Source organism: Rhodobacter ferrooxidans (assembly GCF_000176015.1).
In the GTDB taxonomy this organism is placed as follows: Bacteria; Pseudomonadota; Alphaproteobacteria; order Rhodobacterales; family Rhodobacteraceae; genus Pseudorhodobacter_B; species Pseudorhodobacter_B ferrooxidans.
On the sequence record NZ_ACYY01000005.1, the window covers coordinates 52,406 to 162,677 of the forward strand.

Consider the following 110,272-nt stretch of genomic DNA (forward strand, 5'->3'; position numbering starts at 1 on the left):
CTCACCCCCCGGGATACTTTTGCAGAGAAGAAACCAACCCGGCGGTTTCACCCGCGCAATCCGCCCGCCGCCAGTCCCAGCGACAGCACTGCCAGCCACAGTGCGGCGCCTCGGCGCAAGACCGGCGGCAGGTGGGCGTGGCGGCTGGGCAGGGCTGCCCCCAGTGCCACCCAAAGCGTCGACGTGGCGGTGACCGCCAGCGCCAGGGCGGCGGCGGCGAGGCTCAGGCCAGCGGTAGTGTCAGGCAGCAGCACCAATCCCAGCACGAAGGTCTTCGGGTTCAGGCAAGTGGTGATGAAGATATTGGCCGGGGTGACGGCGCGGGTTTCCGTTCCCGCCTCGGGCAGGCGCCACAGCCGCAGCGCCAGCAGCATCACCCAGGCGGCGGCGATCAGGCCCAGCAGCAGCCGCAGGCCGGGCAGGGCGGCCAGCAGGCTTTCGCCGATAACGGCCAGCGGCAGCACCACCAGCAGATAGGCCAGCACCGCCAGCGGGATCAGCCGCAGCGCCCGCGCACCGCCCGAGGCCCCCGCCAACGCCAGCAGGGTGTTGGTCGGGCCGGGCGTCAGCAGCAGGGCAAAGCTGGCAAGGGCAGTCTCGACAAGGGTCATGTTGGCCTTTCCCGGGGTGCCCTGCCGTTATGACGGCCAAGGCCGGGCAGATCAAGGCACAGGCGTGGCCCATGAAAAAGGGGGGCCGCAAGCCCCCCGATTGCCGTGGTCCGATTTCAGGCGGCAGCGCCCTGCGCCGCGGCCCGCAGCCAGCCCAGCACGGTGTCGGGCGAGGACACGCCGTAGGGGTCGGCTTCATGGTTGTCGGCCAGCCCCGGCTCCTCGAACCAGGCCTCGACCACGCCATCGCGCACCACGGCGGCATAACGCCAGCTGCGCAGACCAAAGCCAAGGTTGTCCTTGCGCACCAGCATGCCCACGCGGCGGGTGAAGGCGCCCGAGCCATCCGGGATCACCTGCACGTTTTTAAGGCCTTGCGCCTTGGCCCACTGGTTCATCACGAAAGCGTCGTTGACCGACAGGCAGTAGATCGCGTCGATGCCGAGGGCCGCGAAATCGTCAAACCCCTTCTCGAACCCCGGCAGTTGGTAGGTCGAGCAGGTGGGCGTAAAGGCGCCGGGCAGCGCGAACAGCACCACGCGCTTGCCGCCGAAATAATCGGCGGTGGTCATGTCTTGCCACCGGTAGGGGTTCGGCCCGGCGATGCTGTCGTCGCGCACGCGGGTCTGGAAGGTGACATCGGGAAGTCTTGCACCGGGTATCATGGCGGTCCTCTGAACGGGTTGCGAAATTTCGGCTCTCGCTACTGCGCGCGCCCAACCCGGTCAATGGTCAGCGACAAGGATGCAGGCAGGCGGGAGGTTTTTCCCGCCCGCCTGCCTGATAATGCGCCATGCGCCTGCGGTTGCGGCACCTGCCGGTTTAATCGGCCGCGCGGGTGACGCCTGCCCGGTAAAGCAGACCCGCCAGCGCTCCGCCCGCCAGCGGCGCCAGGATGAACACCCAAAGATCGGCCAGTGCCTTGCCACCGACAAACACCGCCGGCCCCAGCGACCGCGCCGGGTTCACCGAAACCCCGGTGACATTGATGCCGACCAGATGGATGCCCGCCAGCGTCAGCCCGATGGCCAGCCCGGCAAAACCCGCGGGCGCCCCGGCCCCGGTGGCACCAAGGATCACCGTCACGAACAGAAAGGTCATCACCGCTTCGAACAGCAGCGCCGAGGCCAGCGAATACTCGCCCAGGTAGCCCTCGCCGTAGCCGTTCTGGCCCAGACCGTTGACCGCCACCGAATAGTCGGCCTTGCCCGAGGCGATCACCAGCAACAGACCCGCGGCAATCACCGCCCCCAGACATTGCGCCACGGCATAGCCGACAAACTCGCCCGCCCGCATCCGCCCGGCCAGAAGCATGCCCAGCGACACCGCCGGATTGAGATGCGCCCCCGAAATCGCGCCCAGGCCATAGGCGGCGGCGACAATCGACACCCCGAAGGCCAGCGCGATGCCGGTCATGCCGATCTGCGGCCCCATCAGCACCGCCGCCCCACAGCCGAACAGCACCAGGATCAATGTCCCCAGCGCCTCGGCGATCAGTTTCCTGCTCATGTTCCCTCCGATCAAATGACTGTGCCCAAGGGCCCGCCGCTGCCTGCGTCGGTTGCCTTCGTGGCCCCGAAAGCCTATGAACGGCGGGATCAAGCCGTAAGGGGAAAATCCGTTGCGCGACATCAGACTGCCCGAAGACCGCCATCCCGAAAAGGCGCATCGCCCCGACAATCCGCAGCCGAAAAAGCCAAGCTGGATCCGGGTGAAGGCGCCAACCTCGGAAGGCTACCGCGAGACCCGCGACATCCTGCGGGCGGGAAAACTGGTGACGGTCTGCGAAGAGGCAGGCTGCCCGAACGTCGGCGAGTGCTGGTCGGCGCGGCATGCCACCATGATGATCATGGGCGATATCTGCACGCGCGGCTGTTCATTCTGCAACATCGCCACCGGCAAGCCGCAGGCGCTTGACAGCTTTGAACCCGGTCGCGTCGCCCATGCGGTGGCGACACTGGGGCTGAAGCATGTGGTGATCACCTCGGTCGATCGCGACGATCTGGAGGATGGCGGCGCCGAACATTTCGCCCAGACCATCCGCGCCATCCGCCACCGGGCGCCTGGCACGACCATCGAGGTGCTGACGCCGGATTTCCTGAAATGCGCCCCTGCCGCGCTGGAAACCGTGGTCGAGGCGCGGCCAGACGTGTTCAACCACAACCTGGAAACCGTGCCCGGGCTGTACCCGACGGTGCGCCCCGGCGCGCGCTATTTCCACAGCCTGCGGCTCTTGCAACGGGTCAAGGAGCTTGATTCCACCCTGTTCACCAAATCCGGCATCATGGTGGGGCTGGGCGAGGACCGGCAGGGGGTGGGCCAAGTGATGGACGACATGCGCGCCGCCGACATCGACTTTCTGACCATCGGCCAATACCTGCAACCGACGCCCAAGCACCACGCCGTCGAACGCTTCGTGACGCCCGAGGAGTTCGAAGGCTACAGCAAGGCGGCCTATGGCAAGGGCTTCCTGATGGTCTCGGCCACGCCGCTGACCCGCTCCAGCTATCACGCCGGCGCCGATTTCGCCCGGCTTCGCGCCGCCCGGCTGGAGAAACTCGGGCGCGCCTGAGCCTTTCGGCTTCACCTTTGGGAAAATATCCTCGGGGGGTGAGGTGCGGCGCACCGAGGGGGGCAGACAGCCCCCCTTCCTTTCCGTCAGGCGAGCCGCCCTCAGGGGCATCGAGCCCCCTCGGGCGGCGCTGTCGCGGATCAACGCATCAAAGCCTGTGATGCGGCAGGGCAGGGACGCTCCGCGGGGGATATTTGAGCAAAGGTGAAAGCCCCGGGGTCACTCGATCGCGGGCACTTTCTTCAGATAGGCGGCAATCGCTTCACGGTCGCTGGCGGGCACGTGCGACAGGTTGTTCACCACGTCGGCCATCGCGGCCCCGGCGCTGTCGAAGCTGGGGGTGAAGCCGCTGGTCAGGTATTCGACGATATCCGCCTGCGACCAGTTCAGCTTGGCCGGCGTGATGTTCGGGATCTTTCCCGGGCCATCGGGGTTTGGTGCCCCGGCCAGCCAGTTGGCGCGCTCGATGCCACCCAGCGGGTTGCGCGGGCTGTGACATTCGCCGCAATGGCCCAGACCTTCCACCAGATCGCGGCCGCGCAGTTCGGCGGGCGTCAGTCCGGCATCTGCGACAATCGGATCGGGGTTCAGGAACAGGAACTTCCAGCCGCCCATCAGCAGGCGGAAGTTGAAGGGGAAATTCAGCTCATTGGGTTCGGTCGGCCGTGACGAGGGCGGCAGCGTGTCCATAAAGGCTTTCAGATCGGCCACATCCTGCGGCTTGATATGCACATAGGAGGCATAGGGAAACGCCGGGTAGTAATGTGTGCCCCTGGGCGAGGTGCCCAGCAGCATCGCATTGGCCAGGTCTTCGACGCTCCAGCCGCCGATGCCCTGCGCCGGGTCGGGCGAGATGTTGGGGGCGACGAACACCCCGAATTCGGTATCGAAGCGTTTGCCGCCGGTCAGCAGCAGCATGGCATCGCCGGTGGATTTGTCGGCGGCATGGCACGAGGCGCAGCCGCCGACCCAGAACACGATTTCCCCGTTTTTCGGGTCGCCCACCAGACCCGCCACGGCCGCAGGATCGATCCGGGCAGGGCGGGTCAGGGCAACAAATCCGGCGGCGCCGATAACACCCAACAGGCAAAGGCCAAGGAACAGTCGTTTCATGTCGTCACTTCCAATTCGCTTTTGCAGTGTCCTGTCGGGTGTCGGGTGTCGGGGTCTTATTCTTCTTCAGGCTTGCGATAGGCCTTGTGGCAGCCGCCGCAGGCCTCGCCCAGTTTGGTCATTCCGGCCTTCATGGTTTCAAGGTCGGTGCCGGCCACGCCCTGAAACGCCACGGCGGCCTCGTTCATCGCGGCGATCTTGACGATGAAATCGTCCTGATTCGTCCAGATGTCGGGCAGCGCGTAGCTGTCGGCGGCCTTGTCGACCTCGGAGCCTGCGGGGAACTGGTCCATGCTGAGCACCGAGGCCACTGCGGTGATGTTGGCGGCGGCCTTGGCTGCGATCGCGGCGTCATAGGCCGTCTCGCCCTTGGCCATCGCGCCGACCTTGGCCACATCGGTCTGCATCTGCAGCATCAGGCCGTGACGGGCTTCCACCGTATCGGCGAAAGGATCTTCCACTTCTTCCGCCATCGCGGCGAACGACGTCATTGCGGCCACGGCCGCCAGAGCCAGGCAAAGCTTCATCGCAGTTCCTCCATGCAGGTTACTCACACTGGATGACTGATCCTTTCTGTTGCGAATGAAAATCAGAATCGAGTGAGCCCGGACTTTGGTCGGAAACATCAGTCCGAGTCCTGCATGGTTTCAGTGCCTTGGTAGGCGGTTAACCGCCAGCCAATCGGGCCAGCCGATGAATTTCTCGAGGACCACCAGCACAAGGCAGGCGGCGACCACGCCTGCCACCAGTTTCACCCGGCCCCAGGATGGCGGATGCCGGGCCCAGCGGGCCATGCGGACAAGCCAGGTCATGTTCATCGCAAGCCCTTTCGCCATGCAGCCAACGCCAGCCAAGGATCGGCGCTGAAATGGCTTCTGGCAAGCCCGGAAGGCGAGGGCAGGGCCCAAAGCCTGGTGTGGCCATAGCGCGGGTCGGCGGGAAGTGCCCCCGCCGCCAGACGCGGCACCCCCAGCGCCAGCCGCGCTGCGGTCAGGCTGGTGAAGGCCAGCGCCCTTGGCCGGATCGCCGCCACCAGTGCCTGCAAACGATCCGGCGCATAGGCATGCCGCGGGATTTCTGCATCCTGCCCCGAAACGCCTTGTGCCAGATCGGTCAGCCCCAGCCCGAAGCCGGGCAGCAGGTGATCCTCATCGGGGTGCAGGCGGCGCGGCGTCAGGCCGATTTCGGCCAGCAGCGGCCAGAACCGGTTGCCGGGCCGGGCGTAGTAATGCCCGCGTGCCGCCGACATCGCCCCCGGTGCGGTGCCGCAGAACAGGACATCCAGACCGGGCGCCACGATATCCGGCAGCATCAGTCGGTGAACCGCACCTTGCCGATATAGGGCAGGTTGCGGTTTCTTTGCGCAAAATCAATGCCGTAGCCGACCACGAATTCATCGGGGATCTGAAAACCCGTCCAGGTCGCCTTGATATCGACCTCGCGCCGCGACGGCTTGTCCAGCAGCACGCAAACCTCCAGCCGCTTGGGTTCGCGCGATTTCAAGAGCCGCACCACGTGGCTCAGGGTAAAGCCGGTATCGACGATATCCTCCACCACCAGCACGTCGCGCCCGGCAATCTCGCCGCGCAAGTCCTTGAGAATACGCACCTCGCGGCTGGACGACATGGCGTCGCCGTAGCTGGAGGCCTCCAGAAAATCCACCTCGACCGGCAGGTCCAATTCGCGCACGAGGTCCGCGATGAACACGAAAGACCCGCGCAGCAGCCCGACCACGATCAGCTTGTTGGTGCCCTTGAAATGCGCGGTGATCTCGTGGGACAGCGCCTCGACCCGGGCCGAGATCGCCTTGGCCGAGATCATCTGGTCGATGACATAAGGACGATGTGGCATGGCGACCCCTTGATTTTCACCATCGCAATATCCAATACCGCAAGACAAGTCACGCCGAGAAGAAAGAGCCGCATGCCCAACCATCAGGAAACCCGGGTGATGCCCTACACGGCGAACCAGATGTATGCGCTGGTGGCCGACTGCGATTCCTATCCGCAGTTCCTGCCTTGGGCGGCGGCGGCGCGGGTGCGGTCGTTGACGCCGCTGCCGGGCGGTCTGCCGGGCGAGCAGGTGATGGTGGTCGATCTGGTGGTGTCGTTCAAGGTGTTCCGCGAACGCTGGACCAGCCGGGTGACGCTGAAACCCGGGCCGCACACCATCCGCACCGAATATCTGGACGGGCCGTTCAAGCACATGCTGTCCACCTGGGCGTTCCGCGATCTGGAGACGGGGGGCTGCGAGGTGGAGTTCTTTGTGGATTTCGAATTCCGCAATGCCATCCTGCAGGGCATCATTGGCCTCGTGTTCAACGAAGCGATGGTGCGGATCGTGCGCGCCTTTGAACGCCGCGCCGAGGATCTTTACGCCCCCAAAACGGTCTAGCGACGGAAAACCTTGGTGGCGGCGTTGGTTTTGGATCGCCAACCCCGAGGTTTTCGCCATGCGCATTGTCCTGTCGATTTTCCTGCTGCTTTTCGCCCTTCCCGCCGCCGCCCAGCGCCTGGCCGAGGTAACGCTGGACGATGGCCGCTTCTACCAGATCGCCGTTCCCGAAGCCGTCGCCAACCCACCGCTGATCATCGCGCTGCATGGCGGTGGCGGCTCGCCCCGGCAGTATGCCCGCGATGCCGGACTGACGGCCAAGGCGCTGGCGGCGGGTTATGCCGTGGCCTATCCGGCAGGCAGCGCCCGGTTCGGCAATCTGCGCACCTGGAACGTCGGCTATTGCTGCGCCTATGCCGCCGCGGCGCGGATCGACGATATCGGCTTTCTCGACCGGGTGATCGCCGATGCTGCAAGCCGCTACGGCATCAACCCCCGCCGGGTCTATCTCACCGGCATGTCGAACGGCGCGATGATGGCGCAGACCTATGCCGCCAAACGCCCCGATGCGGTGCGGGCGGTGGCCTCGGTGGCGGGCACCATGGACGTGGCGCATATCCGCCCGCAAGGCCCGGTGCCGCTGCTGCATATCCACGGCAGCGCCGACAGCCATGTGCCCTTTGCGGGCGGCTTCGGGCCGGACTCGAAGGTGGAGACGATCTTTGCCGCCGTCGATGACGTGCTGGCCGCCTTCCGCCGCGCGCAAGCTGGCAGGCTGCTGGCGGCCACCGACACCATCGACCCCGCCCCAGATGGCATGAGCGTCAGCCGCACCCAATGGCGCGACCGCAACGGTGTGGCGCAGGTGGTGCTGCTGAAGGTGATCGGCGGCGGCCACCACTGGCCCGGCGGCAAACGCTCGGACCGCCGTGGCGCCACGCAAGACATCGACGCCGCGACCGAGGCGCTGCGGTTCTTCGCCCAGCACCCGTGACCCGGACGGCGGCGGGCCTAGCTGTTCAGCTCGTAAGCCCGCTCGCCATGCGCCGAGAGGTCAAGCCCGTTGGATTCCGCCTCGGCATCGACCCGGATCGGCGTCACCAGTTCGGCCAGCCGGATCACCGCAAAGGTGACAACCACCGTCCAGACCCCGACGATTCCCAGCGACCCCAGTTGTGCCCCCCAGGCCCCCAACCCCAAGGCCGCCACCATCAGCGTGCCGAAAATCCCGCCGACGCCATGCACGGCAAACACATCCAGCGTGTCGTCGATGCCCGATTTCGCCCGCACCAGCGCCACCGCCTCCTGACACAGCACGCCCGCCACCGTGCCGATCAGCAGTGCCTGCACCGGGCCGACGTAACCCGAGGCGGGCGTGATCGAGGCCAGCCCCGCCACCGCCCCGGTCAACATGCCGACCAGCGAGGCGCGGCCGAACTTGATCCGCTCCCAGCCGATCCAGCTTAGCGCCGCCGCCGCCGCCGACAGGTGGGTGACCGTCATCGCCGAGGCCGCCTGGCCGTTGGCCGCCAGCGCCGAGCCGCCGTTGAAACCGAACCAGCCGACCCAGAGCATGCTGGTTCCCAGCATCACCAAGACCGGGCTGTGCGGCGGCGTGTTGCGGTTGCGCCTTGGCCCCAGCCGCTGCGCCACCAGCAGCGCCGCCAGCCCCGCCGTTTCATGCACCACGATTCCCCCGGCGAAATCCCGCACGCCCAAGGCGCCGAAAATCCCGCCGTCGGCCAGAAAACCGCCGCCCCAGACCCAATGCACCACCGGCGCATAGCACAAAAGCAGCCAGAGGCCGGAAAACAGCAACACGAAGCCAAAGCTGACCCGCTCGACATAGGCGCCGACGATCAGCGCCGGGGTGATGATGGCGAAGGTCATCTGATAGGCGAAGAACAGCACCTCGGGCAGGCTGCCGGTCAGGCTGTCGGCGGTGACGCCGTGCAGGAACGCCTTGCCAAAGCCGCCCCAGACAGCGCCCTCGCCGCCGAAGGCGATGGTGTAGCCGCCCGCCAGCCACAGGATGCTGCCCAGGCAGGCAATGGCAAAGCATTGGGTGAACACGCTCAGCACGTTGCGCGCCCGCACCAGCCCGCCATAGAACAGCGCCAGCCCCGGCAGGGTCATGAACAGCACCAGCGCCGTCGAGATCAGGATAAAGGCGGTATCGGCGGCGTTCATTCGGCGGATTCCTTCCGGCGCGCGGTTGCGCCGCCGTCAAAGCCGGAAAACCTTGCCCGGAAAAGCGCCCTTGCGCCGGAAAGCTGCTGCCTTGGCGGGCAATTCTGAAACTGCCTGAAAAAGATGCGCAGAATCGCCGGTAACGCCCTTGTCAGGGCGAATGGAAAATTAGTCCAGCGCCTGCGCCAGCAGCGTCAGCGCCTGCACGCAAGCCGCCGAGCGCACCGCCGCCCGGCCGCGCGGGCCGAACTCGACGGTTTCGGCAACCGTTGGCCGCCCCGCCATCGCCAGCGCGAAACACACCCGACCCTCGGGCTTGAAATCCGACCCGCCCGGCCCGGCGATGCCGGTGATCGCCACCGCCAGATCGGCCTTGGAATGGGCCAGCGCGCCCTGCGCCATCTCGATGGCCACCGCTTCCGACACCGCGCCATGCGTGGTCAAAGTGGCAGGCGATACCCCCAGCATCTCGACCTTGGCGGCGTTGGAATAGGTCACAAACCCGCGCTCGAACACGTCCGAGGCCCCGGCCACATCGGTCAGTGCCGCCGCCAGCATGCCCCCCGTGCAGCTTTCGGCGGTGGCGATCCGCAGACCAAGACTGCGCGCCTTGGCCAGCAGCGTGGCCACGCTCACATCAGCACTCCGTGGGCGACACCTGCGGCAATCATCGTGGCGATGCCCGCAAACAGCCCGGCCCAGAGGTCGTCCAGCATCACCCCCGCCGCATCGCCGCGCCGGTCGGCCCGGCCGATGATCCAGGGTTTCCAGATGTCGAACAGCCGGAAGAACAGGAAGGCGGCGATCCAGCCGGGGTAGGCTGCCACGGCCCAGTTGTCCAAGCCGCGGTTCCAGAACGCAGCAGCCGGGAACAGCAGCGCGATCCATTGCCCCGCCACCTCGTCGATCACGAACTCGCCGGGATCGTCGCCGGGGCGGTTTGCCAATTCGCGCTCCACCGCCCAGAAGCCCCAGCCGATCGCGGCAAGGGTGGCCATCACCAGCGCCGGGAAGCCCAGGAAGTAGTCGATCGCCACCCCCAGCGCCACCGCCACCGCCGAGCCCCAGGTGCCGGGGGCGGGGCGCAGCAGCCCTGCGCCGAAGAAGATGGCGACGGCGCGCGAGATCGTCATGCCGATACCAGGGCTGCGGTGGCGACGGCGGCAATGCCCTCCTCGCGCCCGGTAAAGCCCAGCCGTTCCGAGGTGGTGGCCTTGACCGACACCCGGGCGACATCCACCCCCATGATATCGGCCAAAACCCGACGCATTTCAGCGGCATGCGGGCCGATCTTCGGGCGCTCGCAGATCAGCGTCACATCGGCATTGGCCAGCTTGAAGCCGTGCTGGGCGATCATTTCAACCGCATGGCGCAGGAAGATATGGCTGGCCGCCCCCTTCCATTGCGGGTCGGAAGGCGGGAAATGCGTGCCGATATCGCCCAAGGCCAGCGCGCCATAAATCGCATCGGTCAGCGCGTGCATCCCCACATCGGCGTCGGAATGGCCCAGCAGCCCCTTGCCATGCGGCACCTTCACACCACACAGCCAGACGTGATCGCCGTCGCAGAACGCATGCACGTCGTAGCCATTGCCCAGCCGGATATCCATGCCGCGTCGCTCCTTCAGCAACCGTTCCGCACGGGCGAAATCGCCGGGGAAGGTGAGTTTCAGATTGTCTTCGTCGCCCTCGACGATGGCGACGTCAAGCCCGTGCGCCCGCGCCACCTCGACATCATCGGCAGCGCCGCCGGGATGGCCGCGGTGTGCGGCCAGCAGCGCGTCATAGTGGAAAGCCTGCGGGGTTTGCGCGCGATACAGCCCGGTGCGGTCTTGCGTGCCGACCACCTTGCCGCCCTCGCCACGCCACAGCGCATCGGTCACCGCCACCGCCGGTGCCGCCCCCGGTGCATGGTCCAGCGCCGCCAGCAACCGCGCGATCAACCCCTGCGTCAGCATCGGCCGCGCGCCGTCGTGGATCAGCACGCGGCTGGTGCCGCTGCCCGCCAAAGCCTCCAGCGCATTGCGCACCGAGGCGTCGCGGCTGGTGCCACCAACCACCAGTTCCACCCCAGACCCAAGCGCCAAGGCCCGGTCGCGGTCGTCGGGATGGATCACCAACAGCACCCGGTCGATGCCCGGGGCGGCGGCAAAGGTGGCAAGGCTGTGGGCCAGCACCGGCTGCCCGGCAAGCCCCTGCCATTGCTTTGGCAGATCGCCCCCGGCACGGGTGCCGCGCCCGGCGGCGACGATGATGGCGGCTGTGGTCATGGGCCTTCCTGCGCTTTGCCCCATCTCTAGGCCAAGCCACGCCGCATGACAATGCGCGGGCGGTCGCGGGATTAGATGCCTAATAAACAGGCATTAACGGATTTTCGACCAGATTTTCAGCGATGTTTCATTGATCTGTCACGGCACCGCGGCTAGGTCAGGGCCATGGACAGTCAAAAACCTCTTGCGGCCCTGCATCTGAAGGGTGTCGCGATCACCCCGCCGGTGCTGCTGGCGCCCTTGGCCGGGATCACCGATCTGCCGTTTCGCCGCCTGGTGGCGGGGTTCGGTGCGGGGTTGGTGGTCTCCGAGATGGTCGCCAGTCAGGAAGTGGTGCAGGCGCGGCCTTTGGCCCGGGCGCGGGCCGAGCTTGGCTTTGATCAGGCATCCACGGCGGTGCAATTGGCCGGGCGCGAGGCGCATTGGATGGCAGAGGCCGCGCGCTTTGTCGCAGGGCAGGGCGCCCGGGTGATCGACATCAACATGGGCTGCCCTGCGCGCAAGGTCACCAACGGCTATTCCGGCTCGGCGCTGATGCGCGATCTGGATCACGCCTTGCGGCTGATCGAGGCGGTGGTGGGCGCGGTTGAGGTGCCGGTGACGCTGAAGACCCGGCTGGGCTGGGACGAGGCCTTGCTGAACGCGCCCGAACTGGCGCAGCGGGCCGAAAGTGCCGGGGTGGCGATGATCACCATCCATGGCCGCACGCGCTGTCAGTTCTACAAGGGCGCGGCTGACTGGGCGGCGATTGCCGGGGTGACTTCGGCGGTCGGGGTGCCGGTGATTGCCAATGGCGATATTGTCGATGCCGCATCGGCGCAGGCGGCGCTGGCGGCTTCGGGGGCGGCAGGCGTGATGGTCGGGCGGGGTGCGCAGGGGCGGCCATGGCTTTTGGCGCAGATTTCTGCCGAGGTTTACGGCACGCCGCAGCCGCTGGTGCCGCAGGGTGCGGCGCTGGCCGATCTGGTGATCGGGCATTATCAGGACATGCTGGGGTTCTATGGCCGCGATCTTGGCGTCAAGGTCGCGCGCAAGCATTTGGGCTGGTATCTGGAGGCTGCGGGTGTGGCGGGCCAGCGCGGCATGATGACCGCGGACGACCCGGCACAGGTGATCCGCGCCCTGCGCAGCGCCTTTGCCGAACAACAGCAGGTGGCGGCATGACCGGCTACCGCGCGCCTTACCCGGTGCCGGGGGTGATCTGGGCCTCGCTGCCGTTCCCGGCACTGCTGGTCAACGAATCCGACCGGATCCTGGAAACCAACCCGGCGGCGGAGATTTTCCTCAATGCCTCCAACCGCAGCCTGCGGGATCAGCCGGTGTTCGACCGCCTGCACATCGACGCCGACATGGAGGATGCCATGCAGCGGGTGCGGGCCAACCGCGCGCCGCTGTTCATCAACGATGTCGAGGTGACCACCGGCGCGCGGGCCCCGCAGCAATGCACGGTGCAGGTGGCGCCGATGGCCGATGATCCGCGGGTGATCCTGCTGCTGATCTCGCCGCGCGAGATTGCCGACCGGCTGGGCCGGGCAGGGGCGGCCAAGCGGGGCGCCAAATCGGCGATCGGCATGGCCGAGATGCTGGCGCATGAGATCAAGAACCCGCTTGCGGGGATTTCCGGCGCGGCGCAGCTTATTTCGATGAACGCAGGCCCCGAGGACCGCGAGCTGACCGACCTGATCGTCGAGGAAACCCGCCGCATCGTCAAACTGCTGGAGCAGGTCGAGCAGTTCGGCAACCTGCGCGCCCCCGAACGCCGCGCCACCAACATCCATGACGCGCTGGACCGCGCCCGCCGTTCGGCGCTGGTGGGCTTTGCCGCGCGGATGACGATTCTGGAAGATTACGACCCGTCGCTGCCCGCCACCTATGCCGACCCCGACCAGTTGATGCAGGTGTTCCTGAACCTGATCAAGAACGCCTCCGAGGCTGCGGGGCCAAAGGGCGGCACCATCCGGCTGCGCAGTTTCTACGACCAGTCGCTGCGCATCCGCCGCGCCGATGGCCCCGGCAGCCCGCTGCCGTTGCAGATCGAGATCATCGACGACGGCCCCGGCCTGCCGCCCGGCATCGCCAGCGAAATCTTCGAGCCATTCGTCTCGGGCCGCGAGAACGGCACCGGGCTGGGGCTGGCGCTGGTGGCCAAGATCATCGCTGACCATGACGGCTGGATCGCCGTCGATTCGGTGCCCGGGCGCACGGTGTTCCGGGTGTCGATGCCCGAAGCCCCCCGCGCTCCTAGGGCGAAACCTGACGACAATGCACTGACCAAAGCAAAGGAAAGCTGAGATGGATGGCACGGTTCTGGTGGCAGATGACGACCGCACCATTCGCACGGTGCTGACCCAGGCGCTGACCCGGGCCGGGTGCAAGGTGCATGCCACCTCCAGTCTGGTGACGCTGATGCGCTGGGTCGAAGAGGGCAAGGGCGATCTGGTGATCTCGGACGTGATGATGCCCGATGGCAACGGGCTGGAGGCGCTGCCGCGCATTTCCAAGCTGCGGCCCGGCCTGCCGGTGATCGTGATCTCGGCGCAGAACACCATCATGACGGCGGTGAAGGCGGCGGAGGCCGAGGCTTACGACTATCTCCCGAAGCCCTTCGATCTGCCCGATCTGATGAAACGCTCGGCCCGGGCGTTGGATGTCAAACGCCACAGCCCGCGCAGCCCCGCCGCCCCGCGCGAGGCGGGGGATGACCTGCCGCTGGTCGGGCGCACCGCGGCGATGCAGGCGCTGTATCGGCTGGTGGCGCGGGTGATGAACACCGATCTGGCGGTGCTGATCTCGGGCGAATCGGGCACCGGCAAATCGCTGATCGCCCGGGCGATCCATGACTTTTCCGACCGCCGCTCGATGCCTTTCGTGGTGGCGCAGGGCTCTGATCTGGCGGGGCTGGATGGCCCCTCGGCGCTGCTGTCCCGCGCCCGCGGCGGTAGCCTCGTGTTCGACGAGGTGGCCGATTTCGACGCCGAGGCGCAGGCCCGCATGGTGCGGATGCTGGACATGCTGGGCGATAACGCGCCGCGGATCATGGCCACCAGCCAGGTCGATCTGGCAACCCGGGCCGAGGCGGGTGGTTTCCGGCAAGACCTGCTGTTCCGCTTGGGTGGCGTGACGCTGCAAGTGCCCAGCTTGCGCGAGCGGGTGGACGACATCGCCCTGCTGGCCGAGCATTTCCTGGCCCGTGGCGGCCGCGACGGTGGGGCCGCGCGCAAGCTGTCGGCGGAAGCGCGCGAACTGGTGCGCGGCTATAGCTGGCCCGGCAACGTGCGGCAATTGGAGAATACTCTGAAACGGCTGGTGGTGACGGGTTCGGAACCCGAGATCAGCCGATCGGAAGTTGAAGCCGCCCTTGGCAGCCAGCCCGCCCTGCCGCAGAATCGCGGCCTGGGCGAGGGTGAGCGGCTGGCCACCTCGGTCGCGCGGCATCTGAAGCGGTATTTCGATCTGCACGGTGGTCAGTTGCCGCCCGCCGGGGTTTACGACCGGATCTTGCGCGAGGTCGAGGCACCGCTGATCGAAATTGCACTGGATGCCACAGCGGGCAATCAGGCCAAATGTGCCGACCTTCTGGGCATCAACCGCAATACCTTGCGCAAGAAGATCACCGACCTTGATATTCGCGTGACTCGCCGCCGCAAACTGATGTAAAACCGCCACAGGGCGCGTGGCTTCGGGGTTTGCCCCGGGAAACCGCCCGTTGCCATGGCGGGTGGGGCGATGGCCCCGGATCGGAGCGGTTGACCCTTGCGTTCAGCGGTGCAGAACAGCACGTGGAACAGGCTGCTGCGGTTGCGGCGGCAAAAGCGCGTGCAGACCGCGATGACGCTGGGGCTGGTGGTGCTGGGTCCGGCGCTGGCGGTGGCGACCTTTCTGGCGCTGGGGCCGTTCAATCAGGGGGCAAACTCGCCCTGGCTGCGGCTGACGCTGCTGGCGGATCTGGTCTATGTGCTGGTGGTGGCGGCACTGGTGCTGGGCCGCGTCATGCGCATCGTTGCCGACCGTCGCAGCCAGTCGGCAGGCTCGCGGCTGCATCTGCGGCTGTCGGGCGTGTTCGCGCTGCTGGCGCTGACCCCCACCGTGCTGATCGCGGTCTTTGCGGTGCTGACGCTGAATGTCGGCGTCGAGGGCTGGTTTTCCGATCGGGTGCGGCAGGTGGTGGGCAACTCGCTGGCCGCCGCCGAGGCCTATGAGGGCGAGCATGTCCGCGGCCTGAGCGAGGATGCCGAGGCCTTTGCCGCCTATCTGAACGTCGCCAAGCAATCGACGTTCTTCCTTGAGGATGCGCAACTGCGACCGGTGCTGACCCAAGGTCAGGGCCAGATTCAGCGCGGGCTGCGCGCGGCGTTTCTGATTGACGGCGGTGGCACCCTGCGCACCCGCGGCGAGAAATCCTATCTGTTCGATTTTACCGCCCCCACGCCCGAAGAAATCGCCCGCGCCAAGGCCGGCGAGACAGTGATCATCCAGGATTGGCCCAACAACGAGTTCCGCGCGCTGGTGCATCTGGACGCCTATGCCGACCGCTTTCTGTTCATCTCGCGCAAGGTCGATGGCTCGATCCTCAGCCTGCTGGACGAGACCCGCGAAACCGTGCGGCTGTATCACCAGCTTGAATCCGAACGCGGGCGGCTGCTGTTCGAATTCGGCCTGCTGTATCTGGGCTTTGCGCTGATCCTGATTCTGGCGGCGATCTGGCTGGGGCTGTGGTTTGCCGAACGGCTTTCCCGTCCGGTGGGGCGGCTGGCGGGGGCGGCGCAGCGGGTCGGTGGCGGCGATCTGGACGTGCAGGTGCTGGAGGAGGAAGGCGACGACGAGATTGCCATGCTGGGGCGGCTGTTCAACCAGATGACCCGGCAGTTGAAGGGCCAGCGCGATGCTCTGGTGGCGGGCAACCGGCAGACCGAGGATCGGCGGCGGCTGTTTGATTCTGTGCTGTCGTCGGTGACGGCGGGGGTGATCGGCTTGGACGCGCGCGGCCGGGTGGATTTCGTCAACCCGGCGGCCGAACGGCTGCTGGCCTTCACCGATGGCACGCCCGACCGGGCTTTGGCGCTGGCGGTGCCGGAATTTGCGCCGCTGTTCCAGCGTTTGCAACAAAGCCACGGGGGCGCCGTGCAGGAAGAAGTGCGGCTGACCCGCGGTGGCCGGATGGAAAGCCTGCTGGTGCGGATGAGCGTGCGGCGCACCGATCAGGGCCGTCTGGAAGGCTACGTGGTGGCCTTTGACGATGTGACCGATCTGGTGTCGGCGCAGCGGATGGCGGCCTGGGGCGACGTGGCCCGCCGCATCGCCCACGAGATCAAGAACCCGCTGACCCCGATCCAGCTTTCGGCCGAGCGGATCAAGCGCAAGTTCCGGCCTCTGGTGGGGGATCAGGGCGAAGACCTGGACCAGTATGCCGACGTTATCATCAGGCAAACCAATGACTTGCGGCGCATTGTTGATGAGTTTTCCAAGTTTGCCCGGTTGCCGGAACCCGATTGCCACGAACACGATCTGGGGGCGATCCTGCGCGATGCCGTCCTGCTGCAACAGGCAGGCCAGCCCGGCGTCAGCATCAAGACCGACCTGCCCAGCGAGCCGGTGGTGCTGGAGGTTGATGCCACGATGATCTCGCAGGCCTTGACAAACCTCATCAAGAACGCCGGAGAAGCCATTGAATCCTTGCAGGAAAAGGGCGTGCCCGCCGGTTTTGCGCCCGAGGTTCGGGTGGCCTTCACGGCGGATGAGCAAACTGCGGTGATCCGCATCTCTGACAATGGCATCGGCCTGCCGCCGGATCGTGCGCGGCTGTTCGAGCCCTATGTCACCACCCGCGCCAAGGGCACCGGGCTGGGGCTGCCGATCGTCAAGAAGATCATCGAGGAACATGGCGGCACGCTGATCCTGACGGATGCCGCGGTATTTGAAGGCAATTCGCATGCCGGGGCGATGGCGGAGATCCGTCTGCCCCGCGGGCCGCGCGCCACCAAGGCACGGCCTGGCAAAAACGCAGGCCTGGTGGGCCAGGGGGACACATGAGCAGTATTCTGATTGTGGACGACGAACGCGATATCCGCGAACTGATCGGGGATATCCTGCGCGACGAGGGCTTTACCGTGCGGCTGGCGGCCAATGCCGACGAGTGCATCGCGGAAATCAATGCCGAGGAGCCGGCGCTGATGATCCTCGACATCTGGCTGAAGGACAGCCGGATGGATGGCATCGACATCCTGAAAACCGTCAAGCGCGACAACCCGGATGTGCCGGTGGTGATCATCTCGGGCCATGGCAACATCGAGATCGCGGTGGCGGCGATCAAGCAGGGCGCCTACGATTTCATCGAAAAGCCGTTCAACATCGACCAGTTGATGGTGGTGGTGTTGCGGGCGATGGAAACCTCGCGGTTGCGGCGGGAAAACAGCGATCTGCGGCGGCGCGACGTGTCGTCCTCGGAAATGCTGGGGCAGTCGCCGGCCTACAAGGTGCTGAAGGCGCAGCTCGAGAAGGTGACGAAATCCAACGGCCGGGTGATGCTGACCGGGCCTGCGGGGTCGGGCAAGGAGATGGCCGCGCGATTCATCCATGCCAATTCCAACCGCGCCTCGGCGCCGTTCGTGTCGGTTTCCTCGGCCACCATCGAACCCGAACGCATGGAAGAGGTGCTGTTCGGCCGCGAAACCTCGGATCGCGGTATTGAAAAGGGTCTGCTGGAACAGGCGCATGGCGGCGTGGTCTATTTCGACGAAGTGGCCGACATGCCCTTGGGAACGCAGTCGAAGATTCTGCGGGTGCTGGTGGAACAGCAGTTCAGCCGGGCCGGTGGCGCCGACAAGGTGCGGGTCGATCTGCGGGTGATCTCGTCCACCACCCGCGATCTGCGCAGCGAAATCAGCGCGGGCCGGTTCCGGCAGGAACTGTATGACCGGCTGAACGTGGTGCCGATTCCGGTGCCCAGCCTGGAGGACCGGCGCGAGGACATCCCGCACCTGACCCGGCATTTCGTCGAGATGTTTCACGCGACGCAAGGCCTGCCGCTGCGCGACTTGTCGCCCGAGGCCGAGGCGCTGTTGCAGACCATGCAATGGCCGGGCAACGTGCGGCAACTGCGCAACGTGATCGAGCGGGTGTTGATCCTAGGCGACAGCAACGGTCCGATCGAGGCGCGGGAACTGCCGGGCCGCGATGTGGCGACCGACGGCGACGGGCGGCTGGTGCTGGGCGGGGCGATGGCGACGTTGCCGTTGCGCGAGGCCCGCGAGCTGTTCGAAAAGGAATATCTGCTGACCCAGATCAACCGCTTTGGCGGCAACATCAGCCGCACCGCCAATTTCGTCGGCATGGAGCGCAGCGCGCTGCACCGCAAGCTGAAATCGCTGGGCGTGGTGACCACCGCCAAGCTGGGTGGCCGCACCGCCCGGTTGGAAGACGACGAGGACGACGACGAGGGCGGCGAGGATTGATGCCGCCGCCCCCGTTCAATTGACGATCATCGCGCCTTCTGCCATGCAAGGCGCTGTGCCGGGTTCGGGCTGTCGCACCCTCGGAGGACTGTATGAAAGTGATCATCTGCGGCGCGGGGCAGGTGGGCTGGCAGATCGCCCGCCACCTGTCGGGCGAGCGCAATGAGGTGACGGTGGTGGATGTCAACGCCGATCTGGTGCGGCGGGCCACCGAAACGCTGGACGTCAAGGGCGTGGTGGGTTTTGCCTCCTACCCGGACGTGCTGGAAAAGGCAGGCGCCCGCGACGCCGACATGATCATCGCCGCCACCCATTCCGACGAGGTGAACATGGTCACCTGTCAGGTGGCCCATTCGGTGTTCGACATCACCCGCAAGATCGCCCGGCTGCGTGGCCAAAGCTATATGGACCCCGCCTATACCGACCTGTTCCGCCGCGACCATCTGCCGATCGACGTGGTGATCAGCCCCGAACGCGAGGTGGCCGAAGCGGCATTGCAGCGGCTGGCTGCGCCCGCGACCTTCGACACCGAAAGCTTCATGGGTGGTCGGGCGCAGCTTCTGGGCATCGCGCTGGCCGAGGATTGCCCGGTGCTGAACACCTCGCTGCGGCAGTTGGACGAGTTGTTCTTCACCCTGCGTGCCATCGTGGTCGGGGTGCGGCGCAAGGGCCGGCTGTTTGCGCCCGAACCCGGCGACCAGCTATATGCCGGCGACCAGATCTATGTCTTTGCCAACAGCGAGGATCTTGGCCGCACGCTGGAAATCTTTGGCAAGAAGACCAAGAAACAGGAACGGGTGGTGATCATCGGCGCGGGCAACGTCGGCCTTGGCGTGGCCCGGGCGCTGGAGGCGCGGTCCGACCGGGTGCGCACCAAGGTGATCGAGATGGACCGCGCACGCGCCGAATATGCCGCCGACCGGCTGGAGCGCACCATCGTGCTGCATGGCGACGGCATGGACATGGACCTGCTGCTGGAGGCCTCGATCGACCGGGCCGATGCGGTGCTGGCGGTGACGGACGACGACAAGACCAACATGCTGGTGGCGGTGCGCGCCAAATCGGCGGGCTGCCCGATGGCGATCTGTCTGATCAACGACCCCTCGCTGGTGCCGCTGCTGGGGCCGCTGGACATCGACGCCTACATCAACCCGCGCGCCACCACCGTAAGCTCGATCCTGCGGCATATCCGGCACGGCCGGGTGCGGGCGATCTATTCGATCGGCGATGCCGAGGCCGAAATGATCGAGGCGCAGGTCCTGGGCACCTCGCCGATGGCCGGCAAGCTGATCCGCGACATCGAGTTCCCCGAAGGCGTGCTGGTGGGCGCGGTGATGAAGGGCGAGAAGGTGATGAAACCCACCGGCGATCTGCGGATGGAAGAGGGCGACGTGATCGCCATGTTCGCCATGACCAAGGATGTGCCGGAGCTGGAGCGCCTGTTGCAGGTCTCCATCGACTTCTTCTAGGCGATGCGCGTCCTGGCCCAAATGCCGCTTCTGGTCATCCTGATGGCGATTGCATCGGTCGTGATGTATCTGCCGGCGGCCCATGCCCTTGCGCTCGGGCAATTTCCGGTCGCGCGGGCGTTCTTCTATTCCGGCACCTTCCTTTTGATCATCACCGGGCTGGTGGCGCTGGCCACGGCCAGTGGCCGCTGGCGCGATGACAGCCGCAACCATCTGGTGGCGCTGCTGGCGGCTTATCTGGTGCTACCGGTGATGCTGGCGCTGCCGTTCTTGCTGGCCGTCAAGGATACCAGTTTCCTGAATTCCTGGTTCGAGATGCTGTCGTCGTTCACCACCACCGGGGCCACGCTTTACGACACGCCGGGGCGGCTGCCCGACACGCTGCATCTGTGGCGGGCGCTGGTGGGCTGGCTGGGCGGGTTTTATGTGCTGCTGATGGCGGTGGCGGTGCTGGCGCCGCTGAACCTGGGCGGCATCGAGGTGCTGACCGGCAATGCGCCGGGGCGGGGCGCACCGGGGGCGGCACAGTTCGGCCATGGCGCCGATGCCTCACACCGGATCGCCCGGCAGGCGATGGTGCTGTTTCCGGCCTACGGTGGGTTGACGCTGGTGCTGTGGGCGCTGCTGGCGCTGGCGGGCGAGACCGGGCTGGTGGCGCTGTGCCATGCGATGGCCACGCTTTCGACCTCGGGCATCTCGCCGGTGGCGGGGTTGTCGGGATCATCCTCGGGGCTGGCGGGCGAGGGGCTGATCTTCCTGTTCCTGATCTTTGGCGTCACCCGCAGGGCACTGCCGGGGGCGGCACTGTTCGACCGCGACGCTTCGGTTTTTCGCGACCCCGAGGTGCGGATGGCGATGACCATCGTCGGGGTGGTGACGCTGGTGCTGTTCCTGCGGCACTGGCTGGGGGCCATCGAACTGGCCGAGGGCCAGGATTTGCCGGGTTTCCTGCACGCGCTGTGGGGGGCTGCCTTCACCACGCTGTCGTTCCTGACCACCACCGGCTTTGCCTCGACCGACTGGGTATCGTCGCGCACCTGGTCGGGGCTTGGCACGCCGGGGATGATCTTGCTGGGGCTGGCGATTGTCGGTGGCGGCGTGGCCACCACGGCGGGCGGGGTCAAGCTGCTGCGGGTCTATGCGCTGTTCCGCCATGGCGAGCGCGAACTGGAGCGGTTGATCCATCCCAACTCGGTCGGCGGCTCCGGGCCTGCGGCGCGGCGGTTGCGGCGCGAGGGCGCCTATGTCGCCTGGGTGTTCTTCGTGCTGTTCGCGCTGTCGATCGGGCTGATCATGGCAGCGCTGTCGCTGACCGGAATTTCGTTCGAGCCGGGGCTGATACTGGCCCTGTCGGCGCTGACCACCACCGGGCCGCTGGCGCAGATGGCGGGGGAAACCCCGATCAGCTTTGCCGATCTGGACAGCAGTGCCAAGCTGATTCTGGGCTTTGCCATGGTGCTGGGCCGGATGGAAACCCTGGCCATTCTGGCGCTGCTGGCACCCGGCAACTGGCGACGCTGACCGCGCAGGGCGGCGGGTTATGTAACGGACTGTTTTTTGGGCTGGAATCTGGCGACAAGCCGTTTCATACTGAAATCAGGCGCTGGGAACGCGACTGCTACCTCCAGGGCAAGAAACGCGCGACAAAAAAAGGCAAGAACCAATGGCAGCCGATAAACAGAATTTGCAGGACGCCTTTCTGAACCATGTGCGCAAGGCGAAGGTTCCGGTCACGATCTTTCTGATCAACGGGGTGAAGCTGCAGGGCGTCATCACCTGGTTTGACAATTTCTGCGTGCTGTTGCGCCGCGATGGCCAGTCGCAGCTTGTTTACAAGCACGCGATTTCCACCATCATGCCGGGCGCGCCGATCAGCCTTTACGAGGGGGAAGACTGATCTCCGATCCGTCTGACCCAGATCTTCCCGATGATGCGGATGATGACTTTGCCCTGCCCGACGGCAGCGGCATCGACGCCTATGAAACCGCCGAGGCCGCCACCCGCGCCTATGTGCTGCACCCCGACCTGAGGGCCGACCGCGAGCGGCGTCTGGCCGAGAACGGGCTGGCCGAGGCGGTGGCTTTGGCCGCAGCCCTGCCCAATCTGGAGGTTGTGGGTTCCGAAGTGGTGCGCGTCGGGCGGATGCAGCCCGGCACGCTGTTCGGCTCGGGCAAGGTCGATGAGCTGAAGGCGCGGTTTGCCGCACTGGAGGTTGATCTGGTGCTGGTCGATGGGCCGGTCAGCCCGGTGCAGCAGCGCAATCTGGAAAAGGCCTGGGGCGTCAAGCTGCTGGACCGCACCGGCTTGATCCTCGAGATTTTTGCCGACCGCGCCCGCACCCGTGAAGGGGTGATGCAGGTCGAACTGGCGGCGCTGTCCTATCAGCGCACCCGTCTGGTGCGGGCCTGGACCCACCTGGAACGCCAGCGCGGTGGCTTCGGTTTCGTCGGCGGCCCCGGCGAGACCCAGATCGAGGCCGACCGCCGGGCGATCGACGATCAGGTGATCCGCATCAAGAGACAACTGGAAAAGGTTGTAAAGACACGCGAATTGCACCGCGCCGCCCGCCGCCGGGTGCCGTTTCCGCTGGTGGCCTTGGTCGGCTACACCAACGCCGGAAAATCGACGCTGTTCAACCGCATGACCGGCGCCGAGGTGCTGGCAAAGGACATGCTGTTTGCCACTTTGGACCCGACGATGCGTGGTCTGGTGCTGCCCTCGGGGCGCAAGATCATCATCTCGGACACCGTGGGCTTCATTTCCGACCTGCCGACGCAACTGGTGGCGGCGTTCCGCGCCACGCTGGAGGAGGTGCTGGAGGCCGACCTGATCCTGCATGTGCGCGACATTTCCCACCCCGAAAGTGCCGAACAGGCGGCGGATGTGGCGAAGATATTGGCGGCATTGGGGGTCAAGGCTGCGACGCCGCAGATCGAGATCTGGAACAAGCTGGATCTGGTGCAGGGGGCGATGCGCGACGGGCTGGTGCAGCAGGCGCAGGGCCGCGACGGGGTGATGGCGCTGTCGGCGCTGACCGGCGAGGGATTGCCGGAATTGCTGGAGGCGATCAGCCGGGCGTTTGACGAGGCGAAATCCGATCTGCGGCTGACCTTGCCGTTCAGCGAGGGTCGCCGCCACGCCTGGCTGCATGCCGAGGGCGTGGTGCTGGCCGAGACGCAAACCGAGGACGGCTGGCAGATCGACCTGCGCTGGACCGCCCGGCAGGAACAGCGTTACCGCGAATTTTAATGAAATAGTTCCCAGGGTCCTGCGGCTTTTAAAGCGAACGTAAGGTTCGCTGCACGAGGTTGAGAGCGTTGCTGCCCCACGATGGGGCGGACCGATTTTCAACCGATGGGTTCCCGAATGAAACGCACTGTCATCGCAATCCTGCTGCTGTCGGCCGTTCCGGCGGCGGCTGACGATTTCACCCCGGCGCTGCAAGGCTTTCTTGGCAGCGATATCGCCGGCTGGGCCAACGATCCGGCGCTGGTGGCGGCGATCCGCGCCCAGAACGCCACCACCGGCAGCTATGATCAGGCGACGATCGACGCCATGGATGCGCAATGGCGCAGCGAAGTGTCGGCCGCCGATTCCGCGCTGGTGGGCGGCGTGCTGCACAATCCGGCCGCCGATTTCCTGCGCACCAAGGTGGCCGATTCGGGCGGCAAGATCACCGAAGCCTTCATCACCGACGCCAAGGGGCTGAACGTCGCGGCCTCCGATCCGACCTCGGACTACTGGCAGGGCGACGAAGACAAGTTTTCCAAGGTCTATCCCGATCCGAAGGGCGTGTTCATTTCGGACGTCGAGATGGACGAATCCACCCAGCGCTATCAGGGCCAGATTTCGGTGACAGTGGCCGATCCGGCGACGGGCGAGGCCCTGGGCACGCTGACCATCGGCGTCGATGCCGAATCGCTGATCTGATCTGCCCCGGACCAATACAAAGGATGGCCGCCATGTTTTCCCGACTGTTCAAAAAGCTGATCCCGCGCCGCACCTCGGTTTTCCTTCGGGCGCTGCTGATCATGGTGGTGACCAGCGGCATCGTGACGGCCGTGCTGTCGTGGAACGCCGCCACCCTGACCAGCCGGGTGGCGACCGATGGTCTGGTGCGGCTTGCTGACGAGGTGACGCAATCGCTGGCGGCGGGCACCACCGCCGCCATCAAGTTCCGCAAGGGCGACGACATCGCCCACGAAGTCGCAGCCGCGCTGCAGCGCACCGAGGGGGCGGCGGAACTGGCGGTGGCGTTTGATGCCAAGGGCGCGGTGATCACCGCGGTGCCGCCCGACCGCGCCGCCGATGCCGGTCTGCTTTCGGGTTTGATCTCGCAGGCGCTGGCGGACGGAACAGCGATCAACAGCGCCGACGGGTTGCAGCGGATCGAACTGGCGCGGTCGGGTGACGGCAAGGCCCTGGGCGGCATTGCCATCCTGTGGTCGGATGCCAGCCTGCAAGCGGCGATTTCGGCGGCAACCTGGCGGTCGCGCGGCATTGCGCTGGCGATCTTTGTCGCCTTGGCGATCCTCGCGGCCTTGGCGCTGCGCGCGATCATCGTGCTGCCGTTGCGCCGGGTGGACCGGGCGATGGCCTCTGTGGCAGATGCACATTTCGACACCCGAGTGCCGGAAACCGCACGCGGTGACGAAATCGGCGAACTTGCGCGCAATCTTGACCACATGCGCGAAAGTCTGGGTGCCGCGTCGGAAGCCGAAGCCTGCCAGCACCGTGCCGCCGACGAACAGGCGCGGGTGATCGAGGTGCTGCGCGGCACCATCGCCGCCCTTGCCGAGGGGCGCCTGAACTGCCGCATCGACGACGTGTTTCCCGCCGAATACGAACCGCTGCGGATCGACCTGAACCAGATGCTGGAGACGCTGTCGGGCACGCTGTCGGAAGTCGTGGCCGCCGCCGAGCGTATCCGCTCTGGTGCCGACAGCATCAGCCAATCGGCCGACGATCTGTCACACCGCACCGAGAATCAGGCGGCAACGCTGGAGCAATCGGTGGCGGCGGTGGAACAGTTGTCGCAATCGGTGCGCTCGGTGGCCGATGACACCCGCAAGGTGGCGGTGATCGTGCAACGCACCCGCAGCGAGACCGAAAGCAGCTATGCCATCGTGCAAGAGGCGGTGGTAGCGATGTCGGATATCCGCAAATCCTCGGATCAGATTTCGCACATCATTTCGGTGATCGACGATATCGCGTTCCAGACCAACCTGCTGGCCCTGAACGCGGGCGTCGAGGCGGCGCGGGCGGGCGATGCCGGCCGCGGCTTTGCCGTGGTGGCCTCGGAAGTGCGGGCGCTGGCGCAGCGCACCTCGGACAGCGCGCGCGAGATCAAGACCCTGATCCAGAGCAGCGCCACCCAGGTGCTGAACGGCGTCAATCTGGTGGACCGCACCGGCGAGGCGCTGACCTCGATCACCCGGGAATTCGCCGGGGTGGCCGATCTCGCGGGCGGCATCGCCACGGCAATCAGCAACCAGTCCACCAGTCTGGGCGAAGTGTCGCTGGGCATGGTGCAACTGGATCAGGTGACGCAGCAGAACGCCGGCATGGTCGAACAGGCCACGGTGCAGCATCACGCCATCCGGCAGGATGCCGAACATCTGGCCGAGATGGTGGCGCGGTTCAAGCTGGGCAACAGCATGCCCGCCAGCGTTACCGCGCTGCCGCAACAAATGGCCGAGTTCCGGGCAAGGCCGCGGCAGCTTTACGGTCTGGCGTCCTGACCCCGCATCGCCCGGGCAACCGGAATGTCGATCGGCGCAAAGGCAAAAAGACCAGGGGCGCCGCGGCGCCCTTTGGCTATTGCGGCGTCAGATGGGTGATGCCGACGGCTGCGGCGCGGGCCAGTTCGGGGTCCAGCGACATCGGGATATACTCGCCCCGCCGCCACAGATCGCCCAGATCGTCGTAGAACCGCGACAACGGATGCCCCGACTGGCCGGTGGACAGGATGAACACCGAGGAATCCGGGTCGGCAAAGTCATAGACGCCGCGATAGCCGGCACCATGCACGTTCAGGAACGGCGCGGGCTCGGTGCCCTTGGTCAGCCCGCGCATCAGCGTCTGGTCGCCGCCCGAGGTCGATTGCCGCAGGTTGACGAAATAGCGCAAAAGCGGCGCGTCCCCCAGCACCGGATGATCCTGCGCCGCCTGATGCGCGTCGCCCCAGCGCCAGCTTTCGATGGCCGGACCATAGCTTTCGGTCAGCCGCAGCAGCGCCTCGTCCAGCGCCACCCGGGCGATGTCGGTGCAGGTCTCGATCGGCGAGGACTGGATGATGTCGCACCACACCCCGGCGCCATCGGTGTTGCGCAACACCCGCTCCAGAAACACCGGGTCGGGATGGGTGAAGATATCGGCCATCGGCCCGATCTCGTCGCGGATCAGCCGGTCGTTGAAGGCGCGCAGCCAGGCCATGTAGATCAGCGGCTCTGGCAGATGCTCGTTCATCTCGCCGTTCCAGTCGGCCAGCAGTTGCAGTGCCCGCTGCCGGGTGAATTCCGGCGTGCCGGTGGCCGCGGCCTCGCCGGTAAACCACAGATCGGCGCCGATCAGCGGCAGCAGGCTGCGGGCGGTGAAGCTGACGGTATCCAGCTGCGCCTCGATGAAGCTTTCGCGGGTGTGCACCTCGCGGGTTTTCATCAGGGTCAGCCACCGCTGGATGCGCTGGGTATCGCCCCAGGTGAAGGACACATGCTGCGGGAAGGGGCGGTCCACCGTCTTGTTGTTGGTGTTGCCCAGGATGCCGGTGCCGGGGTTCACCACCGAGGGGTTGTCGGCGTAGGGCAGCATCCCTTGCCAGCGGTTGCCGGCGATCCAGCCGGGGCTGGGCATCCGGCCTTGGGTCTGATGCGCCGGGTCGCGCCTGGGCATGGCGCCGACGGTCTGCAAGGCGATGCCCTGCGCATCGGCCAGCATCAGGTTCTGCGACGGTGCCACAAACAGGCTTCCCGCCTCGATCGCCTGCGCCACCGACCCCGCCTGCATCAGATGCAGCGCCGCGGTCATCGAGGTGTCGGCGGCGGAAAGCGCGGTCCAGGACAGCGTCGCCACGTCGCCCGCAGGGGTGATCGAGCCCAGATCGTGATGCGCGCCGGGCAGGATAGGGCCGTTGTCGGTCCACAGCAGGGTGATGGTCTCCGGGTCGGCATCCTTCACCGCGATGATCGAGCGGCGGCTCTCGAACCGTTTCCAGCCGTCCGGCGTGCGGTATTCGTCGGGATTGTCGGGGTTGACCTCTTCGATGAACAGATCCTGATCATCCAGATAGGACGAGGTCAGCCCCCAGCCCAGCTTTTCCGAGCGGCCCAGCAGCACCAGCGGCGTGCCGGGCAGGGTGCCGCCGATCACGCCGCCCGATTGCAGTTGCAGCCGCGCCAGATACCAGATGGTCGGCGCGGTAAAGCCAAGATGCGGGTCATTGGCCAGCAGGCTGCCCCCCGCCGCCGAGCGGTTGGGCGCTGCCGCCCAGGCGTTCGACGCCCCACCAAACCCCCAGCGCGGAAAAGGCGACAGCGGGTCGGCCTCGGCCAGTTGCAACGGCGCCGGCGCGCCACCCAGACCCGGCATCAGGCTGGCGAAATCGGGCAGGGCGGTCACGCCGGTGCCCGGATCATCGGGCAGAAGGTCGCGCAAACGGCTGTCGGGCAGGATCAGCGACATCCTTGCCCGCAGGATCTCGGCATCCATATGGGTCGAGGTTTGCAGCGCCATCAGTTTCAGGATGGCAATGCTGTCGGCTGGCTGCCAGGCAGCGATCTCGTTGGAGAAAAAGAAGAACTCCGGCGCGCCGCGGCCGCGGGCATCGGCGTTGACCTGATCTATCCAGGCGTTCACCCCCTTGGCATAGGCTCGCAGCGCCACGGTGGTCTCGGCGTCTTGAGCGGATACCGACTGCAACGACAGGTTGTAAATATCAAGCCGCCGCATCATCTCGTCGGTCTTGAGCGTGTGGGCGCCGAACACTTCGGAAAGCCGCCCCTGCGCCGTGCGGCGCAGCATGGTCATCTGCCACAGCCGGTCCTGGGCATGAACAAAGCCAAGCGCAAAGAACACGTCAGCGTCGGTCGCGCCAAAGATATGCGGCACATTGTCGTTGTTGCGCACGATCTCGACCGGGGCAGAGATGCCGGGCAGGGTGAAATCTTCGGCGTAGTCCGGCAGCGAGCGCGACAGGATATACCAGGCGATCAGCAGGCCCAGCAGGCTGAGCAGCACCAGCCCGGTGAAAAGCCGCAAGAGCCAACGGAAGACAAAGATCATGGCGGGCCTGTTCTTGACGTTCGGGTTGCGATGGTTCCTAGTCCATCGCGCGCGGCGGGGCAATTGCGGGGAAAGCGGATATGGCGAAACTGGCGTTTCTGGGGCTGGGCGTGATGGGGTTTCCGATGGCCGGGCACCTGTTGGCCAAAGGGCATGCGGTCACGGTTTATAACCGCAGCCCGGCCAAGGCGGCGGCCTGGGTCGAAAAGCACGGTGGCACCTCTGCCGCAACGCCGGCGGCGGCGGCCAAGGGGGCAGAGGTGGTGCTGGCCTGTGTCGGCAATGACGACGATCTGCGCTCGGTCTGCCTTGGGCCGCAGGGGGCCTTTGCCGGCATGGCGCGGGGTGGCCTGTTCATCGACCACACCACGGTATCGGCGCAGGTGACGCGCGAACTGGCCGGGGTCGCCGCCGAAAGCGGCATCGGTTTTGTCGATGCACCGGTGTCGGGTGGCCAGGCGGGGGCGGAAAACGGCGTGCTTTCGGTGATGTGCGGCGGTGCGCCCGAGGATTATGCCCGGGCCGAGCCGGTGATTGCGGCCTACGCCCGGATCTGCCGCCGTTTGGGCGACAGCGGGGCCGGGCAACTGGCCAAGATGATGAACCAGATCTGCATTGCCGGGCTGATGCAGGGCCTGTCGGAAGCCCTGGCCTTTGGCGCCAAGGCGGGACTTGATGGCCGCGCCGTGGTCGAGGTGATTTCCCAAGGTGCGGCGGGCAGTTGGCAGATGGTCAACCGCCACGCCAACATGCTGGACGGCAAGTTCGACTACGGCTTTGCGGTGGATTGGATGCGCAAGGATCTGGGCATCTGTCTGGAAACCGCCGACCAGATCGGGGCCCGCCTGCCGGTCACCGCGCTGATCGACCAGTTCTACAAGGACGTGCAGCTGTTGGGCGGCGGCCGCGACGATACCTCGTCGCTGATCCGCCGCCTGTTACCCTAGTAATATCAGGGCGTTACGGGATGATCCTCGTGTATTTCACGCCCGCCAGCGTCGCCCCGGCGATCAGGCCCGACTGACCGAAGACCAAGGCGATCACCGGGTCAAGCTCGGTGGTTTCCTTGCCAAGGCTGGCACCTTGTTCCGGCGTGGCATAGCGCACGTCGGCGCCGACCGCCCAGCCGTTGGAACGGCGGAAATCACCCAGCGCCTTTTCGGTCATGAAGAACAGCGCATGGGCATATTGCTGCGCGCCGATCTGGAAGCCGAAGGTGGCCTTGGCGGTGGAGTAGTAATCCACCGTCACATCGTTGATCCGCAGCGCGCCGCGCCCGTAAGCGCCGCCGACGCCAAAGCCCGCCTCGGTGACCAGCGGCATGTAAAGCACACCAAAGGCCTTCTGCGCCAGATCGCGGGTGCCGGGATAGTTCTGGAACAGATAGTCGCGCGTCGCATCAACCCGACCGTCGATCGAGCCGCTGCCATTGCCGCCGACACCGTTGCCGCAGGCCGTCAGCACCAGTGCCGAACCGGTTGCCCCAAGAAAGCTGCGTCTGGAAATTCCCGCCATCTGTCTGCCCTTTATGCCTCGCCAAAGGGGCTCTGCGGCCCCGTTACCCCAGATATAGCGGTTTTTCGCAGCCTTGTCATGTATCTTGGCATCATCGGCAAGCGTTTGCCGATCACCGCGCCGCGCGCCATAGCGCCAGCACCGGCTTGGCCGCCCCCTCGGCATCGACCAGCCCGGTATAGGTCCACAGCCGCGCCAGATACTGCGCTTCGGCAGGGACATGTTTCATCAGCGCCGGGTAGTCGTGGCTGGCAAAGTTGACGATGAAGACAAAGCCAAGGCGCTGGCCTGCCTCCAGCAGCACCTGCATGCAATGCGCTTGCGCCTCGGGCGAGCCGGGCAACCGCCAGAGGCCGACCCGCACCCGTTCCGAGGACATGCCGCTTTCGCTGATCCCCACCGGCTTGCCGACCTGTGCGCCGAAACCGGCGAAGGGGTCGTAGAAATCGGCGGGCAGCGGCTGCGGCACGTTGAATCTGAGGTGCGGATAGACCGAAAAGCCGATGAAATCGGCATGGTCCGCCAGTTCTGCCATCTCGCGCTGTTGCAGGGCGGCGTCGGCATCGTCGGACAGGCCAAGGAAATGCAGCCCGGCGATGGAAAACCCCAGCGGCAGATCGGGAAACCGCGCCTTCACCGCCACATAGGTGGCGCGGTGCAGCCGCTTGTAGGCGGGCCAGGCGTCGGGCGTGGCCAGCAGCAGCAGGTTGACCTCGACGCCGAGCATCAGCCAGTCGGGGCGCATCATTTCTGCCGCGCGCAGGCAGAAGGCGATATAGACCGCGATCACCTGCGGGTCGTCGAAGGCACGGTCGGCCCAGTCGGGTGGCAGCGGCTGGTTTTCGCGCAGGCCGAAAGCGGTGCCAGCCCTCGGCGTAGGGTGTCCAGCGCGCCCAGCGACAGCAGCACCTTGTGACCGGCAGGGGCTTTCCAGGACAATTCGCCCTGCAACACCGCGCTGAAATTGCCCGAAACTGCATCCGCCCATGGCACGCCGCCCAGGATCATCGGCGCCGACATATCACATTCTTCGGCCAGAAAGCGCTGCACCTGACCCATCGCCTTCAGCGTCACATCATGCGGCCAGCGGGTCGTGCCGAGCAGCGGCCGGGGCAGGGCGGCAGCCCCCGGCCGGGCGACGGCAAGCGCCGCAAGCCCGGCCAGAACGCTGCGGCGGCTGGTCATCCGTCCTGCAACAGCTTCGCCACGGCGGGGGCGAAATAGGTCAGGATGCCGTCGCAACCCGCCCGCTTGAAGCACATCAGGCTTTCCAGCATCGCCTTGTCGCCGTCGATCCAGCCGCGGTCGGCGGCGCCCTTGATCATGCTGTATTCGCCCGACACCTGATAGGCATAGGTCGGCACGCCAAAGGCATCCTTCACCCGGCGGCAGATATCCAGATAGGGCATCCCCGGCTTGACCATCACCATGTCGGCCCCCTCGCGCAGGTCACGCTCGATCAGCCGCAGGGCTTCGTCGCTGTTGGCGGGATTCATCTGATAGGTCTTCTTGTCGCCCTTCAAGGCACCGCTGGCCCCCACGGCATCGCGGAACGGCCCGTAGAAGGCGCTGGCATATTTGGCGGAATAGGACAGGATCGCCACATCCTTGTGCCCCGCCGCCTCCAACGCGTCGCGCATCGCGCCGATCCGGCCATCCATCATGTCCGACGGCCCCAGAATGTCGGCCCCGGCATCGGCCTGCACCAGCGCCATCCGCACCAGCGCCTCCAGCGTCTCGTCGTTCAGGATGATGCCGTTGCGCACCAGCCCGTCATGGCCGTTCGAATTGTAGGGGTCCAGCGCCACATCGGTCATCACCGCAATGTCCGGCACCGCCGCCTTGATCGCGCGAATGGCGCGGTTGGCCAGATTGTCGGGGTTCCAGGCCTCTTCGCAGGCCTCGGTCTTCAGGCTGGGGTCGGTGTAGGGAAACAGGCAGATCGCCGGGATGCCCAGGGCCGCCGCCTGTTCTGCCGCCTTCACCACATTGTCAACCGACCGGCGCAACACGCCGGGCATCGAATGGATCGGCTCTTCGACATTCACCCCGTCGCGCACGAACACCGGCCAGATCAGATCATCCACCGTCAGCGAGTATTCCTGCGTCAGGCGGCGCAGCGCGTCGGTGCGACGGGTGCGGCGAAACCGGGCGGCGGGGAACGAGGCTTGGATCGGGCGCATGGCAGACCTTTGGGTTGAAGGAGGCAAGGTCGTGTGTGGGATGTAATCAGGCCTTGCAGGAATATTTTCTGCCTGCCATGGAAAAGCGCGCATCTCAAGGGTAGGAATGCCGCAACGGCACCCGCCACCCGCGACGGGGCCTGATTTTTTGCAAGGGAAGCACGTTGCACTGGTATCAAACCATCTTCGAATTCATCGACATGCGGTCGTTCTCGAACCTGTGGTTCTGGATTGCCCTGGCGGTGATGTGGTCGATGGCCAGCCATTATGTGCTGGGCGTGCCGTTCGACATGCTGCAACGGGCGCGCAAACACGGTGGTCAGGCGCAGGTCGATCTGGAGATGATGGTGCAGATCAACGTGGCGCGGCTTTTGCATATCGCGCAGGTGTCGGGGCTGTGGATCGCCGGCATCGTCGGGTTCATGCTCAGCATGCTGGTCGGGTTGGGGTTCATTTACGGCATCGAGTTTGCCCAGGCGGTGTTCTGCCTTGCCGCCCCGATGACCCTGGTCGGACTGATCAGCCTGCGCACCGCCCGCATCATCGCGACCACCGAGTGTAACGGCGAAACGCTGGACCGCCGCTTGAACTGGCACCGCAAGACGGTGCAGGCGGTGGGGATGCTGTCGCTGCTGGCCACCTCGATGTGGGGCATGTGGCAGAACATGCAGATCGGGGCGCTGGGATAGTGGCTGCGGCGGACCGCATCACTCTTGGCGGCGCGCCCAAGGGCTATGACGCGCGGCTGCTGGCGCGCGAACTGGCGCGCGGGGTGCCGGTGATCCATGTGGCCCGCGATGACAAGCGCATGGCGCTGATGCGGGCGGCGCTGGCGGTGATGGCCCCCGAGGCGGTGGTGCTGGACCTGCCGGCCTGGGATTGCCTGCCCTATGACCGCGTCTCGCCCAACCCCGAGATTTGCGCCCGCCGCATGGCGACGCTTGCCGCTTTGGCGCAGGGGGTTGCCGGGCCGTTCGTGCTGCTGACCACGGTCAGCGCCGCCACCCAGCGGCTGCCCACCCGGGCGGTGCTGGCGGCATCGTCCTTCTCGGCCCGGGTCGGTGACCGGGTGGACGAAGGGGCGTTGCGCGGGTTCCTGTCGCGCATGGGGTTTTCGCTGGTGACCACGGTGACGGAACCGGGTGACTATGCGCTGCGCGGTGGCATCATCGACATCTATCCGCCGGGGCCGGGCGGGCCGGTGCGGCTGGATTTCTTTGGCGACGTGCTGGATGGCGCGCGCCGCTTCGACCCCGCCACCCAGCGCACCATCCAGAAGCTGAGCCATGTCGATCTGGCGCCGGTGTCCGAGGTCATTCTGGACGAGGCGGCGATCACCCGGTTCCGTCAGGCCTATCGCATCGAGTTTGGTGCCGCCGGGGTGGACGATCCGCTGTATGAGGCGGTCAGTGCCGGGCGCAAGCATCAGGGCATGGAGCATTGGCTGCCGCTGTTCCATGCGCGGCTGGAGACGCTGTTCGACTATCTGCCGCAGGCATCGGTGATGCTGGACGATGCGGTGACCGCCGTGCGGCTCAGCCGTTGGGACGGCATCGCCGACCAGTATGATGCAAGGCGCGAGGCGTTGACGGCCAAGGGCCGGATGGACACGGTTTACAAACCGGCGGCACCGGCCTTGCTGTATCTGGACGATGCCGATTGGGAAGCGGCGCTGGCGCCGCACCGCGTGGTGCAACTGTCGCCCTTGCCGCAATCGCCGGGGCCGGGGGTGCTGGACGCGGGTGGGCGGGCCGGGCGCAGTTTCTCGGCGGAACGCCAACTGGAATCCGTAAGCCTTTTCGGTGCCTTGGCCGCGCATATTAAAGCGTTGCGTGAAGAGCGGCAGGTGGTGATCGCCTCCTGGTCCGAAGGTGCGCGCGAACGCTTGCAGGGGCTGCTGGAAGATCAGGGTCTGCGCGGTGCGGCGCATCTGAAGGATATGCGCGACCTGCCGGAGGGGCGTGGCGGGCTTTTCCTGGTGGTCTGGGCGCTGGAGCAGGGCTTTACCGCGCCGGGCCTTGCGGTGATCTCGGAACAGGATGTGCTGGGTGACCGGCTGATCTCGAAACCCCGCAAGCGCCGCAAGGCCGAGAATTTTCTGGCAGAGGTCAACAGCCTTTCCCCCGGCGATCTGGTGGTGCATGTCGAACATGGGGTCGGCCGTTTCCGCGGGCTGGAAACCATCATGGCGCTGGGGGCGCCGCATGAATGCCTGGCGCTGGAATATGCTGAAAACGCTAGGCTTTACCTGCCGGTCGAGAATATCGAACTGCTGTCGCGCTATGGTCACGAGGAAGGCTTGCTGGACCGTCTGGGCGGCGGCGCCTGGCAGGCCAAGAAGGCCAAGCTCAAGGACCGCATCCGCGAAATCGCCGAACGGCTGATGCGGATCGCCGCCGAACGCCACCTGCGCCACGCCCCGATTCTGGAAGCACCGCACGCGATGTGGGAGGCCTTCGCCGCGCGTTTTCCCTATCAGGAAACCGACGACCAATTGGCGGCGATTGCCGATGTGGTGGCGGATCTGGAGGCGGGCAGCCCGATGGACCGGCTCATCGTCGGCGATGTCGGCTTTGGCAAGACCGAAGTGGCGATGCGGGCGGCCTTTGTCGCCGCTTTGGCCGGGATGCAGGTGGCGGTGGTCTGCCCGACCACGCTGCTGGCCCGCCAACACTACCGCAGCTTTCACGACCGATTTCGCGGTTTTCCCATTGAAATCCGACCCTTATCGCGCTTTGTTACAGCAAAGGATGCGGCGGCCACGCGGGCAGGGCTTGCCGATGGCACGGTGGATATCTGCATCGGCACCCATGCGCTGCTGGCCAAGGCCATCCGTTTCAAGAGCCTCGGCTTGTTAGTCATTGACGAAGAACAACATTTCGGCGTGACGCACAAGGAACGGCTGAAGGAAATGCGCGCCGAAGTGCATGTGCTGACCCTGACCGCCACGCCTATACCGCGCACCCTGCAACTCAGCTTAACCGGGGTGCGCGATCTGTCGATCATCGCCACCCCGCCGGTGGACCGGCTGGCGATCCGCACCTATGTGTCTGAATTTGATGGTATTACCGTACGCGAGGCCCTGCTGCGCGAGCGCTTCCGCGGCGGCCAGTCGTTCTATGTGGTGCCGCGCATCTCTGACCTGCCGGAGATCGAGGCCTTCCTGCGCGATCATGTGCCCGAGGTGACCCACGTCATCGCCCATGGCCAACTGGCCGCGCATGATCTGGACGAACGGATGAACGCCTTTTACGACGGCAAATATGACGTGCTGCTGGCGACCTCGATCGTCGAATCCGGCCTCGATATTCCCGCCGCCAACACCATGATCGTGCATCGCGCCGACATGTTCGGCTTGGGCCAGCTTTACCAGATCCGTGGCCGGGTGGGCCGCGCCAAGACCCGCGCCTATTGCTATCTGACCACCAAACCGCGCAGCCCGCTGACGCCGCAGGCCACCAAGCGGTTGCATTTGCTGGGAAGTCTGGACAGCCTTGGCGCTGGCTTCAACCTGGCCAGTCACGATCTTGACCTGCGCGGCGCGGGCAACCTGCTGGGCGAGGAGCAGTCGGGGCATATCCAGGAGGTCGGCTACGAGCTTTACCAGGCGATGCTGGAAGAGACGATTTCCAAGATCAAATCCGGCGAGTTGCAGGGGCTGAGCCGGATGGACGACCAATGGGCGCCGCAGATCAATCTGGGCGTGCCGGTGCTGATCCCCGAGGCGTTCGTGCCCGATCTGGACATCCGTCTGGGCCTCTATCGGCGGCTTTCGGCGCTATCGACCAAGGTGGAGCTGGAGGGCTTTGCCGCCGAGTTGATCGACCGTTTCGGGGCGCTGCCGAAAGAGGTGAACACCCTGCTGCTGGTGGTGCGGATCAAGTCGATGTGCAAGCGGGCCGGGATTTCACGGCTGGATGCCGGGCCGAAAGGCGCCACCGTGCAGTTTCACAACGACAAGTTCGCCAATCCGGCCGGGCTGGTGGATTTCATCCGGGCGCAGACCGGGGCGCGGATCAAGGACAACAAGATCGTGCTGGCCGCCGATTGGAAAACCGAGGCAGAGCGGATCAAGGGCGCCTTCGGCATCGCCCGTGATCTGGCGGAAAAAGTGGTGCGGCCCAACGGCTGAAATATCGCCCTACTAATGGGTTCTGAGGCAAAGCTAATGTGGCATCCGCCGCATCAGCAGCCAGCCCAACCCGGCAAAAACCGCCACCCCGGCTTGCAGCGGCACCGCGGTGCCATCGAACGCCAGCCCCACCGGCACCGCAATCGCGACCGAGGCCACCGTGGCAATCGCCCCGGAGACCGAGGCGGCCATCCCGGCAATATGCCCCACCGGCTCCAGTGCCAGCGCATTGAGGTTGCCGATGGTCAGGCCGGTCATGAAGAACACCCCGCAAGTCCATAGAAGATAAGCCGGAAAGTCCAAAGTGGCTGGCCACATACCGGCCCAGGTGAGCAGCGCCATGGCGGTGGACGCCAGCATCTGCACCGCCAGCGTCACCGTCACCATGTGCCGCATCCCCAGCCGCACCACCAGCCGGGCGTTCAGCAGGCTGGCCGACCCCGCCGCCAGCGCGATGCCGGCAAACCAGTAGGGAAAGGTCGCGGCCATGCCGTAATGCTGATCGAACACCTGCTGGGTCGAGGACAGCGTGCCGAACAGGGCGGCAAAGCACAGGGTCTGCACCGCGATGGCCAGCACGATCACCCGGTGGCTGAGCACCTCGCGCAGGGCTGCCAGCAGCGGGGTGAAATGCAGCGGGCGGCGCAGCGGCGGCGGCAGGGTTTCGGCCTGACGCAGATGCAGCCACAGGATCGACACGGCGGAAAACAGCACGAAGGCCAGAAAGATCGCCCGCCAGCCGAAGCCTGCGATGATGGCCATGCCAAGCGCCGGGGCGACGGCGGGCACCAGCGTGAAGAACATGGTGGCGATCGAGACCACCCGCGCCATCTCGCGCCCGCGATAGAGGTCGCGCACCAGCGCCAGCGACACGATGCGCGGGGCGGCGGCACCCAGGCCCTGCACCATGCGGGCCAGCAGCATGGTTTCCAGCGTCGGCGCCACCCAGGCGGCCAAAGCGGCCAGAGAATAGAGCGCCGCGCCTGCAAGAATCACTGGCTTGCGCCCGAACGTGTCGGACAAGGGGCCGACAAACAGCGTGCCAAGCCCCATGCCCAGCACGAAGCTGGTCAGGATCAGTTGGGCTGCATTGGGGGCATCGGGGGTCAGTTCGGCGGCAATCTCGGGCAGGGCGGGCAGCATGGCGTCGATGGAAAACGCCACGGTGGCGAACAGCATCGCCAGCATGGCGATGAATTCGGCTTGGGACAGGCGTTGCGTGCTCATGCCTGCGCTGCCAGATCGTCGATGATCCGGCCCCAAAGCTCGGTCGGCTGGGCACCCGACAGCACATGTTGGCCGGCGATCAGATAGGTCGGCACGGCGTTGACGCCCTTCTTTCGGGCGTCGATGTCGCGGGCGATCAGATCGTCGCGGTCGGCGTCCGAGGCCAGCAGGCGGGCGGTCAGCCCCTCGTCCATTCCCACCGATCCGGCGATGCGGGCGAGCGTTGCGGCGTCACCGATATCCAGCCCCTCGCGGAAAAAGCCACGGAACAGCGCCGAAACCGCCGCCGATTGCTTGCCCTCCAGCCCCGCCCAATGGATCAGCCGGTGCGCGTCCAGCGTGTTGGGCATCCGCTTCATCGCGGCAAAGTCGATCACCAGCCCGGCCTCGGCCGCCGCCGCCTCGACCCGGGCATAGACCTGCACCGCCGCCAGCTTGCCGCCGAACTTCGCCTCCAGATACTCGGCGCGGTCCACGCCTTCCTTCGGCATGCCGGGGTTGAGCTGGAACGGATGCCAGGCCACGGCGAAGGGATGCGTCGGGTGCGCCTCCAACGCGCGGTCCAGCAGCGCCTTGCCGATGTAGCACCAGGGGCAGACCGGATCGGAAAAGATATCAAGGCGGATCATCGGCACTCTCGCAGCGTGGAAAAGTCTGGCACAGCTAACGCCGCCGCAGCAGCGTTGCAAGCGCGGCCCGCCTGCCGTAATGCACAGGGCCATGAGCAAACCCGACCCCAGCCGCATCATCCGCATCGCCCGCGAGGACGGCGCCGCCGCCGTGGTCGAGCCGCTGAACCTTGGCGCCCGGGTGCGCGAGTTGCGCAAAGGTCGCGGCTGGACGCTGGAACAGGCGGCGGTGAAGGCGGGGTTGGCGCGATCGACCCTGTCGAAGATCGAGAATGGCCAGATGTCACCGACCTATGAGGCGGTGAAGAAACTGGCCGAGGGGTTGGCGATCACCGTGCCGCAACTTTTCACCCCGCCATCGAAGGCGCAGGTCAACGGCCGGTTGGGGGTGACCAAGGCCGGGCAGGGCCAGCCGCAGGCCACCGCCACCTATGAACACGAATTGCTGGCCACCACCCTGCGCGCCAAGCAGATGCTGCCCTACCGCACCACCATCCGCGCCCGCGACGCCGCCGAATTCGACGGCTGGGTGCGGCACGACGGCGAGGAGTTTCTGTATGTGCTGACCGGGGTGATCCGGCTTTACACCGAATTCTACGAGCCGGTGGAGCTGAAGCGCGGCGACAGCGCCTATTACGACGCCTCGATGGGGCATAACGTGATCAGCCTGTCGCAGGAGGATGCGACGATCCTGTGGGTGACGGCGCTGCTGTAGGCGTCAGTCGGAAAACGCGGCGGGCACCGCCGGGGTCTGGCGGGCAAAGCCGGTAATGCCGTTCTTGCCGGCCTGGCCGTAGGCGTCGTCGCCGGTGGCGGTGATCACACTGAAGCCCAGATCGGGGAAATACAGTTGGCGGCGCTGCAGGAAGGTCTCGCCCTGTGCCGCCATCGTCACCTCGACCGGGATCATCCGGTAATCGCATTTCGAGATGCTGACACTTTGTTCGGCCAGAAAGCTGTAAACCGCATCGACCTTGTATTTCTCGGTTTCCTGCGGCCCGGTCGAGGGGCTTTGAAAATCATGGGTGATGCGCACGGCGCTTGCAAAGATGCTGCCCGGCTGCGGCTGGGGGAAGGCAGAGTTGGCGTATTTGAAGCGGTCAAGCTGTTCGGTGCCCTCGTGGCCGCCGACGATGAAATCGGTGCCGGTCGAGGGGGGCGAGAAATAGGTGCGAAAATCTGAAAGCAGATACAGGCCCATGCGGGTGACCAATACCGAGGTGAAGCCGGTATCGCCCGGAGTCCAGACGTGCTGGATCTCGACCTTCTTGCCGCTGGCGCTTTCCTTCACCTGATAGACCCGGCCATCCTCGGTGCTGACCTGAATACCGGCCGCCAGATCGGCGTGGGTCAGGCAGGGTTCGGTGGCAGCAAGCGCAGGGACGCCAAAAACCAGACACAGGGCCAGGGATACTTTCGGATAGGGCATGTCAGCCTCGCACGAAATGGTCATTGGGACAGGCGGTAAACACCGGTAACATCATTGCGGTCCGCCGGGCCGTAACTGTCGGGGCCGGAAGCGGTGATCACACTGAACCCCAGGTCGGGAAAATACAACTGGCGGCGCTTGATCAGGCGGTCGGACTTGCCGGAGTATTCGACCTCGATCCCCACCGCCCGGTAGGCGCAGCCTGCAACCGTCACGACCTGATCATCGACGCCGGAATAGACGGCGGTGGCCGTGCTGTCGGTGCTTTCGCTGATGGCGCCGGTTGCGTCGGTGGTTTCGTGACGGATGCTGACCGGTGCCAGCCAACTGACCCCCGTTGCCAGATCGGGGAAGTTGCTGCCGACATAGCGGAACTGGTCGCGCTGAACCACGCCCTGCATGTTGCGGGTCAGCCGGAACTTGCGGTTACGGTGCCGATCGGAAAAGCTGCGGGTGTCGGACACAAGATACCGGCCATTGCGGTATTGCATCACCGAAGCGGCGGTAACGCGACCGGTTTTCCAGGAATAGCGCACAGTCACCGACTGACCGTTCGCCGCCGCTGTCACCTCGTGGGTGCGGCCATCCTTGGTGGTCACCGCGATCCCATTGACCAGATCGGCACGGGTCAGGCAGCCTTCTGCCGCCTGCGCCACCGAGGTACCCATGAAGATCACCACCACCAGGGTCTTTACGAACAACGACATTCACTGGCCTTCCGCCAAATGCGCACCAACAGATCGAACCGACACAAGACTGCACACAGGCAGAATGGACGGACCGCACCATGTGCAGCCGTCCTCACCAAACGGTGTTGATCGGAAACCGCCGCCGACCCTAGGCACCTCGCGGCGGTCTGGCCCATCAGAACCAGCCAGACACCCGGTCCGCTCCGGCCGTGATGTCCTGTCCGACCCCGCCAATGGTGTTGAACCCTGCCAGAATGGCCAGCATGGCCATCATCATCAGTTTCTTGGTCATCGTCTCTGCCTCAGTCCTCATACCACCAGACTTCTGGCTGGAATCCCAACCAGTCCCCATAAATCGGCAGGCGCGCGGGGAATCGCAGGTGTTTGCTGTGCGCCAGCCTTGAAACCGCAGAATACCATATCGGCACGACATATCTACCCGTTGTCAGCACCCGATCAAGCGCCTGTGTGGCGGCGACAAAATCCTCGGGCGCGGTCGAGGTCAGCATGGTCTGGATCATCGCCTCGGCGGCGGGCGAGTTGATGCCGGGCCAGTTGCGGGTGCCCGGTTCGGTCACCCCAGCCGAGCCCCAATACAGCATCTGCTCGTTGCCGGGCGACAGCGACAGAGAGCGGATATAATGTGTCATGTCAAAGTCATAGGCGTTGGTGCGTTCCTTGTATTGGGCGCTATCGACCGTGGTCACCCGCGCGTCGATGCCCAGCCGTTTCAGCGATTCCACATAGATGTTGGCGACCGAGATCAGCTCGTCGGCCCCCTGCACCAGCAGGATCTCGAAGGCGAAAGCCTGACCTGCGGCATTTTTCAGCACGCCGTCCTGCACCGTCCAGCCCGCTTCCTCCAGCAGGGCGGTGGCGGTGCGGATGCCCTTGCGGTTGGCCTCCGACCCATCCGACACCGGCAAGCTGTACCCCTCCAGCGCGCCGGGCAGCAGATCGGCGGCAAACGGCGTCAGCAGCTCCTTGACCTTGCCGACCGCGGGCAGACCGGGGGGCATGCCAAGCACGGAATTGGAGAAATACGAGGTGATGCGCGGCTCGGTGCCGCCGGTGATGGTGGTGTTGATCAGTTCGAAATTGAACGCCTGGATCAGCGCCTCGCGCACCCGCCAGTCAGCGAAAATCGGGCGGCGGGTGTTGAAGGCAAAGCCCTCGATCCCCGAAGGCCGGCCATGCGGGATCTGCGAGCGCACGATATCGCCCGAGGCCACGGCGGGAAAATCGTAATTCGTCAGCCACTTGGCGGCATTGCCTTCGCGCCAGGTGCTGATCTCGCCGGCCTTGAACGCCTCGAACACCACGCCGCTGTCACCGAAATAGTCATAGCGCACGGTCGCGAAATTGTGCTGGCCGCGGTTGAAGGCCAGATCGCGGCCCCACCAGTTCGGGTTCTTCTTGAAGGTGATGAAGCGACCCGGCTCGAAGCTATCGACCACATAGGGGCCGGAACCGATCGGCGCTTCCAGGGTCGAGGCGGTGAAGTCCTTACCCTCCCACTGCGCCCGTTGCAGAATGGGGCGCAGCCCCAGGATCAGCGGCAGTTCGCGGTCTTCGGTGTTGAAGGTGAACTTCACCGACCGCGGCCCGGTTACTTCGGATTTGGCGATCTTTTTCCAGGCCCCGGCATAGCGCGGGCTGCCTTCGGTGCCCAGTTTCTCGAACGACCAGATCACGTCTTCCACCGTGACCGGACTGCCATCCGAGAATCGGGCGCCCTCGCGCAGGGTGAATTCCACCCAAGAGCGGGCGTCGTCGGTATCCACCGATTCGGCCAGCAGACCGTACAGCGTGAAGGGTTCGTCGTAGGACCGGCCCATCAGCGTCTCGACCGTCAGCAGCCCGACACCCGCCGGGGCCGAGCCTTTGACGATATAGGGGTTCAGCGAGTCAAAGCCGCCGGACTCGCCGAAAACGATCGCCCCGCCCTTGGGCGCCTCGGGGTTGGCATAGGGCAAAGACACAAAATCGGGTGGAAGGGCGGGCTCGCCATACATAGCTATGCCATGACGCGGCTCGGCACCCGCGGGCAGCGCCACGGCCCCCAGCAGCACGGCTGCAGTGATGCCTTTGAGTTTTGCGAAAAATTCTGATTTCATTCTGGCAACAATCTCCCGGCGGCCTGCATTTGCTGGCGCAACCGTAAAGCGCCGCCGGGGCCATTTCAAACTTTTTACTTCCCCCCCGGCAGCTTAGCGCGTATAAGATACCTACTGCTCGATAGGTTTCTTGCCTGTATGAAACCTGCCTCAATAACTTAACGCCAGCCTTGTGCTGGCGTTTTTTTTGGCCCTGTCCCCTGCAATCGTTAAGGTTTCGCGCGCCGATCGGTCGGCTGCCACCGGGCATAGAATCACGCCGATCCCGGCTCGATTCCGCCGCCGATATCGGCTATCGCTGCAGGCGCAGCAGGGACGGGAGACAGGCATGACGCTCAGGGGCAAAACCGCAATCATCACCGGGTCGAACTCGGGCATCGGGCTGGGGATCGCGCAGGAACTGGCGCGCGCCGGGGCCGATGTGGTGATCAACTCCTTCACCGACCGGCCCGAGGATCATGCGCTGGCCGCCAGCATTGCCGCCGCGCATGGGGTGAAAGCCCGCTACATCGCCGCCGACATGGCCGATGGCGGGGCCTGCCGTGGGCTGGTGGAACGTGCGGGTAGCTGCGACATTCTGGTGAACAATGCGGGCATCCAGTTCGTCGCCCCGATCGACGAGTTTCCCACCGACAAGTGGAACGCCATTCTGGCGATCAACCTTTCCTCGGCCTTCCACACCACCGCCGCGGCCCTGCCGGGCATGCGGGCGCGCGGCTGGGGCCGGGTGGTCAACATCGCCTCGGCGCATGGCCTGACCGCCAGCCCCTACAAATCCGCCTATATCGCCGCCAAGCACGGGCTGGTCGGGCTGTCCAAGACCACCGCGCTGGAAACCGCGGGGCAAGGCATCACCTGCAACGCGGTCTGCCCGGGCTATGTGCTGACCCCGCTGGTCGAGGCGCAGATCCCCGACCAGATGAAGGCGCATGGCATGGACCGCGAGACCGTGGTGCGCGAGGTGATGCTGTCGCGGCAACCGTCGCGGCAATTTGCCACAACCGAACAGCTCGGTGGAACTGTCGTTTTTTTGTGCAGTCCGCATGCCGACCAGATCACCGGCACCACCATCTCGGTCGATGGCGGCTGGACGGCGCTTTAAAGCGTCACACGAAGAACGCCCGCCAAGGCCTTTCATCTGTTCTCAAATATCCCCGCCGGAGGCTCCTTCGGCGGGGCCGGGATCAGGCGGCGGTCAGCACGGGCTGCGACGGGTCTTTCGGATTGGGATAGACCAGCCCGGCCGAGATGATCAGCTTGGCCGCATCTTCCAGCGACATGTCCAGCATGATCACCCTGTCGGCCGGCACATAGACCAGAAAGCCCGAGGTCGGGTTGGGCGTGGTGGCCACGAACACCGTCAGCACATCACCATCGACAGGGATCTTCTGCGCCAGTTCGTCACGCGCCTTGGTGGCGACAAAGCCGATGGCCCAGATACCCTGGCGCGGAAACTCGACCAGACAGGCCTTGTCGAAGTTGGTCTCGGACTGCGCGAAAACCGTTTCCGCGATTTGTTTCAAGCCGTTGTAGATCGATCTTACCACGGGCATCCGGTCCACCAGCCCCTCGGCCCAGCCAATCAGCGACCGCCCGATCAGGCCCTTGGCGATCCAGCCGACCACGGCGGTGAACACCAGAAACACCACCACGCCAACGCCGCGCACCGGGAATTCGTAGTCCGGCCCGAAGAACCGCCGCATCAGCGCATCGGGTTGATAGGGACCGGGCACCAGCGGCAGGATCCAGCTGTCGATCATGCCGATCACGGTCCAGATCAGATAGATGGTCAGCCCGACCGGCAGCACCACCACCAGTCCGGTCAGAAAGCTGGCGCGCAGGCCGCCCAGCAGGCCGCGGCGCTTGTGGGCAAGGGGGGGCGGAAGGTCGGTCATCACTATTCCTTTTTCATCAGCGCAATGTAAGGCCGCAGCACCTGCGAAACAATGGCCAAAGCCCGGGTCAGGCCGCGCGCTGACGGGCGATTTCGATGGCGATGGCAGCACCAAGGCGGGCGTTGTTCAGCACCAGGTCGATGTTGGAGGCCAGCGAGCGCCCCTCGGTCAGCTCGAATATCCGTTGCAGCAGGAAGGGTGTCACCGCTTTGGCGGCGATGCCCTGCGCCGCCGCCTCGTCCAGCGCCTGTTCGATGGCGGGCGAGATTTCGGCAAGCTGGATCTCGGCGGCCTCGGGGATCGGGTTGGCCACCAGTTGGCCACCCGCCAGCCCCAGCCGGGCGCGCATCAGATGGGCGCTCGCAATTTCGGCCGCGGAGTTCATCCGCAAGGGTGCCGCCAGCCCCGAGGCGCGCGACCAGAAGGCGGGGAAATCGTCCTGACCGTAAGCGATCACCGGCACGCCCTGGGTTTCCAGATACTCCAGGGTTTTCGGCAGATCGAGGATCGCCTTGGCGCCGGCGGCCACCACGGTGACGGCGGTGCGCGCCAGTTCGGTCAGGTCGGCGGAAATGTCGAAACTGGTTTCCGCCCCGCGATGCACGCCGCCGATGCCGCCGGTGGCAAACACCGCAATCCCGGCCAGGTTAGCGCAGATCATGGTGGCGGCAACCGTGGTGGCCCCCATCCGGCCCGAAGTCAGGCACACTGCCAGATCGGCGCGCGACAGTTTCATCACCTCGGGTGCCTGGCCCAGCCGGTCCAGATCGGCATCCGACAGCCCGATATGGATCATGCCGCCCAGCACCGCGATGGTGGCGGGCACAGCGCCCGCGGCCCGCACCGCCGCCTCGACTGCGCGGGCGGTCTGCACGTTTTGCGGATAAGGCATGCCGTGGCTGATGATGGTGGATTCCAGCGCCACCACCGGCGCGCCGCTGGACAGGGCATCGTAAACCTCGGGGGCAAAGCGCAGGGGCAGGGCGGTCATGGAATCTCTCCTGATATATAGTCGGCGGCGGCTCGCAGGGCGGCATCGAGTGCGGCCCTCGCGTCGGCGCCGTGGCGTTCGGCAACGATATGGGCGGCCATGAAGGTGTCGCCCGCACCGGTAAAACGGCGGACGCGCACGGCGGGCGGGGTGGCGGAAATCACACCCTGACCGCGTGCACCCATCGCACAGGGACGCGGACCATCTGTCACCAGCGCCCTTGCGGCGCCCTGCGCCAGCAGGCCTTCGACCGCCGCCTCTGCGCCGTCAAAGACCCTGCCGCACAGGATGCCCGCCTCTTGCAGATTGACATAGAGCGTGGCGCCGGGATGCGCCAGCAAGGGCACCAGCCGGTCGGCCTTGCCGGGGCTGGCCGGGGCCACCCGCAGATCGGCTGCGGCAAACAGCGGCGAGCCTGCCATGTCGGCCAGCATCATTGCCGTCAGATTGCCATCGACCGCAATCATCCCCGCCCAGGGCCGCGCCGCGCTGCCCAACCGGCCATCGGCCAAAGGCGCCAATATCCGCGCCCCCGCCGCCTCGAGCGCGCGGGCATCGGCAACGGCGGCAACCATGCCCTCGGCCCCCTCGATCGCCAGATAGCGGTCGGTCGGCAGATCATCGCTGCGGTGGATGAAATCGGTGATCAACCCCATGCCGGTGCAGGCGGTCAGCAACTCCTGCCCCTCGGCGTCGCGACCGATGGCCGACAGCAGGGCAGGGCGCAGACCAAAGCGGCGCAGCGTCATCGCGATGTTCATCGCCACCCCACCGGGCAATCGGCTGATCCGCCCCGGCACATCGGCCCCGAACGGCATGGCCACCGGCGCGCGACCGATGATGTCCCACAGCACGGCACCGATGCACAGGATGTCCGGGGTTGGTGTCATTCCGCCTTGTCGCGCAAACCCCAAGCCTTCGCAAGTGGCCCGGACCGACGCTTCGCGGGGGGTATTTGACCAGGAAAAAGGGTCTTGAGGTTTCATCTTCGCAAAAATATCCTCGCCGAAGGCCAGAAGTTGCTGCCGCATCGGTCCGCACCGCCGCAAGGGCTTGCAATCGCGCCGGAGCCGGGCTAGAGGCACCCCACTTCACAGGCAGGGCTTGGGCATTGCGGGGAGAAATCCCGCAGCGTCCGCCGGTTGGACCATTCGGTCTGAGACAGCTTTGCCGAGGATCGAAACCGGAAAGGATAAGACATGGCTCTTCCTGAGTTCACCATGCGTCAGCTGCTGGAAGCTGGCGTTCACTACGGCCACCAGACCGCACGCTGGAACCCGAAGATGGGCGAATACATCTACGGCGACCGCAACGGCATCCACATTCTTGACCTGACGCAGACCGTTCCGCTGCTGGACCAGGCGCTGAAAGTGGTGCGCGACACCGTGGCCAAGGGCGGCCGCATCCTGTTCGTCGGCACCAAGCGTCAGGCGCAAAAGCCGATCTCGGAAGCTGCCGAGCGTTGCGCGCAATTCTACATGAACCACCGCTGGCTGGGCGGCACGCTCACCAACTGGAAAACCGTGTCGCAGTCGATCAACCGGCTGAAACAGGTGGACGAGCTGATGGCGCATGGCGCCGACGGCCTGACCAAGAAGGAACGCCTGAACATCGAGCGTGAGCAGACCAAGCTGCAAGCCAGCCTGGGCGGCATCCGCGAAATGGGTGGCGTGCCCGACCTGATCTTCATCATCGATGTGGGCAAGGAAGACCTGGCCATTCTGGAAGCGCAGAAGCTGGGCATCCCGGTGATTGCGGTGGTCGATACCAACTGCTCGCCCAAGGGCGTCGATTACATCATCCCCGGCAACGATGACGCCGCCCGCGCCATCGCGCTTTACTGCGACCTGATCTCGCGTGCCGCCCTTGACGGCATGACCGCCCAGATGGGTGCCGCCGGCATCGACCTTGGCGCGCTGGATCAGGCGCCGGAAGAAGACGCCGTCGTCGAGGCCTGAGCCTCGACGTCCGACCATTTGCCCGGCGGGGGGAAGCCTCGCCGGGATTTTCCATTGAACCACAGGAGAGCCGCTATGGCGATCACCGCACAGATGGTGAAGGAACTGCGCGAATCCACCGGCGCAGGCATGATGGACGCGAAGAAGGCGCTGGTTGAAACCGACGGCAACATGGAAGCCGCGGTGGACTGGCTGCGCACCAAGGGTCTGGCCAAGGCCGCCAAGAAGGCCGACCGCGTGGCCGCCGAAGGTCTGGTGGGCGTGGCTGTGACCGATGGCCGCGGCGTTGCCGTCGAGATCAACTCGGAAACCGACTTCCTGGCCAAGAGCCCGGATTTTCAGGCGCTGGTGCGCGAAGTGACCAAGGTCGCGTTGCAGACCGGCGAGTCGGTCGAGGTGCTGCGCGCCGCCGATCTGAACGGTGAAACCGTCGAGGCGGTGATCAACGGCGCCATCGCCCGCATCGGCGAGAACATGACGCTGCGCCGCTTGCACGTTCTGGAAGGCGATACCGTGGTGTCCTATGTCCACAATGCCGCCACCGAAGGCATGGGCAAGATCGGTGTGCTGGTGGCGCTGAAAGGCCCGGCCGACAAGGCCGCGGTCATCGGCAAGCAATTCGCCATGCACATCGCCGCCACCGCCCCGATGGCGCTTTCCGAAGCGCATCTGGACCCGATGATCGTGGCGCGCGAACTGACCGTGCAGACCCAGAAGGCGCTGGAAGAAAACGCATCTTCGGCCAAGCCGAAGCCCGATGCGGTGATCCAGAACAACATCATTCCGGGGCGGATGAAGCGGTTCTTCTCGGAAAACACCCTGCTGGGCCAGCAGTTCGTGATCAACCCCGATGTCACCGTCGAACAGGCGGCCAAGGAAGCGGGCGTCGAGATCACCGGCTTTGCCCGCGTCATGGTCGGCGAAGGCATCGAGAAGGAAAAGGAAGATTTCGCCGCCGAGGTCGCAAAGACTCTGGCCGGCTGATCGCTGCGGCCCGGCTACGGTCGGGCCTGATTGAATACGGGCCTGATTGAAGATGGGCCTGCCTGAAAACGCAAACGGTGCAACCCTGGGGAGGTTGCACCGTTTTTTTTTTTGCCGGGTTTCTGGGGAAGCAACCGCGGCGCAGGCTTTCGTCACGGAAACGGTGAAAAACCACCGCTCCGATTCCGCGACTTCAGGCCAAAGCCCTCGCGCGGAACTTGTGCAACCTGCCAGTTAACGCTGCGTCAGGTAAGTCCGGTATTCCCTACCTGCCGCCTAACCCCGGCGACGGCCGTTTGGCGTCGGCGGGCAGGGGGCTGCCGTGGAAGATCTTGTTCAGCAGCGCCGCCTTGGCCACCGCCTGCGCCGTGGTGTCCACCTCCAGCGCCTCGCGCGCCAGCCGCAGGTGCTTTTCCACCATCGCCACCGAAATGCGCATCAACTGGCTGATATCCTGCGTGGTCTTGCCATCGGCCACCCATTCCAGCGCCTGCCGCTGCCGATCGGTCAGGTTGCGGCGGCGGGTGGCCATCGGCAGTTGGCTGATTTTCAGATGCATCATGTTGGCCACCGCCAGCAACGGCTGGCCGTGGTTGGCCCAGATGTCGTCCACGTCATCATGGCTCAGGCAGGTGTCACCAATAAGCCCCAGCCCACCCTTGGACCGCGGTGCCGCCGAGGGGAAAGAGATGGTGATCCCGGCCACCACCCCCATGGCGATATTGCTGCGCACTGTCTCGGCCTGATCGGCGGTCAAATCGCCCGCGGCCAGCGCCTCGTGCACCCAGCGCCAGGTGCAGGCCCCGACATTGTGCAGCGCCCAGTGAAACAGCGGCGTGCGGGCATAGAACCGGTCGCGGGTAAACACCCGCAGATACTCCGGTGAGCTGGTGGTCAGAAACAACGCATCCGCCGGATCGCCCAGCGTGGTGTCGGTCATGAACCGGGTGAAGCTGTAATTGACCCGCGCAAAACCCAGATCGCGGTAGTAGGGCGTGCTCAGCGCCCAGACCTCGTTGACCGACCGGGCGTGAGCAATTTCACCCAGGAGTTGAAAAACCTCTGTCACCGTTTCACCATACTCTTACACCAATGGGAACAAATCCCCGATTTTCCCGCAGGTTGCGCGGCACGGGCTGTTCTCGACACAAATCTTGTATTAGCGATCACAGCGATGCCTTGTCGAGTGCCAAGGCGCATGATTCCCGGCAGTGAGGCAGGAATGACGGACAGGGCGGTGGATGTCGCAATCATCGGCGGGGCGGTGATGGGGGCGGCGGCGGCGTATTGGCTGACGCGGATGCAGCCGGGGCTGCGGGTGATGGTGATCGAGCGTGACACCAGCTTTGCCCGGGCCTCCACGGCGCTGTCGGTGGCCTCGATCCGCCAGCAGTTCACCACGGCGGTGAACGTCGAAATCTCGCGCTTTGGCATTGATTTCATACGGAATTTCAAGGAACGGCTGGGGGTCGATGTCGGGGTGTCCTCGCTGGGGCTGAAAGAGAACGGCTATCTGTTTCTCAGCACGACAGCCGAGGGCAGGGCGCAGCTTGCGCAGGTCGCCGCAATGCAGCGTGCCCATGGGGCAGCCACCGAAGTGCTGGACCCCGACGCGCTGGCGGCACGGTTTCCCTGGCTGAATGTCGCCGATCTGACCGCGGGCTCGTTCGGGCCGCGCGACGAGGGTTGGTTTGACAATATGGGCCTGCTGGCGGGGTTTCGTGCTGCCGCCAAAATGCAAGGCGCGCTGTTTGTCAGCGACGAGGTGGTGGAGATCGAGGTTGCACACGGCAAGGTTGTGGCCCTCGCGCTGGCCAAGGCCGGTCGGGTGGCTTGCGGTGCCGCGATCAATGCCGCGGGCACCAGGGCGGCGCAGGTGATGGCCATGGCCGGGCTGGCGCTGCCGGTCGAGCCGCGCAAACGCACGGTGTTCGTGATCGACGCGCCCAACGCCCGCCATCCGCAAGCGCCGCTGCTGGTCGATGCCGGTTTCTATCTGCGGCCCGAGCACAGCGGCTGGATCACCGCGACCGTGCCGCAGGACGACGGGCCTTGCGCGCCGGACGATTTCGAGCCGGACCTGCATCTGTTCGAAGACGTGATCTGGGAACAGCTTTACCATCGCGCGCCGGGCTTTGACGCGGTCAAGGTAATCCGACACTGGGTCGGGCATTACGCCTACAACACGCTGGACCAGAACGCGATCCTCGGGCCGCATCCGGCCTTGCCGAACCTTTTCCTGATGAACGGCTTTTCCGGCCACGGCTTGCAACAAGCGCCCGCCATCGGCCGCGGCATTGCCGAACATCTGCTGCACGGCGGCTGGCGCAGCCTTGATCTTTCTGATCTGTCCGTGGGTCGGGTGCTGGACGGAAAACCGTTTCTGGAAATGGCAATCGTTTAGGGAAACCGTTTTCCAGCAATGCGTTGCAATTCAAAGCTCAGTTGCCGTGTGAACTTCATCGACGCGATCCGCAAGCGGAGTGCAAACCTGGGTCGCATTAATATTACATAATATTGATTATCGGCGTTGTGTATGAAATCGAACCATCGGGCATCCCGCCCGTGGAGTTCGTGAAATGGCTAAAATTCTGCAATCTGCCAAGCTTCGTGTGATTGTGCTGCCCCTTCTGGGCGTGCTTGGCACCCTGTTTGCCATGGTCTGGCCGGTCGGTCAAAAGGCCTTTTGTGCCGGTATTGCCTCGCTGGTGATCTGATGGCCGTCCTCGCGCGTGTTTTCCGCAAGCCTAGCTTGCAGCAAGAGGATCGGCTCCCGGTCTCGACCTATGACGAGGCGGTTCGTCGCCTCGTCCAAATTCGTCTTGATGATACCGTTACGGATGAGGCTTATAGCCTCGCCGTTAATCTTGTCGCGGACATTTTTTGGGTCGCTGACAAGCGGTTGCGTCGTGACGTGGCGGTGGCGGCTCGCCAGCTTGGCGGTGTTTGATGATTAATCCCGCCTTTATCTCCGCTGGCGCTACGCTTCTCAGCGGCTTGCTTGGCAAGAAAGCCCCGTCCGCCAAGGCCAATGCTTACGGCCATGTCAAAGGCATCATGCGGGCCGCTGAGGATTTCAAAATCAATCCGCTTACTCTTCTGGGGTCGGTTGGCGCGGTTGGCGGTAGCCAATCGCAAAACTACATGGGTTCGGCTATTGCTGATGCCGGGATGATCCTTGCGGATAATCTGGCGAAACGCCAGGACGAGGCCAAACTCTCGAAAACCAATGCCCTTGCACAGGAAAACACTGTGCTGCGGCAAAAGGTCATGTCGCTGACCTTGCGGCCCAAGGTGGGCGGCATTTATGCTGGCCAAAATTCCATGCCGACGCTTCGGCAGGCTCTTGGGGGTTCGGATGGCGCGGGTGATGTTACTGGTTCTGGCGGCGCCGGTTCTCCTGCTTCTCGGCAGGTATATGGCGGCGTTCCTAGCGGGCTGACGCCGCTTATCACGCGCGATAATGGTGATCCGCGCCGACAGGTCGATAATACGGCGGTCATTTCTGACCCCGGCTATATCGTTATCGACAGTCCCTCGCTTGGCGGGGCTTTCCCGGTTCCGGCGGTTAACGGCGAAGTCCTTGATCTTTCGCAAGGCGCTATGGTCGGGGGTTCCCTTCTTTGGGATCGCGTGGGAAAGCGCGGTCAAAGTGATCGAAAAAAATGGGATGAAATGGGGCTGACCACAGCCGGTCGGAATTATCTCCGCTGGCAATGGCCGGACATTGATCCGCAAGCAAAGCATAAGCCTCTTGCGTTCAATGGGCGGCGGTTTCCGTTGTTACCATGAAAAAACCCTGTTCCTCCTGCGCAAAACGCGCAGCCGCTATCAAGCGGCTGGGCAAGAAAATCGGCTCCACCATCATCAAACTGAAAGGACGTAAGTCTTGAAAAATTATCAATCCACTCGCAACACGCGGCGCGAAAGTCGCACCCTTGTTGGGCGTTTTCGCGGCGGCAAGTTGTTTCCGGTCTTGGCAACTGCCGTGCGCGGTAGCGAAGGCGGTTTGCTCTCGCAAAATGTGACGCTGGAGCTTGATCCCATTGCCGGTCGGCTGATCACGCCGATTACCGCCGAGATGTATTCCGTTTTTGTGTCGGTTCAGGCAATCGACGCAATCATTTCGCCGGAAAACGCTTATTCCGGGATGACGGATGTCATTCGGGAAAAGCTTCTGACCGGCAATCCGCTGTTCGTCACTGAGGCCGAAAGCGACATTTCGAAAGCTTGCGGTGTTAATCCGCGTCGGATTACGGGGGTCGCTCGTGTCAACCAAGCCGTGCGCATCGCACACAACGCCGCCGTGAATTTCCTGCGTCAGCGGAAATATTCGAAGGCGGCGGTTCTGCTGCATAGCAATACCGCTATCACGCCTGCCTTGATCGCCCAAACGGTCCTTGACCGGATGAACGGCGTCCTCGACCCCGAGGATAGGGTGAACGGTGCGGTTGCTCTGCAAATCCCTAATATGGTCCTTCCCGTGGAGGGTATTCGCTTTACCGGCGCTCCGGCCACGCAAAGCGCGGTTTGGCGGCAAGATGGCAATTGGTCCACGCTTGACGCTGTGCACACGCAACAGTTGACGGTTGGCTTTGAAAAAACTGGCATTGGTGCTTCCATGGTGCCGCATGTGACGGCCAAGTTGAATGGTGCCACTGCCGGCGCTGTGAATTTGGTCGATTTTTACAATGCTCAAACGCAAGATCGCCTTGTTCGTACCATGCGGGAAATTGCGGATGAAAATCCGGAATATGGCGATGAAATGATCCTGCGCTGGGCGCATGGTCTCTCCGTCGATCCGGGTCGGATGCCCATCCTTCTGGCGGAAAAAACCGTTACTTTCGGGCGCAACATTGTGGGCGCGACCGATACGACCGGCGTTCAGGATGACGTCATCCGTTCCGATATGGCCGTGACCATGGGGTTTACCGTGCCGGTTCCCTCCACTGAATTGGGCGGTATCATCGTTACCTTCTGCACGGTTAAGCCCGATGAAACCATCTCGGCGCAACCGCATCCGATCCTTTCGGATGTTTGGGGGCTCGACAATTTCGTGGCGGATGAATTGGCGCTTGATCCGGTTCCGGTTACCGTCCGGGAAATGGATGCCGATTGCGCACAAGCGCAAGAGGCCACTGTCCTTTTCTATACCGGTCTGAACGCTCTCAAGGCAACCTACGTTCATTATGGCCTGTCGCGGCGGCTTGATCCTGCCACCGTCGAAAACAAGACGGCGGTTTGGCAACTGGAAATCCCTATGTCGGTCACGCCGGAAAACATCCTGTATCCGGCGTCGCTCGACCATTTCCCCTTTGCTGATCAGAACGCAGAGGTTTGCACCTACACCGTCTCGTCCAATCTCGTCTTGCGGACCCCGATGATTTTCGGGCCGACGCCTGTCGAGGAATTGGCAATCATCGAAACCGCCGACATTTTTGAGGATGCACCGTGATGTTCAGCGAAAACCCCAAGTCGTGGGTCGTCTCCGCCAAGGGCGGAACGGTTCGGTATGTCTCCGCCGATGGCGAAAACCTCTTTGAGGTCGCCGTCTCCAAGGGGCGTGAGCGTCTCGGTCCCTATCTGGAAATGTGCCCTCCTGGCGCAACGCTTGAACCGATGGGTGATCTTGTCATCATCCCGCCTCGGTCGGGCTACGGCGTCCAGCGCTATGGCGCTGGTTCGCATGACAGCGGTGCAAACCCGGTGTTCAAACCGACCTCGGCCTCCCGCATGGAAAAGGAATTGCGCCTCACTCTGAACAAGATGCAGGCCGCAACCAATCGCCTTGAGGCGCGCGAGCGCGCCCTGGGCTCTATCGAGCGCGTGCCGGAAGCGCCGGTTGAAACGCCGCAGTCCAAGGAAGAGCCGCTTGTCGAGTAGGCAATATATCAAGCGGGTCTGGCGGGTTCCCAAGGATCGGGGGCCCGCCGTCTATCTCTCTGCGGTCGTCGTGAAACTGCTCGTGAAACATGGCTGGCCCGCTAAGGCCGACTCGGTCGGTTCCTTTTCCTTTTGCATCGTTCATCATGAAAAGGGGGAAGATGCTCCCGACGACTTTTGGGCTGCGGTCTCCATCGCCGTTCGTATCGTGGCGCGCACCTATAATGTGCAAGTCTCGGAAATCTCGGGTTTCGTTCAATTTGAACGGTCCTACATCGTGACCGCTGGCGGTCACTTCAAAGAGGCAAATCATGTTTTACCAAGGGAAAGCGCGCCATGAGGTGCGTGAGGTCATCCTTCACTGTGCCGCCATCAAGACCGGCCAATTCGCCGGGATGGGCGCCTTTCAAATCTTTTCCATCATCAACCGATGGCACAAGGAAAAGGGCTGGAAAAACGGCTTTGGGTATCACGGCCTGATCACGCCTGAGGGCGTGTTCTATAAAGGCCGTCCGTTCGATATGATCGGTGCTCATACTATCGGCCACAATGCCGGGACACTCGGCTTTCTCCTGATCGAAAGTCAAGAGATCGAGCGCATGGGCTTGTTCTCGGAATACTTTACCGAGGCGCAAGCCCAAACCCTTCTTTTGCTGCTCGACGGACTTCGCGAGCGCGGCATCACAAAGGTTTCGGGGCATAATGATTACGCCCCGAAACTCTGCCCCGGCTTCAAAGTCGAAACGTCCGACTGGCTCCCCTGAGCCTTGCCGCCGCCCCTCTTCAGAGGGGCGGCGGCTCTTATGCTCCTTGTTCCAGCATACACTTAAAGACAGAAAGAAAGACAATGTGCACCCGACCTATAACGCGCGATGGCAATACTTTCGCCTGCCGGACCTGTGATCAATGTATCTCGGTCCGGCGCGCGTCATGGATCGCGCGCGCGATGGCGGAAAAGTCCCTACATCCGCATACGCTGGTGCTGGCGTTGACCTACAACGAAGAAACCCAAGAAAACCGCGACGCTGCCCGTATGTTTCAATATGCGGACGTGCGCGCCTTCATCAAAAGGCTGGCTGCTGCGGTGCGCTATGCGGACCCCACAGCGAAAGTGCGGTTCCTCTGTGCCGGTGAACAAGGCGACCGGAATGGGCGCTGTCACTGGCATCTGGTCATTTATTCCGGCGTGGATATTACCACGCTCGGTAAGGTGCAGGGGTTTCCCAAGCGCCGCCCTGAGGAACGTAAAAGGGTGAAACCTGTCAAAGGTCTCCTGACCGAACGGTTTGATATGCTGACGGTCGGCAAAGACGAGCGGCGGCTTGATTGGACCCTTTGGGGCCATGGCTACGTGACCTTCCAAGAAGCGGACGAAGGCGGGATGCACTATGTCCTTTCTTACTGTCTTAAAGACCAGTTCACTGTGGAAAAGTCGCATGAAACCATGCGCGAGTCCAAAACCGAGAATTTCGCAACTGGTCTCTTCCGCATGAGCAAACGGCCCGCCATAGGTGAGGCTTGGCTCTATGCGTATTTGGAAGGGCTTGAAGCCTCTGGCGGCGTCCTTCCTTCTGTCCAGCTTACCGTGCCCGGAATGTCTGGATACTGGCATCCAAACGGGCTTTTCCGGGAAAAGCTTCTTTGGGGCCTCGTCGCGCTGAACCAGCGCGCTTTATGGTCCACGGGCGCTAATGCGCCGCAGTGGGCCGCGCTCCTGGCGTCTTGCGCCGAAAATGAAAAAGATTTGGAGGTTCTTAACAATGTCACGGAAGCGCAAACCGTCCGGCAGGACGTTGAACAATTTGAACGGCATCTTGCCCAGCGGCAACACAAACACGCGTTTGATGCCGGGCAACGTGACTTCCATCGGGTCTGTGCAAACCTTCTCCCTTGCGAAAACTGCCTCGGGCAGCTTTCCGAGCAAATCCTCAAAACGCTTGGCGTCGAAAGAATTTTCGACCGGGAAAACGGCGAAACAATCGGTGTTTACCGATATCGCGCCCTTGAAGGCTTCGCCGCCGTCGAAGAACGGCAAGAAACGCCGACCGGTGCGCTCTTTCGAGCCAACGCTTACTGTATCAAACGAGGTTCCGAGTTCGCCCGACCGCTCCCACCCGGCGGATACGCCGGTTCAGGATACATCGGGCCGGGAAAGGTCGAAGACCTGTAAATTTCGTCCGGCCGATACCTCGGGTAGTGGTGGCGGGCGGCCTTTTGTGCCGTGGTGCAAAAAATCCTGATCCTTCTTTTCATCTCAGCAACTGCTTTAAGGGCTGCCTACGGCAAAGCCCGCTGCGCGACGGGGGTCCCCGCTTTAGCGGGGGTGTCCCGCATGGGAAGGGGCGTCGCTTAGCCCCTTCCCTCTGTCTCTGACGGTCTCGCACCTTCTCGCCAGTCAGCACGGCTCGCCCGTTCGCCACGCGCGCGCTGGCTTTGGTGCTCTCCCGTCCTTCTCTTAGCGCAGCCCCCCAAGATTGGGGGGCGCTGCGCAAGGGGGGTTGATAATCCACCCTGAAAAAAGGGGTGTCTATGTATTGGGGCCTTTAGGCGGATCGACCTTGGTCAACGCAGGGGTTCCCTTTACATTATGCAACATTATTTGTTGCTCTCTTGTTCTCTCGTTGGACCACTACCTGTGGTCCCTCGTGTGACCGAAAGGGCACAATTCTGCGCCTCCCGCGATATATTGCGTGGCGGCGCTCTACATTTCACTTTATTGATTATAGGAAACAGCGATCCCGCTAAGCCGCTTGCCCCGCCGCCCAGCCCGACGACCAGGCCCATTGGAAATTGTACCCCCCCAGCCAGCCGGTGACGTCCACCACCTCACCGATGAAATACAGCCCCGGCACGGCACGGGCTTCCATGCTGCGGCTATCCAGATCGTCGGTGTTCACGCCGCCCAGTGTCACCTCGGCGGTGCGGTAGCCCTCGCTGCCGACCGGCTTCAGATGCCAGTCCTGTACCAGCGCCGCCACCCGGTCCAGCACCACGTTCGACTGATCGGCCAGCGTGCCGGTAACGCCCGACAGCGCCTCGATATGCCGGGCCAGCTTTTCCGGCAGCATCTGCGCCAGCGCGGTGCGCAAGGCGATCCGCCCGGCCTGCCCGCGCAACGCCCGCAACTCCGCCGCCACCTCGCGACCGCGCGCCAGGTCCAGCCGGATCGTGTCACCCTCGCGAAAATAGGAACTGATCTGCAGGATTGCCGGGCCCGACAGGCCGCGATGGGTGAACAGCACCGCCTCGTCAAACCCCACCTTGCCGACCGTGGCGCGGCCCGCCACCGCGATCCCCGCCAGCGGCTTCAGCACCGCCAGATCCTGCGCCGCAAAGGTCAGCGGCACCAGTGCCGGCCGGGTCTCCACCAGCCGCAGCCCGAAGCTTTCCGCCACCCCATAGCCATAGCCGGTGGCCCCCATCAGCGGGATCGACTTGCCCCCCGTCGCCACCACCACCGAAGCCGCCCACACCGGCCCGCGCTGGGTTTCCACCACGAACCCGGCACCCTCGCGCCGCACCGCGCCCAGACCGCAGCCCAGCCACATCTCCACCCCGGCGCGGGCCATGTCGGCGGCGAGATGCGCCACCAGCTGCGTGGCGGGCCCGGTCAAAAACAACTGGCCAAGGCTGCGCTCCTGCCAGCCCAGACCCGCCGCATCAAGGCGTGCGATGAAATCCCGCGCGGTGAAGCGTTTCAGCGCCGACAGCGCAAACCGCGGATTTTGCGACAGAAACCGGTCCGGGGCGATGCCAAGATTGGTGAAGTTGCACTTGCCCCCGCCCGAGATGCGGATCTTCTCGCCCGCTGCTTGCGCGTGGTCGATTACCAGCACGCGGCGACCGCGCCGACCGGCCTCGATCGCGCAGTACATGCCGGCCGCCCCGGCCCCAAGGATCACCACGTCACAGCTTTGCATCCCCCTGACTACCCTGCCCGCGCGCCTGAGGCAACGCCGCCCGGGGCATGGATTTTTGCGCGTTTTGCCTCTTGCGGCCCGGATGCCGCTTCGCTAAACACCGGCCCACGGTTGGGGCGTCGCCAAGTGGTAAGGCAGCGGTTTTTGGTACCGCCATTCGGAGGTTCGAATCCTCCCGCCCCAGCCAAATTCCTGTATCGTCAGCGGTGCAGCGCGGCTTTATTGGCTGCGAAGCCAATGGGTTGACGATTTTGCCGAGAGGTTCGCCCGTGACGCTGCCCCTGCCCTTCGCGCTGTTATCGCTGCTGACGCTGGCAGCTTGCACCTCGGACGGCAATTTCCGGCTTTATCCGCTGGAAGGCCCGATTGCGGCGGCCAATCCGGCGCAGGTGATCGCCATCCGTTCGAAAAACGACAGCGACACCTCGGGGCGGATCAGCTTCCGGCTGCCCGACCCCAACCGCAGCAAATGCGAGGGCACCTGGTCCAGCGTGGTGCCGCGCGTCACCTCGCAGCAGCGCGGGCTGTCGCTGTCGATCCGGGGCCTGGGGGGGAAATACAGCAACCAGACCGCGGATGTCGGCGGGGTGAACAACGGCGAAATCTATGCCATCTGCGACGATGGCACGCGGGTGCAGGGCCGCTTCATCTCTGGTTCCGGCACTCAAAGCGGCACCGGCACCGCCACCGACACGCTGGGCAACAGCTACAAGCTGCTGTTCTGAGGCGGGGGGCAACCGGATAGCACGAATGCCGCAAACGGTGCCCCAGTCTGTGATCGTTCCTCTGGCGGGGGAAAAGGTATAAGTAATGGAGGATAAAGGGCAATTAGAGGTGCAATGATCACCACCCCCTGCTCCTCCTTACCCCCATACCAGAAGAAGCTACCGCCCCCTCCTCGCTTCCCAAGCCTGCAACCGCCGAAGATACCCCTCGTTCCCATCAGAAACATCAGAGAAACAGAATGTTATTTTTCACTATTGAAGATCATGGAATTCCATTCCGGCGCTGCTTGGGAAGTCTGAAGTTGCTTCAGTGCCTTTCTAATTCCATCTCTTATAATCGGTTTAATTTCATTAATCGATGATGTGATTTTTTCGGCGGCGACGTCTGATCCGTGAACAATCTTGCTTCGGAGATCATATGCTTTTCTAAACGCTGAGAAAACTGTGGTCTTTTCTTGATCTGAACCTTCGAACCAAAGTGCCGCATTTAAGGATAAACGATAGCGCAATTCGCTTTTGTCGTCATCAAGATACAGAGATTCTGCCGCGATCATGCAATCGATCAACACATCTTCCGATTTTGCACGCGTCTCCGCATAGTAAAGACGTCGCGATGCGTTGATGACTCGCTTGTGGTATTTTCCTAGTTTTTTGCACGTTATCTGAGACCAGTAGCTAACGAGGTGCTTCACTTCATCCTCTGATAGAGGTAATACCTCTTCTCCGAGAGAAAATCGAAACCCATTCGTTAAACTCGAACTGCTAACAGTTCCACCCCCGTCAAAAATGCCACCTGCTTCAAACCTAGGCGGCGAGTGAAAGCCTCCCGCATGAAAGGCAATTCTATCTGCGGCAAGTGGGGTAATCGTAAGAAAATCTTCAAGATATTGCTCAACGCTGGAACTGTATTGATTAATTCGCGCAAACGAATACGGAGAATCGCCATATATTTTCTGTTCATCGCTAGTAATACAGAGGCCAAACCATCTCGACTGACTTCTGTCAGCGCGGCCTTCTCGCCAAGGCGAGATTATGCCCACGTTCAAGCATGTCAATTTTTCTTCTGCTGTCAGTTCTCTGAACTCCGTCAAGCTATCTAGAGCAATGGTATTGATCGTGGAAATTCCAGCGATCGGCCATATCACCTTTCGTTTCACCGTTTCTAAGTTTACGACACAAACGAATTCCTGAGCGCGCCGCTCGAAATCCATCATTGTATCGAGAAATGCCATTTCGCCATTTGTCGTAGGATTTGGAAGAATCGTTTGAAAAAGTTCCCTCAGGGAATACCGGCGCATCATTCCAACTCCGGTGCCAATAAGGATGTTCACATGTCTCATCAAGTTGCCATGGGCATTGGCTGCACGTTCCAGATCCGACCACTCGTTATTTCGGTCAAATATGAGATCATCAAGCTTGTCATATCTGTAGGTTACGAAAAACGGGAGCCGGACAAACCCTCCTTCGGAATCTTCACTCCAGCGCGGCATGCCTACTGAGTGGATTAGGTTTGGAAAATCCTGTCGAATATTTTCGACTGCAGCTTTGAGCCAGCGTTCAGTTGATCGTTCGAGAGCCAGGTCTGCGTCGTTGGTCGCAGTCATCGCGGTGTTCCTATTGACATAGTTGTTAGTCTTGGATGCCATTAACGATAGACGCCCGGCTTTCACACGAATGGCCCGCCGATTCCACTAAGTTCTTGCAATTCACCAACCACATCCTTTACGAATGGATCACTATGTTGGACCGCGCAATCTTCAGTTTTCCGCGCGTTACCTCTCACCAGCGCGGTCTGTCGCTGACCATCCGCGACTTGGGCCGGTTCGTCACCGGATCGTGCACCCAAAGAGGCACCGCCACCGACACGCTGGGGAACAGCTACAAGCTGCTGTTCTGAGGCGCGCCTTCACCGTCCGCGCAGCGCCTCGACCAGCAGCGATTTCACCATCTCGCCCGGCACCTCACTGGTGACAAACGCCTGACCGATGCCGCGCGCCAGAATGAAGCGCAGCGTGCCGTCGATCACCTTCTTGTCCTGCGCCATCAGCCCCAGCAGCGCCTCGGCACCGGGCAGATCGCCCGGAATATCTGCGATATCGACCTTGGTGCCCATCGCCTTCAGATGCGCCCGCACCCGGCTTGGGGCTTCCTGCGCGCAAAGCCCCAGCCGCTGGCTGAGTTCAAAGGCCAAAGCACAGCCGATCGCCACGCCCTCGCCATGCAGCAGCCGGTCGGAATAGCCGGTGGCCTTCTCCAGCGCATGGCAGAAGGTGTGGCCAAGGTTCAAAAGCGCCCGGTCCCCCTCCTCGTGCTCGTCGCGCGCCACGATCTCGGCCTTCATCTGCACCGAGCGGACCACGGCATGCTGGCGCAACCCGGCATCGCGGCGCAAGGACGGGCCGTTGACCTCCAGCCAGTCGAAGAACGCGGCATCGCCCAGAAGCCCGTATTTCACCACCTCGCCATAGCCTGCCAGAAAGTCGCGGGCGGGCAGCGTGTCCAGCACGTCGATATCGGCCAGCACCAGGCTGGGCTGGTGAAAGGCGCCGACCAGGTTCTTGCCCTGCGCGGTATTGATGCCGGTCTTGCCACCAACGGAACTATCGACCTGCGACAGCAGCGTGGTCGGTATCTGCACGAATCGCACGCCGCGGCGCAGCACGGCGCTGGCAAAGCCCACCAGATCGCCCACCACGCCGCCACCAAAGGCCACCACCACGTCGCGGCGTTCCACCTGGGAGTCCAGCAGCCATTCGACGCTGCGGGCAAATTGCGGCCAGCCCTTGGTCGCCTCGCCCGGCGGCAGGGACAGCGCGGTCATGGTGATGCCCTGCGCCGAGAACGCCTCGGCCAGACGCAGAAGATGCAGCGAGGCCACGGTTTCATCGGTGATCACCGCGACCTTCTTGCGGCGCAGCAGGGGTGCTATCTCGGCCCCGGCGCGGTCGATCAGACCGGCGCCGATCCGCACCTCGTAGGCCCGGTCTCCCAGCGCCACCGGCACCACATCAACGCCCATTCATGCCGTCCTTTCCAAAACATCATCGCGCCCGCGCAACGCCTCGATCACCCGCAGCGCCATCTTTTCCACCGGCAGATCGGGGGCGCTGTCCACCACCAGATCGGCCAGCGCATAGACCGGATCGCGGGCCGCCTGCAAGGAACGCAGGGTTTCGCGCGGGTTCGGCGTGTGCAGCAAGGGCCGTGTGGTCTTGTGCCGCACCCGCTGCCACAGGGTTTCCAGATCGGCGCGCAGCCAGACCGACACGCCCGACGCACCGATCAGCGCCCGGTTCTGCGGTGCCAGAAACGCGCCGCCACCAGTGGACAGCACGCAAGGCTCGCCCCGCACCAGCCGCCCCAGCACCTCGGTTTCGCGGGCGCGAAAGAACGGCTCGCCGTCGCGGGCAAAAATCTCGGGGATCGAGCGTTGCGCGGCCTTGACGATCTCGTCATCCGAATCGCGGAATGGCACGCCCAGCAGCTTGGCCAGTTGCGTGCCGACGGCGGATTTCCCCGCCCCCATCATACCCACCAGCACCACAGTTTTGCCCAGCCGTTCCATGGTTGCGGCCCTTCCCCCCGACAAGCCCTTGGCGATGCAACGCCGGTCCCGTATCCTTGCATCCTGAATGGCGTGAACTTCGCGCAAATGCCATATATAAAACATCCGCAAGACCCGCGGTTCGCACCCGGTGCGGGCCAAAGGCAACAGGCGGTGCGCAGGCAAAGGACGGACGGGCATGGGACGGATCATCAAGCTGCTTTTCAAGCTGCTGCTCTGGCTGGCGGTGTTGGGCTTTATCGGTCTGGCGGGTTATGCCTATCTGGGCGATCTGACCCCGGATCAGGCGCCGGTCAGCCTGCCGGTGACGCTGGATGCCAATTAAGCCGGGCCCCTGGCAAGTGGCGGTAACGCTGGCGCTGCTGGCGGCTGCCCCTGCACGGGCCGAGGCGCCGCTGTCGGCGATCGACTGGCTGTCGCAATCGGTGGCAACGCCTGCCGCGAGCACTGCCCCGCCGGAACCCGCGGTGGCGCTGAACGGCTTGCCGCAGGATGTGACGGTGACAGTGCTGGACGCCCCTGCCCCCGATGCGGTGGGTTTGTTGCCCGCGCGGGTGACAGGCTTGCCACGCGCGCTGTGGGGCATGGGCCGCACCGCCGACATCGCAGCCCTGATCACCCGCCAGCATGCCGAGGCGCTGCCGGCGCTGCAATCGCTGCTGATCACGCTGCTGCTGGCCGAGGCCGACCCGCCGGTGGATGCCGGGGGCAAGGGTGACTTGCTGCTGACGCGGATTGACAAGCTGTTGGACATCGGCGCGCTGGAACAGGCGGCGGCCTTGCTGCAAGCCTCGGGTGCAGCCACGGTTGATCTGTTCCGCCGGGCCTTTGACGTGGCGTTGCTGACGGGCAGCGAGGATCAGGCTTGCGCCGCGATGCAGGCCACCCCCGATCTGGCCCCCACCTTCACCGCCCGGATCTTCTGTCTGGCCCGGGCCGGTGACTGGAACGCCGCAGCGCTGACCTTGCAGACCGGCAAGGCGCTGGCGCTGATCACGCCGGCGGAAGCCGTGCTGCTGACCCGGTTTCTGGATACCACGCTGGACGAGGGTGCCACCGACCTGCCGCAGCCTGAAAAGCCGACGCCGCTGGTCTGGCGGCTGTTCGAGGCGATCGGTCAGCCTCTGGCCACCGCCCCCTTGCCGCTGGCGTTTTCCAACGCCGACCTCAGCGAAACTGCAGGGTTGAAGGCGCAGATCGAGGCGGCCGAGCGCTTGGCGCGGGTGGGGGCCATCGCCCCCAACCAGTTGCTGGGCATCTATACTTTGGGCGCGCCCGCCGCCTCGGGTGGGGTCTGGGACCGGGTCGAGGCGTTCCAGCGCTTTGACGCCGCCTTGACCAAGGCCGATGCGCCGGCGGTGGCGCAGCACCTGCCGCTGGTCTGGGCGCAGATGGCCGAGGCCGAACTGGAGGTGCCGTTTGCCACGCTTTACACCGATGCCTTGCTGAAAATGCAGCTGGAGGGCGAGGCCGGGGCCATCGCCTTCCGGGTGGCGCTGCTGTCGTCGCGCTATGAACAGGCCGCCCGCGCGCGCGCGCCTGCCGATGCGACCGAGGCCTTCCTGATCGGTCTGGCGCGCGGCAGTCTGCAAGGGGTGGCCCCGCCCGACAGCATGGCCCGCGCCATCGCCCCGGCCTTCCTGCAACCGCAGCCTGCCGCCGACGCGCTGGCCATGCTGGCCGAGGACCGGCTGGGCGAGGCGGTTCTGGCCGCCATCGACCGCATCGGCCGCGGTGTTGAAGGCGATCTGCGCGGCGTCACCGAAGGTCTGGCGCTGCTGCGCCATGTCGGGCTGGAGGATGTGGCGCGGCGCACCGCGCTGGAGCTGATGCTGCTGGAGCGGCGCGGCTGATGGACGCCGAGGCCGCCCGCTGGATTTCCGGCTTTCTGGCGGCGGCGGCGGCGGAACGCGATGCTGCCCGCAACACCCAACTGGGTTACGGGCGCGATCTGGCCGATTTCGCAGATTGGCTGGCGCGTCAGGGCGGCGATTTCGCCACAGCCTCCCGCGCCACGGTCGAGGCCTATCTGGTCTTCTGCGGCGCGCAGGGGCTGGCCGCCGCCACGCGTGCGCGCCGCCTGTCGTCGATCCGCCAGCTTTACCGCTTTGCCGTCGAGGAGGGCTGGCGCGCCGACAATCCGGCCTTGCGGCTGAAAGGCCCTGCGCAGGCGCAGCACCTGCCGCAGGTTCTGAGCCTTGCGGAAGTGGAACGCCTGCTGCAAGCCGCCCGCGACAAGGGCCGCACGGGTGCCGAACAGGCCCGCAACGCCGCCTTGCTGGAGCTTTTGTATGCCACCGGCATGCGGGTTTCCGAACTGGTGGGGCTGCCGGTGGCGGCGGTGCGCGGCGATCCGCGGATGATTCTGGTGCGCGGCAAGGGCGGCAAGGAACGCATGGTACCGCTGTCCCCCCCTGCCCGCGCCGCACTGGCCGACTGGCTGGCGCAGCGCGATACCGCCGAGGCGGTGGCGGTGAAGGCCGGCAAACCGGCGTCAAAGCATCTTTTTCCCAACCGCAGTGCCGCAGGCCATCTGGGGCGCGAGGTGTTCTATGCCCTGATCAAGGATATCGCGGTGCGCGCCGGGGTGGACCCATCGAAAGTGACACCGCACACCCTGCGCCACGCCTTTGCCACGCATCTGCTGGCCGGTGGTGCCGATCTGCGGGTGATCCAGACCCTGCTGGGCCATGCCGATATCGCCACCACCGAGATCTATACGCATGTGCTGGACGAACACCTGAAAGACCTGGTGCTGACGCATCACCCGCTGGCCAAACCCCGCAACGCTTGAATTTTCCCGCTATCCGCCGCATAACCGCCGCCTTGCCCCATACTGGACCCCTGCCCCATGGATGCCACCGCACTTGATACCTCGTTCTGGCTGACCGTTGCCGGGATCGGCTGCCTGCTGGCGATGTCGGCGTTCTTTTCCGGCTCGGAAACCGCACTCACCGCCGCCTCGCGGGCCAAGCTGCGCGCCCAGGCCGACCGCGGCTCCAGCGGTGCCGAAGCCGCGCTGAAGGTCACCGAGGACAGCGAGCGGATGATCGGCGCGCTGCTCTTGGGCAACAACGTGGTCAACATTCTGGCCGCCTCGCTGGCGACGGCGCTGCTGACCCGGCTGTTTGGCGACAGCGGTGTGGCGCTGGCGACGCTGGTGATGACCACCATGGTGCTGATCTTCGGTGAGGTGCTGCCCAAGACCTATGCCATCACCAATGCCGAAAAGGCCGCTTCGGTGGTGGCGCCGCTGGTGCGGGTGATGATCGTGGTGTTCTCGCCGCTGGTCACGCTGGTGCGGGCGCTGGTGCGCGGCCTGCTGCGGCTGGTGGGGGTGCGGGCCGACCCCGAGACCAAGTTCCTGGCGCTGCGCGAAGAGATTGTCGGGGCCATCGCGCTGGGCCATTCCGAAGGGGCGGTGGAAAAGGAAGACCGCGACCGGCTGCTGGGGGCGCTGGACCTTTCCGACCGCACGGTCGAGGAAATCATGCTGCACCGCCGCCAGATCGAGATGATCGACGCCGACCTGACACCCGACCAGATCATCACCCAGGCCCTCGCCTCGCCGCACACCCGCCTGCCGGTTTACCGCGGTGATGACGAGAACATCCTGGGCGTGATCCATGCCAAGGATCTGCTGCGCGAGGTGGACCGGCTGATCCGCGGCTCGGACGGCGGGCTGGCGCAGATCAGCGAGCTGGACGTTCTGAAAGTGGCGATGAAGCCCTATTTCGTGCCGGAAACCACGGCGCTGGACGAACAGATGCGGCAATTCCTGAAACGCCGCACGCATTTCGCACTGGTGGTGGATGAATATGGCGCGCTGCAGGGGCTGATCACGCTGGAGGATATTCTGGAAGAGATCGTCGGAGAGATCACCGACGAGTTCGACCTGCCCGCTGATGCCGTGCTGAAACGCGCCGAGAATGGCGATTACATCGTCGAAGGCGCGATGACCATCCGCGACCTGAACCGGGCGATGGACTGGGGCCTGCCCGACGACGAGGCCAATACCGTGGCCGGTCTGGTGATCCACGAGGCGCAGACCATCCCCAACGAGGGCCAGGCCTTCAGCTTTCACGGCTTCCGGTTCGAAGTGGCGGCCAAGCGGGAAAACCGCCTGACCAAGCTGAAGGTGCGACCGTTGTAAGGCTCAGATCACGTCAATGTAATTGGCCAGCCCGGTCAGGCTGGTCACATTGGCCAGGGTCAGCACGTCGCCGTCCACGAAGTTGAACACCACGGTGGTGCCCACCACGGTGGCGTAGCGCGCCACGATCTGCGCATCGGTCAGCGCCACGCCACCCCATAGCGCATCGTCCAGTTGCAGGCGGTCCTGCTGCCCCGGCAGAAAATCGGCAACCTGGTCGCGGCCCGAGCCATTGATGAACTGGAACGCATCCGCCCCCAGCCCGCCCAGCAGATAGTCGGCACCGGCACCGCCCTCCAGCCGGTCGTTGCCATCGCCGCCATAAAGACTGTCGATGCCAAGGCCGCCGAACAGAAGGTCAACGCCGGCATCGCCACTGAGATAGTCGTTGTCGGCATCGCCGTACACGATGTCATTCTCGCTGCCGCCGATCAGCCGATCATTGCCGGCACCACCGAACAGAGTGTCGGCACCGACCTCTCCGCTCAGGGAATCAACGCCGATGCCGCCACTCAGACGGTCATTGCCCGTGCCGCCGAACAGACCGTCGTTGCCCGCATCGCCACAAAGAAAGTCGTTGTCGGCATCGCCGTACAAGGCGTCATTCTCGGTGCCGCCAAGCAGGGAATCATTGCCGTCGCCGCCCAGCAGAGTGTCGGCACCGACCTCTCCGCTCAGGGAATCCGCGCCAAGACCGCCATTCAGACGGTCATTGCCCGCGCCGCCGAGCAGACTGTCGTTGCCGGCTTCGCCCGTCAGGATATTGGCCCCGGCATTGCCGTGCAGGGTGTTGGCGGCGGCGTTGCCGGTCAGCGACAGCGCGCCGACACCCAGCAGACCGGCATTGCCGACACCGCTGATCAGCGTCATGTTTCCCGAGGTCATCAGCGTGTTGCCGTCCACCAGATCAAGCTTCACGTTGCCGGCCGACAGATCAAGCGTCACCACCGCCGTGGCGCCGGCGGTGCCGACATTCACCCGCACACCGGCGCTTTGGCTGGCCAGCACGCCATAGCCGCCCGCAGCGGCGGTCAGGGCCGCGGCCCCCCCGGCGATGCCGAAGGAAATCCCGACGCGACCTTCGCCCATCGAATAGAAATGATCGCCGTTGGTATCGTTATAGGCCACGCCGGTCACAAAGATGGCGCCGCTGCGATAGGCGAAGTTCTCGGTGACCACCGAGGCGTTGAAGCTGGTATAGCGGTCAACCACCTGCGCATAGCCGATTTCGCGGGAATTGTTGCCCATGATCGCGGTGCGATGGCCGGGGCTTTCCATCAACATGCGGTGGTGCAGTTCGATCACGGTCAGCGCCGTGGTGGAACCGCCCAGGCTGGCCAGCGCCAGATTCTCGGCCCAGCCCCAACTGCCGGTGAAACTGTAGCCCGCTGCGGTCATGCGCTGGCCGGGGTTGGTGCCATTGATGCCGGTGTGGGAAAACGTGTCGGTGGACAGGATCCACGCCGAGTGCCGTTCCGCCGAAAGGTCCAGATACTGGCTGGGGGCCAGCACCTGCTTGACCGTGGCGGTGATGGTGCCCGCCGTCAGCCCGCCATTCAGCGACAGCCCATAGCGCGCCGCCTCGCCCAGCGGGTCCAGCCGGGCACGGTTCAGCAATTCGATGCCGTATTGCTCGGCGGCGGTGATGGTCATGAGCAAACCCCTCAGCATGCGCGGCAGCGGTCCAGCCGCGCCGGAACCGCCGTGAAGCTGCATCCTTGCCAAGGATTCTGGCAGGTTTACGGCTTTTTGGCGGATCGAAGCGGGCTTTTGGGGCCGAATTCGGGGGCTTGATGCGGCAGGTGCAGGGAATGCTGCCTACCGCCGGAACAGCGACCCCAGCACGCCACGCACGATGGCCTGGCCCGATTTGGTGCCAAGCTGGCGGGCAAAGCTTTTGGCGAAGGTTTCGGTGATGCTGTCGGACCGGCTGGAGGGTTTCGGTTTCGCCGCAGGTTCGGCCCGCCGCGCGGGCCCGCCATCATAGCGACGCCCGGAATTGAACTCGCGCAAGCCGCCATTGCCCTGCGGTTCGGCCTTGGCACGGGCCTCGGCCTCGGCGGTTTTGGCGGCCTCGCGGGCGGCGGCTTCGGTGCGGGCGCGCAGCTTCTCGAAGGCGCTGTCGCGGTCCACCACCGCCTCATACTTGCCGCGGATCGGGGATTGCACCATCAGTTGCGCCCGCAAGGCCGGATCAATCGGCCCCAACTGGCTGGCGGGCGGCCGCACCAGCGTGCGCTCGACCATGCCGGGAATCCCCTTGGCTTCCAGAAACGAGGTCACCGCCTCACCCGTTCCAACATCACGGATGGCGTCTTCGGTCACAAACCGCGGGTTGTCGCGGTAGGTCTGCGCCGCCATGCGCAGGTCTTTCTGGTCGTTGGCGGTAAAGGCGCGCAGGGCGTGCTGCACCCGGTTGCCCAACTGGCCCAGAATGTTTTCCGGCACATCCGCCGGGTTCTGGGTGATGAAATACACCCCCACCCCCTTGGAGCGGATCAGCCGGGCCACCTGTTCGACCTTTTCCACCAGTGCGCGCGGCGCATCCTGAAACAGCAGATGCGCCTCGTCGAAGAAGAACACGATCTTCGGTTTGTCGGGGTCGCCAACCTCGGGCAGTTCCTCGAACAGTTCCGACAGCAGCCACAAAAGGAAGGTGGCATAAAGCCGGGGCGAGGCCATCAGCTTGTCGGCGGCAAGGATGCTGATGCGGCCCTTGCCGGACGCGTCGCAGGTCATCATGTCGGCCAGATCCAGCGCCGGCTCGCCAAACATCTGCGCCCCGCCCTGATTTTCCAGCACCAGCAAGCGCCGCTGAATGGCCCCGATCGAGGTGGTGGAGACCAGACCGTAACGGGTGCTGATCGCGTTGGCGTTTTCACCGATGAACACCAGCATCGCCTGAAGATCCTTCAGGTCCAGCAGCGGCAGGTTTTCCTCGTCGGCCAGCCGGAACGCCACGTTCAGCACGCCCTCCTGCGGCTCGGTCAGCTCCAAGAGCCGCGACAGCAGCAGCGGCCCCATCTCGCTGACGGTCGAGCGCACCGGATGGCCCTGATCACCGAAAACGTCCCAGAACAGCACCGGGAAAGCGCCGTATTGCAGGTCCAGTCCGATGGTCTGGCTGCGCTTGGTGAAAGCCTCGTGCAGCTTGTGGCTGGCCGAGCCTGACGCCCCCAGCCCCGACAGATCGCCCTTCACGTCCGACAGGAACACCGGCACGCCCGCCGCCGAAAAACCCTCGGCAAGAATTTGCAGCGTTACCGTCTTGCCGGTGCCGGTGGCCCCCGCAATCAGCCCGTGGCGGTTGCCGTATTTCAGCAGCAACTGCTGCGGCACCCCGTAACCTTCACCGCCGCCACCGACAAAAATGCTGTCCTGATCACTCACGCCCGGTATCCCCCGCAAAATGGCAGCAGCCCTGCCCGCCTGCAAAATACAATCTTAATCCTGTTGTGCCAGTGTTGATCTTGTTCCGGCGCAGGGTTCTTCGTGCCGGGGCGGTACTTCCTCCCTGTCAGACTGGCCGCGCCCCTGAAAAGGCGCGGCTTTTTTCGCTTTGGCCCGCCCCAAAGGGCATGCGATTCGCAGTTGACGCATTGCCGATTAGAACGTAGCGTCTGGCGCAATGAAGTCGGCCAGTCCGACAGGGAGCGTAGAATATCGGAAAAAGGGTCGGGTCAACCGGCCCTTTTTTCATGGCCCAACGGCCCGCCGGATCGGCCATTCCTTGCCGTCTCGCCGTGGTTCCACACGATTTTCTGACCTGACTTACCGCCGCCGCCATGCTAGATCGGGGCAGAATTCCATTTGAGATCGGGTATGTCGATGAACCACTTCACCAAAATGTTGGTCGTGACCGCAAGCCTTGGCTTTGCTGCCGCAGCCTTTGCCCAAGAGACACCGGCGGTGCAAAGCACGGCCCCCGTGCCTCCGGCGGGCGAAACCCCGGCCGACCCCAACGCCCTTGCCATCGGGCAAGCGGCCGGCGCACCGGCTGACGGGCCGGGAAGCGTCTATCTGGCGGCAACCCATGGCGCCTGGGAACAGCGTTGCGTGCGCACCGCCGATGGTGCCGACCCCTGCCAGCTTTACCAGTTGCTGAAAGATACCAGCGGCAACTCGGTGGCGGAAGTCAGCATGTTCGGCCTGCCCGCGGGTCAGGAAGCCGTGGCAGGTGCCACGGTCATTGCGCCGCTGGAAACCCTGCTGACCGCACAACTGACCATTCAGGTCGATACCGGGGATGCAAAACTGTATCCCTTCACCTGGTGTTCGGTCAGCGGATGTGTGGCGCGGGTCGGGTTCACCCAAGCCGACATTGATGCGTTCAAGAAGGGTGCAAAGGCCACGGTCACCATCGTGCCGGTGGCGGCCCCGGACCAGAAAGTGGCGCTCGACCTGTCGCTGACAGGCTTTACCGCCGGATTTACCGCTGTTGCGGCCACGACACCGACTGTCGCCCCGGCCGGAAACTGATCGCGTGAGCTGACGGCAACGCCGCGCCTGCAAGGGTGCGGCGTTTTGCTGTCAGATACGGCGCAGCGCCAGCACCGCGTTCAGCCCGCCAAAGGCGAAGGAATTGCTGATCGCCACCTGCACCTCGGCCTGCCGCGCCACATTCGGCACCACATCCAGATCACATTCCGGGTCGGGCACCGTGTAGCCGATGGTCGGCGCCACCACGCCCTCGCGCAGCGCCAGGATGCAGGCCAGCAGCTCTACCGCCCCGGTGCCGCCGATCAGATGGCCATGCATCGCCTTGGTCGAGGACACCAGCAAGCGGTCGGCATGGCCCCCGAACACCTGCCGGATTGCCGCCGTCTCGCAGCGGTCATTGGCGGCGGTGGCGGTGCCGTGGGCGTTGATGTAGCCGACCTCTGCCGGTGCCAGACCGGCATCGCGCAGCGCCCCCGCCATAGCCCGCGCCGCCCCGTCAACCGAGGGCATCAGGATGTCCTGCGCATCCGAGGTCATGGCAAAGCCCGCCACCTCGGCCAGCATCTCCGCGCCTCGGGCGTGGGCATGGTCGTAATCCTCGAACACGAACACCGCCGCCCCCTCGCCCTGCACCATGCCGTCGCGGTCGGCCGAGAACGGACGGCAGCCGGTGGTCGACATCACCCGCAGCCCCTCCCAGGCCTTGATGCCGCCAAAGCACAGCATCGATTCGGCGCCCCCCGCCAGCATCACCGGCGAAAGCCCTGCCCGCACCATCTGGAAGGCCTGGCCCATGGCATGGTTGGAACTGGCACAGGCGGTGGCCACGGTATAGCAGGGCCCGCGCAGCCCGAACTCCATCGACAGATGGCTGCAGGCGGCGTTGTTCATCAGCCGCGGCACCACCAAGGGATGCACCCGGTTCTTGCCCTCCTGATAGACCGCGCGGTAATTGTCGTCGGCCGTGGTCAGCCCGCCCCCGGCGTTGCCCAGCACCACGCCGGTGCTGTCGGCCAGATCGCCGGTGAAACTCAGCCCCGATTGCGCCACCGCCTGCCGCGCCGCGACCAGGGCGAACTGGGTGAATTTGTCATAGAAACCAAGCTTCTGCCGGTCGAAGTGAATGTTAGGGTTCCAGCCCTTGATCTGGCCGCCGATCTTGATGGACAAGCGGTCCAGATCGCGCATCTCCAGCCCGGCAATGCCGCAGCGGCCGTCGCGGAAGGCGGAAAAGGTGCCCGCCACATCGGCCGCCAGCGCGTTCACCGTGCCAGCCCCGGTGATCACCACCCGCCGGGTCATGCAGCGCGCGCCGCCAGCAGCGCCTCGACCGCCGCCACCACCGCCCCCACCGACGACAGATCGAACCCCACCTGCGCCGGATCGTTGGCGTTGAACGGCACCGCCACGTCAAAGGTCTCCTCGATGGCAAAGATCGCCTCGACCAGCCCCAGACTGTCCAGCCCCAGATCGGCCAGCGACTGATCCAGCGTCACCTCGGCCGGTTCGCGCAACGCCTGCTGCGCCAGAATCGCGATCACCTGGTCTTTCACGCTGTTGGCCATTGCCGCCCCTTGATCCGTGCCGCCCGTCTAGTCATCCTGCCCGGTCTTTGAAACAGCTTTTTGCAGTTCCGCCACTGTGGCCGCCAGTCGCGGCAGGCGGCGCATCGCCTTGTAGATCTCGGCGTGCTGCTCGGCCTTAACCGCCGGATAGCCCATCATGATGCGGTTGTCGGGCACGTTCGAGGCCACACCGGAATGGCCCATGATCACCACGTTCGAGCCGATCTTCAGATGGTCGGCCACCGAGACCTTGCCGCCCAGGATCACCCGATCCCCGATCACGGTCGAGCCCGCCACCCCGGCCTGACCGCACAGCAGGCAGGTATGGCCGATGCGGACGTTGTGGCCGATCTGCACCAGATTGTCGATCTTGGTGCCGTTGCCCACAACGGTGTCGGCAATGGTGCCACGGTCGATGCAGGAATTGGCGCCCACTTCGACATCATCGCCCAGCACCACCGCGCCCAGCGAGTTGATGCGGACGTAAGCCTCCTGCTCGGTCAGGCTGATCACGCCCTCGCCGCGGGCCTGTTCGACCAGACCGGGGGTCGGGGTGACAAAGGAAAAGCCGTCGCCGCCGACCACCGCCCCCGGTTGGGCGATGAAGCGATCCCCGATCCGCACCCGCGGGCCGATGCGGGTGCCGGCGCCGAGCTGTGCATCCGCCCCAAGCACGGCGTCTTCAGCAATCGAGCAATGCGACAGGATGCGCGCACCGGCGCCGATCTGCACCCGCGCGCCGATCAGCACGAAGGCCCCGATCGCCGCCCCGGCCCCGATCTGCGCGGTGGGGTCGATCACCGCCGAGGGGTGGATGCCCGGGGCAATCTCGAACCGTTTCTCGAAGATGCGGGTGACACCGGCCAGCACATAACGCGGCCGCGGCGCAAAAATCGCGGCTTGCAGACCCATGGCGCGCCAGTCGGCGCCCTGCCACAGCAGCGCCGCCCTGGCGCCGCCCTTGGCCAGGGCCTCGGCATAGGTTTTGTCCATCGCCAGCGCCAGATCGTCCGGCCCGGCGGTCGCCGGTTCGGAAACGCCGCTGATCACCAGATCAAGCGCGCCTTCGGCCTCGGCCCCCAGGGCTGCAGCAATCTCGCGGATGGTGTGGCTCATCTGACGCTCCGGCTTGCGGGCGAAACCGCCCCTTGCCGTCCGATTTAGCCCTGAACGCCGCCCAGCACCACCCCGGCCTCGGACAGGGCGTCGAAAATCAGCGCATCGCGGCCATAGACGTCGCGGCGATAGTTCATCTGGCCCTTGGCGCCGGGGAAAGCGGTGAAATACACCAGATGCACCGGCACCGGCGCGGCCAGATCCAGCCGGGATTCGCCGCCGCCGTTCAGGTGCTGTTCGAACAGCCCTTTCGGGTCGTCGGTCTGCCGCGCCAGCAGCGCATAGGCAAAATCGAACGGGCTGCCCAGCCGGATGCAGCCATGGCTGAAATCGCGCACCTCGTTGGCGAACAAGGATTTCGACGGCGTGTCATGCAGGTAGATGTTGTAGGGATTGGGGAACATGAACTTCACCAGCCCCAGAGCATTGCCCGAGGACGGGGCCTGCCGCATGGCAAAGGGGAAATTGGCGGCGGTGTAGCGGGTGAAATCCACCGAAGCCCGGCTGACCACCCGGCCCGCCCGGTCGATCAGCTTCAGATGCCCCGCGGCATTGGGGTTGCGCTGCATCATCGGCAGGTATTCGCGGGTGGTGATGCTGCGCGGCACGCTCCACGACGGATTGATCACCATGAATTCCATCATGTCGGAAAACTCGGGGCTGCGGCGGTCGGCGGCATTCTTGCCGATCACCGAGCGGCTGGTGAAGGTCACCTTGCCGTCGTCGATGATCTTGGCGGTGAAATCGGTCAGGTTGACCCAGATGTGGCGGTGGCCGCGGTCGATGTTCATCCAGCGCTCGCGCTCCATCGCCACCACCACCGATTGCCAGCGCGCCTCGGGGCCGATGTTGATCTGCTCGATGGTGCCAGTGCCCGCGACGCCATCGGCGGTCAGGCCGTGCGCCAACTGGAACGCCTGAACGGCCTTCTGCATGTCGGCGTCATAGATCGCGGTCGCGGTGCGGTGCAGATAGCCCATGCGGATCAGCCGATCCCGCAGCGCCACCACGGCAGGCCCGTCCTGCCCGGGTTTCAGCGCGCCCGATGGCACCGCCGCGCCCCAGCCGCCGGACGCGATCTGCGCCTCCAGGTCCAGCTTGGCCTTCATCAGTTGCGGATAGGCGGTGGCAGTCGGTGCCAGACCGCGCAGGAACGCGACCGGATTGCCGGTCTCGAAGGCCACCAGATTGGCGTGACGGTCATGCACCGGCACCTCGCGCTTGATGCCGGGGTCAATCTCGGACGGCACCAGCGCGCCGGTTTGCAGATCGCGGGCATAATCCAGCAGCGCCTTGGTCATCCGCACTTCCAGCCGGCCGCGGTCGCCCTCGGTCAGCGCCGCGCGATAGGCCGCGGTCAGTGCCGCCGCATCATAGCGCTGCACCGGCAACCCGTGCGTGCCCGCCAGCGCCAGTGCCGACAGCAGCGCATGTCGGCGGACTTCGTCCTGCGGCCCGGTGAACAGCGTGCTGTAGCTGCGGTCGCGGTAATAGCTGGCAATCACCTCGTCCGACGCCGCCGCTTCGGCCACGGCCTGGGTAAAGGGGGCAAGCTGCGCCTGCGCCGGGGCGGCAAAGCCAAGCCACATGAGCATCAGCGCCGCCAAAACGGCCAAGGGGCGGCGAAAGGGCTTGGTCATCGTATCCTCGAGGCTACAGGCGCGAAATAACAGCAACTTTCCGTGATTTCGCTGGCTCTGTCCACTCACAACCCCGCCAGCAAGGCGCAAATCGTCGCAGAATTGCGTTTGCGCCGTATCCCGCCTGCGGTTTTGCCATCGCTGCCACTTTCAGCAATTTTTTGCCTATTGCCCTTGTAATGGCACGAAGCGGCCAATCTGCGCTTGGGTTGCGATTCGAGATGTGCCATACCTGCGGCAGCACTCGAGCCAAGAGCGCAGACAACCGCGGGTACATGCGGTCAAAGACCAGGCAATGGGACAGGCGATCAGAATGACGAAGACTTCAACGGGTATCACGCGGCGCGGTTTGCTGGGCGTTTTTGCAGCGACTGCGGCCATCGCGGCACCAACCTACTCCAATGCCTTCGGACTGCTGCGTGGCGCTGGCGACATCCGGATGATCCGGATGTATTCGGGCCGGACCGGCGAAAGCATGGACACGATCTACTGGATCGAAGGCGAATACATCCCGGAAGTGTTGAAGGAAATCAATCACTTCATGCGCGACTGGCGCACGGATGAGAAGATCAAGATGGACCCGCGCACCATCGACATCATGGCCGCCTCGCACCGGCTGATGGACATCAACGAACCCTATATGCTGCTGTCGGGCTATCGCAGCCCGGCCACCAATGCGATGCTGCGCTCGCGCTCGCGCGGGGTGGCCAAGCACTCGCTGCACATGGTCGGGCAAGCCGGTGACCTGCGGCTGAAATCGCGATCGGTAGGCCAGATGGCGCGTGCCGCCGAGGCTTGCGCGTCAGGCGGCGTCGGGCGCTACTCCCATTCCAACTTTGTGCACATGGATTGTGGTCCGGTGCGGCACTGGGGCGGCTGAGAGCCGAATCGTTCGAATTGTCTGGAAATAAAGGTGCCTGCGGGCACCTTTTTCATGTGTCCTGCGCGGCCTTGCCCCGGCCGCGATAGCCCATCGCCACCACGAACTTTTCCGAACTGTCGGCGCGACTCGCCGGCGGCTTCACGTTCGCCACCTTGTCGAAGTTCTGCTTCAACATGGTCTGCAAGCCGATCTCGGCCCCGCCTGCCAGCACCTTGGCCACAAAGGTGCCGCCCTCTTCCAGTACGTCAAAGGCGAACTGCGCCGCCGCTTCGCACAGGGCGATGATCCGCAAGTGGTCGGTGCCCTTGTGCCCCGAGGCCGCGGCGGCCATGTCGCTCATCACCACATCGGCGGGGCCGCCCAGCCAGCCCTTCACCAGGGCATCGGCATCGTCGGCCAGAAAATCCAGCTGATGGATCTGCGCCCCGGCGATCGGCTCCACCTCTTGCAGATCGACCCCCAGCACGGTGCCGACCGGCTTGTTCTTGCGCTCGGCCAGGGCATTGACCCGGCCCACCGCCACCTGACACCATCCCCCCGGCGCGCAGCCCAGATCGACCACCCGGGCGCCGGGTTTCAGAAAGCCGTATTTGTCGTCCAGTTCCAGTATCTTGAAGGCCGCCCGTCCCCGGTAGCCTTCCTTCTTGGCGCGGATCACATAGGGGTCGTTCAACTGCCGCTCCAGCCACAGGGTCGAGGACAGTTTGCGGCCCTTGGCGGATTTCACCCGCACCCGCAACTCGCGCTGGCCACGGCCCGAGGTGCCTTTGGTCGGTGTTTTATCGGTCATTGATAGGGTCCGTCCTTCAACACGCCATCGGCGCTCATCTGTGCATAAAGCAGGCCCTCGCGCAGGCCGCGGTCGGCCACCGAAAGGCTGTCGGTCGGCCAGACCCGCATCAGCGCCTGCAGGATCGCCGCCCCCGACATGATCAGGCTGTGGCGGTCGCGGCCGATCCGCGGATCGCTGCGCCGGCCTTCTGGGCCAAGCGACAGGTAATCGCGGATCACCGTGTCGATCTGGTCCGACGACATCTGCAAGCCATCGACCTTGGCCCGGTCATAGCGGCGCAGGCCCAGAAACGACGCCGCCACCGTGGTGACGGTGCCCGAGGTGCCGATGATCTGAAAGCCTGCCCGCGGGTTCTGCGCGTTGTAGGGCGTGAAACTGGCCAGGTTCTCCTCGAAAAACCAGCTCATCAGCGCGAATCGCGCGGCATCATCCTCGACATCGGCAAACTGGTCCTTCAGCGTCGCCACCCCCAGCGGCACCGAAATCCAGTCCACCACGCGGGCGGCGGGTTCGGCGTTCTGCGGCAGGAAACCGGCGTGCAACCGCATGATGGCGCGCGGGCGTTCCTCGGGCGGCACGGCGGAAAGGTCGATCCACACCAGCTCGGTCGAGCCGCCGCCGATATCGACCACCAGCAGCTGCTCGGTCTTTTTCGACACCAGCGGCGCGCAGGAGATCACCGCCAGCCGGGCCTCCTCCTCGGGGGCGATCACCTCAAGCTGCAAGCCGGTTTCCCGCCGCACCTGGCGGATGAAATCGCGGGCGTTGCTGGCGCGGCGGCAGGCTTCGGTCGCCACCAGCCGCATCCTTGTGACGCCATGCTTTTCGATTTTCTTGCCGCAGATGCGCAGCGCCTGAATGGTGCGGGTCATCGAGGCGCGTCCCAGACGGCCATAAGCCTCCAGCCCGACCCCAAGCTGGACGGTCTTGGAAAAGCTGTCCATGACCTGAAACTGACTGCCCCTTGGCTGGGCAATCAGCATCCGGCAACTGTTTGTTCCCAGATCCAGCGCCGCATAAAGCGGCCCTGAACCCGGCTCGACGGGGGCAGACGGTTCGACCGGATGACGCACCAGCGCGGGCACGGTTTCCGGGATCGCGTCCCCCCCTTTGGGACGCTCGGGCGTCATGTCGCCCTCCATACGTGGTTGAGATCAGAGTAGTCCGCCCCGCCCTTTGGCGCAAGCGGCGATCCGGCTCGTCGCTTCACGTCGCTGCGGGCACTTCCAAGGTCGAAAACCGACATCGACTGTCGGGGTCCGCCGCATAGAACCAAAGCCAACAGCAAGGGGAGTCGACGCATGGCCGAGGTGACAGTGGTGTTCTGGCGCGACATCCCGGCGCAGGTCATCGTCGGCAAGGGCCGGTCGGCGGCCAAGGTGCAACTGGACCAGCGGTTCGAGAAAGCCATCGACCGGGTGGCGATGAAGATCGGCGCCAAGGATGCCGACGCCTATATGGCCGAATGGCGCAAGGCCCCGCCCTTTGCCATCGACGGCGAGCCTGCCGCGATTGCCGCCGCCGAGGCCGCCCGGCTGGAGGCACTTTATGACGACGCCCGCCTGAAAGCCCTGATCGACGCCGACGGCCGGGCCTGACGCCCTGCCCTTTTCCCCCTTTGCAGCGAGGCCATGATGGCGCTTTTCAACTTCCGCTCCAGCACTCCGACCGCCAGCCCCAGCGCCGAGGTCGAGGGCTTTCTGCAAGGCTATTCGATCGAGGTGATGCCGCGCACCGCCGAGAAGGTCGAGGATTTCCGCGCCCTGCTGCCGAAAGGCACCCGGGTCTATGTCGCCCATATCGACGGCACGCCGATTGCCGACATGGTGGCCACCGCCAAGCGCCTGCACCGCGAAGGCTTTCCGGTGATGCCGCATTTCCCGGCCCGCATCATCAAGGACCGCGCCACGCTGGCCGACTGGGTGGCGCGCTATCAGGGCGAGGCCGACGTGAAGCAGGCGCTGCTGCTGGGCGGCGGGGTGAACACACCGGCAGGCGAGTTTGACGCCTCGATGCAACTTGTGGAAACCGGGCTGTTCGACGGGTTCGAGCGGCTGCATTTCGCAGGCCACCCCGAGGGCAACCGCGACATCGACGCCGATGGCTCCGACCGCATGGTGATGCAGGCGCTGCGCTGGAAGCAGGCCTTTGCCGACCGCACCGACGCGCAAGTGGCCATCGCCACCCAGTTCTGTTTCGAGGCCGCCCCGGTGATCGCCTGGGCCGACCGGCTGGCCGCCGAGGGCATCCGCCTGCCGATCCATATCGGCATCGCCGGCCCCGCCAAGTTGCAGACGCTGATCAAATTCGCCATCTCCTGCGGCGTTGGCGCCAGTCTGCGGGTGTTGCAACGCCGGGCGATGGATGTATCGAAGCTGCTGTCGCCCTACGAGCCCGACGAGATGATCACCGCCCTTACCGCCCACAAGGCGCGGCATCCGGGCTTTGGCATCGAATCGGTGCATTTCTTCCCGCTGGGCGGGATAAAGACCAATGCCGCTTGGGCAATCGAACACGGCGGTGCGGCGACAGCCCCCGCCAACTCTTGAGAGATAGGTTTAAGAATGACCCGTACCGTTATTGAATCCAAAACGAAAACCGTCACCATCGGTTTCGACGAACCCTTCTGCGTGATCGGCGAGCGCATCAACCCGACCGGCCGCAAGAAGCTGGCGGCGGAACTGGAGATGGACAATTACGACACCGTGCTGCGCGACGCGCTGGAGCAGGTGGCCTGCGGTGCGGCGGTGCTGGACGTGAACTCGGGGGCCGTTTTCACCAACAAGATGGGTCTGGACCCGCGCTATGCCGACAACAACTTTGTCGAACCCCCCTTGATGCGGGAATTGATCGCACGAATTCAAGCGGTTGTGGACGTTCCTTTGTGCATCGACAGCTCCGTTCCCGGCGCGCTGGAGGCCGGTTTGCAGGCCTGCGAGGGGCGGCCCTTGCTGAACTCGGTGACGGGCGAGGAGCATCGGCTGGAACTGGTTCTGCCGCTGGTCAAGAAATACAACGTGCCGGTGGTTGCGATCTCGAACGACGATACCGGCATCAGCGAAGACCCCGACGTGCGCTTTGCCGTGGCGAAAAAGATCGTGCAGCGCGCCGCCGATTTCGGCATCCCGGCGCATGACATCGTGGTCGATCCGCTGGTGATGCCGGTGGGGGCCATGGGCTCGGCGGGGCAGCAGGTGTTCACGCTGGTGCGGCGGTTGCGCGACGATCTGGGGGTGAACACCACCTGCGGTGCGTCGAACATCAGCTTTGGCCTGCCGCACCGCCATGGCATCAACGCCGCTTTCCTGCCGATGGCCATCGGCGCAGGCATGACTTCTGCCATCATGAACCCGGTCCGGCAGGTGGAGATGGAGGCGATCCGCGCCGCCAACTTCCTGATGAACCACGATGCCAACGGCGGCGAATGGATCCGTTTCGCCAAGGTGCTGGAGGCGGTGGAAGCCGGGGCCAGCTTTGCCGAAGCCAGTGCCGCACAAGCCGCAGCCGGTGGCCGTGGTGGCCGTCGCGGTGGCCGCAACCGGGCCTGAGACACCAACATTGCCGGAAAGCCGCCCAACCCCGGGCGGCTTTTCCATTTCCGCGCCGCAGCACCTGTTGGCCCAATTGCCGCAGCCGCGCGGAATATTGCCAAACCTTGACTTAAATCGTTGCCAAAATCGCCGTGGCGCCCTCCCTAGCATTGCAGAACTGAGACAAGAGGCGACCATGACCAAACCGCTGCAAGACATCGTCATCATCGACCTGACCCACGTGCTGGCCGGGCCGTTCTGTTCCAACACGCTGGGCGACATGGGCGCCAAGGTCATCAAGGTCGAACGCCCGGTGCTGGGCGATGACACCCGGCAGTTCCTGCCGTTTTTCGAAGGCGAAAGCGCCTATTTCGCGGCGCTCAATGCCGGCAAGAAGTCGATCGCCCTTGATCTGCGGGCGCCCGCCGACCGCGATATTTTCGAACGCCTGCTGGACCGCGCCGACGTGGTGCTGGAAAACTATCGCCCCGGCGTGATGGAGCGGTTGGGCTACGGCTGGGAAGACCTGAAGAAAATCCATCCCCGGCTGATCTATGGCGTGGTGTCGGGCTTTGGCCATACCGGGCCGGAGGCGGGCAAACCGGCCTATGATCTGGTGGCGCAGGCGCGCGGCGGGGTGATGGCGATCACCGGCGAGGAAGGCGGCAACCCGGTGCGGGTCGGCGCCTCGATCGGCGATATCATCGCGGGCATGTATCTGACGCAGGGCGTGCTGGCGGCGCTGGTGCAGCGCGACCGCGAAGGCTATGGCGCCAAGGTCGATATCTCGATGCTGGATGCGCAGATCCCGATTCAGGAACACGCGCTGGCGCTGGCCTCGACCACCGGGGTGTCGCCGGTGCCGACCGGGGCGCGGCATCCGTCGATCACGCCGTTTTCGACCTACCGCGCCGCCGACGGGTTCTTCGTCATCGCTGCCGGCAATGACGCGCTGTTCGTCAAGATGTGCAACGCCATCGGCCGCCCCGAACTTGCCACCGACGAGCGCTTTGTAACCAATGCCACCCGCACGGCCAATGTGGCGGTGTTGAAACGCAAGATCGAGGTGGCGACGCTGGAACAGCCGCGCGACCACTGGATCGAGGTGCTGGAAGCGGCAGGCGTGCCCACCGGCAAGTTGCAGAACATGGGCGAGGTGATGCAAGACCCGCAGGTATTGGCGCGGCACATGGTGGTGCCGGTCAAGCCGCGGCCGGGCGGTGGGCCGAAGTTCATGGCCTCGGGCAACCCGATCAAGCTTTCCACCATGGAAGAGATCACCGTGCGCGAGCCGGTGTCGAAGCTGGATGGCGACCGGGCCGAGGTTCTGGCCTGGCTGGAGGCCGCCAAAGGCGAAACCGCGCGCTGATCTGCCGCGAACAGGCATTGCCCCGCCCGGCCCATCCCCTACAACGGATGGGTTACATTCAAGGGGCTTGGCATGATTGACGACGCGCTGGTGATCTTTACCCCCTCGGGCAAGCGCGGGCGGTTTGCGCTTGGCACCCCGGTGCTGACGGCGGCGCGGGCCTTGGGGGTTGACCTCGATTCAGTCTGCGGTGGCCGCGGCATCTGTTCGAAATGCCAGATCAGCCCCGGCTATGGCGAGTTTGCCAAGCACGGCGTGACGGTGGCCGCCGATGCGCTTTCGCCGTGGAATTCGGTCGAGGAGCGTTACAAATCCATCCGCGGCATGATTGATGGCCGCCGTCTGGGCTGTCAGGCGCAGGTGATGGGCGATGTGGTGATCGACGTGCCGCCCGAATCCCAGGTGCACAAGCAGGTGATCCGCAAGTCGGCCACCATGCGCGACATGGTGATGGACCCGGCGACCCGGCTTTTGTATCTGGAGGTTGACGAGCCCGACATGGAGGAGCCTTCGGGCGATTTCGAGCGGCTGTGCAAGGCCCTGGCCGATCAGTGGCAGGTGAGCGACATTGCCGCCGATCTGCCGATCCTGCGCCGCCTGCAACCGGCGCTGCGCAAGGGCGGCTGGAAGGTCACCGTGGCGCTGCACAAGGGCAACCACGACGCGCGGCATCGGGTGCTGGACATCTGGCCCGGCTATCACGAGGGCGGGCTTTACGGGCTGGCGGTGGACCTTGGTTCCACCACCATCGCCGCCCACCTGTGCGATCTGGCGGATGGCACCGTGCTGGCCTCGGCCGGGGTGATGAACCCGCAGATCCGCTTTGGCGAGGATCTGATGAGCCGCGTCAGTTACGCCATGATGAACCCCGGCGGCGACGTGGAAATGACCCGCGCGGTGCGGGCGGCGATCAACGATCTGGCAGTTTCCATTGCCAGCGAGGCCGGGGTGGCGGCGACGGCGATCTACGAGATTGTTTTCGTCTGCAACCCGGTGATGCACCACCTGCTGCTGGGCATCGACCCGGTGGAACTGGGTCAGGCACCCTTCGCGCTTGCCACCTCGGGCAGTATCAGCCTTGATGCCTCAGACCTTGATCTGGCGGCGGTGAACCTGGCGGCGCGGGTCTATGTGCTGCCCTGCATCGCGGGCCATGTGGGGGCGGATTGTGCGGCGGTGGCTTTGGCCGAGGAGCCGGATAAATCCAAGGACATGGTGCTGATCGTCGATGTCGGCACCAATGCCGAGCTTTTGCTGGGCAACGAGTCACGGGTGCTGGCCTGTTCCAGCCCCACTGGCCCGGCCTTCGAGGGCGCGCAGATTTCGTCCGGCCAGCGGGCGGCGCCGGGGGCCATCGAGCGGGTGGAGATTGATCCCGCGACCAAGGAGCCGCGCTTCAAGGTGATCGGCTCGGACCTGTGGTCCACCGATCCGGGCTTTGCCGAGGCCACGGCGGCCAGCGGCATCACCGGCATCTGCGGCTCCGGCATCATCGAGGCGGTGGCCGAAATGCGAATGGCGGGTCTGGTCGATGCCCGCGGGCTGATCGGTTCGGCAGAACAGACCGGCTCGGCGCGGATGCAGGCGGAAGGGCGCACCCATGCCTATCTTCTGCACGATGGCAGCGCCGAAAACGGCCCGCGGATTCTGGTGACGCAGGGCGACATCCGCGCCATCCAGCTGGCGAAATCGGCGCTTTACGCAGGCGCCCGGCTGCTGATGGACGAGATGGGAATTGATCAGGTGGACCGTGTTGTGCTGGCCGGGGCCTTTGGCGCCCATATCAGCCCGAAACACGCCATGGTGCTGGGGATGATTCCCGATGCCCCCCTCAGCCACGTCTTCTCGGCAGGCAACGCCGCCGGCACCGGCGCGCGCATCGCCCTGTGCAGCCGCGCCGCGCGGGATGCCATCGAGGCCACCGTCACCCGGATCCACAAGGTCGAAACCGCCATCGAGCCGCGGTTTCAAGAGCATTTCGTCGCCGCCAACGCCATCCCCCACGCCACCGCGCCCTTCCCGGAACTGGCAAAAATCGTCACCCTGCCAGAGCCGAGCTTCAACACCCACGGGTCGGGCGATGACGGTGGCCGCAAGCGCAGGCGCGGTTGAAAGACCGGCGTTAACACCTTGACCAGATTGCGGCCAAGGCGCACCTTGTAACCCTGCGGGGCCACCAAGACCCCGAGCCAGATACCCAACAGCGAGGACTTCCATGCGACTTTTCCCCAGACTGATGGCCGCGGCCGCCATTGCGGTGCTGCCGCTGGCCACGCCGATGACCAGCTTTGCCGAAACCCCCGCCGACACGCTGATCCAGGCCTGGGCGATCGACGACATCATCAGCCTCGACCCGGCCGAAGTGTTCGAGATCTCGACCACCGAGATCCTCGGCAACACCTACGAACCGATCATCGGCTATGACATCGCCGATGTGTCGAAACTGTTCGGCGTGGTGGCCGATAGCTGGACCATGTCGGCCGATGGGCTGACCATGTCCTTCACCGTGAAACAGGGCAAGAAATTCGCCTCCGGAAACGACCTGACCGCCGAAGACGTGGTCTGGAGCCTGGTGCGTGCCGTCAAGCTGGACAAATCGCCCGCCTTCATTCTGGGCCAGTTCGGCCTGACGCCGGACAACGTGGAAGCAAACGTCAAGCAGACCGGCGACTACAGCTTTGATCTGACGATGGACAAGGCCTATGCGCCGACGTTCCTTTTGTATTGCCTCACCTCGTCGGTGGCGATGGTGGTGGACAAGGATCTGGTGATGGCCAACGAGGTCGATGGCGACTTCGGCTACAACTGGCTGAAAACCAACTACGCAGGCTCGGGCGCCTTCACCATCCGCGAATGGCGCGCCAATGAAAGCGTCGTGCTGGAGCGTAACCCGAACTATTCCGGCCCGGCGCCGACGATGGCCCGCAACATCTATCGCCACATCCCCGAAGCCGCGACCCAGCGCCTGCTGCTGGAAAAGGGCGACATCGACGTGGCCCGCAACCTGCTGCCCGAGGAAATCACCGCGCTTTCGACCAACCCCGATGTGGCGATCCAGTCCGGCCCCAAAGGCACGATCTTCTACATCAGTCTGAACCAGAAGAACGAATTCCTGGCCAAGCCGGAAGTGCGCGAGGCGATGAAATGGCTGGTCGATTACCAGGCCATCGCCGATACCATCGTCAAGGGCCAGTACACCGTGCACCAGACCTTCCTGCCCGCGGGCTTTCTGGGCGCGCTGGATGAAAACCCCTACAGCCTGAACGTCGAAAAGGCCAAGGAACTGCTGGCGGCTGCCGGTCTGCCCGACGGCTTTACCGTGACGATGGACACCCGCAACTCGCCGCAGGTGACCGCGATTGCCCAGGCCGTGCAGGCCACCATGGCGCAGGCCGGGATCAAGATCGAGATCATCCCCGGCGATGGCGGCCAGACGCTGGAGAAATACCGCGCCCGCACGCATGATCTGTATATCGGCGTCTGGGGCCCGGACTATCAGGACCCCCACACCAACGCCACCTTCGCGCGCAACCCCGACAATGCCGACACCGCAACCGCGAAAACACTGGCCTGGCGCAACGCCTGGGATATCCCGGACCTGACCGCCCGCGCCGATGCCGCCGTGCTGGAAGCCGACGCCGAAAAGCGCGCCGCAACCTACCGCGAGCTGCAACAGGAAGTGCTGGCCACTTCGCCCTTCGTGGTGATGTTCCAGCAGACCGAAGTGGCCGCCGTTCGGGCCAATGTGAAGGGCTACATCATCGGCCCGTCGTTCGGTGACAACTCGTTCCGGGCCGTGACCAAGTAGATGACGGCCGAAGTATCTCTGGCGAGAGGGCGCGCAAGCGCCCTTTCCTCCCTGCTGTGGAAGGCGGTCAAGCTGCTGACCACGGTGGCCGTGACCATCATTGGCCTATTGCTGGTGACCTTCCTGATCAGCCATGTCATCGCGGTTGACCCCGTGCTGGCGGTGGTGGGCGATCGCGCCTCGCAATCGACCTATGACAAGATGTTTCTGGAGATGGGGCTGGACAAGCCGCTGTGGCAGCAGTTCTGGGTCTATCTGGAAAAGGTGCTGTCGGGAAATTTCGGCAATTCCTTCCTGACCAAGAAGCCGGTGATCGACGATCTGGCCCGCGCTTTCCCGGCCACGCTGGAACTTGCCACGGTGGGCATCCTGATCGGCACGCTTGCCGGAGTGCCCTTGGGCATCCTGTCGGCGGTGAAGGCCGGCAAACTGCCGGATCAGATCGTGCGGGTGCTGGGCCTTGTGGGCTATTCGGCGCCGATCTTCTGGCTGGGGCTCTTGGGCCTGCTGGTGTTCTACGCCAAGCTGGGCTGGGTGGCAGGGCCGGGCCGCATCGACATTGCCTATGAATATTCCATCAGCCCGGCCACTGGGCTCTTGCTGCTGGACAGCGCGATGCAGGGTCAGTGGGAGGCCTTCGGCAACGCCTTCAGCCACATCATCCTGCCCGCGACGCTGCTGGGCTATTACTCGATGGCCTATATCAGCCGGATGACCCGCAGCTTCATGCTGGCGGAACTGGCGCAGGAATATGTGACCACGGCGCGGGTCAAGGGCGTGCCGGAATGGCGGATCATCTGGGTGCACGCGCTGCGCAACGCTGCCGTGCCCTTGGTGACCGTGGTGGCACTGTCCTATGCCGGGCTGCTGGAGGGTTCGGTGCTGACCGAGACCATCTTTGCCTGGCCGGGCTTGGGGATGTATCTGACCAACTCGCTGCAGGTGGCCGACATGAACGCGGTGCTGGGCGGCACGCTGCTGATCGGGGTGATCTTCGTCGGGCTGAACCTGCTGTCGGACCTGCTGTATGTGCTGCTCGACCCCCGGGTCAGGAGGCGCGCATGATTTCCCGCGAGTGGCTGCTGACCGACCAACCCGGCTCGCGCCGTCAGGCCCGCTATGGCCAGGCCTTCCGCACCTGGCTCAGCTTACGCAGCAACCGGCTGGCGATGGTCGGGTTCTGGATCATCGCGGCGCTGATCGGCATCGCCATCTTCGCCCCCTGGATCGCGCCCTACGACCCGGTGGTGGGCGGCGATCTGCGGCTGGACCGGCTGATCGGCCCATCCTGGGATCACCTGATGGGCACCGACGATCAGGCCCGCGACATCTTTTCCCGCGTGGTTTACGGCGCGCGGCTGACCCTGCTGGTGGTGGCGCTGGTGGCGGTGATCGCCACCCCCATCGGTCTGGCGGTCGGCACCACGGCGGGCTATTTCGGCGGCTGGGTCGATGTGGTGCTGATGCGCATCACCGATATCTTCCTGGCCTTCCCGCGGCTGATCCTGGCGCTGGCCTTTGCCTCGGCGCTGGGGCCGGGCATCGAGAACGCCATCATCGCCATCGCCATCACCTCCTGGCCGCCCTATGCGCGGCTGGCCCGGGCCGAGACCCTGACCATCCGCGAGACCGACTACATCAACGCCATCCGCCTGCAAGGCGCCTCCAGCCCGCGGATCATCTGGGGCCACGTGGTGCCGCTGTGCCTGTCGTCGGTGATCGTGCGGGTGACATTGGACATGGCGGGCATCATCCTGACCGCGGCGGGCCTCGGCTTTCTGGGCCTTGGCGCACAGCCACCGCAACCCGAATGGGGCGCGATGATCGCCGCAGGCCGCCGCTTCATCATCGACTTCTGGTGGGTCGCCACCATGCCCGGCATCGCCATCTTCATCGTCTCGCTGGGCTTCAACCTGCTGGGCGACGGCCTGCGCGACGCCCTCGACCCCAAGGGCCGCAAATGACTCCTGCCATTCATCTTCGCAAAAATATCCCCGCCGGAGGCTCTGCCCTTTGACCGATCTCCTGACCGTCGAAGACCTGCGCATCACCTACCCCACCCGGCAAGGCCCGTCCGAGGTGGTGCGCGGCGTCAGCTTTGCCCTGGGCCGCGAACGCCTTGGCATCGTTGGCGAATCCGGTTCCGGCAAGTCGCAGACCGGCAGGGCGCTGCTGGGGCTGACCCCTGCCCCCGGCATCGCCACCGCCAGGCGGCTGGAATTCGACGGCATCGACCTGCGCCAAGCCAGCCCCGCCACCTGGCGGGCCCTGCGCGGCATCCGCATCTCGATGGTGATGCAGGATCCGAAATATTCGCTGAACCCGGTGATGACCATCGGGCGGCAGATCGTCGAGGCCTACCGCACCCAGAAAGGTGGCGCCAAGACCGCCGCCCGCGACCGCGCCATGGCGATGCTGGAGGCGGTGCAGATCCGCGACCCCTCCCGCGTGTTCAACGCCTACCCGCACGAGCTTTCCGGCGGCATGGGCCAGCGCGCCATGCTGGCGATGATGCTGATCACCGAACCCGATCTGCTGATTGCCGACGAGCCGACCTCGGCGCTGGATGTCACCGTGCAGCTGGAGGTGCTGGCGATCCTCGACCGGCTGGTGGCCGACCGCGGCATGGGGCTGATCTTCATCAGCCATGATTTGCGGCTGGTCTCGACCTTTTGCGACCGGGTGCTGGTGATGTATGCCGGCCGCATCGTCGAAGAGGTGAAGGCCAGCGACCTCGCCAACGCCCGCCACCCCTACACCCAGGGGCTTTACACCTGCCTGCCACGCATCGAAGGCAGCCAGCGCCCCTTGCAGACCCTGCAACGCGATGCGAGTTGGGCGCTATGAACCTGATCGAGATCAGCAATCTGGATGTGACCTTCGGCAGCTTTGCCAATACCGTGGCGGCGGTGCGCGACGTGTCGTTCAACGTCGCGGCGGGCGAGGCTTTCGGCATCGTCGGCGAAAGCGGCTCTGGCAAATCTACCGTGCTGCGGGCGATCTGCGGGCTGGCCCCGGTCACTGGCGGCACGATCCGCATCGACGGCCAACCGCTGAAAACCCCGCGCGATGCCGGTTTCTACCGCCGCGTGCAGATGGTGTTTCAAGACCCCTACGCCTCGCTGCACCCGCGCCATACCGTTGACCGGGTGCTGGCCGAACCGCTCGCCATCCACGGCTTTGCCAATGCCGAAACCCGCATCGAGCAGGCGCTGGCCGATGTCGGCCTCGGCCACGGCTTCCGCTTCCGCTATCCGCACCAGCTTTCCGGTGGCCAGCGCCAGCGCGTCGCCATAGCCCGGGCGCTGATCCTTGAACCCAAGATCCTGCTGCTGGACGAACCCACCTCGGCCTTGGATGCCTCTATCCAGGCCGAGGTGCTGAACCTGCTGGACCGGCTGCGCAGCGAGCGTGGGTTGACCTATATTCTGGTCAGTCACGATCTGGCCGTGGTCGCCCACATGTGCGAGCGCCTGCTGGTGATGCAGCACGGCCGCACGGTGGAAGAACTGACCCGCGCCGAGTTGCAGGGGCGTCGCGCGCAGCAGCCCTATACCCGCGCCCTGCTGGTTGCCTCGCAGGGTTATGTCGGGCAGACCCCAACCCTTGAGAAAGCATAGACCATGATCCCGGTGTTCGACGGCCACAACGACATCCTCTTGAAACTGCTGCGCTGCGATCCGGCGATGCTGGACGCGACCTGGCTGGTGGGCGACGGCGCCGGGCATCTGGACCTTGCCCGGATGCGAAAGGGCGGCTTTGCCGGCGGGTTCTTCGCCATCTACATCCCCTCGCCGCGTGACGGGCAGAATTACGACGCGATGATGGACCACCCGCCCTATGACGTGCCGCTGCCGCCGCTGATCGACGCCCCCGCCGCCCAGCCCACCGCCCTTGCCATGGCGGGCATCCTGTTGCGGATGGAGCGGGTGTCGCAGGGCGGCTTCAAGGTCTGTCGCACCACCGCCGAGGTGCGCGATTGCCTTGCCCGCGGCGTGGTGGCGGGGATCATGCATATGGAGGGTGCCGAGGCCATCGGCCCCGATCTTGACGCGCTTTATTCCTTCCACGCCCTCGGCTTGCGCTCCATCGGCCCGGTCTGGAGCCGCCCGACGGTGTTCGGCCATGGCGTGCCGTTCCGCTTTCCCGGCGACCCCGATACCGGGCCGGGGCTGACAGAGGTCGGCAAGGATCTGATCCGCGCCTGCAACGCCTTGAAGATAATGGTCGATCTCAGCCATATCAACGAGGCGGGCTTCAACGACGTGGCGGCAATCTCGGATGCGCCGCTGGTCGCCACCCATTCCAACGCCCATGCGATCACCCCTTCGACCCGCAACCTGACCGACCGGCAACTGGCGGTGATCCGCGACAGCGGCGGCATGGTCGGGCTGAACTTCGCCACCGTCTTTCTGCGCCCCGACGGCCGCCAGTCGCCGGAAATGGACTGGCAACCGGTGCTGCGCCACCTTGACCACCTGATCACCCATCTGGGCGAGGATCATGTGGGGTTTGGTTCCGATTTCGACGGCGCCACCATCCCACAGGGCATCGGTGACGTGACCGGCCTGCCCGATCTGCTGGTGGCGCTGTCCGGCCATGGCTATGACGCGCCGCTGCTGCACAAGCTCGCGTCGGAAAACTGGCTGTCGCTGCTGGACCGGACCTGGGGCGCCTAGGCTTTTACCTTGGCGTTGCCCGCGTCATACAGCGGCGCCAGATGCAGGTGGCACGGCACCCGTTCCGAGGCCACCTCCAACTCGTAATGCCCCAGCGCCATCCAGGCGTCGGTCACGCCGTCGGGGTTGCGCAGATAGCCGTAGCCGATGGGGTGGCCGATGGTATGGCCAAAGCCGCCCGAGGACAGCCAGCCCACCCGTTCGCCGTTGCGAAAAATCGTCTCGCGCCCCAGCAGGATCACAGTCGGGTCGCTGACGGTGAACCCGACCAGCCGCTTTTTCACGCCATGCGCCAGTTGCGCCGCCACCGCGTCGCGGCCGATAAAGGGGATACCGGATTTCATCTTGCAGGCCCAGGCCAGCCCCGCCTCGACCGGCGTGTGATCGGGTCCGATGTCGGCTCCCCAGGCGCGGTAGCCCTTCTCCAGCCGCAGCGTCTCGATGGCGCGGTAACCGGCGTTCACCAGCCCAAGCCCCGCCCCCGCCTGCATCAACGCCTCGTAAACTGTCACCGCCACATCGGTGGGCATGTGCAATTCCCAGCCCAATTCACCGACATAGGTCACCCGCAGCGCCAGCACCGGGCAGCGCGCCACGCTGATCCGCCGGGCGGTGCCAAAGGGGAAGCCTTCGTTCGACAGATCGTCGGGGCAGACGCGCGCCAGAATGTCCCGCGCCTCTGGCCCCATCAGCGACAGCACGGCGCTGCCCGAGGTGACATCGGTCAGTTGCGCGCGCGCCCCTTCGGGCAGGTTGCGCGAAATCCAGTCGAAATCATGGGTGGCAAAGCCGGTGCCGGTGACGATGTAGAAGCTGTCCCGATCTTCACGCACTACAGTAAGATCGGCCTCTATCCCCCCCATTATGGTTCAACATTTGCGTGTAGGTCAGTGACCCAACTGCCCGGTCCACATTGCCCGCCGCAACCCAGTTCAGCGCGGAAGCCGCATCCGGCCCGGTCAGGCGGAACTTGGCAAACGAGGTCTGGTCGATCAGCACCGCAGCATGGCGCGCTGCCCGGTGTTCGCGCGCCACCGCCCCCCACCAACCGGGGCGCTGATAGGAATAGCGGTCCTCCGGGGTTTCCCCGGCGGCAAGATCGGCAAACCAGTTCGGCCGCTCCCAGCCCAATTTCTCGCCAAAACACGCCCCCGCCGCCGCCAGATGCGCGTAAAGCGGCGAGCGGCGGGTCGGGCGGGCGGAACGCATCTCCTCGGACGGCCAGGCGATGGTGTAATGCTTGCCGTAAGCCTCCAGCGTGCGGGCGCGCACCCAGTCGGTCGAGCGATGCACCGCGCCAAAGCGGCGGATATCGACCGGCCAGAGGTCGTAAGGTGCCGCCCCCTTCACCACCCATTCCGCCAGCGCCATGCCCGCCCCGCCACCCGAGGCGATGCCGAAGGCGTTGAAGCCGGCCCCAACGAACAGATTGCGCAGCTCCGGCGCCTCGCCAAGGATGAAATTGCCATCGGGGGTAAAGCTTTCCGGGCCGTTGATCAACTGCTTGACGCCTGCGGTTTCCAGCGCCGGAACCCGGGCAATCGCATTCTCCATGAACTGGGAATAGTGATCGAAATCAGAGGTCAGCAGGTCGAAGTGAAAGTTGTCCGGGATGCCGTTCAGCGCCCAGGGCTTGGGGTTCGGCTCGTAGCCACCCCACACCAGCCCGCCCACGTCTTCCTTCCAGTAGGTCAGCCGGTCCGGGTCGCGCAGCGTCGGCAGGCCCGGCGTCACGCCGTCGATCTTTTCGGTGACCATATACTGATGCTCGACCGAGATCAGCGGCACGTTCACCCCGACCGAGGCCGCCAGCGCCCGGGTCCATTGCCCGGCGCAAAGCACCAGCTTTTCACATTCCACCGTGCCGGACGGAGTTTCCACCCCCCGGATGCGCCCATCCTCGACGATGATCCGGGTCACCGGCGTATCCTCGAAGATCTTCACCCCCGCCATCCGTGCGCCCTTGGCGAGGCTTTGGGTGATGTCGGACGGGTTGGCCTGGCCATCGGTCGGCAGGTAAGCCGCGCCCACCAGATCGTCGATGGTCATCAAGGGCCACAATTCCTGCGCCTCTTTCGGCGTCAGAAGGTGCATCTCCAGCCCGAAGGAATGGGCGGTGGTGGCTTGGCGCTTCACTTCCGTCCAGCGTTCGGCGTTGCAGGCCAGCCGCAAGCCGCCGTTCATCTTCCAGCCGGTCTCGATGCCGGTCTCGGCCGCCAGGCGCTTGTAAAGGTCAACCGAATATCCCAGCAATTGCGTGATGTTGGCGGACGTTCTTAATTGCCCCACCAGCCCCGCCGCATGGAAGGTGGTGCCGGAGGTCAGCTTTTTGCGCTCCAGCAGCACGGTGTCCGAATACCCCAGCTTGCCCAGATGATAGGCGGTCGAAGTGCCGATGATGCCGCCGCCGATGACGACAACGCGGGCGGTGGTGGGAAGCTCTGCCATGGGTTCCTCAGCTTTGTTCAAAGGCCGCAAGCGCCGCCCGGAAGGTGGCAAGATTGGCCCGGGTATAGGTGGAAAAATCGAAATCAAGTTCGGAGTGAAACTCCGACACCATCGACCACAGGGTTTCGCGCAGCGCCGAGGCCGCCTTCATCGCCCGGTAGCGGTGCCACAGGCCGCCGTCAGCGGGGCGGTCGAAATAGGCCTGCAGCATCCGCCCCTCCTGCGCCTCCGACAGGCCGTTGTTGGCGGCCAAACCGCCCAGATCGAACAGCGGCGAGTTGAAACCGGCGTAGTCCCAGTCGATCAGCCAAAGCCGCGTGCCGTCGTGCAGGAAATTGGCGGGCAGCAGGTCGTTGTGGCCGAACACCAGATCAATCGGCCCCACCGCCGCCTCCAGCCGCCCGGCCTGATCCAGCAGGTCCGGCAGCAGGCCCTGATGCGGGCTGGCGGCTTCGCGCAGGGTGGCGGCATAATCGCGGATCACATGGAACACCCAGAAGGCCAGCGCCGGGCCGCGCAGGTGCCGGGGGATCTCGCGGTGCGCCCGGGCGACCAATTCGAGGGCCTGCTCCAGCATCGCATCCTGCGCCAGATCGGCGGCGCTGAGGGTGCGGGCGTCAAGGAATTCGATCACCAGCGCACCGGGTTCATGGTGGATGACGGCGGGCGACACCCCGGCGGCATGGGCGGCGCGACTGGCCGCCAACTCGTTGAATCGCATGATCTGATGCACCGGAATGTCGTCACCGATCCGCACCACAACCCGGCGGGCATCGTCCTGCGCCACGAAGTTCAGGTTGGTGATGCCGCCGCCCAAAGGCTCGGCCCGCACCTTGCCCTGCCAGATCGGCAAGGCCAGCAACCGTTGCATCGGCGTCATGCGTCCCCTCCCATGCCCAGCCGTGCCCGTGCCTGCGCCGCCCCCGCCGCGATCAGCCGATCCGCGATGATGGCCAGCGCCGCGACGCAGACCCCGGCCACGATCCCCGCCCCGGTATCGGCGCGGGTCAGGGCGATATAAACCTCTTGCCCCAGGTCGCGGGTGCCGACCAAAGCGGTGATCACCAGCATGGAAAGTGCCAGCATGATGGTCTGGTTCACCCCCAGCAGGATGTCGGGCAGCGCCATTGGCAGCCGGATGCGGGTCAGCACCTGCCAAGGGGTGCAGCCGCAGACCGTTCCCGCCTCGACCAGTTCCTCGGGCACCGCGCGCAACCCGTGGGCGGTGTAGCGCACGGCGGGGGCCAGCGCATAAAGCACCACCGCGGTCATGGCGCTGAAATCGCCAACCCGGAACAGCATCACCACCGGGATCAGATAGACGAAGCTGGGCAGGGTTTGCAGCGTGTCGATCACGCCGCCGATCACCTTGCCGGCGGTGGCGTTGGAGGCCGCCAGCACTCCCAGCGGCAGGCCGACCAGCACCGCCACCACCACCGAGACGCCGCAGAGGTAAACCGTGGTCATCGCCTGCTCCCACAGGCCCGCGGCGACCAGAAACAGGCTGAGGCCAAGGCACAAGGCCGCCAGCCGTGCGCGGCCCAACTGCCAGCCCGCAAGGGTGACCAGCGCCACCACCCAGGGCCAGGGCAGTGCCAGCAGGAAGCGTTTGACCGGCAATAGCATGTAGGTCAGAACGAAGGTGCGCCAGGCTTCCAGTTGATCGAAGTAGTTGATATTGATGGATTTCACCAGATCGGACCAGAAGGCTTTGGTGGAAAGCTCGCCCGCCTTGGGATAGGTTTGCAGCCAGGGCCAGACCAGCCCCAGCAGCCCGGTTGCCAGCACCAGCGCCAGCACCGCCAGGGTTTTCGGATGCCGCTTGATCCACGACCCCGTCGCCGCATCCGGCAGACCCGCCCGCAAGGCAAGCGCCTGGCTCAGCCGGTCCAGCGCCACCGCCAGCGCGGTGATCGCCAGCCCCGCCTCGACGCCTGCGCCGATATCCAGCCGCCGCAGCGCGTTCAGCACATCAAACCCCAGCCCGCCCGCGCCGATCATCGAGGCGATGATCACCATGTTCAGGGAAAGCATGATCACCTGATTGACCCCCACCATCAGGTCGGGCAGCGCCGCCGGCAGCAGCACCTTGCGCAACCGCTGCCATCCGGTGCAGCCGACCATCCGTGCAAAATCGTTTATTTCCGGTGGGATGGAACGCAAAGCTAATGTGGTGATCCGCACCATCGGCGGCATGGCATAGATCACCGTCGCCAGCAGCGCCGCCACCGGGCCAAAGCCGAACAGGAACAGGATCGGCACCAGATAGGCGAAGGTCGGCACGGTCTGCATCAGGTCGAGAACCGGAGATTGCAGCCGGTCGAAGCGTGGCGAAAGGTAAGCCGCCACCCCCAGCACCAGCCCGCCCATCACCCCGATCGGCACCGCGATGACGATCGAGGCGAGGGTGATCATCGCACTTTCCCACTGGCCGAACACCGCCAGATACAGAAACAGCGCCCCGACCCCGAGGCCCAGCCAGAGGTTGCGCGCGTAAACCCCCAGCGTCCCCATGGCCACCGTGACCGCGATCCACGACAGCGGCGGCACCAGCGTCACCGCCTTGCGACCCCGGCCTTCGGTGATGCCATCGACCAGCAGAACCCGCGCCGCCTCGTAGGGCCACTCGATCATCGCGGCCAGCGCCCGGGTGGCCTGCTTGACGGTGAAAAGGCCGAACGTCGCCTGCTCCACCAACCAGACCATCGCCGCCGAGACCCAGGCAGCCATGTCCAGATGCAGGGCGGCGGGTGGCAGCAAGGCCCAACCCGGCATCTGCGCCACCAGCGCCGCAAGGATCAGCGACAGCGCCGCCAATCCGGGCCAAAGCAGCCGCGCGGTCATCGCCCGCGTCCGATCAGCACGTCGATCACCGCGCGGCCGGTGACCTGCCCGATCACCCGGCCCTCGTCATCCAGCACGGCAAAAGGCAGGCTGGCGGCCTCGATCTGATCCGCCACCGCCTCGATCCGCGCCGATCCGGGCAGGTTGCCTGCCACCGGACCATCGCCGGGCTGCGCGATGCTGGCCAGCGTCACCACCTTGGCGCGCGGCACATGCGCGGTGAAGGCCGCGACGTAAGCATCCGCCGGGGCCAGCACCAACTGTTCGGGTGTGGCCACCTGCACCACGGCGCCATCCTTCATGATGGCGATGCGGTCGGCCAGCCGGATCGCCTCGTCGAAATCATGGGTGATGAAGATGATGGTTTTCTGCAACTGCCGCTGGATGCGCAGGAATTCGTCCTGCATCTCGCGGCGGATCAGCGGGTCGAGCGCCGAAAACGGCTCGTCAAGGAACCAAAGTTCCGGCTCCACCGCCAGGCTGCGGGCGATGCCGACCCGCTGCTGCTGGCCGCCCGAAAGCTGGCGCGGAAAGTTGCCCTCGCGCCCGGCAAGACCGACCAGGGCGATCACCTCCGCCGCCCGCGCCTCGCGCGCAGCGCGGTCAACGCCCTGAATTTCCAGCGGAAACGCCACGTTTTGCAGCACCGTCAGATGCGGCAGCAGCGCGAAATGCTGGAACACCATGCCCATGCGGTGACGGCGGATTTCAATCATCTCGCGGGCCGAGGTTTGCAGCAGATCCTGACCGTTGAACAATATCTCGCCCGCCGTCGGCTCGATCAGCCGCGACAGGCACCGCACCAGTGTCGATTTCCCCGAGCCCGACAGCCCCATGATCACGAAAATCTCGCCGGTCCGCACTTCAAGGCTGACATCGCGCACCGCCCCCACAAGGCCCGCGGCGCGTATCTGCTCAAGGCTGGGCACCGCCCCCGAAAGCAACCGTTCGGGATGCGGGCCATAGAGCTTCCAGACATGCCGACAGGCAAGTTTGACGGGGCGGTCAGTCATCATGCAGTCCGGGCATCATATGGTCCGGGGAAAGGGTAACGGGGCGGGAAAGCCCCGCCCCTAAACGTCACTGGCCGATCCAGGGCTTCCAGGTGGCCTCGTTGGCGGTCATCCATTCGTCCACCACATCCTCCAGGGCCACGCCGTCCAGATCGACCTTGGCGATCATGGCGCTCATCGCGGTGTTGTCGATGGTGAAGGCCTGCACCGCCTTGGCAGCCCCCGGCCACTTGTCGGCCAGACCTGCCCAGCCCACCTTCCAGATCGGCCCGAACGGCTTGCCGCAATCATGGGTGGCAGCGGGGTTCGACCCCCAGGCCGGGTCGGTGTAGCAGGCGGCTTCATAGGTCGGGAATTCGACCCATTCGCCCTGGTATTTCTGCTGCGACCAATGCGGCGCATAGACCCACAGCAGGATCGGGTCCTGCCGCTGATAGGCGGCCTCCAGTTCGGCAAACATCGCGGCATCGGTGCCGGCATGGATCACCTCGAAGTTCAGCCCCAGGGCTGCAATGCGCTCCTCGTCAAAGCCGCCCCAGGTAACCGGCCCGCCCAGATAGCGGCCCTTCGGCGCGGTGTCGGGCGTGGCGAACAGCGCCGCGCAGTCGTTCAACGCCTTCCAGTCGGGCAGACCGGGGCATTTTTCCTTCATGTACAGCGGATACCACCATTCCTCCTTGGCCAGCATGCCGGTCTCGCCAAAGCTGACCACGCCGCCCTCGGCAATCGCCTTGTCCATCGCTTCCTGGCCGGTGGTGGCCCAGATCTCCATCGCCACATCCAGATCGCCGGTTTTCAGCCCGGCGAATTGCGCCAGATAATCGGCCTGCACCAGTTCGACGTTGTAACCCGCCTCCTCCAGCACCGCGGCCATGATGTTGGTGGTGATCAACTGGCCGGTCCAGTCGTGCAGCGTCAGCTTGATCGGGTCGGTGGATTCGACCTCTGCCAAAGCCAGCGTCGGTGCCAGCGCCAAAGCCAGCGAAACCATGCGTAGCGTCTGTTTCATTCAGCTTTCCTCTCCGGTTGGATGCGGTCACCGGGATCGGCACCGCCGCGCCAGCCTTGGGGCTGGTCATTGCCCGAATGGTGAAAGCATCATTGCAACCTGTCAAATGCAAAGTGGGGTTTTGTGGGTTCCTGTGGGTTTTGTGTTGTTTTATGCTGAAATTTCCGGCAAAACCACACGAACCCCGCAGCAAGGCCCGCCATGCCCACCAGCCCACGCGACCGCGAGATTGTCGATCTGCTGAACGCCTCGGGTTCCGCCCGGATCGGCGATGTGGCGCGCAGGCTTTCGGTGACCGAGGAAACCATCCGCCGTGCCGCCAAGCGGCTGGAGGCGGCGGGCACGGTGACGCGGGTGCATGGCGGGCTGCTGCTGAAAGACTGGGGGCCGGAGCCGAGTTTCGCCCAGCGGTTCGCGCTGAACCCGCTCGCCAAGCGGCGGATCGCGGCGCATCTGGCGGGCATGATCAGCGATGGCGCCTCGCTGTTTCTCGATGTGGGGTCCACCACCGCCTATGTGGCGCAGGCGCTGCGCCAGCACCGCGAGTTGCTGGTGGTGACCAACTCGCTGGCGGTGGCGCAGGCCTTGGCCAGCCGCAACGGCAACCGGCTGTTCATGGCCGGGGGCGAGTTGCGCAGCCATGATGGTGGCGCCTTTGGTGACGAGGCGCTGGCCTTCGTGCGGCAGTTTCAGGTGCAATTTGCCGTGCTTTCCGCCGCTGCGGTGGATGCCCGCGCAGGCTTCCTTTTGCACGATCTGCGCGAGGCCGAGTTTTCCCGCACCATCATCCGCCACGCCGCGCAAAGCATCATCGCCGCCGATGCCAGCAAGTTCGGCCGCAGCGCCCCGATCTGCCTTGGCGATCCCGCCGCCATTCACCGTCTGGTCACCGATGCCGCCCCGCCTGCCGACATCGCCGCCCTGCTGACCGGCGCCGGGGTCGAGATCAGTCTGGCGCCCCGCTGACCGCGCGGAAATCGGCAGCTTGGCTGGACAGCAGTGCCGGGTCCGGCCGGGGAATATCCGCCACCAGCAGCGCCTGCCCCTGCCCGGCTTGCGCGAGCTGCGCCCCCGTGGCACCGACGATCACCGAGCCGCCGGCATAGCTCAGATCGCCCTCGGTGCCGCACATGTTGGCATAGACGATGGCCACCCCATGATTGGCGGCCATGGCGGGCACCGTGGCGCTGGACACATGGGTATAGGGCAGCATGTTGGCGGTGGGCACCAGAATGACCTGCACCCCCAGCGCCGCCAGTGCCGCCACATGCGGTGCGAATTCAATGTCATAGCAGATCAGCAACGCGCATTTCACCCCGGCCAGGGTAAAGGTCTCGTAAGCCTTACCCGGACGGAACAGCGCCGCCTCGCGCGGGCCGAACAACTGGATCTTGCGGTAATGCGCCAGGTGCCGCCCCGTGGCGTCAAGGCAGATCGCGGAATTGAACAGCGCATCCCCCGCCGCTTCGGCAAAGCCGAGGGTCAGCCCGCAGCCCGCAGCACGGGTCATTTCCGCGAGCCGCAGGTGCCATTCCCCGCCCTGCGGCTGCGCCAGGCCCGCCACATCGGCGTTGTAACCCGGCAGGAACAATTCCGGTGCCACCAGCATGTCGGCGCCCATCGCTGCGGCTGCCGCCAGCGCCGGGGCCAGGGCGGCAAAGGCCGCCTCGGGGTTGCCCGCGGGCGACGGGCCTTGCCACAGCGCCAGTCTCAGGGGGGATTTCGGCATTTTCGGTCTCCGGTTGCCAAGGTCACCCTGCCGCAGCACGCGGACGATTGCCATGGGGTTTCATGGCAGCGGCGGCATGCCGATCACCAGCGGATGCAGCCAGATCAACCCGCCCCAGACCGCAAGGCCGATCGCCAGCCGCAGCAGGCCCGGCCCGGACTGCGGTTTCCAGCGGCCCCCCAACAGTGCCGCAAACGGCCAACCCGAGGTGCGGGCGGCCAGCCGGTCCCACTCCGCATCCCCCCAGATGCGCCGGTTGCGCGCATCAATCGCCCGCATCCCAAGCGCGGCAAAGGCAGCAAACGGCGCGAAGACCAGCACATGCGCCAGATCGCCGTTCACCAGCAGATGTGCTGCCGCCCAAAGCAGCAACACCAGCAGCAAGGGATGCCGGCTGACCCCGGCAATGCCCGGCCTTTCGGGGTCAAACCCCGAACTGCGGCCACCAAAGGAAAACGGGTTCACCGCCCCGATGGCAAAGGCCGCCAGCAGCACCGCCGCCAACATCACCGCGTTCACCAGCCAGCGCTGCCAGATCGCCTGATCCCACAGCACCACGAACGGCGCCGCCCACGCCGCCTGAATGACCCAGGCCAGCATCACCAGCGACAACAGCCCATAGGCCATGCCGAACCCCGAACGCCCCAGCCGAGCCACCAGCCAAGCCTTGACCGCGGGGCGCACCGGCACGGCATGGCTTGCGAAAAACGCCGCAATCGCCAGCGCAAAGCCGCCCCAGTCCTGCATCAGTTGCATCCTGCCCCCCGTGGTTTACGCCTTCCTAGCACCGTGACGTGGCGGAAAAAACCTCTGACACGCTGGACTTGCGCCGCGCGCCGCCTATCCTGCACAGTATGACCCAAACCGCCCTCATCGTCGCCCATGGCGCGCCCGCCGATCCCGCCCCCGCACAAGTGGCGCTGGAGGCGCTGGCCACAACTGTGGCCGGCCTGCTGCCCGGTTGGCGCATTGCCGGTGCCACCCTCGCCGCCCCCGACGCGCTGGAGGAGGCGCTTGCAGCTTGTCCCGGCGCGCTGATCTATCCGTTCTTCATGGCCGAGGGCTGGTTTACCCGCACCGCCCTGCCCCGCCGCCTGACCGCCGCAGGCGCCACCGGCCTGCACCAGTTGCCCGCCTTTGGCACCGACCCGCGGCTGACCGATCTGGTGGCCCGCGCTGCCCTGCAAGGTGCCGAGGCCGCGGGTCTGACGCCGAAAACCACCACGCTGCTGCTGGCGGCGCATGGTGGCAAGGCCTCGCCCGCCTCGGCGCAGGCGACGCAGGCGCTGGCCGCAAGGTTGGCGCAGCGCGGCGATTTCGCGGCGATCCGTGTGGGCTTTCTGGAGCAGGAGCCGTTCCTTGCCGATGCCGCCCGTGGCCTTGGCGCCGCCCTGTGCCTGCCGCTGTTTGCGCTGCGCGCCGGGCATCTGGCGCGCGATGTGCCGCAGGCGTTGCGCGACGCAGGCTTCACCTGTCCCTTGCTGCCCGCCATCGGCGAGCATCCCGACACCCCGGCGCTGATCGCCCGCGCCCTGGGGGCGGTTCAACTGCCGGGGCGGAAGGCCTTGCAGAGTGCCGGATCGGTGTCGATCCTCGAAGCCCCCAGCAGATCGAGGCAATAGGGCACGGCCGCGAACACCGCCCCCAGGCAGGTGGCGATGGCCGCAGGCTTGCCCGGCAGGGTGATGATCAGGCATTTGCCGCGCGTGCCGGCGCCCTGACGCGACAGGATGGCGGTCGGCACCTCGCGCAAGGACGCCGCGCGCATCTGCTCGCCAAAGCCGGGAAAGTCGCGGTCGATCACCTCGGCCATCGCCTCGGGGGTCTGGTCGCGCGGGCTGGGGCCGGTGCCGCCGGTGGCAAGAATCAGATCGGCGCCCAGGTCATCGGCCAGATGGCGCAGGGCGGCGGCCACTTCGGCGCGGCCATCGGGCACGATCTGGCGGTGAATGGTGACGGGCGAGGTGATGACCCGGCGCAGCCAGTCTTCCGCCGCAGGCCCGCCGCGGTCTTCGTAGATGCCCTGACTGGCGCGGTCGGATACCGTCAGAATTGCAATGAAAGCCATTGGTTACACGACATTCTTCAAGTGATACATTAAGCACCAACCCACCAGCGCCCCGACATCAGGCGCCAAAGGCTGCGCCAGCCCGCCGGAAAATTCCTCGAACGCAACAAGGTTCGCCGCGTTGACCCCGATCAGCACCGGCATGCCCTGCGCCAGCGCCTCGGCCACCAGCGCACGAAAGCCGCGGCCCTCGGCCTCGTGCTTGCCGAACTTGTTGACGATCAGCAACTCCGCCGCCGCCAAGCGCGGTTCGACCAGCCCGACCGCAGTTTCCAAGGCCCCGGCATCCAGCCGACACCCCGTTGACCCCGGCCCCAGAGACTGGCTGATGCGGATCACCAGGCCATCCGGCAGCAGCCGCAAATCCATGTCGCAGCGCGGATCGTCGCCGCCGGCGTTGCTTTGCACCGCCCCGGCCAGCGCCACGCCCGCCGCCTGCAACTGCGCCGCCACCACGCCCAGCAGCGCATCGGTGGCGCCACGGTCGGGGTGCAGCACATAGGCCAGCCGCAAGGCTCAGCCCCCCAGCACGATCAGATCGGCGGCGGAAAAGCTGACCTCGGCGGCGGCACCCACTGGCGGCGGCGGCGTGTCGGCGCGGTTGAAGGTGTCCAGCGCCACCGAGGCGCCCGCCACATCGGCGCGCACCCGGATCACCGAACCCAGAAAATGCACATCGGTAATCACCCCCGGCAGAACCACCTCGCGCCCCTCGAACCGGCCCAGATGCAGCGCCTCGGGGCGCAGGGCCAGCGCGATGCGGTCGCCAGTGAGTGAAACCAAAGGCTGCGGCAAGGTGATTTCGGTGCCCGCCAGCGACACCCGACCCGCCGCAGGGTCCAGCACCGCGGCGTCAAAGGTGTTCAGGGTGCCGACGAAATTGGCGACGAATTTGGTGTTGGGCCGGTTGTAAATCTCGAACGGCGCGCCGACCTGTTCGGCAATGCCGCCGTTCATCACCACGATGCGATCCGAGATCGACAGCGCCTCTTCCTGGTCATGCGTCACGAAGATCGTGGTGATGCCCAGCTTTTGCTGAATCTCGCGGATTTCGGTGCGCAACGACACCCGGATCTTGGCATCCAGCGCCGACAACGGCTCGTCCAACAGCAGCACCGAGGGCTTGACCGCCAGCGCCCGGGCCAGTGCCACCCGCTGCTGCTGACCGCCCGAAAGCTGGAACGGGTAGCGGTTGCCCAGATCGGGCAGGCCGATCAGCCGCAGCATCTCGGCCACGCGAATATCCTGATCCGCCCGCCCTACCCCCTTGATCTTCAATCCAAACCCGACGTTCTGCGCCACCGTCAGGTTGGGAAACAGCGCATAGGCCTGAAACACCATGCCGATGTTGCGCTGGTTCGGGCGCTGGTTCACCACGTCCTTGCCGTCGATGCGGATGGCGCCGGAATTCGGCGTCTCGAACCCCGCGACCATGCGCAGCACCGTGGTCTTGCCGCAACCCGACGGCCCCAGCAGCGACACGAACTCGCCCTTCTGGATGCCGAGGTTGAAATCCTTCACCACCCGCAGGATGCCGAAGGCTTTCTCCAGATGTTCGATGTCAAGAAAGGCCATCAGCGTTGCGCTCTCGTATGCTTGGAAAATCGGGTGATCAGCTGAATGAGGCCCATGCAGGCCCAGGTGATGCCAAAGGCGATCACCGCCAGCGCCGCCGGTTCATAGGCGCGGTTGGCCCCCAGAAGCTGCATGTAGGGGCCAAAGGCCGGGCGGTTCAGCAGGGCGGCCATGGTGAACTCGCCAATCACGATGGCAAAGGTCAGGAAGGCGCCTGACAGCACCGCAACCAGCACGTTGGGCAGGATGATGCGGGCCAGAATCGTGCCCCAGCCGGCGCCCAAGCTTTGCGCCGCCTCGGTCAGCGTCGCCACGTCGATGGTGCGCAACCCGGTATCGACGGCGCGATACATGTAGGGCAAGGCCAGCGTGGCATAGCCGAACATCAGCAGGATATTGGTGCCCATCGCCGTGCCGGTCAGCGGCAGCCAGCTTGAGGTGTTGTAAAGCCGGATGTAGCCGAAGACGATGACGATGGCCGGAATGACCAGCGGCAGCAGGGTGATGAACTCGACATATGGCCGCGCCCAGGGCATTTTCAGCCGCACCCAGAAGGCCGTGGGCACCACCAAGAGCGCGCCGAAGGCGATGGTGACCAGCGCCATCAGCACCGAATAGCTGAAGGTTTCCTGAAACTTCGGGTCGGCCAGCACCTTGGCATAGGCGTCGAAGGAATACTCGCCGCGCCGCATCTTCAGGCTGAACTCGGTCATGCCGATCAGCGGCAGGGTGAAATACACCAGCCCGAACAGCAAGGCGCCCCAGGACCACAGCTTGGTCATTTCAGCCACCTTTCACTGCGCGCCCGCAGCCAGATGTAGATGCCGTTGGCGATGCCGGTGATCACGATCATCCCGAAGGCCAGCGCATAGCCCAGATGCGGGTTGCCCAGCACGTCGCCGCGGATCTGCGCGAACAGCAGGATCGGCACGATGTTCATCGAACTGCCCGTGAGGGCAATCGCGGTCGCCACGGCGCCAAAGGCATTGGCGAACAAGAGCGCCAGCGTGCCCAGCAGCGACGGAAACAGGATCGGCAGCGCCACCATGCGCCAGTATTGCAGGCCGCTTGCCCCCAGCATGCTGGCCGCCTCGCGCCATTCCTTTTTCAGCCCGTCGAGTGCGGGCGTGATGATCAGGATCATCAGCGGGATCTGGAAGAACAGATAGGTCAGCGTCAGGCCCCAGAACGACAGCAGGTTGAAGCCTAGAAGCCGCAGGTCGATGCCCATCTGGGTCTTGAGGTAAACGGTGATCAGCCCGACCGGGCCGATGGTGGCCAGAAAGGCAAAGGCCAGCGGCACGCCGGCAAAGTTCGAGGCGACGCCCGAGAAGGTCAGCAGCGGCCCGCGGATGAATTTCGGCAAGCCGCCCAGAACGATGGCCGCGGCCACGGCGAAACCGATGGCACAGCCCAGCAGCGCCGAGGCCAGGCTGATCTTGATGGAAATCAGATAGGCCGCCTTGATCTGGTCGGTGTTCAGCCCGCGCAGGTTTTCAAGGGTGAAACTGCCCTCGGGGGTGCGAAACGCCCCCAGCACGATGTGCATGGTCGGCAATATCAGGAACAGCACGGCGAAAATCAGAAACGGGGCCAGCCCCAGCCAATGCAACGGCAAACGCCGCCGCGCGGCCCTTGCCACCGGCGGCGCGGCGGTGGTCGAAGATTGCATCCTGTCGGTTCCCGTCATGAGGGCGTCTTGCGGCCCCTTTGTCGCGCAACGCCCGCCCCGGCGCAAGAACCGGGGCGGGCGCAAGGTCAGGTCGGCTTACTGGACGTTGGCGCCCACGACCGCATCCCAACCGGCGGTGACGGCGGCCTTGTTGGCATCCACCTCTTCCAGCGTCGGGAAATACGCCTTGGCATAGGCGTCGGCGGGCGGCATCTTGGCCAGCAGATCGGCCGGAACCACGCCACGCGCCACCATGTCGTTGAAGCGGATCGGGTGGCAGTAGCCCGCCAGCCAACCCAGTTGGCCTTCATCGGAATAGAGGTATTCCATCCAGAGTTTCGCGGCGTTCGGGTGCGGCGCATAAGCGCTGATCGCCTGCACATAAACGCCTGCCAGCGTGCCCGAGGCCGGAATGATCACCTCGACCGGCGGGTTGCCAGCCAGCGTGTCCTTGGCGGCCAGGGCGTTGTAATCCCACATCGCCACGATCGGGGTGGCGCCTTGGGCCAGCGTGCCCGCCTTGCCGATCACGGGGACGAAGTTGCCCGCCTTGTTCACTTCGGCAAAGTATTCCAGACCCTTCTTGCCGGCTTCCTCGCCCGCAGCACCGCCCGCGGCCAGACCGGCCGACAGCACCGCCAGAATCGCCTGGTTGGAGGCGCGCGGATCACCCGCCAGCGCCACCTGGCCGGCATATTCCGGCTTCAGAAGGTCAGCCCAGTCAGCCGGAGTATTGGTGACAAGATCCTTGTTCACCAAAAGCGACATCACGCCGTAATAGTCGCCATACCAGAAGCCTTCGGCATCCTTGGCGCTGTCGGGGATGCTGTCCCAGGTCGAGACCTTGTAGGGTTGGATCAAGCCTTCGGCCTTGGACGACGGGCCGAAGGAAAGCCCCACGTCGATCACGTCGGGCGCCTGCGGGCCGGTGTTGTCCTTGTTGGCCTTGATCGCCTCGACCTCGTCAGCCGAGCCCGCATCGGGGTTCAGCTCGTTGACGGTGATGCCGGGATACTTGGCCTTGAAGCCGTCGATCACCGCGCCATAGCCGCACCAGTCATGCGGCAGCGCGATCACGGTCAGGTTGGCTTCGGCAATCGCCGCAGCTTCCAGCGCCGCCATATCCTGCGCCGCAACCATCGCGGTCGAGGCCAGCAACGCCGCGACCGTCAGGCCGGCGGTGGTTTTCTTCAGTGTCATCGTTTCTATCTCCCTTGGGCACTTTCGGCCCGTTTTGTGACAACTTCGGTCTTATTCTTGGTTTGTGACAGTTTCTTGATCGGTCCTGCCCGTTCTTGATCGGTCCTGGCAGTGATCTAAGCCTGAAAAATTTCCTGCCGCAACGAGTCGGTAAGCATTGTGACAGTTTTATTACGTCACGGCAGGGGGTGTCATAAAGCGGTTCAGGCGGCGATCTGGGTGCCTTCGGCCTTCAAACCGGCCAGACATTCGTCCAGCGATTTCCAAGCCCGCTCGATCAGCACGTCGATCTCGTCCGGCGTGATCACCAGGGGCGGGGCGATGATCATCCGGTCACCGACATGCCGCATCACCAGATTGTTGGCAAAACACCGCTCGCGGCAGGCATAGCCGACCCGGCCCTGGTCGCCCGCAAACCGCGCCCGCGTCGCCTTGTTCGGCGTCAGCGCGATCGAGCCCATCAGCCCCACCAGCTTGGCCTCGCCCACCAGCGGATGATCGGTCAGCGCCGCCCATTTCTTCGCAAGGTAGGGGTTGGCCACGTCGCGCACATGCTCGACCACCTTTTCCTCCTGCATGATCCGCAGGTTCTCCAGCGCCACCGCCGCCGCCACCGGATGGCCGGAATAGGTGTAGCCGTGGTTGAAATCGCCCGCCCCGCCGATGACATTGGCAATCTCGTCACAGACGATCGAGCCGCCGATCGGCATGTAGCCCGACGACAAGCCCTTGGCGATGGTCATGATATGCGGGCGGATGCCGAAGGTTTCGCTGCCGAACCAGTTGCCGGTGCGCCCGAAGCCGGTGATGACCTCGTCGGCGATCAGCAGGATGCCATACTTGTCGCAAATCCGTTGAATTTCAGGCCAGTAGGTGCTGGGCGGGATGATCACGCCGCCCGCGCCCTGCACCGGCTCGCCGATGAAGGCCGCGATGTTTTCGACGCCCATTTCCAGAATCTTCTGTTCCAGTTGCTGCGCGCGGGCCAGACCGAAGGCTTCCGGCGTGGCGTCGCCGCCCTGATCCCACCAGTTCGGCTCGTCGATATGCACGATCCCGGCCAGCATGCCGCCGTTCTTGTGGATGCCCGACATGCCGCCCAGAGAGCCGCCGCCCAGGGTCGAGCCGTGGTAGCCGTTCTTGCGGGCGATGATCACCCGCTTTTCCGGCTGGCCCTTGATCTCCCAATAGCGGCGCACCAGCCGGATGTTGGTGTCATTGGCCTCGGAGCCTGACCCCGCGAAGAACACATGGTTCAGATCGCCCGGTGCCAGTTCCGCAATCTTCGCGGCCAAGGCAATGGCAGGCACATGAGAAGTCTGGAAGAAGGTGTTGTAATAGCTGAGTTCTTCGATCTGACGCGCCGCCACGTCGGCCAGTTCCTTGCGGCCATAGCCGATGTTGACGCACCACAGCCCGGCCATGCCGTCGATGATGCGGTTGCCTTCGCTGTCGGTCAGCCAGACCCCCTTGGCGCGGGTGATGATGCGCGCGCCCTTGGCCGCCAGTTCCGCCCCGGCAGTGAAGGGGTGCATGTGGTGGGCGGCATCCAGCGCCTGCAATTCGGCGGTCGGCATGTGGTTGGTGATCGTGGTCATCAGGCCCTCGCAACGGCGTCAGGCGGCGGGAATCGCGCGCCATGTTGCGGCCATGATATGATCAAACGCCGCCCCGTTCAAGGATTTGATCAAATTATCGGGGCGGCGGCAGAGTCGTCAGATTTCCCCCGCCGCCAGCGCCGCCCGCACCTGATCGACCCCCTGCGCAATGTCGTCGCCAATCGCCCGCGCCAGCCCGGCCGCATCGCCGGTGCGCATGGCGGCCAAAGCCTCGCTGTGCCGATCCGGCAAGCCCGCCGTGCCATGGCGCAGGCAGACCACCCGCAGGCTGGGGCCGAAACGCAGCCACAAGGACCGCGCGATATCGACCAGCACCGTCGCGGTGGTGGCCTCATACAAGGTGAAATGGAACTGGTGGTTGCAGCTAAGATAGCCCTGCACATCGCCCTCGCGCATCGCCCGGTCAACGCCCGCGTCCAGCGCCTCCAGCTTAGCAATCAGTGCGGGAGTCAAAGCGGCACAAGCCATCTCGGCCAGCTTCGGTTCCACCGACAGCCGCACGAACGCCATCTGCTCCAGCAGACCCGGAGTCATCCGCGGCACGCAGACCCGGCGGTTGCCTTGCAGCGTCAGCGCGCCTTCCGCCGTCAGCCGCCGGATCGCCTCGCGCACCGGAGTCATTCCGGCCTCCAGATCGCGGATCAGCCCCTGGATGGTGACCGGCTGCCCCGGCTCCAGCCGCCCGAACAGCACCATGTCGCGCAACCGGCCATAGGTGACCTCGTGGGTCGGGATCTTGCGAATGTCACCGTCCATGCGCCCTGCCTCTGGAAGTTGCGGCACCATAGGCAAACGCCGCGCATTTGATCAAGTCGGCATTTTTGCGCGGAGCGAAAGTCGCTACCACTTCACATCCGGGTCTTTCGAGGCCTTGTGCTTGCGCAACCGGCTGGGCGTGTGGAACTTCGGGTCCTTGAACGGGTTCTTCTCGCCCTGGCCACGCAGGATGATGCGAATGGGCGTGCCGGGCATGTCAAAATGGTCGCGCAAGCCGTTGATCAGATAGCGTTTATAGCTTTCGGGCATCAGATCGGGGTGACTGCACATCGCAACGAACCCCGGAGGCCGGGTCTTGACCTGCGTCATGTAGCGCAGCTTGATGCGGCGCCCGCCCGGGGCCGGTGGCGGATGCGCCTCGGTCATGGCGCCCAGCCAGGTGTTCAGCCGGGCGGTCGGCACCCGGCGGTTCCACACGTCATGCGCCTTCAGGATGGCGGCGTGCAGCCGGTCCAGCCCCCGCCCGGTCTTGGCCGAAACCGTGACCAAGGGTGCGCCGCGCAACTGCGGCAGCAGGCGTTCGAACATCTCGCGCAGTTCGGCCAGCTTTTCCTGCTTTTCGCCTTCCAGATCCCATTTGTTCACCGCCACCACCACGGCGCGACCCTCGGTCTCGGCGTAGTCTGCGATGCGCAGGTCTTGCGTCTCGAACGGAGTTTCCACGTCCAGGAGCACCACCACCACCTCGGCAAAGCGCACGGCGCGCAACCCGTCCGACACCGACATCTTCTCCAGCTTGTCGGAAATGCGGGCCTTCTTGCGCATGCCCGCAGTGTCGAAAATCCGGATCGGCGTGTCGAACCAGTCGGCCTTGACCGAGATGGCGTCGCGGGTGATCCCGGCTTCCGGCCCGGTCAGCATGCGGTCGAAACCGACGATCTTGTTGATCAGCGTCGATTTTCCGGCGTTCGGGCGCCCGATCACCGCAATCTGCAACGGCTTTTCATAAGTCGGGCGAAAGGCCTGCGGGTCGGGCTCCTGCTCGGCCTCGGCTTCCGAGATATCCAGATCGACCAGCGGCGCGTCGGCCTCGGCGCGCTCGGCAAAGCTGTCACCGATCGGGCGCAGGATGTCGTACAGATCATCCATCCCCTCGCCATGTTCCGCCGACAGCCGGATCGGGTCGCCCAGACCGAGGCTCCAGGCCTCGATGGCGCCGGCATCCCCGGCCTTGCCTTCGGATTTGTTGACGCCAACGATGACATGCGCATTCTTGCGGCGCAGGATATCGGCAAACACCTCGTCGGTGGGGGTCACGCCAACCCGACCGTCGATCAGGAACAGGCAGACATCGGCCATTTCCACCGCGCGTTCGGTCAGCCGCCGCATCCGGCCCTGCAGGCTGTCGTCGGTGACCTCTTCCAGCCCGGCGGTGTCGATCACGGTAAAGCGCAGATCAAACAGCTTGGCATCGCCCTCGCGCAGGTCGCGGGTGACGCCGGGCTGGTCATCGACCAGCGCCAGCTTGCGGCCGACAAGCCGGTTGAACAGGGTGGACTTGCCCACATTGGGCCGCCCGACAATGGCAAGGGTAAAGGTCATGCTGCCCTCCGCGGGCGGTAACTGCGGTCAAGCCCGCTGCCTTACACCGCCCGGTGCCTAACGGAAAGCCTGAAGTTGGCCATTGCCGGTGACGACATACAGCACGCCGCCCGCCAGCGCCGGTTGCGCCGCAGCCCCGCCCGGCAGATCGGCCGTGGCCACCAGCGAACCATCGGTCGGGCTGAAGAAGCGGATCAGATCGTCGCCACTGGCCACCACCAGCCGCCCGCCCGCCAGCACCGGGCCATAATGCGCGGTAATGGCCTTGCGCTTCTTCGGCTTGCCCTTCACGAAATACGGCATCTCGACCTTCCAGATCACCGCCCCCGTGGCTGCATCCAGCCGCACCAGTTTCGCCTCGTCGTTGACCAGGAAGACCGAGCCGCCCACCGCCAGAACGGGCGCCAGCGCCCCCTCGCCCGAGGACCAGATCTGCTTGCCGGTTTCAGTTTCCAGCGCCACGGTGCGGCCACCGGCGATGCCGGCATAGGTTACCGGCCCGGCCACCACCGGATCGCCGGTGATATCGGCAATCGCGCCGTAGCCACGGCCCAACCGCTCGCCGCCGACAACCGCCGCCCAGACCTTGGCACCGGTGGCCTGATCGGCTGCCGCCACCTCGCCACTGCCGAACGGCAGCAGCACGTTGGCACCGCTGATCGCCGGGCC

At 65.0% G+C, this 110,272-nt stretch carries 107 protein-coding genes and 1 tRNA gene (1 of these 108 only partly in view); 52 read left to right on the top strand and 56 right to left on the bottom strand.

All coding sequences use genetic code 11. The annotated features are described in order from the left end of the window. Positions 1–47 precede the first annotated feature (47 nt). The 3 genes from RSW2DRAFT_RS05185 to RSW2DRAFT_RS05195 form a co-directional block, all read right to left on the bottom strand. A complete protein-coding gene (locus RSW2DRAFT_RS05185; protein WP_008028744.1) occupies positions 48–611 on the bottom strand; it encodes a hypothetical protein in 564 nt (187 codons plus the stop codon). A 116-nt stretch (positions 612–727) separates the two neighbouring features. Next, positions 728–1,276, bottom strand: coding sequence for a peroxiredoxin (locus RSW2DRAFT_RS05190; protein ID WP_008028746.1), 549 nt, complete (start codon positions 1,274–1,276; stop codon positions 728–730). A 157-nt stretch (positions 1,277–1,433) separates the two neighbouring features. Further along, complete coding sequence (locus tag RSW2DRAFT_RS05195; RefSeq protein WP_008028748.1) at positions 1,434–2,120, bottom strand: aquaporin; 687 nt, start codon at positions 2,118–2,120, stop codon at positions 1,434–1,436. A 112-nt stretch (positions 2,121–2,232) separates the two neighbouring features. On the opposite strand from RSW2DRAFT_RS05195, the gene lipA reads away from it, so the two are divergent. Continuing rightward, positions 2,233–3,183 carry a lipoyl synthase gene (gene lipA, locus RSW2DRAFT_RS05200; protein ID WP_008028751.1) on the top strand — a complete coding sequence of 317 codons (951 nt, stop codon included), beginning with the start codon at positions 2,233–2,235 and terminating at the stop codon, positions 3,181–3,183. 219 nt (positions 3,184–3,402) lie between these two features. On the opposite strand, the gene RSW2DRAFT_RS05205 is transcribed toward lipA, so the two are convergent. From RSW2DRAFT_RS05205 to hpt, 5 genes are all read right to left on the bottom strand, one after another. Continuing rightward, entirely contained in the window at positions 3,403–4,296 is an 894-nt protein-coding gene (locus tag RSW2DRAFT_RS05205) for a c-type cytochrome (RefSeq protein ID WP_008028752.1), read from the bottom strand. Positions 4,297–4,352: 56 nt separating this feature from the next. Next, positions 4,353–4,823 carry a c-type cytochrome gene (locus RSW2DRAFT_RS05210; protein WP_008028754.1) on the bottom strand — a complete coding sequence of 157 codons (471 nt, stop codon included), beginning with the start codon at positions 4,821–4,823 and terminating at the stop codon, positions 4,353–4,355. 120 nt (positions 4,824–4,943) lie between these two features. Next, a complete protein-coding gene (locus RSW2DRAFT_RS18235; RefSeq protein WP_008028756.1) occupies positions 4,944–5,114 on the bottom strand; it encodes a hypothetical protein in 171 nt (56 codons plus the stop codon). Next, positions 5,111–5,608, bottom strand: a complete 498-nt coding sequence (locus RSW2DRAFT_RS05215) for a mismatch-specific DNA-glycosylase (RefSeq protein ID WP_008028757.1) — start codon at positions 5,606–5,608, stop codon at positions 5,111–5,113. The genes RSW2DRAFT_RS18235 and RSW2DRAFT_RS05215 overlap by 4 nt, the downstream gene beginning before the upstream one ends. Further along, positions 5,608–6,147, bottom strand: a complete 540-nt coding sequence (gene hpt, locus RSW2DRAFT_RS05220; RefSeq protein WP_008028759.1) for a hypoxanthine phosphoribosyltransferase — start codon at positions 6,145–6,147, stop codon at positions 5,608–5,610. The genes RSW2DRAFT_RS05215 and hpt overlap by 1 nt, the downstream gene beginning before the upstream one ends. A gap of 72 nt (positions 6,148–6,219) precedes the next feature. Between hpt and RSW2DRAFT_RS05225 the strand changes: the two genes are divergently transcribed. Together RSW2DRAFT_RS05225 and RSW2DRAFT_RS05230 are read left to right on the top strand one after the other, a co-directional pair. Next, positions 6,220–6,690 carry a type II toxin-antitoxin system RatA family toxin gene (locus RSW2DRAFT_RS05225; protein ID WP_040671651.1) on the top strand — a complete coding sequence of 157 codons (471 nt, stop codon included), beginning with the start codon at positions 6,220–6,222 and terminating at the stop codon, positions 6,688–6,690. A 58-nt stretch (positions 6,691–6,748) separates the two neighbouring features. Continuing rightward, positions 6,749–7,624 carry an alpha/beta hydrolase family esterase gene (locus RSW2DRAFT_RS05230; protein WP_008028764.1) on the top strand — a complete coding sequence of 292 codons (876 nt, stop codon included), beginning with the start codon at positions 6,749–6,751 and terminating at the stop codon, positions 7,622–7,624. Positions 7,625–7,641: 17 nt separating this feature from the next. Here RSW2DRAFT_RS05230 and RSW2DRAFT_RS05235 read toward each other — a convergent pair whose 3' ends face one another. The 4 genes from RSW2DRAFT_RS05235 to RSW2DRAFT_RS05250 all read right to left on the bottom strand — a co-directional run bounded on the left by RSW2DRAFT_RS05235 (position 7,642) and on the right by RSW2DRAFT_RS05250 (position 11,089). Beyond that, positions 7,642–8,820 (bottom strand): ammonium transporter, encoded by a 1,179-nt coding sequence (locus tag RSW2DRAFT_RS05235; protein ID WP_008028766.1) that lies wholly within the window; start codon positions 8,818–8,820, stop codon positions 7,642–7,644. 168 nt (positions 8,821–8,988) lie between these two features. After that, positions 8,989–9,456 carry a CinA family protein gene (locus RSW2DRAFT_RS05240; RefSeq protein ID WP_008028768.1) on the bottom strand — a complete coding sequence of 156 codons (468 nt, stop codon included), beginning with the start codon at positions 9,454–9,456 and terminating at the stop codon, positions 8,989–8,991. Beyond that, positions 9,453–9,953 (bottom strand): phosphatidylglycerophosphatase A family protein, encoded by a 501-nt coding sequence (locus tag RSW2DRAFT_RS05245; RefSeq protein WP_008028769.1) that lies wholly within the window; start codon positions 9,951–9,953, stop codon positions 9,453–9,455. The genes RSW2DRAFT_RS05240 and RSW2DRAFT_RS05245 overlap by 4 nt, the downstream gene beginning before the upstream one ends. Then, positions 9,950–11,089: a bifunctional 2-C-methyl-D-erythritol 4-phosphate cytidylyltransferase/2-C-methyl-D-erythritol 2,4-cyclodiphosphate synthase gene (locus RSW2DRAFT_RS05250; protein ID WP_008028771.1), complete on the bottom strand. Its 1,140-nt coding sequence runs from the start codon at positions 11,087–11,089 to the stop codon at positions 9,950–9,952. Before RSW2DRAFT_RS05250 ends, RSW2DRAFT_RS05245 begins: the two co-directional genes overlap by 4 nt. 165 nt (positions 11,090–11,254) lie before the next feature. Here RSW2DRAFT_RS05250 and dusB point away from each other — a divergent pair, with 165 nt between their 5' ends. From dusB to RSW2DRAFT_RS05305, 11 genes are all read left to right on the top strand, one after another. Further along, positions 11,255–12,253 carry a tRNA dihydrouridine synthase DusB gene (gene dusB / locus RSW2DRAFT_RS05255; protein ID WP_008028772.1) on the top strand — a complete coding sequence of 333 codons (999 nt, stop codon included), beginning with the start codon at positions 11,255–11,257 and terminating at the stop codon, positions 12,251–12,253. Next, positions 12,250–13,380, top strand: coding sequence for a two-component system sensor histidine kinase NtrB (locus RSW2DRAFT_RS05260; protein ID WP_008028774.1), 1,131 nt, complete (start codon positions 12,250–12,252; stop codon positions 13,378–13,380). Before dusB ends, RSW2DRAFT_RS05260 begins: the two co-directional genes overlap by 4 nt. Position 13,381: 1 nt before the next feature. Then, the gene (locus tag RSW2DRAFT_RS05265; protein ID WP_008028777.1) at positions 13,382–14,746 is read left to right on the top strand and encodes a response regulator; all 1,365 of its coding nucleotides are present in this window, start codon (positions 13,382–13,384) and stop codon (positions 14,744–14,746) included. A gap of 96 nt (positions 14,747–14,842) precedes the next feature. Further along, the gene (locus tag RSW2DRAFT_RS05270) at positions 14,843–17,119 is read left to right on the top strand and encodes a sensor histidine kinase NtrY-like (RefSeq protein WP_008028778.1); all 2,277 of its coding nucleotides are present in this window, start codon (positions 14,843–14,845) and stop codon (positions 17,117–17,119) included. Continuing rightward, a complete protein-coding gene (gene ntrX, locus RSW2DRAFT_RS05275; RefSeq protein WP_008028780.1) occupies positions 17,116–18,540 on the top strand; it encodes a nitrogen assimilation response regulator NtrX in 1,425 nt (474 codons plus the stop codon). The genes RSW2DRAFT_RS05270 and ntrX overlap by 4 nt, the downstream gene beginning before the upstream one ends. Positions 18,541–18,632: 92 nt before the next feature. Then, a complete protein-coding gene (trkA, locus tag RSW2DRAFT_RS05280; protein ID WP_008028782.1) occupies positions 18,633–20,009 on the top strand; it encodes a Trk system potassium transporter TrkA in 1,377 nt (458 codons plus the stop codon). A 3-nt stretch (positions 20,010–20,012) separates the two neighbouring features. Then, on the top strand, positions 20,013–21,530 hold the full coding sequence (locus RSW2DRAFT_RS05285) for a TrkH family potassium uptake protein (protein ID WP_008028784.1): 1,518 nt from the start codon (positions 20,013–20,015) through the stop codon (positions 21,528–21,530). Between the two features lie 142 nt (positions 21,531–21,672). Beyond that, on the top strand, positions 21,673–21,906 hold the full coding sequence (gene hfq / locus RSW2DRAFT_RS05290) for an RNA chaperone Hfq (RefSeq protein ID WP_008028786.1): 234 nt from the start codon (positions 21,673–21,675) through the stop codon (positions 21,904–21,906). A gap of 53 nt (positions 21,907–21,959) precedes the next feature. Continuing rightward, entirely contained in the window at positions 21,960–23,258 is a 1,299-nt protein-coding gene (gene hflX, locus RSW2DRAFT_RS05295; RefSeq protein ID WP_050786777.1) for a GTPase HflX, read from the top strand. Between the two features lie 117 nt (positions 23,259–23,375). Continuing rightward, entirely contained in the window at positions 23,376–23,939 is a 564-nt protein-coding gene (locus RSW2DRAFT_RS05300) for a cache domain-containing protein (protein ID WP_040671653.1), read from the top strand. A 32-nt stretch (positions 23,940–23,971) separates the two neighbouring features. Next, on the top strand, positions 23,972–25,750 hold the full coding sequence (locus RSW2DRAFT_RS05305; RefSeq protein WP_008028793.1) for a methyl-accepting chemotaxis protein: 1,779 nt from the start codon (positions 23,972–23,974) through the stop codon (positions 25,748–25,750). A gap of 76 nt (positions 25,751–25,826) precedes the next feature. Here RSW2DRAFT_RS05305 and RSW2DRAFT_RS05310 read toward each other — a convergent pair whose 3' ends face one another. Continuing rightward, the gene (locus RSW2DRAFT_RS05310; protein WP_008028796.1) at positions 25,827–28,289 is read right to left on the bottom strand and encodes a penicillin acylase family protein; all 2,463 of its coding nucleotides are present in this window, start codon (positions 28,287–28,289) and stop codon (positions 25,827–25,829) included. Between the two features lie 80 nt (positions 28,290–28,369). On the opposite strand from RSW2DRAFT_RS05310, the gene RSW2DRAFT_RS05315 reads away from it, so the two are divergent. Further along, positions 28,370–29,236, top strand: a complete 867-nt coding sequence (locus RSW2DRAFT_RS05315) for an NAD(P)-dependent oxidoreductase (RefSeq protein WP_008028797.1) — start codon at positions 28,370–28,372, stop codon at positions 29,234–29,236. A gap of 13 nt (positions 29,237–29,249) precedes the next feature. On the opposite strand, the gene RSW2DRAFT_RS05320 is transcribed toward RSW2DRAFT_RS05315, so the two are convergent. From RSW2DRAFT_RS05320 to hemB, 4 genes are all read right to left on the bottom strand, one after another. Continuing rightward, positions 29,250–29,804, bottom strand: a complete 555-nt coding sequence (locus RSW2DRAFT_RS05320) for a lipid-binding SYLF domain-containing protein (RefSeq protein WP_008028799.1) — start codon at positions 29,802–29,804, stop codon at positions 29,250–29,252. 112 nt (positions 29,805–29,916) lie between these two features. Further along, a complete protein-coding gene (locus RSW2DRAFT_RS05325) occupies positions 29,917–30,594 on the bottom strand; it encodes a hypothetical protein (RefSeq protein WP_008028802.1) in 678 nt (225 codons plus the stop codon). Further along, positions 30,591–30,989: a hypothetical protein gene (locus tag RSW2DRAFT_RS05330; RefSeq protein WP_008028804.1), complete on the bottom strand. Its 399-nt coding sequence runs from the start codon at positions 30,987–30,989 to the stop codon at positions 30,591–30,593. Before RSW2DRAFT_RS05330 ends, RSW2DRAFT_RS05325 begins: the two co-directional genes overlap by 4 nt. Continuing rightward, positions 30,986–31,987 carry a porphobilinogen synthase gene (gene hemB, locus RSW2DRAFT_RS05335; protein ID WP_008028807.1) on the bottom strand — a complete coding sequence of 334 codons (1,002 nt, stop codon included), beginning with the start codon at positions 31,985–31,987 and terminating at the stop codon, positions 30,986–30,988. The genes RSW2DRAFT_RS05330 and hemB overlap by 4 nt, the downstream gene beginning before the upstream one ends. A 164-nt stretch (positions 31,988–32,151) precedes the next feature. Here hemB and RSW2DRAFT_RS05340 point away from each other — a divergent pair, with 164 nt between their 5' ends. Together RSW2DRAFT_RS05340 and mfd are read left to right on the top strand one after the other, a co-directional pair. Beyond that, complete coding sequence (locus RSW2DRAFT_RS05340; RefSeq protein WP_008028809.1) at positions 32,152–32,676, top strand: hypothetical protein; 525 nt, start codon at positions 32,152–32,154, stop codon at positions 32,674–32,676. After that, positions 32,676–36,119: a transcription-repair coupling factor gene (gene mfd / locus RSW2DRAFT_RS05345; RefSeq protein WP_008028810.1), complete on the top strand. Its 3,444-nt coding sequence runs from the start codon at positions 32,676–32,678 to the stop codon at positions 36,117–36,119. The genes RSW2DRAFT_RS05340 and mfd overlap by 1 nt, the downstream gene beginning before the upstream one ends. A 33-nt stretch (positions 36,120–36,152) precedes the next feature. Here the strand turns inward: mfd and RSW2DRAFT_RS05350 are convergent, their stop codons facing one another. After that, a complete protein-coding gene (locus tag RSW2DRAFT_RS05350) occupies positions 36,153–37,346 on the bottom strand; it encodes a multidrug effflux MFS transporter (RefSeq protein WP_008028812.1) in 1,194 nt (397 codons plus the stop codon). Continuing rightward, positions 37,343–37,975 carry a DsbA family oxidoreductase gene (locus RSW2DRAFT_RS05355; RefSeq protein WP_008028814.1) on the bottom strand — a complete coding sequence of 211 codons (633 nt, stop codon included), beginning with the start codon at positions 37,973–37,975 and terminating at the stop codon, positions 37,343–37,345. The genes RSW2DRAFT_RS05350 and RSW2DRAFT_RS05355 overlap by 4 nt, the downstream gene beginning before the upstream one ends. Before the next feature lie 91 nt (positions 37,976–38,066). Here RSW2DRAFT_RS05355 and RSW2DRAFT_RS05360 point away from each other — a divergent pair, with 91 nt between their 5' ends. Continuing rightward, positions 38,067–38,690 (top strand): helix-turn-helix domain-containing protein, encoded by a 624-nt coding sequence (locus RSW2DRAFT_RS05360; protein WP_008028816.1) that lies wholly within the window; start codon positions 38,067–38,069, stop codon positions 38,688–38,690. 3 nt (positions 38,691–38,693) lie between these two features. Here RSW2DRAFT_RS05360 and RSW2DRAFT_RS05365 read toward each other — a convergent pair whose 3' ends face one another. The 3 genes from RSW2DRAFT_RS05365 to RSW2DRAFT_RS05375 form a co-directional block, all read right to left on the bottom strand. Next, positions 38,694–39,404, bottom strand: a complete 711-nt coding sequence (locus RSW2DRAFT_RS05365; protein WP_008028818.1) for a hypothetical protein — start codon at positions 39,402–39,404, stop codon at positions 38,694–38,696. 20 nt (positions 39,405–39,424) lie between these two features. Further along, positions 39,425–40,111, bottom strand: coding sequence for a hypothetical protein (locus RSW2DRAFT_RS05370; protein WP_008028821.1), 687 nt, complete (start codon positions 40,109–40,111; stop codon positions 39,425–39,427). Between the two features lie 284 nt (positions 40,112–40,395). Beyond that, positions 40,396–42,210 carry an extracellular solute-binding protein gene (locus RSW2DRAFT_RS05375; RefSeq protein WP_008028825.1) on the bottom strand — a complete coding sequence of 605 codons (1,815 nt, stop codon included), beginning with the start codon at positions 42,208–42,210 and terminating at the stop codon, positions 40,396–40,398. 328 nt (positions 42,211–42,538) lie between these two features. On the opposite strand from RSW2DRAFT_RS05375, the gene RSW2DRAFT_RS05380 reads away from it, so the two are divergent. Beyond that, on the top strand, positions 42,539–43,312 hold the full coding sequence (locus RSW2DRAFT_RS05380; protein WP_008028827.1) for a 3-hydroxybutyrate dehydrogenase: 774 nt from the start codon (positions 42,539–42,541) through the stop codon (positions 43,310–43,312). An 82-nt stretch (positions 43,313–43,394) separates the two neighbouring features. On the opposite strand, the gene RSW2DRAFT_RS05385 is transcribed toward RSW2DRAFT_RS05380, so the two are convergent. The 3 genes from RSW2DRAFT_RS05385 to RSW2DRAFT_RS05395 all read right to left on the bottom strand — a co-directional run bounded on the left by RSW2DRAFT_RS05385 (position 43,395) and on the right by RSW2DRAFT_RS05395 (position 45,986). Beyond that, on the bottom strand, positions 43,395–44,105 hold the full coding sequence (locus tag RSW2DRAFT_RS05385) for a DUF502 domain-containing protein (protein WP_008028830.1): 711 nt from the start codon (positions 44,103–44,105) through the stop codon (positions 43,395–43,397). A gap of 67 nt (positions 44,106–44,172) precedes the next feature. Next, positions 44,173–45,096 carry a pseudouridine-5'-phosphate glycosidase gene (locus tag RSW2DRAFT_RS05390; RefSeq protein WP_008028832.1) on the bottom strand — a complete coding sequence of 308 codons (924 nt, stop codon included), beginning with the start codon at positions 45,094–45,096 and terminating at the stop codon, positions 44,173–44,175. Continuing rightward, entirely contained in the window at positions 45,093–45,986 is an 894-nt protein-coding gene (locus tag RSW2DRAFT_RS05395; protein ID WP_040671681.1) for a PfkB family carbohydrate kinase, read from the bottom strand. Before RSW2DRAFT_RS05395 ends, RSW2DRAFT_RS05390 begins: the two co-directional genes overlap by 4 nt. Before the next feature lie 309 nt (positions 45,987–46,295). Between RSW2DRAFT_RS05395 and rpsB the strand changes: the two genes are divergently transcribed. Both rpsB and tsf read left to right on the top strand, forming a co-directional pair. Then, a complete protein-coding gene (rpsB, locus tag RSW2DRAFT_RS05400; protein ID WP_008028834.1) occupies positions 46,296–47,054 on the top strand; it encodes a 30S ribosomal protein S2 in 759 nt (252 codons plus the stop codon). Between the two features lie 75 nt (positions 47,055–47,129). Continuing rightward, positions 47,130–48,038: a translation elongation factor Ts gene (gene tsf, locus RSW2DRAFT_RS05405; protein WP_008028835.1), complete on the top strand. Its 909-nt coding sequence runs from the start codon at positions 47,130–47,132 to the stop codon at positions 48,036–48,038. Between the two features lie 265 nt (positions 48,039–48,303). Here tsf and RSW2DRAFT_RS05410 read toward each other — a convergent pair whose 3' ends face one another. Then, entirely contained in the window at positions 48,304–49,107 is an 804-nt protein-coding gene (locus RSW2DRAFT_RS05410) for a helix-turn-helix transcriptional regulator (protein ID WP_008028836.1), read from the bottom strand. A gap of 153 nt (positions 49,108–49,260) precedes the next feature. Between RSW2DRAFT_RS05410 and RSW2DRAFT_RS05415 the strand changes: the two genes are divergently transcribed. From RSW2DRAFT_RS05415 to RSW2DRAFT_RS17860, 9 genes are all read left to right on the top strand, one after another. Then, positions 49,261–50,442: an NAD(P)/FAD-dependent oxidoreductase gene (locus tag RSW2DRAFT_RS05415; protein WP_008028838.1), complete on the top strand. Its 1,182-nt coding sequence runs from the start codon at positions 49,261–49,263 to the stop codon at positions 50,440–50,442. A gap of 175 nt (positions 50,443–50,617) precedes the next feature. Next, positions 50,618–50,755 carry a hypothetical protein gene (locus tag RSW2DRAFT_RS17845; protein WP_008028839.1) on the top strand — a complete coding sequence of 46 codons (138 nt, stop codon included), beginning with the start codon at positions 50,618–50,620 and terminating at the stop codon, positions 50,753–50,755. Further along, positions 50,755–50,988: a hypothetical protein gene (locus tag RSW2DRAFT_RS05420; RefSeq protein WP_040671655.1), complete on the top strand. Its 234-nt coding sequence runs from the start codon at positions 50,755–50,757 to the stop codon at positions 50,986–50,988. The genes RSW2DRAFT_RS17845 and RSW2DRAFT_RS05420 overlap by 1 nt, the downstream gene beginning before the upstream one ends. Continuing rightward, positions 50,988–51,830: a hypothetical protein gene (locus RSW2DRAFT_RS17850; RefSeq protein ID WP_008028841.1), complete on the top strand. Its 843-nt coding sequence runs from the start codon at positions 50,988–50,990 to the stop codon at positions 51,828–51,830. The genes RSW2DRAFT_RS05420 and RSW2DRAFT_RS17850 overlap by 1 nt, the downstream gene beginning before the upstream one ends. 97 nt (positions 51,831–51,927) lie before the next feature. Continuing rightward, positions 51,928–53,493 carry a hypothetical protein gene (locus RSW2DRAFT_RS05425; RefSeq protein ID WP_008028842.1) on the top strand — a complete coding sequence of 522 codons (1,566 nt, stop codon included), beginning with the start codon at positions 51,928–51,930 and terminating at the stop codon, positions 53,491–53,493. Continuing rightward, positions 53,493–53,921 carry a hypothetical protein gene (locus tag RSW2DRAFT_RS05430; protein WP_008028845.1) on the top strand — a complete coding sequence of 143 codons (429 nt, stop codon included), beginning with the start codon at positions 53,493–53,495 and terminating at the stop codon, positions 53,919–53,921. Before RSW2DRAFT_RS05425 ends, RSW2DRAFT_RS05430 begins: the two co-directional genes overlap by 1 nt. 70 nt (positions 53,922–53,991) lie before the next feature. Next, entirely contained in the window at positions 53,992–54,261 is a 270-nt protein-coding gene (locus RSW2DRAFT_RS17855) for a hypothetical protein (protein WP_232209650.1), read from the top strand. Next, positions 54,233–54,685 (top strand): N-acetylmuramoyl-L-alanine amidase, encoded by a 453-nt coding sequence (locus tag RSW2DRAFT_RS05435; protein ID WP_008028848.1) that lies wholly within the window; start codon positions 54,233–54,235, stop codon positions 54,683–54,685. The genes RSW2DRAFT_RS17855 and RSW2DRAFT_RS05435 overlap by 29 nt, the downstream gene beginning before the upstream one ends. A gap of 182 nt (positions 54,686–54,867) precedes the next feature. After that, on the top strand, positions 54,868–56,091 hold the full coding sequence (locus RSW2DRAFT_RS17860) for a rolling circle replication-associated protein (RefSeq protein ID WP_008028850.1): 1,224 nt from the start codon (positions 54,868–54,870) through the stop codon (positions 56,089–56,091). 571 nt (positions 56,092–56,662) lie between these two features. On the opposite strand, the gene RSW2DRAFT_RS05450 is transcribed toward RSW2DRAFT_RS17860, so the two are convergent. Further along, positions 56,663–57,841: a BaiN/RdsA family NAD(P)/FAD-dependent oxidoreductase gene (locus RSW2DRAFT_RS05450; protein WP_008028852.1), complete on the bottom strand. Its 1,179-nt coding sequence runs from the start codon at positions 57,839–57,841 to the stop codon at positions 56,663–56,665. 112 nt (positions 57,842–57,953) lie between these two features. On the opposite strand from RSW2DRAFT_RS05450, the gene RSW2DRAFT_RS05455 reads away from it, so the two are divergent. Both RSW2DRAFT_RS05455 and RSW2DRAFT_RS05460 read left to right on the top strand, forming a co-directional pair. Beyond that, a tRNA-Gln gene (locus RSW2DRAFT_RS05455) sits at positions 57,954–58,028 on the top strand. Positions 58,029–58,110: 82 nt separating this feature from the next. Further along, positions 58,111–58,566 carry a hypothetical protein gene (locus RSW2DRAFT_RS05460; RefSeq protein WP_008028853.1) on the top strand — a complete coding sequence of 152 codons (456 nt, stop codon included), beginning with the start codon at positions 58,111–58,113 and terminating at the stop codon, positions 58,564–58,566. A 242-nt stretch (positions 58,567–58,808) separates the two neighbouring features. On the opposite strand, the gene RSW2DRAFT_RS17865 is transcribed toward RSW2DRAFT_RS05460, so the two are convergent. Then, complete coding sequence (locus RSW2DRAFT_RS17865; RefSeq protein WP_008028856.1) at positions 58,809–60,170, bottom strand: HEPN domain-containing protein; 1,362 nt, start codon at positions 60,168–60,170, stop codon at positions 58,809–58,811. 137 nt (positions 60,171–60,307) lie between these two features. On the opposite strand from RSW2DRAFT_RS17865, the gene RSW2DRAFT_RS05465 reads away from it, so the two are divergent. Then, positions 60,308–60,463 (top strand): hypothetical protein, encoded by a 156-nt coding sequence (locus RSW2DRAFT_RS05465; protein WP_198008072.1) that lies wholly within the window; start codon positions 60,308–60,310, stop codon positions 60,461–60,463. 9 nt (positions 60,464–60,472) lie between these two features. Here RSW2DRAFT_RS05465 and aroB read toward each other — a convergent pair whose 3' ends face one another. Both aroB and RSW2DRAFT_RS17870 read right to left on the bottom strand, forming a co-directional pair. Beyond that, positions 60,473–61,585 carry a 3-dehydroquinate synthase gene (gene aroB / locus RSW2DRAFT_RS05470; protein WP_008028860.1) on the bottom strand — a complete coding sequence of 371 codons (1,113 nt, stop codon included), beginning with the start codon at positions 61,583–61,585 and terminating at the stop codon, positions 60,473–60,475. Continuing rightward, positions 61,586–62,131 carry a shikimate kinase gene (locus RSW2DRAFT_RS17870; RefSeq protein WP_008028862.1) on the bottom strand — a complete coding sequence of 182 codons (546 nt, stop codon included), beginning with the start codon at positions 62,129–62,131 and terminating at the stop codon, positions 61,586–61,588. It abuts the gene before it with no gap. Between the two features lie 178 nt (positions 62,132–62,309). Between RSW2DRAFT_RS17870 and RSW2DRAFT_RS17875 the strand changes: the two genes are divergently transcribed. The 4 genes from RSW2DRAFT_RS17875 to RSW2DRAFT_RS05490 are packed head-to-tail and all read left to right on the top strand — an operon-like array spanning position 62,310 to position 66,284. Beyond that, complete coding sequence (locus RSW2DRAFT_RS17875) at positions 62,310–62,456, top strand: hypothetical protein (protein WP_008028864.1); 147 nt, start codon at positions 62,310–62,312, stop codon at positions 62,454–62,456. Beyond that, positions 62,446–63,984 (top strand): hypothetical protein, encoded by a 1,539-nt coding sequence (locus RSW2DRAFT_RS05480; RefSeq protein WP_008028866.1) that lies wholly within the window; start codon positions 62,446–62,448, stop codon positions 63,982–63,984. Before RSW2DRAFT_RS17875 ends, RSW2DRAFT_RS05480 begins: the two co-directional genes overlap by 11 nt. Beyond that, positions 63,984–64,925, top strand: coding sequence for a site-specific tyrosine recombinase XerD (locus RSW2DRAFT_RS05485; protein WP_008028868.1), 942 nt, complete (start codon positions 63,984–63,986; stop codon positions 64,923–64,925). The genes RSW2DRAFT_RS05480 and RSW2DRAFT_RS05485 overlap by 1 nt, the downstream gene beginning before the upstream one ends. A gap of 57 nt (positions 64,926–64,982) precedes the next feature. Beyond that, a complete protein-coding gene (locus tag RSW2DRAFT_RS05490) occupies positions 64,983–66,284 on the top strand; it encodes an HlyC/CorC family transporter (RefSeq protein WP_008028870.1) in 1,302 nt (433 codons plus the stop codon). A gap of 3 nt (positions 66,285–66,287) precedes the next feature. Here the strand turns inward: RSW2DRAFT_RS05490 and RSW2DRAFT_RS17130 are convergent, their stop codons facing one another. After that, on the bottom strand, positions 66,288–67,937 hold the full coding sequence (locus tag RSW2DRAFT_RS17130; RefSeq protein WP_008028871.1) for a CAP domain-containing protein: 1,650 nt from the start codon (positions 67,935–67,937) through the stop codon (positions 66,288–66,290). 165 nt (positions 67,938–68,102) lie between these two features. Next, a complete protein-coding gene (locus RSW2DRAFT_RS05500; protein ID WP_008028873.1) occupies positions 68,103–69,674 on the bottom strand; it encodes a helicase HerA-like domain-containing protein in 1,572 nt (523 codons plus the stop codon). A 432-nt stretch (positions 69,675–70,106) separates the two neighbouring features. Between RSW2DRAFT_RS05500 and RSW2DRAFT_RS05505 the strand changes: the two genes are divergently transcribed. Further along, complete coding sequence (locus RSW2DRAFT_RS05505; RefSeq protein ID WP_008028875.1) at positions 70,107–70,763, top strand: invasion associated locus B family protein; 657 nt, start codon at positions 70,107–70,109, stop codon at positions 70,761–70,763. Positions 70,764–70,814: 51 nt separating this feature from the next. Here the strand turns inward: RSW2DRAFT_RS05505 and RSW2DRAFT_RS05510 are convergent, their stop codons facing one another. From RSW2DRAFT_RS05510 to RSW2DRAFT_RS05525, 4 genes are read right to left on the bottom strand one after another with little or no spacing between them, the layout of a single operon-like run. Next, the gene (locus RSW2DRAFT_RS05510; RefSeq protein WP_008028876.1) at positions 70,815–72,026 is read right to left on the bottom strand and encodes a beta-ketoacyl-[acyl-carrier-protein] synthase family protein; all 1,212 of its coding nucleotides are present in this window, start codon (positions 72,024–72,026) and stop codon (positions 70,815–70,817) included. Continuing rightward, positions 72,023–72,289, bottom strand: coding sequence for an acyl carrier protein (locus RSW2DRAFT_RS05515; protein ID WP_008028879.1), 267 nt, complete (start codon positions 72,287–72,289; stop codon positions 72,023–72,025). Before RSW2DRAFT_RS05515 ends, RSW2DRAFT_RS05510 begins: the two co-directional genes overlap by 4 nt. Before the next feature lie 27 nt (positions 72,290–72,316). Further along, positions 72,317–73,405 (bottom strand): UDP-3-O-(3-hydroxymyristoyl)glucosamine N-acyltransferase, encoded by a 1,089-nt coding sequence (gene lpxD, locus RSW2DRAFT_RS05520; RefSeq protein WP_008028881.1) that lies wholly within the window; start codon positions 73,403–73,405, stop codon positions 72,317–72,319. Positions 73,406–73,449: 44 nt separating this feature from the next. Continuing rightward, complete coding sequence (locus tag RSW2DRAFT_RS05525) at positions 73,450–75,045, bottom strand: L,D-transpeptidase family protein (protein ID WP_008028883.1); 1,596 nt, start codon at positions 75,043–75,045, stop codon at positions 73,450–73,452. Positions 75,046–75,358: 313 nt separating this feature from the next. On the opposite strand from RSW2DRAFT_RS05525, the gene RSW2DRAFT_RS05530 reads away from it, so the two are divergent. Further along, positions 75,359–75,925, top strand: coding sequence for a YcbK family protein (locus RSW2DRAFT_RS05530; RefSeq protein ID WP_008028885.1), 567 nt, complete (start codon positions 75,359–75,361; stop codon positions 75,923–75,925). Positions 75,926–75,977: 52 nt separating this feature from the next. Here RSW2DRAFT_RS05530 and RSW2DRAFT_RS05535 read toward each other — a convergent pair whose 3' ends face one another. Both RSW2DRAFT_RS05535 and RSW2DRAFT_RS05540 read right to left on the bottom strand, forming a co-directional pair. After that, positions 75,978–76,718 (bottom strand): RlmE family RNA methyltransferase, encoded by a 741-nt coding sequence (locus tag RSW2DRAFT_RS05535; protein ID WP_008028887.1) that lies wholly within the window; start codon positions 76,716–76,718, stop codon positions 75,978–75,980. After that, a complete protein-coding gene (locus RSW2DRAFT_RS05540; RefSeq protein WP_008028889.1) occupies positions 76,715–77,851 on the bottom strand; it encodes a Ppx/GppA phosphatase family protein in 1,137 nt (378 codons plus the stop codon). The genes RSW2DRAFT_RS05535 and RSW2DRAFT_RS05540 overlap by 4 nt, the downstream gene beginning before the upstream one ends. Before the next feature lie 171 nt (positions 77,852–78,022). On the opposite strand from RSW2DRAFT_RS05540, the gene RSW2DRAFT_RS05545 reads away from it, so the two are divergent. The 11 genes from RSW2DRAFT_RS05545 (at position 78,023) to RSW2DRAFT_RS05595 (ending at position 90,107) form a co-directional block, all read left to right on the top strand. Next, positions 78,023–78,319 (top strand): virulence factor, encoded by a 297-nt coding sequence (locus RSW2DRAFT_RS05545; RefSeq protein WP_008028891.1) that lies wholly within the window; start codon positions 78,023–78,025, stop codon positions 78,317–78,319. Positions 78,320–78,355: 36 nt separating this feature from the next. Beyond that, on the top strand, positions 78,356–79,270 hold the full coding sequence (locus RSW2DRAFT_RS05550) for a methylenetetrahydrofolate reductase (RefSeq protein ID WP_008028893.1): 915 nt from the start codon (positions 78,356–78,358) through the stop codon (positions 79,268–79,270). A 15-nt stretch (positions 79,271–79,285) separates the two neighbouring features. Continuing rightward, positions 79,286–80,269 carry a methyltetrahydrofolate cobalamin methyltransferase gene (locus RSW2DRAFT_RS05555; protein WP_008028895.1) on the top strand — a complete coding sequence of 328 codons (984 nt, stop codon included), beginning with the start codon at positions 79,286–79,288 and terminating at the stop codon, positions 80,267–80,269. Positions 80,270–80,447: 178 nt separating this feature from the next. Further along, complete coding sequence (locus RSW2DRAFT_RS05560) at positions 80,448–81,620, top strand: CaiB/BaiF CoA transferase family protein (RefSeq protein WP_008028898.1); 1,173 nt, start codon at positions 80,448–80,450, stop codon at positions 81,618–81,620. A gap of 72 nt (positions 81,621–81,692) precedes the next feature. Continuing rightward, entirely contained in the window at positions 81,693–83,732 is a 2,040-nt protein-coding gene (locus tag RSW2DRAFT_RS05565; RefSeq protein ID WP_008028901.1) for an ASKHA domain-containing protein, read from the top strand. 103 nt (positions 83,733–83,835) lie between these two features. Further along, positions 83,836–85,428 (top strand): ABC transporter substrate-binding protein, encoded by a 1,593-nt coding sequence (locus tag RSW2DRAFT_RS05570; protein ID WP_008028903.1) that lies wholly within the window; start codon positions 83,836–83,838, stop codon positions 85,426–85,428. Further along, positions 85,429–86,493: an ABC transporter permease gene (locus RSW2DRAFT_RS05575; protein WP_008028905.1), complete on the top strand. Its 1,065-nt coding sequence runs from the start codon at positions 85,429–85,431 to the stop codon at positions 86,491–86,493. Further along, positions 86,490–87,392, top strand: a complete 903-nt coding sequence (locus tag RSW2DRAFT_RS05580) for an ABC transporter permease (RefSeq protein ID WP_008028907.1) — start codon at positions 86,490–86,492, stop codon at positions 87,390–87,392. The genes RSW2DRAFT_RS05575 and RSW2DRAFT_RS05580 overlap by 4 nt, the downstream gene beginning before the upstream one ends. Before the next feature lie 49 nt (positions 87,393–87,441). Further along, positions 87,442–88,275: an ABC transporter ATP-binding protein gene (locus RSW2DRAFT_RS05585; protein ID WP_008028909.1), complete on the top strand. Its 834-nt coding sequence runs from the start codon at positions 87,442–87,444 to the stop codon at positions 88,273–88,275. Beyond that, a complete protein-coding gene (locus tag RSW2DRAFT_RS05590; protein WP_008028911.1) occupies positions 88,272–89,048 on the top strand; it encodes an ABC transporter ATP-binding protein in 777 nt (258 codons plus the stop codon). The genes RSW2DRAFT_RS05585 and RSW2DRAFT_RS05590 overlap by 4 nt, the downstream gene beginning before the upstream one ends. Positions 89,049–89,051: 3 nt before the next feature. Next, positions 89,052–90,107 (top strand): dipeptidase, encoded by a 1,056-nt coding sequence (locus RSW2DRAFT_RS05595; protein WP_008028913.1) that lies wholly within the window; start codon positions 89,052–89,054, stop codon positions 90,105–90,107. Here the strand turns inward: RSW2DRAFT_RS05595 and RSW2DRAFT_RS18455 are convergent. The 6 genes from RSW2DRAFT_RS18455 to RSW2DRAFT_RS05620 form a co-directional block, all read right to left on the bottom strand. Further along, complete coding sequence (locus RSW2DRAFT_RS18455; RefSeq protein WP_232209651.1) at positions 90,104–90,940, bottom strand: aminomethyltransferase family protein; 837 nt, start codon at positions 90,938–90,940, stop codon at positions 90,104–90,106. The two genes, RSW2DRAFT_RS05595 and RSW2DRAFT_RS18455, sit on opposite strands and share 4 nt — an antisense overlap. Continuing rightward, positions 90,933–92,642: an FAD-dependent oxidoreductase gene (locus RSW2DRAFT_RS05600; RefSeq protein WP_332250533.1), complete on the bottom strand. Its 1,710-nt coding sequence runs from the start codon at positions 92,640–92,642 to the stop codon at positions 90,933–90,935. Before RSW2DRAFT_RS05600 ends, RSW2DRAFT_RS18455 begins: the two co-directional genes overlap by 8 nt. After that, on the bottom strand, positions 92,563–93,435 hold the full coding sequence (locus RSW2DRAFT_RS05605) for a phosphotransferase (RefSeq protein WP_008028919.1): 873 nt from the start codon (positions 93,433–93,435) through the stop codon (positions 92,563–92,565). Before RSW2DRAFT_RS05605 ends, RSW2DRAFT_RS05600 begins: the two co-directional genes overlap by 80 nt. Continuing rightward, complete coding sequence (locus tag RSW2DRAFT_RS05610; RefSeq protein ID WP_008028921.1) at positions 93,432–95,399, bottom strand: ABC transporter permease; 1,968 nt, start codon at positions 95,397–95,399, stop codon at positions 93,432–93,434. Before RSW2DRAFT_RS05610 ends, RSW2DRAFT_RS05605 begins: the two co-directional genes overlap by 4 nt. After that, positions 95,396–96,412, bottom strand: coding sequence for a quaternary amine ABC transporter ATP-binding protein (locus RSW2DRAFT_RS05615; protein ID WP_008028923.1), 1,017 nt, complete (start codon positions 96,410–96,412; stop codon positions 95,396–95,398). The genes RSW2DRAFT_RS05610 and RSW2DRAFT_RS05615 overlap by 4 nt, the downstream gene beginning before the upstream one ends. 67 nt (positions 96,413–96,479) lie before the next feature. Beyond that, the gene (locus RSW2DRAFT_RS05620) at positions 96,480–97,421 is read right to left on the bottom strand and encodes an ABC transporter substrate-binding protein (protein ID WP_008028925.1); all 942 of its coding nucleotides are present in this window, start codon (positions 97,419–97,421) and stop codon (positions 96,480–96,482) included. 201 nt (positions 97,422–97,622) lie between these two features. Here RSW2DRAFT_RS05620 and RSW2DRAFT_RS05625 point away from each other — a divergent pair, with 201 nt between their 5' ends. Next, complete coding sequence (locus RSW2DRAFT_RS05625) at positions 97,623–98,387, top strand: DeoR/GlpR family DNA-binding transcription regulator (protein ID WP_008028927.1); 765 nt, start codon at positions 97,623–97,625, stop codon at positions 98,385–98,387. Here RSW2DRAFT_RS05625 and RSW2DRAFT_RS05630 read toward each other — a convergent pair. Together RSW2DRAFT_RS05630 and RSW2DRAFT_RS05635 are read right to left on the bottom strand one after the other, a co-directional pair. Continuing rightward, the gene (locus tag RSW2DRAFT_RS05630) at positions 98,368–99,150 is read right to left on the bottom strand and encodes a nitrilase-related carbon-nitrogen hydrolase (protein ID WP_008028929.1); all 783 of its coding nucleotides are present in this window, start codon (positions 99,148–99,150) and stop codon (positions 98,368–98,370) included. The genes RSW2DRAFT_RS05625 and RSW2DRAFT_RS05630 overlap by 20 nt on opposite strands. 60 nt (positions 99,151–99,210) lie before the next feature. Then, positions 99,211–99,906: an NnrU family protein gene (locus RSW2DRAFT_RS05635; protein ID WP_232209652.1), complete on the bottom strand. Its 696-nt coding sequence runs from the start codon at positions 99,904–99,906 to the stop codon at positions 99,211–99,213. A 98-nt stretch (positions 99,907–100,004) separates the two neighbouring features. On the opposite strand from RSW2DRAFT_RS05635, the gene RSW2DRAFT_RS05640 reads away from it, so the two are divergent. After that, positions 100,005–100,772, top strand: coding sequence for a CbiX/SirB N-terminal domain-containing protein (locus RSW2DRAFT_RS05640; protein WP_008028933.1), 768 nt, complete (start codon positions 100,005–100,007; stop codon positions 100,770–100,772). Here RSW2DRAFT_RS05640 and mog read toward each other — a convergent pair. The 10 genes from mog to RSW2DRAFT_RS05690 form a co-directional block, all read right to left on the bottom strand. Further along, entirely contained in the window at positions 100,694–101,218 is a 525-nt protein-coding gene (gene mog, locus RSW2DRAFT_RS05645) for a molybdopterin adenylyltransferase (RefSeq protein ID WP_008028935.1), read from the bottom strand. The two genes, RSW2DRAFT_RS05640 and mog, sit on opposite strands and share 79 nt — an antisense overlap. Positions 101,219–101,221: 3 nt before the next feature. Then, on the bottom strand, positions 101,222–101,731 hold the full coding sequence (locus RSW2DRAFT_RS05650; protein WP_008028936.1) for a DUF2478 domain-containing protein: 510 nt from the start codon (positions 101,729–101,731) through the stop codon (positions 101,222–101,224). A 3-nt stretch (positions 101,732–101,734) separates the two neighbouring features. After that, positions 101,735–102,793: an ABC transporter ATP-binding protein gene (locus RSW2DRAFT_RS05655; protein WP_008028939.1), complete on the bottom strand. Its 1,059-nt coding sequence runs from the start codon at positions 102,791–102,793 to the stop codon at positions 101,735–101,737. Continuing rightward, positions 102,793–103,575 (bottom strand): ABC transporter permease, encoded by a 783-nt coding sequence (locus RSW2DRAFT_RS05660; protein ID WP_008028940.1) that lies wholly within the window; start codon positions 103,573–103,575, stop codon positions 102,793–102,795. The genes RSW2DRAFT_RS05655 and RSW2DRAFT_RS05660 overlap by 1 nt, the downstream gene beginning before the upstream one ends. Further along, positions 103,572–104,465, bottom strand: a complete 894-nt coding sequence (locus tag RSW2DRAFT_RS05665) for an ABC transporter permease (protein WP_008028942.1) — start codon at positions 104,463–104,465, stop codon at positions 103,572–103,574. Before RSW2DRAFT_RS05665 ends, RSW2DRAFT_RS05660 begins: the two co-directional genes overlap by 4 nt. A gap of 96 nt (positions 104,466–104,561) precedes the next feature. Beyond that, positions 104,562–105,665 (bottom strand): ABC transporter substrate-binding protein, encoded by a 1,104-nt coding sequence (locus RSW2DRAFT_RS05670; RefSeq protein ID WP_008028944.1) that lies wholly within the window; start codon positions 105,663–105,665, stop codon positions 104,562–104,564. Between the two features lie 203 nt (positions 105,666–105,868). Continuing rightward, complete coding sequence (locus tag RSW2DRAFT_RS05675; RefSeq protein ID WP_008028946.1) at positions 105,869–107,263, bottom strand: aspartate aminotransferase family protein; 1,395 nt, start codon at positions 107,261–107,263, stop codon at positions 105,869–105,871. Positions 107,264–107,380: 117 nt separating this feature from the next. Further along, complete coding sequence (locus RSW2DRAFT_RS05680) at positions 107,381–108,040, bottom strand: GntR family transcriptional regulator (protein ID WP_008028947.1); 660 nt, start codon at positions 108,038–108,040, stop codon at positions 107,381–107,383. Positions 108,041–108,124: 84 nt separating this feature from the next. After that, positions 108,125–109,603: a ribosome biogenesis GTPase Der gene (gene der, locus RSW2DRAFT_RS05685; protein ID WP_008028948.1), complete on the bottom strand. Its 1,479-nt coding sequence runs from the start codon at positions 109,601–109,603 to the stop codon at positions 108,125–108,127. A gap of 57 nt (positions 109,604–109,660) precedes the next feature. After that, on the bottom strand, positions 109,661–110,272 hold the end of the coding sequence (locus tag RSW2DRAFT_RS05690; RefSeq protein ID WP_040671690.1) for a PQQ-like beta-propeller repeat protein. The gene runs 732 nt beyond the window's last position; the window shows 612 of its 1,344 coding nt (coding positions 733–1,344); its start codon lies beyond the right edge, outside the window; its stop codon occupies positions 109,661–109,663.

What these genes read in the sequence shown, in the direction of transcription:
- RSW2DRAFT_RS05360 (WP_008028816.1), top strand. Translation starts at nt 38,067, where the DNA reads ATGAGCAAACCCGACCCCAGCCGCATCATCCGCATCGCCCGCGAGGAC.
- RSW2DRAFT_RS05185 (WP_008028744.1), bottom strand. Translation starts at nt 611, where the DNA reads ATGACCCTTGTCGAGACTGCCCTTGCCAGCTTTGCCCTGCTGCTGACG.
- rpsB (WP_008028834.1), top strand. Translation starts at nt 46,296, where the DNA reads ATGGCTCTTCCTGAGTTCACCATGCGTCAGCTGCTGGAAGCTGGCGTT.
- RSW2DRAFT_RS05390 (WP_008028832.1), bottom strand. Translation starts at nt 45,096, where the DNA reads ATGACCGCCCTGCCCCTGCGCTTTGCCCCCGAGGTTTACGATGCCCTG.
- RSW2DRAFT_RS17860 (WP_008028850.1), top strand. Translation starts at nt 54,868, where the DNA reads ATGGCGGAAAAGTCCCTACATCCGCATACGCTGGTGCTGGCGTTGACC.
- tsf (WP_008028835.1), top strand. Translation starts at nt 47,130, where the DNA reads ATGGCGATCACCGCACAGATGGTGAAGGAACTGCGCGAATCCACCGGC.
- RSW2DRAFT_RS05250 (WP_008028771.1), bottom strand. Translation starts at nt 11,089, where the DNA reads ATGACCACAGCCGCCATCATCGTCGCCGCCGGGCGCGGCACCCGTGCC.
- RSW2DRAFT_RS05575 (WP_008028905.1), top strand. Translation starts at nt 85,429, where the DNA reads ATGACGGCCGAAGTATCTCTGGCGAGAGGGCGCGCAAGCGCCCTTTCC.
- RSW2DRAFT_RS05485 (WP_008028868.1), top strand. Translation starts at nt 63,984, where the DNA reads ATGGACGCCGAGGCCGCCCGCTGGATTTCCGGCTTTCTGGCGGCGGCG.
- dusB (WP_008028772.1), top strand. Translation starts at nt 11,255, where the DNA reads ATGGACAGTCAAAAACCTCTTGCGGCCCTGCATCTGAAGGGTGTCGCG.
- hemB (WP_008028807.1), bottom strand. Translation starts at nt 31,987, where the DNA reads ATGCGCCCGATCCAAGCCTCGTTCCCCGCCGCCCGGTTTCGCCGCACC.
- RSW2DRAFT_RS05245 (WP_008028769.1), bottom strand. Translation starts at nt 9,953, where the DNA reads ATGACGATCTCGCGCGCCGTCGCCATCTTCTTCGGCGCAGGGCTGCTG.
- RSW2DRAFT_RS05615 (WP_008028923.1), bottom strand. Translation starts at nt 96,412, where the DNA reads ATGACTGACCGCCCCGTCAAACTTGCCTGTCGGCATGTCTGGAAGCTC.
- RSW2DRAFT_RS05450 (WP_008028852.1), bottom strand. Translation starts at nt 57,841, where the DNA reads ATGCAAAGCTGTGACGTGGTGATCCTTGGGGCCGGGGCGGCCGGCATG.
- lpxD (WP_008028881.1), bottom strand. Translation starts at nt 73,405, where the DNA reads ATGAGCCACACCATCCGCGAGATTGCTGCAGCCCTGGGGGCCGAGGCC.
- RSW2DRAFT_RS05260 (WP_008028774.1), top strand. Translation starts at nt 12,250, where the DNA reads ATGACCGGCTACCGCGCGCCTTACCCGGTGCCGGGGGTGATCTGGGCC.
- RSW2DRAFT_RS05365 (WP_008028818.1), bottom strand. Translation starts at nt 39,404, where the DNA reads ATGCCCTATCCGAAAGTATCCCTGGCCCTGTGTCTGGTTTTTGGCGTC.
- RSW2DRAFT_RS05595 (WP_008028913.1), top strand. Translation starts at nt 89,052, where the DNA reads ATGATCCCGGTGTTCGACGGCCACAACGACATCCTCTTGAAACTGCTG.
- hfq (WP_008028786.1), top strand. Translation starts at nt 21,673, where the DNA reads ATGGCAGCCGATAAACAGAATTTGCAGGACGCCTTTCTGAACCATGTG.
- RSW2DRAFT_RS05530 (WP_008028885.1), top strand. Translation starts at nt 75,359, where the DNA reads ATGACGAAGACTTCAACGGGTATCACGCGGCGCGGTTTGCTGGGCGTT.
- RSW2DRAFT_RS05395 (WP_040671681.1), bottom strand. Translation starts at nt 45,986, where the DNA reads ATGACACCAACCCCGGACATCCTGTGCATCGGTGCCGTGCTGTGGGAC.
- RSW2DRAFT_RS05190 (WP_008028746.1), bottom strand. Translation starts at nt 1,276, where the DNA reads ATGATACCCGGTGCAAGACTTCCCGATGTCACCTTCCAGACCCGCGTG.
- RSW2DRAFT_RS05625 (WP_008028927.1), top strand. Translation starts at nt 97,623, where the DNA reads ATGCCCACCAGCCCACGCGACCGCGAGATTGTCGATCTGCTGAACGCC.
- RSW2DRAFT_RS05665 (WP_008028942.1), bottom strand. Translation starts at nt 104,465, where the DNA reads ATGCAATCTTCGACCACCGCCGCGCCGCCGGTGGCAAGGGCCGCGCGG.
- RSW2DRAFT_RS05480 (WP_008028866.1), top strand. Translation starts at nt 62,446, where the DNA reads ATGCCAATTAAGCCGGGCCCCTGGCAAGTGGCGGTAACGCTGGCGCTG.
- RSW2DRAFT_RS17870 (WP_008028862.1), bottom strand. Translation starts at nt 62,131, where the DNA reads ATGGAACGGCTGGGCAAAACTGTGGTGCTGGTGGGTATGATGGGGGCG.
- RSW2DRAFT_RS17130 (WP_008028871.1), bottom strand. Translation starts at nt 67,937, where the DNA reads ATGACCATCACCGCCGCCGAGCAATACGGCATCGAATTGCTGAACCGT.
- RSW2DRAFT_RS05315 (WP_008028797.1), top strand. Translation starts at nt 28,370, where the DNA reads ATGGCGAAACTGGCGTTTCTGGGGCTGGGCGTGATGGGGTTTCCGATG.
- RSW2DRAFT_RS05660 (WP_008028940.1), bottom strand. Translation starts at nt 103,575, where the DNA reads ATGACCAAGCTGTGGTCCTGGGGCGCCTTGCTGTTCGGGCTGGTGTAT.
- RSW2DRAFT_RS05205 (WP_008028752.1), bottom strand. Translation starts at nt 4,296, where the DNA reads ATGAAACGACTGTTCCTTGGCCTTTGCCTGTTGGGTGTTATCGGCGCC.
- RSW2DRAFT_RS05430 (WP_008028845.1), top strand. Translation starts at nt 53,493, where the DNA reads ATGTTCAGCGAAAACCCCAAGTCGTGGGTCGTCTCCGCCAAGGGCGGA.
- RSW2DRAFT_RS05550 (WP_008028893.1), top strand. Translation starts at nt 78,356, where the DNA reads ATGGCGCTTTTCAACTTCCGCTCCAGCACTCCGACCGCCAGCCCCAGC.
- RSW2DRAFT_RS05265 (WP_008028777.1), top strand. Translation starts at nt 13,382, where the DNA reads ATGGATGGCACGGTTCTGGTGGCAGATGACGACCGCACCATTCGCACG.
- RSW2DRAFT_RS05545 (WP_008028891.1), top strand. Translation starts at nt 78,023, where the DNA reads ATGGCCGAGGTGACAGTGGTGTTCTGGCGCGACATCCCGGCGCAGGTC.
- RSW2DRAFT_RS05285 (WP_008028784.1), top strand. Translation starts at nt 20,013, where the DNA reads ATGCGCGTCCTGGCCCAAATGCCGCTTCTGGTCATCCTGATGGCGATT.
- RSW2DRAFT_RS05195 (WP_008028748.1), bottom strand. Translation starts at nt 2,120, where the DNA reads ATGAGCAGGAAACTGATCGCCGAGGCGCTGGGGACATTGATCCTGGTG.
- RSW2DRAFT_RS05225 (WP_040671651.1), top strand. Translation starts at nt 6,220, where the DNA reads ATGCCCAACCATCAGGAAACCCGGGTGATGCCCTACACGGCGAACCAG.
- RSW2DRAFT_RS05560 (WP_008028898.1), top strand. Translation starts at nt 80,448, where the DNA reads ATGACCAAACCGCTGCAAGACATCGTCATCATCGACCTGACCCACGTG.
- aroB (WP_008028860.1), bottom strand. Translation starts at nt 61,585, where the DNA reads ATGGGCGTTGATGTGGTGCCGGTGGCGCTGGGAGACCGGGCCTACGAG.
- RSW2DRAFT_RS05675 (WP_008028946.1), bottom strand. Translation starts at nt 107,263, where the DNA reads ATGACCACGATCACCAACCACATGCCGACCGCCGAATTGCAGGCGCTG.
- RSW2DRAFT_RS05610 (WP_008028921.1), bottom strand. Translation starts at nt 95,399, where the DNA reads ATGACCGCGCGGCTGCTTTGGCCCGGATTGGCGGCGCTGTCGCTGATC.
- RSW2DRAFT_RS05655 (WP_008028939.1), bottom strand. Translation starts at nt 102,793, where the DNA reads ATGGCCTTTCTTGACATCGAACATCTGGAGAAAGCCTTCGGCATCCTG.
- RSW2DRAFT_RS05215 (WP_008028757.1), bottom strand. Translation starts at nt 5,608, where the DNA reads ATGCTGCCGGATATCGTGGCGCCCGGTCTGGATGTCCTGTTCTGCGGC.
- RSW2DRAFT_RS05535 (WP_008028887.1), bottom strand. Translation starts at nt 76,718, where the DNA reads ATGACCGATAAAACACCGACCAAAGGCACCTCGGGCCGTGGCCAGCGC.
- RSW2DRAFT_RS05525 (WP_008028883.1), bottom strand. Translation starts at nt 75,045, where the DNA reads ATGACCAAGCCCTTTCGCCGCCCCTTGGCCGTTTTGGCGGCGCTGATG.
- RSW2DRAFT_RS05370 (WP_008028821.1), bottom strand. Translation starts at nt 40,111, where the DNA reads ATGTCGTTGTTCGTAAAGACCCTGGTGGTGGTGATCTTCATGGGTACC.
- RSW2DRAFT_RS17875 (WP_008028864.1), top strand. Translation starts at nt 62,310, where the DNA reads ATGGGACGGATCATCAAGCTGCTTTTCAAGCTGCTGCTCTGGCTGGCG.
- RSW2DRAFT_RS05350 (WP_008028812.1), bottom strand. Translation starts at nt 37,346, where the DNA reads ATGAGCACGCAACGCCTGTCCCAAGCCGAATTCATCGCCATGCTGGCG.
- der (WP_008028948.1), bottom strand. Translation starts at nt 109,603, where the DNA reads ATGACCTTTACCCTTGCCATTGTCGGGCGGCCCAATGTGGGCAAGTCC.
- RSW2DRAFT_RS05210 (WP_008028754.1), bottom strand. Translation starts at nt 4,823, where the DNA reads ATGAAGCTTTGCCTGGCTCTGGCGGCCGTGGCCGCAATGACGTCGTTC.
- RSW2DRAFT_RS05510 (WP_008028876.1), bottom strand. Translation starts at nt 72,026, where the DNA reads ATGACCCGGCGGGTGGTGATCACCGGGGCTGGCACGGTGAACGCGCTG.
- RSW2DRAFT_RS05680 (WP_008028947.1), bottom strand. Translation starts at nt 108,040, where the DNA reads ATGGACGGTGACATTCGCAAGATCCCGACCCACGAGGTCACCTATGGC.
- RSW2DRAFT_RS05230 (WP_008028764.1), top strand. Translation starts at nt 6,749, where the DNA reads ATGCGCATTGTCCTGTCGATTTTCCTGCTGCTTTTCGCCCTTCCCGCC.
- RSW2DRAFT_RS17850 (WP_008028841.1), top strand. Translation starts at nt 50,988, where the DNA reads ATGATTAATCCCGCCTTTATCTCCGCTGGCGCTACGCTTCTCAGCGGC.
- RSW2DRAFT_RS05555 (WP_008028895.1), top strand. Translation starts at nt 79,286, where the DNA reads ATGACCCGTACCGTTATTGAATCCAAAACGAAAACCGTCACCATCGGT.
- RSW2DRAFT_RS17845 (WP_008028839.1), top strand. Translation starts at nt 50,618, where the DNA reads ATGGCTAAAATTCTGCAATCTGCCAAGCTTCGTGTGATTGTGCTGCCC.
- RSW2DRAFT_RS05355 (WP_008028814.1), bottom strand. Translation starts at nt 37,975, where the DNA reads ATGATCCGCCTTGATATCTTTTCCGATCCGGTCTGCCCCTGGTGCTAC.
- RSW2DRAFT_RS05590 (WP_008028911.1), top strand. Translation starts at nt 88,272, where the DNA reads ATGAACCTGATCGAGATCAGCAATCTGGATGTGACCTTCGGCAGCTTT.
- RSW2DRAFT_RS05505 (WP_008028875.1), top strand. Translation starts at nt 70,107, where the DNA reads ATGTCGATGAACCACTTCACCAAAATGTTGGTCGTGACCGCAAGCCTT.
- hpt (WP_008028759.1), bottom strand. Translation starts at nt 6,147, where the DNA reads ATGCCACATCGTCCTTATGTCATCGACCAGATGATCTCGGCCAAGGCG.
- mog (WP_008028935.1), bottom strand. Translation starts at nt 101,218, where the DNA reads ATGGCTTTCATTGCAATTCTGACGGTATCCGACCGCGCCAGTCAGGGC.
- RSW2DRAFT_RS05415 (WP_008028838.1), top strand. Translation starts at nt 49,261, where the DNA reads ATGACGGACAGGGCGGTGGATGTCGCAATCATCGGCGGGGCGGTGATG.
- RSW2DRAFT_RS05565 (WP_008028901.1), top strand. Translation starts at nt 81,693, where the DNA reads ATGATTGACGACGCGCTGGTGATCTTTACCCCCTCGGGCAAGCGCGGG.
- RSW2DRAFT_RS05235 (WP_008028766.1), bottom strand. Translation starts at nt 8,820, where the DNA reads ATGAACGCCGCCGATACCGCCTTTATCCTGATCTCGACGGCGCTGGTG.
- RSW2DRAFT_RS05640 (WP_008028933.1), top strand. Translation starts at nt 100,005, where the DNA reads ATGACCCAAACCGCCCTCATCGTCGCCCATGGCGCGCCCGCCGATCCC.
- RSW2DRAFT_RS05435 (WP_008028848.1), top strand. Translation starts at nt 54,233, where the DNA reads ATGTTTTACCAAGGGAAAGCGCGCCATGAGGTGCGTGAGGTCATCCTT.
- RSW2DRAFT_RS05605 (WP_008028919.1), bottom strand. Translation starts at nt 93,435, where the DNA reads ATGACGCCGATGCAACGGTTGCTGGCCTTGCCGATCTGGCAGGGCAAG.
- trkA (WP_008028782.1), top strand. Translation starts at nt 18,633, where the DNA reads ATGAAAGTGATCATCTGCGGCGCGGGGCAGGTGGGCTGGCAGATCGCC.
- RSW2DRAFT_RS05375 (WP_008028825.1), bottom strand. Translation starts at nt 42,210, where the DNA reads ATGAAATCAGAATTTTTCGCAAAACTCAAAGGCATCACTGCAGCCGTG.
- RSW2DRAFT_RS05635 (WP_232209652.1), bottom strand. Translation starts at nt 99,906, where the DNA reads ATGCAACTGATGCAGGACTGGGGCGGCTTTGCGCTGGCGATTGCGGCG.
- RSW2DRAFT_RS05330 (WP_008028804.1), bottom strand. Translation starts at nt 30,989, where the DNA reads ATGACCAGCCGCCGCAGCGTTCTGGCCGGGCTTGCGGCGCTTGCCGTC.
- RSW2DRAFT_RS05310 (WP_008028796.1), bottom strand. Translation starts at nt 28,289, where the DNA reads ATGATCTTTGTCTTCCGTTGGCTCTTGCGGCTTTTCACCGGGCTGGTG.
- RSW2DRAFT_RS05620 (WP_008028925.1), bottom strand. Translation starts at nt 97,421, where the DNA reads ATGAAACAGACGCTACGCATGGTTTCGCTGGCTTTGGCGCTGGCACCG.
- RSW2DRAFT_RS05420 (WP_040671655.1), top strand. Translation starts at nt 50,755, where the DNA reads ATGGCCGTCCTCGCGCGTGTTTTCCGCAAGCCTAGCTTGCAGCAAGAG.
- RSW2DRAFT_RS05320 (WP_008028799.1), bottom strand. Translation starts at nt 29,804, where the DNA reads ATGGCGGGAATTTCCAGACGCAGCTTTCTTGGGGCAACCGGTTCGGCA.
- ntrX (WP_008028780.1), top strand. Translation starts at nt 17,116, where the DNA reads ATGAGCAGTATTCTGATTGTGGACGACGAACGCGATATCCGCGAACTG.
- RSW2DRAFT_RS05305 (WP_008028793.1), top strand. Translation starts at nt 23,972, where the DNA reads ATGTTTTCCCGACTGTTCAAAAAGCTGATCCCGCGCCGCACCTCGGTT.
- RSW2DRAFT_RS18235 (WP_008028756.1), bottom strand. Translation starts at nt 5,114, where the DNA reads ATGAACATGACCTGGCTTGTCCGCATGGCCCGCTGGGCCCGGCATCCG.
- RSW2DRAFT_RS05580 (WP_008028907.1), top strand. Translation starts at nt 86,490, where the DNA reads ATGATTTCCCGCGAGTGGCTGCTGACCGACCAACCCGGCTCGCGCCGT.
- RSW2DRAFT_RS17865 (WP_008028856.1), bottom strand. Translation starts at nt 60,170, where the DNA reads ATGACTGCGACCAACGACGCAGACCTGGCTCTCGAACGATCAACTGAA.
- RSW2DRAFT_RS05380 (WP_008028827.1), top strand. Translation starts at nt 42,539, where the DNA reads ATGACGCTCAGGGGCAAAACCGCAATCATCACCGGGTCGAACTCGGGC.
- RSW2DRAFT_RS05515 (WP_008028879.1), bottom strand. Translation starts at nt 72,289, where the DNA reads ATGGCCAACAGCGTGAAAGACCAGGTGATCGCGATTCTGGCGCAGCAG.
- RSW2DRAFT_RS05385 (WP_008028830.1), bottom strand. Translation starts at nt 44,105, where the DNA reads ATGACCGACCTTCCGCCCCCCCTTGCCCACAAGCGCCGCGGCCTGCTG.
- RSW2DRAFT_RS05540 (WP_008028889.1), bottom strand. Translation starts at nt 77,851, where the DNA reads ATGACGCCCGAGCGTCCCAAAGGGGGGGACGCGATCCCGGAAACCGTG.
- RSW2DRAFT_RS05300 (WP_040671653.1), top strand. Translation starts at nt 23,376, where the DNA reads ATGAAACGCACTGTCATCGCAATCCTGCTGCTGTCGGCCGTTCCGGCG.
- RSW2DRAFT_RS05490 (WP_008028870.1), top strand. Translation starts at nt 64,983, where the DNA reads ATGGATGCCACCGCACTTGATACCTCGTTCTGGCTGACCGTTGCCGGG.
- RSW2DRAFT_RS05670 (WP_008028944.1), bottom strand. Translation starts at nt 105,665, where the DNA reads ATGACACTGAAGAAAACCACCGCCGGCCTGACGGTCGCGGCGTTGCTG.
- RSW2DRAFT_RS05630 (WP_008028929.1), bottom strand. Translation starts at nt 99,150, where the DNA reads ATGCCGAAATCCCCCCTGAGACTGGCGCTGTGGCAAGGCCCGTCGCCC.
- RSW2DRAFT_RS05570 (WP_008028903.1), top strand. Translation starts at nt 83,836, where the DNA reads ATGCGACTTTTCCCCAGACTGATGGCCGCGGCCGCCATTGCGGTGCTG.